The organism is Pseudoalteromonas aliena, assembly GCF_038155085.1.
GTDB classification, from domain to species: Bacteria; Pseudomonadota; Gammaproteobacteria; order Enterobacterales; family Alteromonadaceae; genus Pseudoalteromonas; species Pseudoalteromonas aliena_A.
The window spans coordinates 1-115343 of the sequence record NZ_JBAKAU010000011.1 but is presented as its reverse complement, the minus strand read 5'-3'; the positions used below and the strand labels follow the sequence as shown (position 1 = coordinate 115343).

Here is a 115343-nt window from a genome sequence, read left to right as displayed (position 1 = left end):
GATAATCGCTTTTCAACGGGAATGGATTGGCAACAAGCTAAACCACACACCAAATAATATTAAGTTTTAAGCGGCTATTTTTATCAATAGCCGCCTCGCACTTAAAATAATCACAAAATAAAACGCCTGTTATTTAAAAGAGTTAGCAAATAAAACCTGCGTGTTTATTTTTTAATCGGCTATTTTAAGAAAAAACCATTGCCATTAACCTTAGTTAAAGGCAATCTAGTCATATATAAGATAAGATAAATAACACAAATATCATGTCAAAATACATACTCTCAATTGACCAAGGAACTACAAGCTCTCGAGCCATCTTGTTTACCAAAGATGCAGACGTTTTTGGGTCAGCACAACAAGAATTTTCGCAGCATTTTCCACAAAATGGTTGGGTAGAACACGACCCCAACGATATTTGGCAAACAGTGCTAAGTACAAGCCGCGAAGTATTAGCGAATAAAAACGTAAAGCCTGAAGAAATTATTGCTATTGGTATCACCAACCAACGCGAAACGACGCTGGTATGGAACAAAAAAACAGGTAAACCAATATACAATGCCATTGTTTGGCAAGACCGCCGCACCAGCGCTTACTGCGAAAGCTTAAGCACTGACGAGCTTTGCCAAACGATTAGTGACAAAACAGGCCTATTACTCGACCCGTATTTTTCGGCAACTAAAGTGCGTTGGATTTTAGATAACGTGGAAGGCGCACGCGAGCAAGCGCTTGCTGGCGAACTGGCTTTTGGTACTGTTGATACTTACTTGCTTTGGCAACTAACGGGTGGCAAAGAACACCGTACCGATGCAACTAACGCGTCACGCACTATGTTATTTAATATTCATACCCAGCAATGGGATCAAGAGTTACTCGATTTATTCGATATTCCTGAATCTATGCTGCCGCAAGTCATGGACTCAGCCGACGAGTTTGGTTCAACCAGCGACGATATTTTTGGCGCGCCAATACGCGTATGTGGTATTGCCGGCGACCAACAGGCAGCGCTGGTTGGTCATGCATGTTTTGAACAAGGTATGGCTAAAAGTACCTACGGTACGGGCTGTTTTTTAATGCTGAACACCGGCGAAAAAGCACTTACATCTGAAAACCGCTTACTGACAACCGTTGCATACAGGTTAAATGGCAAGCCAACTTACGCCATTGAAGGCAGTATTTTTATGGCGGGCGCCACTATGCAGTGGATTGTTGAAGGCTTAAAACTATTAAGCCATGCCGGCGAAAGCGAATCATTAGTAAAAGATGTGCCGCTTGACCATGGGGTATTTTTAGTGCCTTCGTTTACAGGCTTAGGCGCCCCGTATTGGGACCCTAATGCACGTGGTGCCATTTTAGGTTTAACGCGCGACTCAGGCATTAGCACTATTGTTGCTGCGGCGTTGCAATCAGTTGGCTACCAGACCAAAGATCTACAAAAAGCAATGGAACGTGATGGCCTTCGCCCAAGTGTGTTACGTGTAGATGGCGGTATGGTTAAAAATAATTGGGTACTTACCTTTTTATCAAACATTTTAGGCGCAACGGTAGAGCGCCCAACAGTGACCGAAACCACCTCTTTAGGCGTAGCATTTTTAGCAGGCTTACAAACAGGTATTTACGAGTCAACTGAGCAGTTAGCAAAAATGTGGACCTGTGACCGTCGTTTTGAACCAACAATGAGCGCCGATGAGCGTAACGATTTATACGCAAAATGGCAGCACTGTGTAGCACAAGTTCGTTTATCTAGTGACGATTGCCAGCAGCAATAAAAATAAGCCGCTAATTAAATTAGCGGCTTATAAATCACAGATAACGCCATTTAAATAGCGTGTTTTACGCAAAGTGTTTTAAAAAGATCAGGATTAAAAATTAACAAGCAAAAAGCGCGGTTATCTATTGTCAAATAAGAGCCACAGCTTTATGATGCTATATGTCTTATTTATATTACAAATAAAAAGGTTAGCTCGGTGGAATTAGCAGATAACGAATATGACTTACTAGTCATCGGTGGCGGAGTAAACGGCACCGGAATAGCAGCTGATGCAGCAGGCAGAGGATTAAAAGTACTTTTGTGCGAACAATCAGATTTAGCCTGCGCAACGTCTTCAAACAGTTCAAAGCTGATCCACGGTGGTTTGCGCTACCTTGAGCATTACGAATTTAGATTAGTAAAAGAAGCGCTAGCCGAACGTGAAGTGTTACTTAAAAATGCACCGCACATTATGTGGCCGCTGACCTTTAGACTTCCGCATCAAAAACACCTTCGCCCTGCGTGGATGATTCGCATTGGCTTATTTATGTACGACAATCTAGCCAAGCGCGAAACACTGGCTGGTTCTCGTGGTATTAAATTTGGCGAAAATAGCGTATTAGAACCTTCAATTACCAAAGGCTTTGAATACTCTGATGGTTGGGTTGATGACTCTCGTTTGGTTATTTTAAACGCGCTGGCTGCTCAAAATAAAGGCGCTACCATTGCTACGCAAACTAAGTGCGTAAACGCTAAACGCGAGCAAGGCAAATGGCAAGTGACGCTAGAGCAACAAAATAGTAAAGCTAAATATACTATTTCGGCTAAAGGCATAGTTAATGCTGCAGGCCCTTGGGTTGCTAAGTTATTTGACGAAGCACTTATTGAAAAGTCACCACAAAATATTCGACTTGTTAAAGGCAGCCACATTGTGGTGCCTCGCATTCATGATGAAAAACAAGCGTATATTTTACAAAATAAAGATCAGCGTATTGTGTTTGTTATTCCGTTTGAGGATGACTACTCACTGGTAGGCACCACCGATGTTGAACACAAAGGCGCAGCACAAGACGTTAAAATTAGTGATGAAGAAATCGATTACTTAATCGATATTACTAACAGCTACTTTAAAAACCACATTAAACGCGAAGACATAGTACATACCTTCTCAGGTGTGCGCCCATTACTTGATGACGAGTCAGTTAATGCGCAAGCCGTAACACGCGATTATAAATTAGAGCTTTCAAGCGAAGGTAAGCAAACACCATTGTTAAGTGTATTTGGCGGGAAAATTACTACATACCGTAAACTTGCCGAAGCTGCGGTTAATAAGCTTGAAGAGTTTTATCCACAAATGAGTGAAGCATGGACTAAGCACAGTGCGCTCCCTGGCGGCGATTTTAGCTCGGTAGAAGCGCTTAAGTCTGAACTTAATGCTGCTTACAGTTGGTTACCAGAAGTGACTTTTAAACGCTTTGTACGTACCTACGGTACTCGTGCAAAACTAATTTTAGGTAGTGCAACACAGCTCAGTGATTTAGGCCAAGACTTTGGCCATGGCTTATTTGCAGCAGAAGTAGATTACTTACTAAGTGAAGAATGGGCAGAAAATGCTTACAACATTTTATGGCGCCGCAGCAAATTAGGACTACGCTTTAATGATGCGCAAGTGGCAACGCTTAATCAATACATTGATAACAAGCGGGCAGCTATAAGCGCTTAATGACATTGCTGCTATAACAGCTTCCCGTTAAGCCCTTTATAATTTAATCGTTATAAGGGGGTTTATTTTTTTGACTCTAAATTAAAAAGATAATTAAAACCGCTCAAAGTAGCTGTTTTAATATCAAACTCAACGCACTTAACGCCTATTTGTTTAAGCGCGGTGGTAAAGCATTTATTAAGCTGCTTTGTGCCAATAACCACGACTTGTGTATCGCTTAGTAATTGCCATTCGCTAGCATGACGTGCTGCACGTACATCGCTGCCGATTAATACTCCAGATAAGTACGCTTTAGCTTGCACTGGCGTTAACTCTTTTGAAAGCTGACGAGTTCTCACACTAAAAATGCCATGCGCTAAGTTACCGCTATCGCTGCCAAGCGTTAGCTCGCAACCTTGCTCAAATGCCTTAAAGTCAAACTCCCCCTCTGCACAGTCATTAGGTATTAATACGCTTTGATGGCAAAGTAAGTCATATAACTCACCGGTCATCGCCGTTTTAAAATAGGTTATTTGTCCGTCATTCAGTAGTACCCATTTTGTGTGAGTACCCGGCAAACAAAGTAATATTTTGCCTTGCTGATACTCAGGATTTTGCTTTAAAAAACCGAGTATTTGTAGCTCTTCCCCGCGCATAACATCAAATAAACCATTTTGCAGCGTGCACTTTGTGCCCGGCAATGCTTTTATAGTATGTCCGTTGCAATCAAATGTAACTGCCGCACTAAGTAAGCCCTCTGGGTTTATTGGGCACGCTAAATAAGGGGTTTCGTGCCAGCCAATACTTGAAGTTATTTGTCCAGCAATATAAATAGGTAAATTGCCGTACTCCTGCTGCCAAACCGTTACAGTGTCGATTAGGGTTTGCTCAAAGTTTTGATTAGCTTTAACAACACCTAATCCGTCTCTTTGCGCTAATAGTTTAAGTGTTGATTGTGCGTTTACTTCGCACAAATAAGCCCTTAAATGGCTTGTTCCCCAATCAACAGCAATAAAAAAAGTTGAAGTCGCCAAGCTTTAAAGCCTCCCACCGTCAATTTTTATGCTTTGACCGGTGATCATACTGCTTTCGTCAGCGGCTAAAAACAGCGCTAAGTTAGCAACGTCATTAGGAGTTACTAGCTTTTTAAGTGCCATGGCTTCCATCCACTTTACTTGCTCTTCTTGTGTAAACCAGCTTGCAAGCTGACGGTCGGTGGCAACCCAACCTGGCAGTATTGCGTTTACGCGAATACCGTGTTCGCCGTAATCGCGAGCCAGAGCTTTAGTCATACCAATTAAACCCGCTTTAGCTGTTACATAACCGGCCATTTGGGGTTGTCCCATAATGGCATTGATAGAGCTGAAGTTAATGATGCTGCCAGCACCCTCGCCTTTCATAAAAGACATAGCAACTTGAGAGGCAAAAAAAGCTGGGTTTAAATTAATTTGTAAGCATTGATCCCAGTCTTGCACAGTAACGTCTTCACTTGCTTGGCGGCGATCATTGGCTACGTTGTTTACCAAAATATTAATAGTGCCTAAAGCTGCGCACGCATCGACCAGTGATTGCTGGAGTGTGTGTGAGTCGGTCACATCAACTTGTCTGTACCATAGTTTTGCATCGGGTAACTCGCTAATAAGCGATTTTGCTGCAGCATCGTCAATATCTATAAATGCCACTTTTGCATTTTGCTTTACAAAGGATTTAACCATTGCCCTGCCAATGCCTGATGCGCCACCGGTAATAAAAACAACTTTGCCAGAAATACTATGATATTGAGCTAGGGTGTCCAAATTAAACTCTCCAAACAACAACTTGCATCAATGCTTTGTTTATTAAAAACGCCAATAGTCGTTATAACGCACTAAAACACTGTGTTAAAATATTTAACTGATTAAAAGTTTATATCATATCCTTCAGTACATTAATATGATATATGATATATAATAAAGTAATGTTTCAATATGGAATCCTACGCAATGAAAAGCCATCCCCGTCAAAATTTAACACAACAATTAACCCACGATCTGGGCTTTGCTATTGTGCGTGGTGTTTACCCTGTAAGTGAAGGATTACCATCTGAAGCTGACTTATGTGTAAAGTATGATGTGAGCCGCAGCGCAACGCGAGAGGCAGTTAAAATGCTCTCAGCTAAAGGACTTATTTCTTCTCGACCTAAGCAAGGTATTCGTGTTTTACCAGAAAGTAGCTGGAATATGTTTGACACCGACGTACTACGTTGGATTTTAAGCAGCAAACCATCACTCTCTTTATTAAAAGAATTTACCCAAGTACGTGTAGCACTTGAGCCACAAGCAGCCGCTTTAGCCGCTGTAAATGCTACAGCTGAACAACTTGCTGAAATAGATAACGCACTTGCTCGTATGGCCGATGCTGATGAAGGGTTAGACGACCCGCTAGAGGCTGACATTGCCTTTCACACCAGTATTTTAGTGGCCAGTAACAATCGCTTTTTTGTGCAGTTAACAGAATTTATTAGCACTGCGCTACGTGTAAGTATTCGTTACACAAACCATATTAAGGGTGTGCCAGGTGCCGATGTAGCAAAACATGCTGACATTTTAGATACAATTAAATCACGTAACCCAGAACGCGCTAAAAAAGCAGTAGAAACTATTTTAGAAGAAGCCTTAGAGCTTATTGAATCTAAACTCGACTAATGGCTTAAAAAACATCATTAAAAAAGGGAGCCAATTAGCTCCCTTTTTACTGCTTATTATATTTTAAGCTTTGTTAAGCTCAAAAATAAGTGATGTTTGCGGGAATGAAATTGGCATTTGTAAGCCAAATTCCATTAACGCTTCACCGGTAAATGTTTGCCCATTAACAGCCGCAATAGATGAAGGACGATACTCTTCAAATTTAACAGGCCATACTAAATTAAGTGTGTACTGTGTATCAGCATCTAAACCAACAAAACGAAGCTTATTAGGCGCTGTGCGCGGTGTTTCGCGAACGCTGTTATAAGAAAACAACGCTTTTGATTTTTGCTCATCGATTAAACCAAAGTTAATTGATAAATCGTCGCTATCGAGGCGGTATAAATCGGCAGCATGAATAAATTCACGATGTTCTTTGTGCAGTGCAATAGCCGCTTTAAGGGTATTGTATTCGTGTTCGGTCAGTTCACGTGGGTCCATTTCGATTCCCATGTGGCCAAACATTGATACCGCAGCACGCATTTCAATACTTACATTACGACCAGTAATATGACAATCACGTGGACCTACGTGTGCCCCCATAACCGACGATGGAAAGAAGAACGAACAACCGCGCTGAATTTCAAGACGATCGAGCGCATCGTTAGAATCAGACGTCCAAACACGGTCTGTATGTGCTAGTACGCCGTAATCTACACGTGCACCACCTGATGAACAGCTTTCTATTTCAAGGCCTGGGTGCGCCGCTTTAATACGATCAATTAAACGATACAGTGCCAGTGTTTGTTGATGCACGGCCGGCTTACCATCAAAATTACCTGCATGGTTAATATCGCGGTTCATATCCCACTTAATGTACTTAATAGTTGGATATTCAACTAAAATATCGTCAATAGCTTTGTATAAGTACTCAACAACCTCAGTGCGCGTTAAATCAAGCACCAGCTGGTTTCTAAAGCTTAGTTGCTCGTTATTTTCTGAGCCTAATACCCAATCAGAGTGAGCACGGTATAAATCGCTATCTGGGTTTACCATTTCTGGTTCAAACCAAATACCAAACTCCATACCTAAGCTATTTACATGCTCGATTACTGGCGATAAGCCGTCTGGATAAATTTCGTAATCTACCGTCCAATCCCCTAAGCCTGCATAATCACCACGGCGCCCTTTAAACCAGCCGTCATCAAGTACAAAGCGTTCAATGCCTAATGGCGCTACTTTATCAGCTAGCTGTTTCAGCGTGTCTACATCGTGGTCAAAGTAAATACCTTCCCAGGTGTTGTAATGCACTGGGCGTGTTTTTTCGCGCTGTGCTTGGCTAAGTAAATTGGCTTTAACAAAGCGATGGAAATTACGCGAAAGCGCACTAAAACCTTCACTTGAAAACGAGCCATAAATACTAGGGCTTTGATACGTTTGACCTTTAGCAAGTGTAAGCTCGCCCGGTAATAATAATTCACCCATTTGTATATAACGGCGCCCTTCAGCTAAAAGCTCTGCACGTAGTTTATTGTTACCACTCCAACCTAAATGAAAGCCGTAACATTCACCGTGTTGCTCGCCTGCATTTTCGTTATGCACTAATAAACCAGGGAATACATCGTGTGATGTTTTGCCTTTACGGTTTTCGCGAACAAAGCTGCCAAGCACTAAATCAACAGATTGACGCTGGAATTCGTTTGACCAACGCCCTTCAAAACTTACAATTTTGCTTACACTATCTGGCAGCTGAAATGTGGGTGCTGCACAAAAGTTAACGCTCAGTGGTGAGTCACCTAAATTAGTTAATATAGTATGTGCACTTAAAACATTTGTGTTGTTATCAAGCGTGATGCTGTGCACTATTTCAATACCACGAAGCTCATCTACGCTTACAAACTCAAGCGTTGCAGTTGATGGCTGACGAACTTCTTTAAGCTTTGGCCCCACAGACCAAGCAATAGAATCGTTTACAAGCTCAAGTCCTGGTGCACCAGTAAAGCCCTCACCTAAAAGTGGAGAAAGAGAAATAGGTGCTTCTTCAACCACGGCACATTTTACTTCTTGGCGAGTTGCAAGCTGAGTAAGCATTGTTTCAGTTGTTTGCTCAGATAGGCGCTTACCAAAGTACAGTAATGCCGGTGTTTTGCTCTGGCAGTCGAAAATAACGGTGCTGTTTACACTGTCTAATCGATAAAATGATTTAGTGTCGGCCATGATTTTCCTATCCTCTTGTTCATTGTGTGAGTTATAAATGTGACGAAAGTTACTTAGCTTTATTACTTTCGATGCTTGAGAGACAATCTAGCTGATGGTGACACTCAACAATAATAGTATATATCATATAAATTAGGTTTTGATAGTTTTTAGAGCTTAAATACCCAGATAAACTCACTGGAAGTACCACTGCAACTTAAAGGTTAAGGCTAACTTTAGTTTTAAAGCTCTGATACTGCTTTTATGCATATAAAAAATCGGTCAAAGCTGCCCCATGACCGATTTTGTTAGCTTAAACTTTTTATATATTATTTTTGTACTTGCGCTTGACCTGTATCATCTAAAGCAGGTGTTTTACCTGCCCATTGAGCGCTCAAACCAAATACTACTTTATTTACAGTTAATGCAAAGGCTACACACACAATCAGTGTAATTGGCATTAAGTGAATGTAGTGCAAATCAGTATGTAGTGGTGAATTTGCAAATGTAAGCATGCCATACATAACCACACCTAAAATTACCGCTGCAATGCCTGCTCGCGCATCAACATTTTTAAATAATAAGCCTACAACAAAGATTGAGAATATAGGCATACTGAGTAAGCCGTTTAACTGCTGTAGTAAATTAATAATGCTATCGGCTTGTTGATAAATAGGTACAAGCACGAGTGTTAAGCTAGTAAGCAACAGCGTAACGTAACCACTCAGCTTTACCACACTCGGCTCTTTATTAAAGTAAGCTTCGTGAATGTCACACACGTATAGTGCTGTAGCTGAATTTAATAAGCTGTTGTAAGTAGACAGCACTGCCGCTGCCATTGCCGCAGCGAACACACCAGTTAACCATGCTGGCATTACATCACCCACAATTCGACCATAAGCAGCGTCGCCAATATCGCCGTAAAGTTTGAACGAAATAATACCCGGTAATACCACAATTGCAGGGACGATTAAAAAACGAATTCCCGCAGCTGCAAATATCCCTTTTTGCGCTTCTTTAACATTGGGTGCCGCCATTGCACGTTGCGTAATTGTTTGGTTAGTACCCCAGTAATACATTTGAATAAAGATCATACCGGTTAAAAGAGTTGGCCAAGGAATTGGTGAATCGGCGTCGCCAATGAGTGTTAAACGCTCCTGTGGGATGCCGCTAAAGTTGTAATCAACTGCATTAAGCGCCAAGAACACGACAAGTATTGCCATACCGAGCACCAGTAGCCCGTTGTAAGTATCTGATACCGCAACAGCGCGCAGACCACCAAAAAATGCGTAAATAGCACCCACAAGCGCAAATGCGGTCGCTATATACATTAGTGGAATATCTACTTTAAACATGGTTTGCATAAACAGCGCACCTGAGTAAATTACCGCTGGCATATAAATAAGTGCATTACCTAGGAAGAACAAACCACCTATAACAGCGCGAATGTGCTTGTTGTTATAGCGTTTTTCTAGTAGCTCTGTGGTGGTGGTACAATTGTATTTGTAATAAACAGGAATGAATACTTTAGCTAAAATAATTAAGCCAATAATCGCTGCTAATTCCCACCAAACAAGTAAGGCCATTTGGTTACCATTCATACCTACTAGCTGGTCGGTACTTAAATTAGTAAGTGTGATTGAACCTGCAACAAACATCCAAGTAAGGCCACCGCCCGCTAAAAAATACTCTTTAGTTTGGCTTTGTCCGTTATTACGATTTTGACCTCGGCACTTCCAATATGTAAGTCCACCAATTAAAGCGGTCACAAAGAAAAAAACCACCAACTGCAAAGTGTTGTCTGACATGTGTGTGTCTCCTGCGCGTTAACGCAATGTCTGTGTAATAAAAAAGTGCACGCTAAATCGCGTGCGCATCTCGACTTAGTTCTAACTTAATTTGCTTTAAAGGCATAAGGTCGGGACGCTGGTTGTGCAGCTTTACCAGTGCATTTAGCTGAAACAATGAAATAAGCATGCTGTTAAGCACACTTAGGTAACCTTGCTTGTGTAAGTTTGCAATGGTATCGCTATCTAAAGTTTGCAGTTTGTCTTCATCAACGGTGCTTAAACCTTGAATGGTTTGCGCTTCGCCTTGCTCAAACTGCAAAACAATATCTATGTTTTTAATAAGCCCTAACCGCGAAGCTTCTTGGCTAAATTGATACGTTTGGTAATCATTTTTTAAATCGCTCTCCAGTAGCTTCTGCTGCGAGTTTAAAAATAAGCTTGGCTTTCCTTTAGCATCAAATAACGCCTCACCTTGCTCGGTGCTCAATGCAGGGCTTTGCTCGTCAAAGGCAATAAAGTAATCGCTGCTATTTGCTTCACGAGTCATTAAATAAAGGGGATGTGTTTGTATACATACAGGTGTGTAAAGTGCCTGCCACTGGCTGTTATTAACCAATAAACTTTGCCCAGCACTAAAGCTTGTTAAACCCGATACGGTATAACTGCCGTTTTGCGCATTTCGCGCTAAAAATATAGGTAAGTCGCACGCGGCTTTTGCCACTTCGTTAGCTCTTAAATTAACTAAGTGCTGCGTTTTTGCGTATTCAACACCTGCATTATGTTTAACTTTTAATGCTTGGTGTTGTGTATTAGATAGTTCACTAATAGCCATAGTTACACATCCTTAAACTGGGTTAGCCGCTAACCACTGCTCAATATAAGCGCGGTGTGGCGGCAAAGTTTGCAACATCTGCTGTGTAAGCTGGCTGTTACGTTCAATTATTTGTTTAGCTTGAGCATCTTGTGAGTACAAATATGCTTGTTTAGTAAAGTCTGGTTTAAAGCCCATGCCATATAAAACATACTGGTAGCTGGCGGCAGGGAATAACTCTAAAGCGCCATGAAAATCTTGAATAAGCGGGCCACGGCTCCCCCAAAGTAGTAAGTCTTCTTGTAAGCTTTGTGGAATAGTATCGGGCTGAACATGCGCCTGCCAGTACGGCTCTGGGCGTTTAGTTAGCATATAGTGCAGCTTTAAAAAATCGATAATACGTTGCCAGCGGTAATCCATTTGTTCGTTAAAACGCTTAGCTACAATAGACATTACTTGGGTATCGGCTGGCATGTGCTCTGCTACAAAGCGAGACGAGATTTCAACAAGCATAATAGCGGTTGCCTCAAGCGGCTCTACAAAGCCTGCCGACATCCCTACTGCAACACAGTTTTTATGCCAAAACTTTTCACGGTAGCCCGACTCAAAGCTAATTTTACGGGCGGTTAAGCCGTTTGCAGCATCACCTAAATAGTTACGTAAGTTTTGCTCTGCTTCTTCATCTGATAAAAATTTGCTTGAATAAACATGCCCTACACCACGACGATGCGTTAAGCCTATATCCCAAATCCACCCTGCATTTTGCGCTGTTGCTATGGTATGACTGGCTAAGGAGTCGTCGTTTTCATCGTAAGGAACTTGCATAGCAAGCGCGCTGTCATTAAATAGCACGTGGTCCATTTTTTTAAATGGCACACTAAGGGCTTGGCCTAATAACAGCGATGAAAAACCAGTGCAGTCTATGTATAAGTCGGCATTTATGGTGCGGGTTTGATCTTTTAAAGTCAGCGTATCTATAGCGCCGTTATCATCAAGCTTTACTTGCTCTACTGTGCCAATAACATGCTCAATGCCAAGCTTGCTTTTACAGTGTTGTTTTAATAATTCAGCAAAAGCACCTGCATCTAAATGATAGGCGTAGTTACAATTACCTTGATATTCACCTTGAGCAATACCTCTTGGGGCTAAGCTTGCTTCGCAAATATCATGTTGAAAATTAGTTTGCTGTGCAAAATCTTCAACATTATCTAAATAAGGGGCTAAATCTATGCGGCCGTAGCCTAACGGTACAGTAAATGGATGGTAGTAAAAGTCGTTGTTGCCGTGCGTCCAATTTACAAATTTACCACCTTGCTTAAAGGTCGCGTTACAGGCTTTAAATACATCAACTTCACGCAAACCAATTTGCTGAAGCGTATTTTTCATCGTTGGCCAGGTACCTTCACCTACACCAATTGTTGGAATATCTGACGATTCAACCAACATCACTTTTAAGCCATCACCGTTTTTACCTTGGTGATACGAAGCTATAATTGCAGCGCTTAGCCATCCTGCCGTGCCACCACCAATTACTGCGACTGTTTTTATTGCTTTATTCATAATGGACTACTCTTTGAGTATTCTTGATAACGTTTTATACAACAAATGCCCGTTAGGGCATTGGGGTTAAATGTGGTTTCATTTAAACCAATTAAGTTAACTAATATACATTGCTGTTAAATTAACCTAATTGGTATTAGCACCAAAGTGCTGCAATGAAACTAGAGGCGAAAAGTTCACCTCAAACATTAATTAAAACGATCCGCGAATACCAAACGCGTAACGTGAGCCATTATCTTCTACTGAGTAGATTTGGTTAGCAAAACGACCTGTTTGCACTAACTCTTCTTCAGTGATGTTGATGCCTTCAGCGAAAATAGTGAAGTTTTCGTTAATATCGTAGCTTGCACTAATATCCCACTGACCGTAAGTTTCTACGTTCACTGGTTCACCGTTAAAGCCGTTATCAACTAAGCGTAAAAAGCCTTCACGGTTGTTAAATGCAACACGTGCTTGCCAGTTATCTTGCTCATAAAACAATACTAAGTTTTGTGAATCGCCTAAACCTTCAAGTGCAAATGTTTGTGTAGTGTCTGCGCCCACGCTAATGTCGCTGTTTACCACTGTTGCATTAGCAATAAAACCAAAGCCATTTTCAAACATATGAGTTACACCAACTTCGTAACCCGTTACTTTAGCTGATTCGCCATTTTGAGGACGAGTCACCGTGTAAACTTCTGAGCTACCAATAAGTTCGTCATCTGTTTGGTCTGTACATGTAGTACACGCAAAATCAGGACCTGAACGGTCAGTCATTTCATATGTTTCTGCACCTGTTAGCGTAACAATAAAGTCATCTACTTCTTTACTAAATACAGCAAAGCTAAATAAGTTAGCATCGTTGTAGTACCACTCGTAGGAGATATCCCAATTTTCTGATTGGAATGGCTTAAGCGCTGGGTTACCACCACTTGCCGTTAAGTTTTGACGACGTGGCTCGTTAAACGTAGTAGCAGGTGATAGCTGCGACATTGTTGGACGTGTAATACTATCATACGCGGCAAAGCGTAAAATCATGTTGTCTTGCAGCTCTAACTTAACATTCAAAGATGGTAATAAGTTTGAATAACTTGTACCTTCCTCAATATTAGTCGCAGGACCAAATACGTTAGCAAACAAAGTTGCATCCGTCGTTGGGATAACATCGCTAATAAAACTTTGTATTGCAGCAACTTCGATATCAGTTTCTGAATAACGTGCACCAAAGTTAACTGTGACAGGCATATCGGCAAGGTCAAAACCAAGCGTAAAGTCCATGTATAAGCTAGTAATATCTTCGTTAATTGTATAGCGGTTATTTTGTAACGTTGGCTCTACCGGGAAGCCTTGGTCTGCTAAATAATCCAGCATTTTATCGCCATCGTAACTATAAAATGTGTCGATTAAACCAGGGAAATAGTTACTCGCTGTATATGCTTCAAAGTCAATAGCATCAAGTGGTGCTTCAGTACCATAACCACAGAACTGACATTGAGTACCATAAACTTGAAAGCTTGATTTTTCGCGCTCTTGGCGATAAGCACCAAAGTTAATGCGATCTACTGGGCCTTTATCTGGCACGTATTCAAAATCAGCTTTTACTTCAGTAATTTCATCTTCATCAGTAAACTGTAGACCCACTTCGTTATAATGAAGGCGTGCAAGGCTAGGATCTGGAAGTGAGCCATTTTCAAAGCCATCATGCTGTACGGTAGGAATGCTGCCTGTACCGTCAAAAGTATAGCTATTGATAATACCTACAACGTTAAAACGGTCAGTGCCAGCACGGTCATTTTCTGCAGTTGAGCGAGATACATCAAATTTTGCTTTTAATGAATCATTTACTTGCCAATCTACGTTAATACCAAATGCTTTGTTGGTTACGTCACGTGAGTTACGCGTGTGTGATACAAAATCACTTGCAGGGTCGCCACTTGGTGCGCCTAAACCAACTTCTTGAGAGAAAGTTAAAAGCGTACCAGTTTCTGGATCAATCGTTGCGCTGCCTACACGGTCTGGTTCAAACCAAGATGCTAAATCACGCACTGACGAATCAACTTCAAATTTTGAAATCATACCATCAACCGTAATCGTAACATCGTCAGATGGTGCATATTGAAGCACTAAACTTGCGTTTGTACGTTCACGGTCTTGCTCATCAACTATCTGGTCCCAGTTACGTGGAATGTATGCATTTTCAAACAGTACACCATCAGTAGGGTTAGAAATTGTTTGGCCGCCGCGCCAACCCGCCGTTAAAATTTGGTTATTTTGAAGCTTACGTTGCTGATTAGTGATAGCAAAAAGCACACCTAGCTTGTCATCGTTAAACGTATTACTAATTAGAAATGATGCTGAAGGAGATACTTCTTCAGATAAGCTTTCGTACATGCCTTTCACAGAGCCTAAAACATGTAATCCGCCAAAATCAAAAGGACGAGCTGTAGTTACGTTTACCGTACCACCAATGCCGCCTTCTTGAAGCGTTGCTGTATTACTTTTATAAATATCAGCACCGGTGATTTGATCTGCTGCTAATACGTCAAAGTTAAATTCACGCCCTGCACTGTCTGTCGCAATTTGACGGCCATTAACAAGTACCGTGTTAAATTGTGGGCCAAAGCCACGAATAGTTACCGCTTGGCCTTCCCCACCACTACGGTCAATTGCTACACCTGTAATACGTTGCAAAGATTCTGCTACGTTTAAATCAGGGAATTTACCAAGATCTTCTGCTTTAATTCCGTCGGTTACAACGTTAGATGCTTTTTTATCTAACATCGATGAACGCAAGCTGCTGCGGATACCCGTTACTGCGATAACTTCAACATCTTGATTTACTGTAGGTGTGTCGCCTTCAGCGCCTTGAGCTGCAACGCTTCCGCTTGCCAATATACCTGTGATAGCAATACTGAGTGCGGTTTTCTTGTTGAACGATAACTTATTGTTAATTATCATTTTTTAAAAACTCCTGATTGTGTGTAGTCGTTGTGTCGTTGTGGTAGTGCGTATAGTTTCAAATACTATTTATATTATAAATACTTTAAACCAGTAAAAAGTGCAACCTTTTCCTGAATTATGGATAGCATTTAATTACTGTATCTTTTCTTTTGGTTTTCTTTTGATTAACATTAAAGGGCTGTATTTACTCAGAAAAAGCATAACTAATAACCTGTTCGTACTTCTCTGCTGGCAATAAATTAGCCTTTGGAAAATTTTCACGATTTGGCGAATCAGGCCAATTTTGCGCTTCAAAACACAAAGCTTGCCGTGCTTTAAAAGGCGAACCAACAAAGTTTGCGGTATAAAATTGCATGCCTGGCTGCGTACTTTTAAGGGTTAAACTAACATTCGTGTGTGGCGAAGTTAATGTAGCCATCGTCTTTAAACTGCTGTCATCATTAAAAATATAGCAGTGATCAAAGCCATTTCCAGCTTCTAGCTGAGGATGAACAGTGCTTAAGGCCTCACCAATTTGAGCTGGCTTAGTAAAATCAAAGCAGGTACCGCAAACTAAAGCGGCTTCATCAAGTGGAATACTAGTTGTATCAATAGGAAGGTAACGATCGGTATTAATTTGAACAAGATGCTTATTAATTGATTCACTGCCATCAAGGTTAAAGTAGCAATGATTGGTAAAATTAACGAGCGTTTCTTTATTCGTTATCGCTTTAAAGTACAGAGTAAGCTCGCCGTTTCTAGCGCTAATCGTTTGCCAAATCTGCAGCTCACCCGGGAAACCTTGATCGCCGTCGGGCGAGCAATAATAAAGCTCAACTTCACTTTCAGTTTGTTTGGTTACTTGCCAAAGTACTTTATTAAAGCCTTTAACACCGCCATGTAAGCTATTTGGGCCGTTATTAGTATCTAGCTGATATTCTGTACCCGATAGACTAAAACATCCACCAGCAATGCGGTTAGCATATCTACCGACCGTTGCGCCTAGGTAAAATGGGTTTTCAAGATAGTATTGCGGGTCGTCAACGCTGAGTGTCATTTCTTGGTTATTAAATTTAATGCTTTTTATTATTGCGCCAAAGGGTAAAATTTCAGCTGTTAAAGATTTTCCATCATTAAGTTTAATAACCTCTAAAGGTTTATTAATAGATATAGATGCCACATTCATTCCCCACCTAATTACCGCATTAACAATTCCTGTCGTAACGGTGCAACAATATATATTATAAATAGTATATAAGTGAAGCCAGTAACTCAATCTATATGCGTTAAAATTTCTCGACAAAAATTTACAGCTGCCTTGTACTGTTTACATATGGGTGTGTTATCGCTACTTTTTAACTTAGATGCTCATTTAATGCATTTATTTCTTGGCTTGAAAGTGCTTGCTTAGTTTTAGCGGTAAAGTCATACCTGACCATAACAGCTTTCCCTATTGCGCAGCATTTATCGTGCTGAAATGCCTCTTGCTTAAGTACGAAAGAGCTATTGCCTATATGCTCTACAGACGTTTTAATCGTGATCTCGTGGCCATAAAATAGCTCGCCTACAAACGATACTTCTATTTTAGCAATGATTAGTTTCCAATCATGCGGGTTTAAATCCGGTGTAAAAAACTTAAAAATAGGTCCACGCGCGACTTCAAACCATACAGGGAGTACGGTATTGTTAATGTGTCCGAGTGCATCTGTTTCGCTAAAGCGCGGCATTACTTTTTCAATAAACATAAACATCCAATAATAATTATATAAAGGTAAACCATGACGGACTTTATACGCGTTATTGATAACGCATTAAGCGATGAGTTTTGCGATGAATTTATTTCCACATTCGCGCAAAGCCCGCATGTAAGACAAGGGGTAACATCTGGCGGTGTCGACTTAAAGAAAAAAGACAGCCACGACCTACATTTAAATAATCACCCCGAATATGCACAACAATTAAAACATATACAACAAACGACTGCACAGCATGTTTTTAAGTATGTTGAAGAGCATATTTTTATGATGATTGGTGCGTTTGGCTTGAAGGTTTATCACCCAAAAACGGGCGACGTTGTCGATTTAACTCACGAAAACTTTGATGAAGTAGGCAGACCACAATTACCTATGCTTGTGCAGCAAATTTTTAGGCTTGGTAATATTCAAGCTCAAAAATACGAGGTAAATAAAGGTGGCTACCCTTACTGGCACAGTGAGGTTTATCCGCAGCTACAACATAATGAAGCGTTGCATCGCGTGTTGCTATTTATGTTTTATTTAAACGATGTAGAGGAAGGTGGCGAAACTGAGTTTTACTATCAAAATCGTAAAATAGCCCCTAAAAAAGGCACACTGGTAATAGCCCCAGGCTACTTTACCCATACTCATAGAGGTAATAAGCCAGTATCAAACGATAAGTATATTTTAACGTCGTGGGTGCTGTTTAATCGTGCAGAACAAATATACGGGACACCTAAAAGCTAAACCAATAAAAAGGCCACAAGTAAAACTTACTTATGGCCTTTTATGCGTTTAATAGACGGGCGCTTAACCTAGTAGCTCGTCAAATAACTCGAATAACTGATCGAGCTCTTTAATGGTGTTGTAGTGCATACAACCAATACGCACTACACCGCCTTTATCAAGCACATCTAATTGCTTGCACAAACCTTGGGCATAAAAGTTACCATCCCACACGCAAATATGCTGTTTGCCTAAAAATTCTGAAACAGCGCGTGGCTCAAGCCCTTCAAAAATTAAAGCAAAAGTAGGCGTACGCTCGTCTAAGCGATCAAAGTCATCAATACCAAACAACTTAATGCGTGGGTAGTTTACCAAGCGAGTTAAAAAGTGCTCACTAAGCGCCATTTCGTGTTGTTTAGTTTTAGCAAAAGCAACACTTAGCTTTTCGCGGCGTGAATGGCTATCGTCAAGTTCGCTAATTGCTGCAATGTAATCAACAGCGGCAATAAAGCCAGCCATTGCTTCAAAGCTTTGCGTTCCAGTTTCCCAGCGACCAGGCGCTACATCTTTAGCAGGTTCAACTTTATAAGGAGTAAACCCGTCTAAATGTTCTTTTTTACCGTAAACCATACCTAAGTGTGGGCCAAAAAACTTATACGCCGAGCAGGCTAAAAAGTCGCAATCAAGCGCTTGCACATCAACTAGCTCATGCGGTGCGTAATGTACGGCATCAACATAAACTAGAGCGCCTACAGCGTGAGCAAGCTCTATAATACGTTTTATATCGTTTATAGAGCCTGTGGTATTTGAAGCGTAAGTAACAGCCACTAGTTTAGTATTACTGTTAAGCAAGCTTTCAAATTGAGCCATATCTAAGCTGCAATCAGCTTCATTAATTAAAGCCGTATTAACTTTAACGCCTTTATCTTCTGCGGCTTGCTGCCAAGATGATACGTTTGAGAAGTGATCAGCGTTAGTAACAATGATCTCGTCATCTACCTGCCAATCGCGTGAAATAGCTCGGCTAAAGCTAAAGGTAAGGCTTGTCATGTTAGGGCCAAACACAATATTTTGTGCGTTTGGTGCATTAAGTAAGTCAGCGGCGGCTTGGCGAGCATTTGCCATTAGCTCTACCGTTTTATCGCTTGAAAAAAATGCGCCACCTAGGTTTGAGTTGTAATGCCCTAAATAAGCAGACATTGCATTAAGCACTGACTGCGGCACTTGAGAGCCACCTGGACCATCTAAAAATATCGGCGATTTACCATTAACGCTTTGCATTAATGCCGGAAACAGCTCACGTAATTGAGTTATGTTCATGCCTAACTTCCTTAAGACGTTAATACAAAACAATCCAGGTAACCTGGTTTGCTAGCATCAATTTTGTTCATAGGTGTTGCGTTATGCCACACTTGACGGTCGTTTATTAATGCAAACATGCCGTCTTTTATTTCCATTTTAAAACACGGTTCAGCTTGCTTGTTTTCGTATACAAGTAGCTCGCCGCCTTCTAAGTTTTCATGAGAAACACCGCATATACATACATGATCAAAACCATCTTGATGCACGCCTTCTGGCGCTGCAGGTGTATCGCTATCAATGGCAAGCATACGGAACTGATGAATTTCAATATCACGTTCTTCGTCAATACCGGTAAGTTGGCGAAACTCATTTACAATGCTTTTCATGCCTTCAGACTCAAGTAAACTTTGCTCTAGGTTTTCGTAAGTACGCTCTACATTACCTTGAAAAGTATTAATTGAATCGTCTTGAACAAATGCTTTGGCTTGTTGTAGCTTTATTTCACCATTTTGCATTTTAACTACTGAGTAACGGCGTTTACGAAAGGCACCATCTGCATAAGGATTTGCAGGAAGGTTATCAAAAGAAGGCTTAACCAAATCAATATTTGCTTGGTTAACAAAACGTAGTTGCAATAAATTCTGGTTGTTTAATGCTGTCATAAAATCTCGCCTAAAATAATGAGAATATTGATAAGGATTTTAATGCATTTTGATAGGAATTTTTGCGCGATTAATTACTTTAAAAGCAGTTTAAGACTAGGGTTAATACAATAATACAAAAAAAGAAGCATGAACTATCTAATATTTATTTTAGCCAATAAAAAACCCGCCGAAGCGGGTTTTTAAACAAACTCTAAAAGTTATACAGCTTGTTGAATAATCACGTTGTCTGCTTTTTTAGTGTAAGCAGGCATACGGTGGAAGTTTAAGTAACGGTAAGTATCTGCAGCCGTTGCATTAATCTTCGCTGCGTATTCTTGGTACTCAGCTGGAGTAGGTAATTTACCTAAAATAGCTGCTACAGCTGCAAGCTCTGCTGATGCTAAGAATACGTTTGCGCCATTACCTAAACGGTTAGGGAAGTTACGTGTAGAGGTAGACACAACTGTTGCTTTGTCTGCAACACGTGCTTGGTTACCCATACACAGTGAACAACCTGGAGTTTCGATACGCGCACCGATACGACCAAAGATACCGTAGTAACCTTCGTCTGTAAGCTGATCTTTATCCATCTTAGTCGGCGGAGCAACCCAAAGCTGAGTTGGGATACGACCTTTAAAGCCATCTAGTAACTTACCTGCTGCGCGGAAGTGACCGATGTTAGTCATACAAGAACCGATGAATACTTCGTCTATTTTCTCACCAGTAACATCAGATAATAAACGTGCATCATCTGGGTCATTTGGAGCACAAAGGATTGGCTCTTTAATATCTGCTAAATCGATTTCAAGTACATGTTTGTACTCTGCATCAGCGTCAGCTTCCATTAGTTCTGGGTTAGCTAACCAATCTTGCATTGCAGTAATGCGACGCTCAATAGTACGTACATCGCCGTAACCTTCAGAGATCATCCATTTAAGCATAACAATGTTTGATTCTAAGTATTCTGCAATAGACTCTTTAGAAAGTTTAACAGCACAACCTGCAGCAGAACGCTCTGCAGATGCATCTGATAGTTCGAACGCTTGCTCAACAGTTAGGTGTTCAACGCCTTCAATTTCTAGTACACGACCAGAGAATTCGTTAATCTTACCTTTTTTCTCAACTGTTAATAGGCCTTCTTTAATACCAAAGTAAGGGATTGCATGTACAAGGTCACGTAAAGTGATACCTGGTTGCATTTCACCTTTAAAGCGAACCAAAATTGACTCAGGCATATCAAGTGGCATAACACCTGTTGCTGCTGCGAATGCGACTGCCCCCGAACCTGCTGGGAATGAAATACCTAATGGGAAACGTGTATGTGAATCACCGCCAGTACCTACAGTATCTGGCAATAACATACGGTTTAACCATGAGTGAATTACACCATCACCTGGACGTAATGACACACCGCCACGGTTCATGATGAAATCAGGAAGCGTATGGTGAGTGTTTACATCGATTGGTTTAGGGTAAGCCGACGTATGACAAAAAGACTGCATTGTTAAATCTGCAGAGAAGCCTAAACATGCTAAGTCTTTAAGTTCATCACGTGTCATAGGACCTGTAGTATCTTGCGAACCAACAGTTGTCATTTTAGGTTCACAGTATTGGCCTGGGCGAATACCTGCAACATTACACGCTTTACCAACCATTTTTTGTGCTAGTGTGAAGCCTTTTTCAGAAACTTCTGTCACTGTTGGAACTTTAAATACATCAGTTGGACCTAGGCCAAGTGATGTACGTGCTTTATCAGTTAAACCACGACCAATGATAAGTGGAATACGACCACCAGCACGAACTTCATCTAAAATTACATCAGATTTAAGTTCAAAAGTTGAGATTACTTTGTCAGTACCGTGGCTCTTAACAACACCTTCGTACGGGTAAATATCGATTTGCTCACCCATGTTAAGCTCATCAACATTTAGTTCAATTGGTAATGCGCCTGAATCTTCCATTGTATTGAAGAAGATTGGAGCAATTTTATTACCTAGACATACACCGCCAACACGCTTGTTTGGTACGAATGGAATATCATCGCCCATAAACCAAAGCACAGAGTTAGTTGCAGACTTACGAGAAGAACCGGTACCAACAACGTCACCTACGTAAGCAAGTGGTAAACCTTTAGTTTTTAATTCTTCAAGCTGAGAGATTGGACCTACTTCGCCTGGCTTATCTGGTGTAATACCGTCACGTTCAATTTTTAGCATTGCTAAAGCATGAAGTGGGATATCTGGACGAGACCATGCATCTGGTGCCGGTGATAAGTCATCAGTATTTGTCTCGCCAGTTACTTTAAATACAGTAACTGAGATTTTTTCAGCAACAGCTGGCTTATTAGTAAACCATTCTGCATTTGCCCAAGACTCAATAATTTGCTTAGCAAATGTATTACCTGCTTTTGCTTTTTCTTCAACATCGTAGAACGCATCAAACATAAGTAACGTATTTGAAAGGCCTTTAACTACGATTGGTGCAAGTGCTTCGTCATCAAGCAGGTCAATCATTGGTGCGATATTGTAGCCGCCCAGCATTGTACCTAATAATTCTGCCGCTTTTTCTTTAGAAACAAGTGGAGAATTAGCTTCACCTTTAGCTACAGCTGCTAAAAATCCCGCTTTAATATAAGCAGCATCATCAACACCAGCTGGTATACGCTGAATGAACAAATCTAAAATGAATTCTTCTTCACCTGCAGGTGGGTTTTTTATTAATTCAATAAGATCAGCAGTTTGCTGAGCATCTAATGGCGCTGGTACGATACCTAACGCGGCACGTTCTTCTACGTGTTTACGATATTCTTGTAGCACAATATTGCCCTCTTGGTGACGTGAAAATATTCGGTAGCGCTTCATGCGCAGAGTAAGTTACCCAATACTTATAGTATTCTAACACGTGATTATAAAGCTTTTATGAATAGATGAAAATCCATCCAACTAAGCAACTGATTATACCGACTATAAACGCTATGAATAGTGGTTTTAATAAAATCTATTTTCATGAATGTTTGTTAAGTAATAATCATTACTATTTGATTGCTTGTTCACTTTATTTCGCCCACAAAAAACCCAGCACATGGCTGGGTTTCTCGATTTAGTAAATTACTATTAACGCTTAACTTTTACACGTTCAATAGATTTTACATGCGCTTCTACACGTCGGTTTTCTGCGTGAGCTGCTTTAGTATTTGCTGTGTTTTTAAGACGCTCTTCACCTAGACCGACTGTAGTGATACGGTCTTCATCGATACCATCTTTAACTAATTCTTTAGCTACGTCATCAGCACGCTTTTTAGAAAGTATTTTGTTGTAGTTTGCATTACCTACAGCCGATGCATGACCTTCAAGAAGTACTGTTGTATCTGTATGCTCTTTTAAGAACTCAGATACTGATGCGATATCAGTGAAGTACTGTGCACCTACTTCTGCAGAGTCGTGTGGGAAAGTAACTAATAGACTAGTTGTTACTTCACGGTCTTCATATAATGTACAACCTGTACCGTCTACAGCATCTTCCATAGGTGTATTTGGACATTGGTCATCAGCATCTAAAATGTTGTCATTATCGCTATCAGCAGGGACTACTGCAACTTCAACAACTTCAGGAGCTGGCTGAACTGGCTCAGCTGGCGCTGCATTTTGACCAAATAAGTAGTTTATACCAATTTTGGCACCAACATCTGTATAACCTTTATCAAGACCTTGGTATACCGCAGTCTCAGCATTAACAAATAAACCATCTGTAATAAAATATTGGTAACCAACACCTGCATTCAAAAATGTGTTGTCATCTACAACGTCTATTTCTTTAATACCGAATAGACCGTAAAAAGGGCCGCCATCAAGATGATAAAGCGCATCAATACCGTAACGCTCGCCATCAATATTGTCACGGTTGCCAGCAACTTTATCAAAAGCATTAAAATCCATGTCTGCATATTCAAGACGTGCACTCCAGTAATCACTGAAACGGTAACCTACTTCAGCACCCCAACCAGTAGACTCGTTTACGTCAAGACCAGCTTGAGCGCGCATATTTTTCCAAGATGCATCGTAATAGTCGCCAAATGCGCCAATGTAGAAACCTTCTTCTTTATCTGCAGCAAATGTAGATGCGCTAGTTGCAGCCAACGCGATAGCGATTGTAAGTGATTTTAATTTCATTGTTTTCTTCCCATTTTAAACAACTAATAAATTGTAGCTAATTAATTCTAGCTCAATCAGTTTTGTACAGATTAACTGAACTTTAGTTAATCAATACTTAACGAAAAATAAAGTTTATAACTCTTTTAGTTCACGGTAATACTCCCAACTACCTATATTATAGTTGAGATTAATAATTTACTTCTGAAGATAGGTTAGTTATTCGTGCACTGAAATAATAATTCAAAAAGAAACGTTTTGAGGTAGTAAAATTAGGCCTAATATGATTAATAATATCATCAGGACTTACTTCAACCAATTGTTCAAGACTCTTTAAGTTAAATATGAGCTTTTATAATCATATACTTAAAACCCACATTAACACTTAAGTACCACAAAATGTTTTGTAATTTTTATCGCTCTGCAGTAATGCCCGATATTCAGCTAAATTTTTGTTAGTAAAGTAAGGGTCACTGAGCACCCCCATAAACGAGCCTAGCAGTTCACTTGAACCGGTATTGACATACTCAGCTAATATTTTTTCAATAATGTGATTACGAGGAATAACTCGAGGATTAGCTGTTCGCATTTTTTTATAACTATTCTCATCAGTTCGACTTTTCCATTTAATTACCCATTGTGTTAATACATCAGGCATAAGCACTTCACCATTTAACGATTCAGTAAGTGCATCAAAAGTATCGGTGTAATCAAGTTCACTACCTTTTAATAGTGTTAATAACTCAGCAATTAATTCATCATCACTAGCGTGTGCCCCACTTAAACCCAATTTTTGTGCCCACATAGCTGTAAACTGAGTATTAAACTGCTCAGCAAAACTATTAATAAATGGCGTCATTAATGAAACCGCTTGCTCGTCATCATCGCTAATAAGCGGTATTAAGCTCTCAGCTAAGCGTGCGCAGTTCCAGTTGGCTATATTAGGTTGATTACCAAAGGCATACCGGCCTTGTTTGTCTATAGAGCTAAATACGGTATCAAAATCAAAGCTATTCATCATGGCACACGGGCCATAATCAATAGTCTCTCCGCTAACTAACGTATTATCTGTATTCATTACTCCGTGAATAAAGCCAACACGCATCCAGCTCACAACTAGCTTAACTTGGTTTTTAATCACAGCGCCTAAAAATGCTAAATAGCGCTGCGAACCTGTATCAATTATTTCTGGATAGTGTCGCTCTATAGCTAAATCGGCTAAATTTTTAAGCCCTTCAACATCGCCTTGCGTCGCTAAATATTGAAATGAGCCAACACGAATATGGCTAGTTGCTACGCGAGTAACGATAGCCCCTGCTTGTGGCAGGCTACGATAAACCGTTTCACCACTACCAACAACCGCTAAGCAGCGTGTGGTTTTAACTCCCAGCGCATGCATTGCCTCGCTCATTACGTATTCTCGAATAGCAGGACCAAGTGCGCAACGTCCATCACCCCCTCTTGAGTAAGGTGTAGCTCCAGAGCCTTTTAATTGAATATCCCATAACTGGTTTTCATCATCACTAATAGCGCCCAGTAAGTGCGCTCGCCCATCGCCTAAGCGTGGTGAAAAATGTCCAAATTGGTGCCCAGAGTAACCAAGTGCTACTGCAGGAATCGCTTGCTGTTCGTTACCGCTAAAAATATTGGCACGTAAATCGTCAGCAATATTAATATTAAATTGTTTTGCTAAGCTCTCATTCCACAGCAACAACTGTGGAGAGGCAACACTTGCAGGGAAATCTTCTATTGCGAAGTTTTCCGCAATATCTGTGTATCTTGGCACTAATTTCATGGTAATTCCTAATGTTGCTGACTTATACCAACCCGGTTGTCACCAACGCCATAAGCAACAATTAAGCTTAACTCTTGCATACTTAAGCCACTTTGCTTTTGCATTTCGTTAAAAAAGGCTTGGGCTGCATTTAGTGACTTTTTAGTTTGTAAGCCGCCGTCTATAATTTTATGGGCACGCAAATAACTCTCTACGTCCCGTGATAGTAAAAAAGTATCTTTACCAAGTGCTCGTAGCGCATAAGGCCCTGTATTTCCGCCTAAACGCGAACCATGTTTTTTTAAATACGCCCACAAACCAATAATATCGTCTGTTGGCCAATTAGCGATGAACTGGCTAAAACTGTCATGTTCCTCTGCTATTTCGTGGATCATGTAAGCATTTTCGGTAATTGTTTTTACTTTTTTATAATTACGAACAATGCGCTCATCCGTAGCTTTTTGTTCCAGCATATCGGGTGGCATCATTAATAACTTATCAACGCTAAAATCCCAAAAAACCTCTCTAAAGCCCGCCCACTTATTATTAATGACTGACCAATAAAAGCCGCTTTGAAATACTTTTCGAGTAAATTCCTCAAGCCAATCATCGTCACTTAACGTGCTTAGTTGTTTTTTAGATAGCGGTTTTGCAAGTAATAACTTAAGCATTTTTTCAGAGCCTTTTCGCTCTACCGCTCGCTTATAAATATCGCTAAATTTTTCCATCTGATTAATGCCTTACTGCTACTATGGTGCTAGTGTACGAGAAAAGCACCCAATACGTAACCACCTCTCTTTTCGATGAATTAATCTGTATTTAGTAGCTTGACACCCAGATGGCTAAAATGCTTTAATCGCTGCAATTACCCTATTTAAATTGCATTTGCTTGTACCTTACAAACAAATGCAAAGGGCTAGAAGAGGTGCGTTATTCAGGTAGCGTATGTTAGGAGCGCAAACTCCAGTAAGCATACGTGAGGGGAATTAACGCCGAGAAGTAACCACTTTTGCGAGGTGTTTATTTCGGGCGACTAGGTTGAACCCTAGCGACTGTCACCAATAGCTGCTTATAAAAAGCAGCTTGTTAGTTTGGTGGAGAGCTTCTGGTCTTAAATATTAAGGCCGTGCGCCCTATTATTTTAAGCCCATTCGCTCTTCGAATTATTAGTTCGAACGACGTTAATGCGGCTCCTTCCATAAAGCTTTTTAACTCTTCGAATAATACCAATTGCATTAAATTAGTTATCGCTAAAATGATCACGTTTTTAATAAAATTGGTACAAATTATAAGTTCGTGAGAGATGATCAACAACTTCAATTTAAACTACTACTCACTGTGGACCGCGCTCGTTACGCCATTTGATCAACACGGCGATGTTGACTACAACACGTTAACTAAGCTGGTTAGCGATCAAGAAGCGGCACATAACGGTATTTTGCTACTTGGTAGTACGGGCGAAGGTTTAGCACTAACGCTACAAGAGCAACAAGCCATTGTTGAGCACGTATGCCAGCTAAAACCAACAGTACCACTCATGGTAGCTGTGGGCGGTAGTAACTTAAAGCAACAAATTGAGTGGGTTAACTACTGTAATACACTCCCAATTCATAGCTTTTTACTTGGCTCACCGCTTTATGCAAAGCCTGGTGCTATAGGTCAAACTCATTGGTTTGAAAGCCTACTAAATGCAAGCGCTCACCCATGTATGCTTTATAACGTACCAGGACGAAGTGCTGTTAGCATCCCAGTGGCAACAATTCAAAACTTACAAAACAATAAAAACTTATGGGCGTTAAAAGAAGCGAGCGGCAGTATTGCTCAGTTTGAAGCTTACCGCCAAGCGGCGCCTAATTTAGCTATTTTTAGTGGCGACGATGCGCTAATGCCTTATTTTGCTCAAGCTGGCGCAAAAGGTTTAGTGTCGGTAGCTGCAAACGCATGGCCTGAACAAACTCACGAGTTTGTTAAGCGCAGTTTAAGTGGTCAACACCCTAATTTATTTGCCCAGTGGTCAAGCGCTATTAATAGCCTATTTGCTGTCGCAAACCCTATTCCCGTAAAGGTACTGATGCATTTGCAAGGCCGCTTAAGCAGCCCGCAACTTCGTCCACCTTTAACACATCTTGAGTTAACTCAAACCGATTGCATCACAACTGCAAACAACACCATTTTATCTTGGCATTAAATACAGGTTTTTATAATGAGCTGGTTAGAACTATTAAATAATTTAGAATCGGGCGCAGTACGCGCAGCATCACAAAACGAAAGCGGCCAATGGCAAGCTAACGTAGAAGTAAAACAAGGCATTTTAGAAGCCTTTAAAAATGGCACTAATACTGAGTTTGCAGGTGGTTTTGTTGATAAACATAACTTAGCTCCGCAAGAATTTAGTACTGATGATGGCGTTCGTATGGTGCCGGGTGGCTCTAGTGTTCGTCGTGGTGCTTATGTTGCTAAAGGCACTATTATTATGCCACCAGCGTACGTAAACATTGGCGCATACATCGACGAAGGCACAATGGTAGATAGTCATGCATTAGTGGGCTCGTGTGCACAAGTAGGCAAAAACGTACATTTAAGTGCTGCAGTTCAGCTTGGTGGTGTACTTGAGCCAATTGGTGCAAGCCCTGTAGTTGTAGAAGACGACGCATTTATTGGCGCAGGTTGTGTCATAGTTGAAGGCGTAGTGATTAAAAAAGGCGCAGTACTTGCACCAGGCGTGCGTTTATCTGCGACTATTCCAGTTTACGACTGTGTAAATGAGCGCCAACTAGATAAAGGCGAGCCAATTCCAGAATACGCAATTGTAATACCGGGCTCTCGCCCTGCGTCTAACGAATGGGCACGTGAGCAAGGCTTAAGTATGTCGTGTGCGTTAATTGTTAAATACCGCGATGAGCAAAGCGATGCATCATTATTGCTAGAAGAGGTTTTACGATAATGAGCTTTTTGAGCACGCCTATCAAAACCGCTGTAAATACAATTACACAACAACTTGATACACCTTTTTTTGTTTACGACCTAGATCAACTAAACACGCATCTTGCGCGTTTAGTTGCGCAAACCGATGTAAAACTGTGGTACGCGGTAAAAGCCAATCCACTGTCTAAAATTATTCAAAGCTTAGACAGTGCTGGTTTTAATTTTGACGTAGCAAGTAAAGGTGAGCTTGAGCAAGTACTCGCACAAGGTATTAGCTCGCAGCGCGTGCTCAACACGGGGCCTGCAAAAAGCCCTAAACAAATAAAACACTTTATTGAGCGCGGCGTACGCATATTTGTTGCCGAGAGTCTCAATCAAGTACGTTGGTTAAACCAACAAGCACAATTGCAAAATATGCAGTTACAAGTATTACTGCGCGTGCAATTACGCTGGCCTGAAGGTGAAAAAAACCCACTGGGCGGTGACAGTCTTACGCCATTTGGTTTGGGTTGTGATGAATGGCGAGCTTTAAACATATCAGATTATTCAGCTCTTAGTTTTGATGGTTTGCATATTTTTCAGTGGGGCAACATGCTTAGCACACAAAAACTAAGCGAATTGTGGTCACAAATGATTGCCCCCCTTAGCCAACTTGCCAGCGATTTAAACATCAACCTTAAAATTCTCGATTTAGGTGGCGGCTTAGGTATTCCTTATACAAAAAATGAAGCAACACTTGAATGGGATGACTTAATTGCTGCGCTTGCTAAAATTAAAAATGATGCGGGTGTAGAAGAGCTATGGATGGAACTGGGCCGCTATGCCGTTGGAGAATGCGGCCATTACGCAAACCCAGTAGTAGAGAGCAAACAAAACTATAATCAACAGCAAGTAATTTTAAGCGGCGGTATAAATCATTTATTACGCCCTGCAGTTACCAGCCAAGACTTTCCTGCTGCGTTACTGCGTGAATCCAGTGCTAAAACCCAAGCTGTAACCTTATACGGACCGCTTTGTACCGCGCTTGATTGCTTAGGCGAACATACACTACCAAGCGACTTAAATGAGCACGATTGGCTGGTGTTCAGCCAATGTGGTGCTTACGGTTTTACCGAAAGTATGCCGTATTTTTTATGCCATGAGCTAGCCGCAGAATACACCCTTAAAAGCGGTACACTTACCTGCGTGCGCCAAGCCGAAAGTGCTAGCCATTATTTAAGGTAATAAATATGAGTAATACAACACACATCAGCCAAGAAAACATTGTAGTAGGGGAAGTTGCAAACGGCTTACCGCTTACAATTCCGGTGTATCGCTTAAAAGGCGACGGCACAGGACCAAGTGTTTACATTCAAGCCAATATGCATGGCGCTGAAGTACAAGGTAACGCAGTTATTTTTCAGCTGCTTGAGCAATTAAAACACCTTAATCTTAATGGCGATATTACCCTTGTGCCTTATGCCAATCCTATTGGTTGTAATCAAAAATCTGGCGAGTTTACCCTTGGCCGATTCGATCCAATTACCGGTACTAATTGGAATCGCATGTATCACTATAATAAAAATTTAGTGGCGCAGTTTGCACAAAATCATACTCAGTATGATGACGCGACATTAAAAAGTAGCTTTAAACAGGCGCTAATTGACGAAGTAGACAGCAAACTTAACGGCCCTGCATATTTACTTAATACAGGTAAACGCATTGCGCTTAACTTACAAAAGCTCGCGCATCAGGCCGATATAGTACTCGATTTACACACAGGTCCTATTTCAAGCAAACATTTGTACTGTCCAACCTATGCAACTAACAGCGCGCGTTATTTTAATATCGAGCACGTACTGCTTATTCCAAGTGATTTTGACGGCGCTATGGATGAAGCTAACTTTTGCCCATGGTGGCATTTGAGTGATGCACTTAGCGGACAAGGTCGCGAATTGGCAATACCTGTAGAAGCATTTACTGTAGAGCTAGGCAGCCAAGAAAAAATAGACTTAAAAGAAGCATTAAACGATGCAAACAGCATTTTAAGTTACTTAAATCACAAAGGCGTATTACAAAACGCACCGCATACGCCAGCCAATATCACTCGCTATGCATGTAATTTAGATGACTACTTTGCTTATTACGCCCCTATTGGCGGCATGGTTGAATATTTAGCCCCACTTGGCGGGCACATTAAAGCCGGTGAGCCTATTGCCAATATTTTACGCATGGAGCGCTACTTAAGTGAGCAACCATTGCAAACACTTACTCTCGATTGCGATGCAATTGCTATTTTGCACTTTGCCTCAGCGAGTGTTAATCAAGGTACCGAGCTTTATAAGTTTTTTACTAACATATTTGAGCTTTAGCTCACCCTTCTCATTGCGTGAGAGCACATTAACTAAAGTAGTTAATGTGCATTAGAAAAGCGGCTTAGGCCGCTTTTCTTTTGATCTATATTTACTTTGTATACGTATAGGCCTTGTTACGAATACAAATTCAGTAAAAGTTCACCGTTACATATGTAAAAAGACGTTATAATTAAATTAATGCATACAACAACCCAAACTCACAAGGAATTACAATGAGCTGGCGCCACTGGATAACTCTTTCTGCTTTAATTAGTACCGCTACCTTCGCACAAGAAAAAGTGGCTAAAAACGAGCAAGACAACGACATCGAGCTTGTAAAACAATGTATTTTAAATGAGGTAATTGGCGGAGATGGTAAGCAAACATTAGACGATCTTCGTAAAAAGTGTTCAGCTCTGGAAGAAAACAAACAGCTTACCGCACTTGATAAACGCCAAGCTCGCGAGGAAGTTAGCAAAAAAAATCGCAATGTAATTACACCACACAAGCGTAACTATATTTTACCCCTGTCTTACGTATCGCACCCTAACGACCGCCCGTTTGATGGCTTTGACGAATTAACCGATGAGCAAGATGGCGAACCACTTGATAATCTAGAGGCCAAATATCAGCTTTCTATTAAAGTGCCGCTTTATGATGATTTTGCCGACGACGATCAATCCATCTTTTTTGGCTTTACTTTACAATCATATTGGCAGATTTATAACTCAGAAATTTCGTCTCCATTTCGTGAAACGAATTACGAACCAGAAATTTTTTGGGTAAATTACCTCGACGAAGAAAATGTACTTTGGGGCGACGAAATGGCTATTACTCTTGGCCTTTCGCATCAATCAAATGGCCGTAGCCAGCCTAACTCTCGTTCATGGAACCGCATTTACGCCAACTTTGTTTGGGAAAATCGCGGCTTTGTATTTAGCTTTAAGCCTTGGTACCGAATCGCTGAAGATGAAAAAGAAGATCCATTAGAAGCCGATGGCGATGATAACCCAGATATTTACAAATACATGGGTTACTTTGAATTTAGCGGTGCGTATCGTTATCACGATCATGAGTTTAGCTTTATGACGCGTAATAACTTAAATTCAGATAATCGTGGTGCTATTCAGTTAGATTGGTCTTTCCCAATGTGGGGTCGTTTACGTGGTTATGCCCAATACTTTAATGGCTACGGTGAGAGCTTAATTGATTACAATGCTGATATTGAGCGAATAGGTGTAGGTATACTATTAACTGATTTGTTATAAAATAAACCTATAAAAAAGCCAAGCCTTAATTATTAAGTGCTTGGCTTTTTTGTAATTAAATACTCGCTATTACTTTTTAATAGCAAACACACCTTCAAACTCTGCAACTACATTGCCGCCATCATATATACTTACAGGTACTACGTAACTTGCTTTACCTTCGGTTTCTAAATCGCTTAACTTACCCTTACAGGTTTGTATATCAACACACCCTCGTGGGTCGGTAGTAAGCGGTTTTAAGTACTTAATGTTAGCATCGGCTAATACAATATTACCCTCAAATCCGGCTTCTTTAAGTGCTAAGTACGTAGCGCCCCATCCGGTAAGTGTTGCTAAGCTATAAATAGAACCTGCAAACATCGTGTTATGTAAGTTTAAGTTAGCGTCTAAATCTGCACTGGTTGTAAATTGCCAATCGGTGTAGCTTTCTACCTTAATACCCATCGCGTCACTAATTGGAATTGATTCGCGCCAGATATTTTGCAGCACTTGCGTCCAATTAGGGTGACGAAACCAGCCTGGCTCACTTGGCTTTTGCTTTATCATTTTAAAATGTTGTACATCGCCATACGCTAAGTGTGCTTTTTCTTTTAATTCGTAACCGTGGCGTTTATAAAACTCAAGCGCTCGTTCGCGTGCAAACAATACAAGCTCATCGGCATTTTGAACCCATGCAATTTTTTCAAGCTCGTGAAGTAAGCGGCTACCAATATGCTGGTTACGATTACCCTCTGCAACTGCCATATAGCGCACTTGTGCTTGCTCATGATTGTTAAAGTGCAAACGTGCTACGCCTAGCACTTCACCTTCTTTGTTTTTTATAAAGCGATGCTCAGAGTCTTGTTCCATATCGTCTTGTTCAGAGCCACGAGGTTCGCCCCAAGGCGCGCGTAATACCTGCCAACGCAATTGGTAATACGCTTGCCAATCTTCGCTACTTTGTGGGGTGCTTACCTGAAACATACATACTCCTGTTGTTATATCAGCCGTAAATAAAAGTCAAAAAAGGCTACGGCGTTATACTAATCGTACTGGTTATTTACCAAGCTAATAAATAAAATTGATTGGCGTTATTATGCCAAATACCATACTCCATCTTAAAAAAACTGCAAATACGACTTTGGTGATGGCTGTAAAATAACGTAAAAAATAATAGCAAAGGCCATTGCGCTTTAACGTTGCTAGTTTATGCTGAGAATATGATGGAAAAAATCAATTATATAAATTCACTAACGGGTTTGCTGGGCGATCAATTTATTGAAAATAGCCACCGCATTGGTCAGCTAATCTATTGGCATAAGTGCAGTGGCGATCACATTCAAGTACGTGAGCACGGGCCGTTACGCTGGTTACTGATTAACGACACTCTTCAATCTGTTATTGATTTAAATAACCCAGGTTTATTACTTTTTCCACATTTATTATGCCTAGTTAAGCATTGGCAGAGTCTTAAGCCGCCACAAAAAGTGCTAGAACTTGGCCTTGGCGGCGGTGCAATTCGTAATTATTTACAGCACAAATACCCTAAAGCACAAATAACATCCGTTGAAAAAAACGCTGATATTATTGATTGCTATACCCAGTTTTTTTCATCGAATAAAAATGAGCAATTGCTTTGCGCCGATGCACAGCAGGTTTTAAAAAATGCGCAAAATATTGATTGGATTATTCTCGATTTATTTAGCCAAATAGATGCACCTCGATTTTTATTTGAAGAGGCATTTTATAAAAAAATCTACTCAGCTTTAAATAACAACGGCGTGCTATTTATTAACTTTTTATCGCAGCATGAGTCGCAATTAAAACAACTTCAGCAGCTATTACTCGATGTATTTGGTTGTCACGTCAGCCCGCAAAAAATTACGGGCTATGTAAATCATATTATCGTAGTTACCAAAAAAGAGGCTTAGACAGATAAGTTAAATGTAACGGGCCCATCGTTACACAAGCTTACTTGCATATCGGCACCAAACTCACCTGTGGCTATTGTAAGCCCTAACTCTTGAGCTTGAGCAACAAAATACTCGTAAAGCTCGTTAGCTTGGTTTGGCGTTGCCGCAGATGAAAAACTAGGGCGCATACCCTTTTTAGTATCAGCCGCTAGCGTAAATTGCGACACCACTAATAACTCACCGCCAATGTCTTTTAGGCTTAGGTTCATTTTGTCGTTTTCATCAGTAAAAATACGATAATTACTTACCTTATGTAAAAGCTTATCGGCCGTTTGCGTATCGTCGTGTTTTTCAACGCCCAACAACAACAATATACCTTGGGTAATTTCGCCTACCACTTGGTTGTTAATTTCTACTTTGGCATGCTTTACGCGTTGTATTAAACCTTGCATTTAAACTGTGTCCTTTACTGCTGATTCATCATCTTCTAGCTCAAGCTCTGGTGTTTCTGGAATATCATTTGGGCTAATACACGCAGTAAATTCAGCGCCAAGCAGCACAACTACCCACGATAAGTACACCCATACAAACAAAATAGGAATGGTTGCTACTGCGCCATAAATAACTTCATATGACGGAAAATGGCTAATATAAAGTGCAAACCCTTTTTTGGTCAGCTCAAATAAAAGTGCCGCAAAAAAAGCGCCAGGTATTGCCGCTTTAAACGATACACGCGTATTAGGCACTAAAGTGTAGAGCATAATAAAGCCCACCATCGAAATCCCATACGGCAATAACTTTAACAAAAACCCGCTAAACCCAGGAATACCCTGATCAGCAAACGATACCAAAGATACAATATAAGAGGTAACACCAATACTCGCTCCGAGTAATACAGGCCCTAAGCTCAAAACCATCCAGTACACAGCAAATGAGATCATCATTGGACGTTTTTTCTTAATTCGCCAAATTCGGTTTAATGTGGCATCTACATTACGTATTAACAGCAATGCAATTGCAGCTAAAAAGCCAATACCTACCGCCGTCATTTGATTGGCATTGCCTGCAAAGGAACTAATATGCTCTCTAATAACATCGGTAGAAGTAGGCACAAAGTTAGTAAACAAAAAGCTCTCAATTTCCATGCGAGTAGATTCAAAGCCCGGAAAAGCCGAAAATATGGCAACACCCACAGCAATAAGCGGTATTAATGAAAGCAAAGTAACGTAGGCTAAATAACCTGCATTCACTGTTATTTGATCGTCTATACATCGATTAACGTACTGCATCCACCATGCAGGCTGTTGGCGTATAAAGGACTTAACTTGCTGTTTGTAATGGGAGAGCTTATCATTCATACAATTGACTTGTGCTTATGTAATTTTGATTATCATATCAATCAGCGCCATAATTTACAGCACTAACACTCGTAAATAGGAATTCAAATGAAAAAACAAACATTACTTAGTGTTTCAATGCTTTTACTAACACTTACTTTAACTGGTTGCCAATCAGCTTATTATTCTGCAATGGAAAAAGTAGGTGTTCACAAACGTGACATCCTTATTGACCGCGTAGAAGAAACCAAAGACTCTCAACAAGAGTCGCAAGAAGAATTTAAATCAGCACTTGAGCGCTTAACTACACTAATCGATTTTAATGGTGGCGAACTACAAGACACTTACAATCAGTTAAACGATGACTACGAGTCGAGCTTAAATGCAGCTAACGAAGTGTCAACTAACATAAATAAAGTGGAAGATGTAGCAGAAGCTCTGTTTGATGAGTGGGCCGATGAATTAGAGCAATACAAAAGTGCATCACTTAAGCGTGAGAGCAGTAAAAAGCTAACCGCGACTAAGCGTCAATTTGATCAGCTATTACGCTCAATGCGCAGCGCAGAGAGTAAAATGGAGCCAGTATTAACGTCGCTGCACGACAACGTTTTATATTTAAAACATAACTTAAATGCACAAGCTGTTTCGGCAATAAAAGGTGAGTTCACTAACCTTAAGCGCGATATTCAGGTACTCATGAATGACATGAACAAATCGATTGAAGACTCTAATAAATTTATCGAGCAAATGAATAATGCGGGTTAATTGACAGCAACAAATAAGAAAAAGCCTGCTATTTTGCAGGCTTTTTTATTGTTACTTTTTGTTACCTTTAAATCATTAGTTAATTTTCTGTTTTTGTTACACTTTTATAAAATTAAAATAAAACGAAATACCATAATGAAAATAAGTACTTTTAGTCTCTTAATTGTTTCTGCTCTATTAACCGCTTGCGGAACTGCTAATCATATTGAAAGAATCGCAGGGCCTGATACCGTTGTGCCACTACATAAAGATGGAGAACGTAAAGGGCGCTTCCATAACCTATACCCAGGCAAAAAAACGTACCCTACCACTTGTGAAAATGACTGCTATCCAAGCAGCACTCATTTGCAATGCGAAGAAGGAAGTGAAAACTGCCAATATATTGCTGAGCAAGTCATTCCAAAGTTAAATACCGGGTACACTGTTCGCTGGCTTGGCCATGCAGGGTTTACGATCAGTACTCCAAACGCTCAGCAAGTGGTGTTTGATCCTGTAAAAGAGCAGTTCGACTCGCCAGTCGCACTTGGCTTTAAACTCGCAGGTGGTATTTATCGTAAGCCGGGAGCTTGGCTAAACAAGCAAGAATTCGAAAATATTGACGCGGTACTGTATTCCCACATTCATTATGATCACTTTAATAAAGCAAATATAAAAGAAATAGGTAATAAACCACGTTACTTAACGCCATTGGGTATGGCCGACAACTTCCCTACTGGCGAGTTTAACATTAGCGAAATGGCGTGGTACGCAAAAACAAATATTGACGATCTAGTTATTAATGCCGTGCCAGCTCATCATTTTAGCGCTCGTGTATTAGTGCCCTTTATTTACGAAGATCACGATAAAGACCTGTGGAATGGTTGGTTACTCGAACAAAACGGCAAAACCCTATTTTTTGCAGGTGATACCGGCTATTCAAAGCACTTTAAAGACATTCAGCAAAAATATGGTGATGTGGACATATGCTTAATGCCAATAGCGTCTTATTACAGTAAAGAAAGTCCTAATTGGTATCGTAATGTGCACACAACACCAGAGGATGCACTTAATGCAGCACAAGAGCTTAACTGTAAAGTAATGATACCGTGGGGATATGGTAACTCAAGTTGGAAAATGGGCGACCACAGCAGTCACTCAGCTTTACTGCGCTTATTGCATATGTACACTAAAATGGACTCAAAAGTACCGCTGTATATTTTAAGCGAAGGCGAAAGTATTTCGCTGTAACTATTTACTTAGCTGTTTTAAGATTGTTATTACATTAAGACAAATCGACAATAAAACTGAGAAATTAATGCAAAAATTAGCACTCGCCTTAAGCTTTTTATTAAGCATGCCAGCAATGGCTATTGATGTTGAACACACATCAACTCCAATTACTATTGATGGCATATCAGAAAGTGCGTGGAACAAAGCCGCTTGGCACGATATGCCTTATTTAATGGATGGCACACTGCCATCATCAGACGCAGACTTTAAAGGGCGTTATCGCTTATTATGGGATCAAAACTATTTATACCTACAAGCCGATATTAGCGATGATGTATTAATAGATATGCACCCAGACCCAACTGTAAAATATTGGGATGACGATGCGCTTGAAATATTTATTGATAGCGACGCATCCGGTGGTAATCATCAATTTAATCACACCGCTTTGGCGTACCATATCGGCCTTGATAACCAAGCCGCCGATTACGGCCCTGATAAAAAAGCCCATTTGTATACCGACCACCTAATAAGTAACTGGAAGCGTAACACCACTGCACCTTTTAACATCACGTGGGAAGTAGCAATAAAACTCTACCCTAATGACTACAAAGAAGGCGCTGTAAACACCCCCATTACACTTAGTGAAAAACAAGTAATAGGTTTTATGCTAGCGTATTGCGATAACGACGGCAGTAACGTGCGCGAACACTTTATGGGCTCACACGAAGTACAGCCAGTAAATGGCGACAGAAATCGTGGTTTTATAGACGCAGACGTATTTGGCAAAATCACCCTACTTCCTAAAAAGTAAGTTACTACCAACCACCACCAACAAAATAATTAAGTAGGTTGGGTTGAGCGAAGCGAAACCCAACGAAAAATACCCAACTAACAAAAACAGAGACTTTGCAATATCGATTATTTAATTTTCAAGCACGTTTTTGCTTAGACAAAGAGCGCTGCGCTCTAATATAAAACTAATTTCAGCCACCCTTTTGCTCATGTTTAATAATTTTAAGAAGCAAATCAATTCTGCGATTTGTTTTTTTGGTTTGCTCCCTAATCATTCCCTGCACCACAGCTGAAGCAAGGAAAATAAAACATATTATTTGAAATAATTCAGTTTCAATATCATAGAAGCTATTAGCAATTGATAACAAAACAAACGGTAAAAAAATTAATATGAGATCTTTCAAGCCCCAATCATTTTTTCCTAACGTTTCAAATTCATCTTTATATTTTTGCAGTTCAGCAATATGTTCTATCTCTAGTTTTGCCTTAATTACATTTTCGGTATTCACACTAGCTTACTCGCACATATTAAATATAGCCTTGATAATAACTTAATACCTTTTTTAGGTTCAATATTAAAAACTGTTTAACAGTATCGAACCAACCGCGATGTTCTTCCAATCTGAGAGCTTACAGCTCTTCTCTCACTAACTATTGTTCACAAAAAAGCCGCTGTATTTTCCAATACAGCGGCTTTTAAAATCATTATTCTAAATTAATAGATTATTACTTAGGAGCGCGACCCGCACGTTTACGCTCATTTTCAGTTAAATGACGTTTACGAATACGAATGTTCTCAGGAGTAACTTCTACTAATTCATCATCAGCAATAAACTCAAGCGCTTGCTCAAGTGAATAGTTCAGATGCGGTGTAAGTGTTTGTGCTTCATCTGTACCAGATGCACGAACGTTAGTAAGTTGCTTACCTTTAAGTGCATTAACTGTAAGGTCGTTATCACGGCTATGAATACCGATAACCATACCTTCATAAACTTCAACACCGTGACCGATGAATAAACGGCCGCGCTCTTGTAAGTTAAATAATGCGTTAGTAAGTGCTTTACCTGTTGCGTTTGCAATCATTACGCCGTTCTTACGAACACCTAGCTCGCCACCTTTGTGCGGACCGTAGTGATCGAACGTGTGGTAAAGTAAGCCAGAACCTGACGTTAATGTCATGAACTCAGTTTGGAAACCGATTAAGCCACGGCTTGGGATCATAAAGTCCATACGCATACGGCCTTTACCATCTGGTGCCATGTCAGTAAGCTCACCTTTACGAAGACCAATTTGCTCCATGATAGAACCTTGGTGCTCTTCTTCACAGTCAATAGTTAGTGTTTCATATGGTTCTTCTAACACGCCATCAACAGTACGTAAGATTACTTCTGGACGAGATACAGCTAACTCGTAACCTTCACGACGCATGTTCTCGATTAAGATACCTAGGTGTAATTCACCACGACCTGATACGCGGAAGCTATCTGGGTTGTCAGTATCTGCAACACGAAGTGCTACGTTGTGTACTAATTCTTTGTCTAAACGCTCACGAATGTTACGTGATGTTACAAACTTACCTTCTTTACCACAAAAAGGAGAATTGTTTACAGAGAACGTCATTGTTACTGTCGGCTCATCAACACTTAGTGGTGGCAATGCTTCAACGTTGTTAGGACAACAAAGCGTATCTGAAATCTTAAGCTCGCCCAGACCTGTTACAGTAACGATGTTACCAGCATAAGCTTTATCAGTGTCGATACGCTCAAGGCCTAAGTAGCTTTGTACTGAACCAATTTTACCGTTACGAGTTGTGCCATCAGCACTGATAACCGTAACTTGTTGGTTAGTCTCAACAGAGCCGCGTTTAATACGGCCAATACCAATTACACCTTTATACGAGTTGTAATCAAGCTGAGAGATTTGCATTTGGAAGTCACCTTCAGGATCTGCATCCGGTGGTGATACTTCGTCAACGATCATCTTAAACATAGGTTCCATGTTATCTGATGGCTCGTCTAAATCGAGTGTGGCCCAGCCGTTAATAGCTGATGCGTAGATTACTTTAAAGTCTAACTGTTCGTCAGTTGCACCAAGATTGTCGAATAAATCAAAGATTTGATCCATAACCCAATCTGGGCGTGCACCTGGCTTATCAATTTTATTGATAACGACGATTGGCTTTAAGCCTTGCGCGAATGCCTTTTGCGTTACGAAACGCGTTTGTGGCATTGGACCTTCTTGAGCATCAACAAGTAATAATACTGAGTCAGCCATCGAAAGTACGCGTTCAACTTCACCACCGAAATCGGCGTGTCCCGGGGTATCTACGATATTGATATGGTAGTCTTTCCAAGAGATAGCTGTGTTTTTAGCTAAAATGGTAATACCACGTTCTTTCTCAATGTCGTTTGAGTCCATCACGCGCTCTTCGTTACCGCCGCGTGTTTCTAATGTACCTGATTGCTCAAGTAGTTTGTCAACCAAAGTTGTTTTACCGTGGTCAACGTGCGCGATAATCGCTATATTTCTTAACTGTTCGATGCTCATATTTTTACTCAGAGAAATTAAATTCTCATTGATCCTGCAAGATCTACGCACTCATCCACGCTTTCGCGAGATGTCCCAGCATAGGATTTAAAAGGGCGCATATTATCCCTCATTAATGGTATGGATGAAAGTTTATCCAATATAAATTTGAAAACTTTCTCAATAATTTTACTAAGTATCTGTTTTTTATATGACAATTATATGAATTAAATTTCAATTATTTTTTAAAAAACAGCATTTTTTGCTATTTAAGCGATATTTTTGGCACTCTTTTGCATTTAGGTTATGCTAATTCCAAGCGATTAAATTAGCAGCAAATTACACCCTGTAAATTTTGCACCAAAAGGGAATCTTTACGCACCAACTTGGTGCTTTTGTATATTCCATTTTGATGCAACTATAATTTTTTAACGCATAAACAGCTAGTTACAATCATGGCACAAAATCAGCTTATTAGATGCCAAAGCAATTATGCAGCAATAACAAAACCCAATAGTTGGAGGACACATGTCACAATCGGTTTTAGATTTTATTAAAGAAAATGACGTTAAGTTCATTGATTTACGCTTTACTGACACTAAGGGTAAAGAACAACATGTATCTATTCCTCATCACCAAGTTGATGAAGACTTTTTTGAAGACGGTAAAATGTTCGACGGTTCTTCAATTGCAGGCTGGAAAGGCATTAACGAATCAGACATGGTGCTAATGCCAGTACCTGAGTCTGTAAAATTAGACCCATTCACAGAAGAAACAACACTAATTGTTCGTTGTGATGTTGTAGAACCTTCTACACTACAAGGTTATGAGCGTGATCCACGTTCTGTTGCAAAACGCGCTGAAGACTACATGCGCTCTACTGGTATTGCAGATACTGTATTATTTGGCCCAGAGCCAGAGTTTTTCTTATTTGACGATGTTAAATACAAATCAGACATGTCAGGTTCTATGTACAAAATTGATGCTGTAGAAGCAGCATGGAACTCAGATAAAGATTACGAAGGCGGCAATACAGGCCACCGTCCTGGTGTTAAAGGCGGTTACTTCCCTTGTTCACCAGTTGATTCTTCACAAGATTGGCGCTCAGCTACCTGTTTAGTTCTTGAAGAATTAGGCCAAGTGGTAGAAGCACATCACCATGAAGTAGCAACAGCAGGTCAAAACGAAATCGCTACTCGCTTTAATACAATGGTATTAAAAGCAGATGAAATCCAAGAGATGAAATATGTTATTCATAACATGGCTCACCTTTACGGAAAAACAGCTACATTTATGCCTAAGCCTGTAGTCGGTGATAATGGTTCTGGTATGCACTGTCATCAGTCTTTAGCTAAAGACGGTGTAAACTTATTTGCTGGCGACAAGTACGGTGGTCTTTCAGAAGACGCGCTTTACTACATTGGCGGTATTATTAAACATGCTAAAGCAATTAACGCTTTTGCAAACGCATCTACTAACTCGTACAAACGTTTAGTACCAGGCTTTGAAGCACCAGTAATGCTTGCATACTCTGCACGTAACCGTTCTGCTTCAATCCGTATTCCAGTGGTTCCTTCTGAAAAAGGTCGTCGTATTGAAGTACGCTTCCCAGATCCGACAGCTAACCCATACCTTGCTTTCTCAGCAATGCTTATGGCTGGCCTTGATGGTATTAAAAACAAGATCCACCCTGGCGATGCTATGGATAAAGATTTATACGATCTTCCAGCTGAAGAAGCAGCAGAGATTCCAACTGTTGCAGCGTCACTTGACGAAGCACTATCTGCACTTAGCGCAGACCGTGAATTCTTAACGCAAGGTGGTGTATTCACTGATGACTTAATTGACGCTTACATCGGCCTTAAGTCTCAAGAAGTTGAAAAGCTTAACATGACAACTCACCCAGTTGAGTTTGAAATGTACTACAGCTGTTAATTTAGCTGTTCAAAAAATGTGTGTTCTCAAGCCCGCTTTGCGGGCTTTTTTAATGGTAAAATTTATCAAACTCCACTAGAGTTAAGTTACCGATAAAAATGCAGGGCTGCAGATTGAATAACAAGATTTTATTACTATTAATTGCTTTAGGATTAAGCAATTACAGTTATGCGGGTGAAAAGAAAATATACGCTTGGAAAGATAAAAATGGCGTATTAGTGTTCTCTGACACACCTCATAAAGGCGCTACTGAGGTAAAACTCACAAGCCAAAATCTTAATATGCCTGCACCTAGTAATGACGTTTTTAACGAGCCAACCCAACCTCAACAAGCGGCGTTTACCATTACCATTTCCTCGCCTGAACATAAGCAAACTATACGTGAAAATACCGGTAGTGTTTATGTTACTAGCCGAATAACTCCACGCTTTGAAAGTGGTTTTACTATTCAACTTTTTATTGATGGCAAAACGAATGGCCCAGCTAGTGATAGCTCAACCTTTGCAATAAGAAATGTAGAAAGAGGCGAGCACACACTTCAATTAAAACTGTTTAACAGTAAAAACCAAATTATTGCCGTTAGCCAGCCATGTATATTTTTTATGCATCGAAAAGGGTCAAACCTTGGCAATTGAATAGTGGCTTTACTTAATAGGTGCTGTAGGGATTTAAGTGAAATAACTTGCTTTAAAATACCAGCGCACTAAAGTGGTGCAATCATGATTGATAATAAAAATTTTAGCCCTGAGCTACTCGACGCCATTTGGCAAAACCAAACGACAGCTATCATGCTTCTTGATAAAAAGTTTAATGTTGTTTATGCCAATACAAGTACCAGTGAGCTACTTGGACTTGGTAATAAGCGCTTACTAGATCAGCCTTTTGATAGCCTTTTTAATTACCATTCGATTGATTTACAACGCATTGAACAATATTCATTAATTGAGGGATTAGATTGCCAGCAGCATAGAGCAGACGTGGTTTTCAGCGATTCTCGCCATGCCAAGGTTGCAGTAAGTACAAGGCAAATTAAGTTTAACAATACCTTATATATTTTATTTGAATGGCGTCAAACCGATGACGAAATTAAACACGACCAAGCCTCTAATCAAATGCATCAATATCAAGCTGCTCGTAATTTAATTAGAGGTCTGGCTCACGAAATTAAAAATCCTTTAGGCGGAATTCGCGGAGCGGCGCAGTTATTGCAGTATGAGGTTGATCAGCAAGAAAGAGATCAATGTGCCGAGCTCATTATTGAGCAAGCAGATAGATTGCGCGAATTAGTGGATAGGCTTTTAGGGCCAAACCAACTTCCGCAGAAATCTTACGGCAACATACATCAATCGCTTGAGTCGGTTGTTAAGCTCAGTACGTTAGACAATTGCTCTAACATTAGTTTGGTTAAAGATTACGACCCGAGCATTCCTGATGTATTCATTGATCAAGGTAAAATACAACAAGTTGTATTAAACATTGTTCGTAATGCTCAACAGGCACTTGTAGATGGCGGTGAAATAAAAATAAAAACCCGCATTAATCATCAACATCGTCGCCCTGGTAAAGCACCTAAAAAAGCCTTGATGATCCAAATATCTGATAACGGACCAGGCATTGATCCTAGTGTACGTGAAACGCTCTTCTACCCTATGATCACCAATAAAGAAGGTGGCTCGGGTTTAGGGCTCTCAATTGCACAAACGCTCATTGATCAGCATGATGGCTATATTGAATGTGATAGCTGGCCTGGCCATACTGAATTTAATATCTATCTGCCTTTTGCAGATTAATGTTTGGAGTTTTCATGAAAACAGTTTGGCTTGTAGATGATGATGCATCAATTCGATTTGTACTCGAAAAAGCACTTACCCGCTCAGGGTTTACCACGGAAAGCTTTGCTAATGCGCAAGATGTATTGAGCGCATTAAAGTTTAGCCAACCTACTGTTTTGGTATCTGACGTTAGAATGCCAGGCATGGATGGTATGGCATTGCTTGAACTTATTGCAGAGCAAAATCCTGGGTTGCCGGTAATTATAATGACCGCCCATTCAGATTTAGACTCAGCAGTTAATGCGTTTCAAAAAGGTGCATTTGAATACCTAGCAAAACCATTTGATTTAAACGAAGCCGTAGCTTTGGTAGAAAGTGCATGCAGAGCAAACTCCACTAAAAAAACTAAGCGAAAGCAAGCTCCACCAAAAAGTGCGCACATAATTGGTGAAGCACCCGCTATGCAAGAAGTATTTAGAGCAATAGGTAAACTATCTGCCTCTAGTATGAGCGTATTGATAAATGGTGAATCTGGTACAGGTAAAGAGCTGGTAGCTAGTGCATTGCATAACCACAGCCCACGTAAAGAAAATCAATTTATTGCACTTAACATGGCGGCCATTCCAAAAGAGCTTGTTGAGTCAGAGTTATTTGGCCACGAAAAAGGTGCGTTTACGGGGGCCGACAGCGTACGCAAAGGCCGCTTTGAACAAGCCAATGGCGGCACACTGTTTTTAGATGAAATTGGCGATATGCCACTCGATGTACAAACACGCTTATTACGAGTGCTCGCAGATGGTGAGTTTTATCGTGTTGGCGGCCATCAAAGTATAAAAGTAGACGTACGCATTATTGCAGCTACACACCAAAACCTAGAGGATTTAGTTAAACAGGGCAAATTTAGGGATGATTTATTTCATCGTTTGAATGTTGTTCGCCTTCGCTTACCAGCACTTCGCGAGCGTACAGAGGATATTGAACGTCTTGCGCAGCATTTTTTACATAAGAGTGCTAAAGATCTACAAGTAGATAGCAAAATACTTAGCCCAAAAGCTACTGAGCAATTACGCTTATTTACCTGGCCAGGTAATGTTCGCCAACTAGAAAACACTTGCCGTTGGCTTACAGTTATGGCACCTGGTGAATTGGTAAGCGAGCAAGACTTGCCGCCAGAAATACTTGATGCCTCACCAATACAACAAGAAGGTGATTGGCTCGATGCATTCCAACAATGGCTTAATCAAGAGCTTAAACAAGGCAAAGAAAATATTTGGCCAAATATTCAAGCACAACTCGAAACTCGTTTAATAAAAACAGCGCTAGCTAATTGCTCTGGTCATAAACAAGATGCTGCCATAAAAATAGGCTGGGGACGCAATACGTTGACCCGAAAATTAAAAGAGCGCAATATTAACTAATTAAACACTTTCAACAAGTTTGATCATTGATGAAGTTAATCGAAAACATTCCTTTGTTTAAACAAATGGAAATTATAAATAGGCTACACTTTTTTAAAGAGTTTACGCTCAGCGAGCGTCAAGTCTTATTAGAGTCGTTCGGCCTGTTATATCTAGTAAACCAGCAGCAATTTTTATTTAAGCAATACGATAATGACAAACGTTTGTACATTGTACTTAGCGGCGCTTTACTGGTATTTAAACATAATCATTTGCTAGAACTAGGTACTATTGAGCCCGGTGAGTTTATAGGTGAAGGTGCCTTTATAAATAACCGAGAGCGCAGTACCAGTGCTCGCGCTAAAACCGACACCATAGTACTTGCCATTACCCCTGAAGCACTCACCCGATTACCTAATGTAATACGAGAAAAAATTAAAGACAGAATTATTGAAGGTATGAGCCTGCGCATCGCTAAACTTAGTGAGCACATAGAAACCCACGGTTAGATCAGTCCATATAAACAGTTTGTAATGAGCAATCAAGCCAGCCGGGATTATTTACGTGCGCAGTAAACGTGTAAGTATCTGAAGGCTTGGCACCAAAGGGGGTATTTACAAGTGGCTGTGAATGGCTATATGTCTGGGAATAGGTTTTATAATAAATTACAACATAACCATACAAGTACTCCCAACTGAGCCTCACAACTGCACCTCTTGGTAATGTAAATTCAGCATATTCATTTTCAAATTTGACCTCTAAATCATTGTACTTATCGTCGCTGCAATGGGTTGTTCGTAACCGAGAGGGCATAATGAACGCGTCTTCCCCATCTGTATTCTTTAAATAAAAACCGATATTACCATCATCATAAAAGTGATTTGATCGTGTGGTGTAGTTAATTTCGGGTTGATGACCGAGCTCTTGCATAATAATAGCTAACTGCTCAGTCTCTTTTTGGTAAATTTTATCGCTTGATAAAAGCAATGTTGCTTCACCAAAATCTGATGGGATCTCTAGATCTACATATTCATAGGGGAGTGTTTGTGCATTTAGTGCAGCGTCTAGTTGATTACGCTGCTCATCTTGCAAGTTTTCACTAAATACATACACGGTAGGTTGTTGGCATGCAGCTAATAGTAATGCCAACGCACATGTTAAAATTCCATTTTTCATAGTTACCCTCCAATAATTACACCTGTAGTCTATTAGGAGGTACTATTAATCGCAATGCACTTAATTAAATATTGTCACTGATTGATATGACTGGTTTGGCTATCTAACCATGCATCAACACTTTGTCGAGTGTATAAAACTTCGTTAAACAAGCGGTGGCGTTCAAATTCAAGCTTTGATTTTTTAAGCGGATCGCCACTAATTAAACGGCTGTGCGTATCATTAAATTTTGAAATAACCGAAAAGCCACTGTCGCTAAGTTGTGTTTGCTCTTTTACTAAACTCACTAGATGCGATCTTACGTCGTCAGCAGTTAACATATCAGAATTTTCTAAACCCATTAGCTCTTTTTTCATTGCTAACCTTACGCCCATTTTCTACTCCGTTTTATATGTATACATTACACATCAGTTAATCCGCCAGAGTTTTAGCAATTAGCGAGCCATCAATAAAAATCATTTGCCGTGAAGCTTAACCTGCAATTGCTTCAGTTTTCTTAAAGACAGAGAAAAAGGCATAAAAGTTTCAACATAATTAACGACTACCTTCTCAGTTTTGTATTTGCTTTGGTGCAAAATGCTCTACAAGCCTTTATACTAGGGGACTATGCGTTACCCCACTGGAGCTAACATGAACGAAGAATACATAGAAATTGAATTAGAAGAAGAACCCATAGAGCTTTGCAAATTATTAAAAGTACTCGATTTAGTTGAAGGTGGCGGCCAAGCAAAAAACCTAATCGCTGAAGGCTATGTGGGTGTTAACCATGAAATTTGTACAATAAAACGGAAAAAATTATACAGTGGTGATGTATTAGAATTTGATGGTGAGCTTTTTCAATTATCATTAAGTAAAGATGCCATACCTGTAGAGCGAGCAGTTACACAAACTGCACCAGAGCCTAAGAAAGCGCCCCAAAGCACTGCAAATCAACCTGCAAAAAATAAGCGTAAGCGCACTAAAAAGCCTAAAAGAGATGAAAATACAGGGCGTCGTCCAATTTCATTTGGCTAGCCTTCAAGGTTATTCGCAGCTTCTAAACATAAAAGCTAGCTTGTAATGCTGGCTTTTATGCTCTTTAATTACCTCGTTAATAACAATAAAAACAAGGTAATAACATGTCTACACCCACTTGGTTAAAATCGCTTGCTTGGGCTGCGCTTATTTGGAACTTATTAGGTGTGATCGCATTTGTGATGCAAATGATGATGACCCCGGAAATGATAAGTAAACTGCCTATAGATCAACAAGCTGCCTACTCTGATATTCCTCTTTGGTCTACCATTGCTTTTGCTATAGCTGTATTTGGAGGCTTACTAGGATGTATTCTTTTACTGATGAAAAAGGCACTCGCCATACCCATATTTGCAGTGTCTTTAGGCGCTATTTTGCTACAGCAATACTATAATTTTGTTGTTATAAACAGCATTGAGCTATTAGGTTTAAGCGCTGTATTTATGCCGATTTTCGTTATTACTATTGCCATCCTCCTTTTATATATAAGTACCAAAGGCAAACAACAAAGCTGGTTAGGCTAATTAAAATTAAGGCCAATATTATTTGGCTTTTTTATCCCCCTTGAAAAACTATTCTTCGCCATCACCTCTATACTTATTACTGTACAAATTTCGCACTTTTAACCACATTAATTACGCTGGTATGTACTTTGCAATTAAGAAAATAAAAGAGGTCATCTTTTCAAGGATATTTACCTAATTACCAAAGGGGCAAAAAATGAATAGTTTCGAAACAGAACATCAACTGACTATTAATGGCGAGCAATATCATATTCACTCACTTAAAGGATTAGGCGATAAAGCTAAGCGACTGCCCTTTTCTCTCAAAGTATTACTCGAAAACCTGCTACGCAACGAAGATGGCGTAAATATAAAAGAACAAGACATCCAAGCCCTCTTGAATTGGGATTCTAAAGCTAAACCATCATCTGAGGTCGCTTTCACCCCAGCACGCGTTGTTATGCAAGATTTTACAGGTGTGCCTGCCATTGTAGATTTAGCGGCTATGCGTGACGCTATGGAAAAACTAGGTGGCGATCCTGCAAAAATAAATCCGCTATCTCCTGCTGAACTTGTAATAGATCATTCTGTGCAAGTAGATGGCTATGGCGATGATGGCGCATTTGATTTAAATGCAAAGCTTGAATACGAACGTAATAAAGAACGCTATGAGTTTTTACGTTGGGGACAAACAGCATTCGATAACTTAAAAGTTGTGCCACCAGCAACCGGCATTGTTCACCAAGTAAATTTAGAATACCTAGCACGTGTTGTGTTTAACGAAGACAGCAAGGGTAAAAAGTTCGCTTACCCAGATACCTTAGTAGGTACCGACTCCCACACCACTATGATTAATGGCTTGGGTGTTCTTGGTTGGGGCGTAGGCGGCATTGAAGCCGAAGCTGCAATGCTTGGCCAACCCATTAGCTTACTCATCCCACAGGTAGTTGGCATGAAGCTAAATGGTCGCCTTCCTGAGGGAACAACAGCTACCGATTTAGTATTAACAGTGACCGAGATGCTACGTAACCATGGTGTTGTAGGTAAGTTTGTAGAATTTTATGGTGACGGCCTAGCCGACCTACCACTGGCAGATAGAGCAACGATTGCTAATATGGCACCTGAGTACGGCGCTACGTGTGGTATTTTCCCTATTGATGACGAAACCATTAATTATTTACGCTTAACAAACCGTGATGAAAAACACCTCAAAGTAATTGAAGATTACGCCAAGCACCAAGGTTTATGGCGCAACGATGGCGATGAAGCTAATTATACAGACACCCTTGAGCTTAAACTTGATGATGTAGTGCCAAGCCTTGCAGGGCCTAAACGCCCGCAAGACAGAATAGCATTAGATAAAGCCGGCGATGTTATTGGCCAGCACTTAAAAGGCTTTCAAGATGAGCGTATGGAGCGCCGCGATAAAAGTGATATAGAGCAAGCTCGCATTGAAAGTGAAGGCCCTGCCACAAACCCAGATGAGCCAGTTGAAGAAGCGCAGTTTATGGGAGCTGCAAAAGTTAAGTTCAAAGGACAAGAGTTTGAACTTAACGATGGCGCCTGTGTTATCGCTGCCATAACAAGCTGTACAAATACCTCAAACCCAAGTGTAATTTTAGCCGCTGGTTTAGTAGCAAGAAAAGCTAAGCAACTCGGCATTGACGTAAAACCTTGGGTTAAAACATCACTAGCTCCGGGCTCTCAAGTTGTAACAGACTACCTGGAAAAAGCAGACTTAATGGATGATCTAGCAGCACTAGGATTCAATTTAGTCGGTTATGGCTGTACAACCTGTATTGGTAATTCAGGTCCACTAGCAACAGAGATATCAGACGCGATCCAAAAGCATAAACTGGTTGTAAGCTCAATTTTATCGGGTAACCGTAACTTTGAAGGGCGAATTCACCAAGATGTCAAAATGAACTTTTTAGCATCACCACCCCTGGTTGTTGCCTATGCAATTGCTGGCCGAACAGATATAGATGTATACAACGAACCTCTTGCGCAGGATAAAAACGGTAACGATATTTACCTTAAAAATATTTGGCCAAGTGTAAGTGAAGTGAATGAGTTAGTACAAAAAACGGTAACTAAAGAAATGTTTGAAAAAAGCTATGCCAATGTATACGAAGGCGATAGCCGCTGGCAAAAAATTCAAATTCCAAATGGTAAACTTTATGATTGGAATGATGAATCAACTTATATCAAAAAAGCCCCATTCTTTGATGGCATGAAAGTAGAACCGCCAGGCGTTCCGACAATTGAAGGTGCACGCTGTTTAGCTAAATTAGGCGACTCGGTAACTACCGATCATATTTCGCCCGCTGGTGCGATAAAAGCAGAAGCCCCTGCTGGCTTGTACTTGCAAGATAAAGGCGTAGGAAAAGCGCAGTTTAACTCATACGGTTCACGCCGTGGTAATCACGAAGTGATGATGCGCGGTACATTTGCCAATGTAAGGCTTAAAAACTTACTTGCACCGGGCACCGAGGGTGGTGTTACACGCATGCAGCCAGAAAACGAGCTAGCAAGTATTTATGATGCAGCTATGGAGTATCAAAAAAATGAAACACCACTCATTGTTTTGGCCGGTAAGGAGTACGGTACAGGCTCATCACGTGACTGGGCAGCTAAAGGCTCATTGTTACTTGGTGTAAAAGCAGTTGTCGCACAAAGTTATGAGCGTATACACCGCTCTAACTTAATTGGCATGGGGGTTTTACCTCTGCAATTTAAAGATGGCGAAAGCTACGAGTCGTTAGGATTAACAGGGAAAGAACAATTTGATATTGAAGGCCTTTATGATAAAACGGACGAAGTAAGTGTAATAGCCACTAATGCTGAAGGTAAAAAAATAAGCTTTAGTGCAGATGTACGTATTGATACCCCTAAGGAGTGGGATTACTACAAACACGGCGGCATTTTACAATATGTACTGCGTAACATGCTCGACAAATAAGTATTTACACCTTTTAATCTCAAGTTGCCTTTTCAAGTAATTATAAATTAGTACATAGGTAGGTATATTTGTGCACTTAAACCGCCTTCAGGGCGGTTTTCTAGTTTTACTTTACCATCATGCATATCGATAATGCGTTTTATAATTGCAAGACCTAAGCCACTCCCCTCGCTACCGCGAGCAGCATCACCTTGTTTAAAAGGCTCAAAAACAGACTCTAGCTCGTTTTCAGGTATACCTGGACCGCTATCATTTACCGCAATAACTACATATTTTTTGTTTGAATTGAAGTAGCTGAACACTTCAATATCGCTTTCAGAGTAGCGTAATGCATTACCGATCATGTTTGTAATCACACGCTTAATAGCTATTGGACTTAATGGAATATTGCCAATATTTGGGTTACTTTTAAACGTAATAGTACGTTGATGTTGCAACTCTGAATTCACAACCTCGGCAACTAAAGCATTTATATCTTCGCAGCTTAGTTCTTCACGTTTATGGTGGCGTAAATATTCAATAAACTGATCGATAATCCCGTTCATATCTTCTATATCGTAAATAATACCTTCGCGAAGGTAGTCGTCTTCATCAACCATCATTTCAGTGGCTAAACGAATACGCGTAAGCGGCGTACGTAAATCATGCGATACACCTGCCATTAGTAAACGGCGATCGTTCTCAAGGGCGGCAATTCCGCGCGACATTTGGTTAAACGCGCGCGTTACTTCTATTACTTCTGTAGAGCCTTCTTCTTCTAATTTGGTAGAAAAATCGCCTTTGCCTACTTTTACTGCGGCTTGTTGCAAAGCTTTTAAAGGCCTATTAAGGTGCCTTGCAAACAACCACCCCCCCAGCACACTCAAAAACCCAATACTTGATAAGTAAAAAGTTAAAAACTCTAAATTGTTCTCTTTAAAGCCTTTAAGCGGTACTTTTACCCAATAACCAGGCGCTTGAGGTGCTTCAACCCAATAGATTAACGGATCTGTTTGACTAATACGTACACGAGAAAAACCACCTAACTGCTCAGTCATGCTACGCGATAGCATAGAATATTCGCGGCTTTGCCCAAGTCCTTGGCGCATTGCTTCGCGCTGCGTCATTACTTCAATGCCAGTAATTTCAAAAAACTTTGCAGATACTTCATCGTTTATTTCAACGCCGTCTTCCCAATCAATAAATACCGTTTTAATTTGTTTAGCGAGCATTAAATTAACTTGCTCAATAGTTGGCTTTACAACGTAAAAACTAACAGTAACATACGACACTATTTGATTGATCAGCAGCAGAGCCGCCACTAAGAATACAGTTTGCCCAAACGCACTACGCGGAAAAAAACCCATAAATATTACTTTTCACCGTCGGGAACAAACACATAACCCAAACCCCAAACGGTTTGAATATAACGCGGATTAGCAGCATCTACTTCAATCATGCGGCGAAGTCGCGACACTTGCACATCAATACTTCGCTCAAGCGCACTGTAATCACGCCCACGCGCTAAGTTCATTAGCTTATCGCGGCTAAGTGGCTCACGCGGATGCGAAACAAGCGCTTTAAGTACTGCAAACTCACCACTGGTAAGCGATATTGTTTTGTCCCCTTCACTCATTTCGCGCGTTGCTAAATTAAGCGTAAATTTACCAAAAGCTATTAAGTTTTCTTCAGCGGCTGGCGCACCGGGAACCTCTTTTGCTCGACGGCGTAAAATAGCTTTAATACGAGCCAATAATTCTCGTGGATTAAATGGTTTTGGAATGTAGTCATCGGCACCAAGTTCAAGGCCAATAATGCGGTCTACTTCGTCGCCCTTTGCAGTAAGCATAACAATAGGAATTTCGTTTTCTTTTTGACGTAAGCGGCGGCAAATAGATAAGCCGTCTTCGCCTGGGAGCATTAAATCGAGAACCATTAAGTGAAAATTTTCACGTTCAATGAGTCTATCCATTTGCTCTGAGTTTGCAGCCGTCCTAACAATAAAGCCTTGCTCTACTAAATAACGCTCAAGCAGGCTGCGCAAGCGCATGTCATCATCAACAACCAATACTTTTGTGGTCTCGTGTCCCATAATCTCTTTCTTATTTTTATATCCAATTACTAGTTAATATAAATGAAAAACTTAATAATCTAAAACTAATTACTTGCTTAGATTGTTACTGAACATTTCAAACCTATATTATTAAAGTTTACGCTCGACAAATTTTGGCAATTTTAATAACGTGCACACCATTAGAGTTAATAAAGAATTCATCATGAAAACAAACTTAGTGACCCGTGAGGGATATTTGCAACTGCAGCAAGAGCACGACCATTTATGGAACGTAAAGCGCCCTGAAGTAACCAAAATTGTAAGTTGGGCAGCAAGCTTAGGTGATCGCTCTGAAAATGCAGACTATCAATACAATAAGCGACTATTGCGTCAAATTGATCGCCGCGTGCGCTATTTACGCAAGCGTTTGCCCGATTTAAAAATTATTGATTACTCACCAGAGCAAGCCGGTAAGGTATTTTTTGGTGCTTGGGTAGAAATAGAAAATGAGCAAGGTGAAACTAAAAAGTTCAGAATTGTAGGCCCTGATGAAATTTACGATCGCAAAGATTACATATCAATAGACTCACCTATGGCTCGCGCACTTATTAAAAAGCAAGTAGATGACGACTTTGAAGTAGTTACACCTCAAGGTAAAAAGGAGTGGTATGTAAACAGCATCAATTACCAAGAAAAGAAATAAGAAGTTTTGATTCAGATCATATTAACTTTTGATTGTGTAAATTAAGACAATAAGCTATAACTGAATTATCAAGTTGATTTGTTCAATTTGAGAGCGGTTAATTAAGGTAGTAATTATGTCAAATATAGTACAGCGCATATTAAGCAATGCCGTATTGTTTGCACTTTTAATGAGTGTAAGTTTGACGCTGCACGCCAGTAAAATTGAAGTAAACCTTGATAATGCAAAGCTATCTAACCACTTTATTGCTTGTGACACTCCTGACCAAGCCAACCTCGATTTTGACGTAGACTCCCACGTTAACACTATTACTTTTAGGTCGCCTCAACCACTTCCTAATGCTATAAACTCTTTTTATAAGAGCACCAACCTAAACAGACCTTTTAGCACTGCGTACCAACGTGGACCACCTAGCTATTTAATTTAATTCATTATTTTACAACTTAATTAAATTTTATAACGACTAAGGTGACTATTATGTCTAACTTTAAAGAATTACGTACCCAAAATGTATCTCACGGTGTTATTGCAAGCACATTTGCAGACGATCAACCATTAATTGATTTATCATCTCCTGCGTTAAAAATGGTAAATAACTTTACTCAAAAAACACCTATTCGAGCAGAATATGAAACAACTATCACAGAGGCACTTAAACAAGTAAGTGCGCAACAGTCTGACTATATTTTAGTAACCGACGAGCACCAAAAATTAGTTGGCTTAGTCTCTAGCGCTGATTTACAAAGCTCTAAAATTACGATTATTGCAGAGCGTTTAAATACCCCACGAAGTGAAGTGAGCTTGCACGATATTATGACACCAATTAGCCAACTCAAGGGCGTGAGTATGCAAAGCTTAAGCTATGCTTGCATTGGTGATGCGCTACAAACAATGGAGCATCAGGGCACAATGTTTCTATTGGTAACAGCAGCCAGTAATGAAATTTGTGGTTTAATTTCAGCTCGCCAAATAGCTAAAAAATTACATATTCCTTTACATATTACGCCTATAGCAAGTTCATTTAGTCAGGTGCTTGAGAGTATTGAGCACCCGCATTAAGCACTCTTATAAACTTAAACACCCCCAACTACCTCAACCACCTTAGAGCAAGCAAAATAGCTTGCTTTAAGATCTTTTTATTAATACCTCCTGTGATATTATTCAAGAAATTAACTACGCCAGTAACACGCTTCTGGTCTTATTTTATTGTATAAAAAAAGGTTTTTGCATGAGCAATATCTCTGCACGTTTAGCCGGTGAGTTAAACGCACAGCAGCAACAGGTTGTTGCAGCAACAAAGTTACTTGATGAAGGTGCAACTGTTCCTTTTATCGCCCGCTACAGAAAAGAAATTACAGGCGGCCTAGACGACACCCAATTACGCCTTTTAGAGCAGCGTTTATCGTATTTACGTGAACTAGAAGAGCGTCGTAGTTTTATTTTATCGACAATCGAATCGCAAAATAAATTAACACCAGAGCTAAGTGCCGATATAACCAATGCACAAAGTAAAACAGAACTTGAAGATTTATACCTACCATATAAAGCTAAGCGCCGCACTAAAGGCCAAATAGCAATTGAAGCTGGTGTAGAGCCTCTTGCGGATGCACTATTTAAAGATGCTAACCTTGACCCAGAGCAACAAGCAAAGCAGTTTGTAAATGCTGATAAAGGCTTTGCAGATACAAAAGCGGTACTTGAAGGCGCTAAATTCATCTTAATGGAACGCTTTGCTGAAGACGCAAAATTACTAGCTAAATTTAGAAGCCATATTAGTCAAAACGGCGCAATTGAAAGTACTGTGATTAAAGGCCAAGAGCAAGCCGGTGCGAAATACCGTGATTATTTTGAGCATCAAGAAGCCCTTAAAAAAGTTCCTTCTCACCGTGCACTAGCTATGTTGCGCGCTCGTAACGAAGGTATTCTTCAGTTAAATGTAAACCCAGAGCCTAACTCAGAAAATTCAGCGCAACTATGCGCACAAATGATTGCCGAGCATTACCGCTTAGACATTAAATATAAAGCTGCAAGCGAGTGGCTTTTAAATGTTGTGCAATGGGCATGGAAAATTAAACTCGGCTTACACCTTGAGAATGAGTTTTTAGCAGCAATGCGCGAAAAAGCAGAAACTGGCGCTATTGATGTATTTGCTAAAAACTTAAAAGACTTATTAATGGCAGCTCCAGCAGGCCCGCGTACTACACTTGGTCTCGATCCTGGCTTACGAACTGGCTGTAAAATTGCCGTTGTAGATAGCACAGGTAAATTGCTTGCCACACAAACTATTTTCCCTCATGCGCCACAAAACCATTGGGATAAATCACTTCGCACATTAGAACAACTCTGTCGTCAACATAAAGTAGAGCTGATTGCGATCGGTAACGGCACGGCTTCTCGCGAATCAGATAAATTAGTTGCCGAACTAATTAAAGCCAATACCGAGCTTAATATTAATAAAATTATGGTGAGCGAAGCGGGTGCATCGGTTTACTCAGCCTCTGAATTTGCTGCTAACGAATTTCCAGATTTAGATGTTTCTATACGAGGAGCTGTATCTATTGCTCGTCGTTTACAAGACCCTCTTGCTGAACTTGTTAAAATTGAGCCAAAATCAATTGGTGTAGGCCAATATCAACACGATGTGTCACAAAGTCAATTGGGGCAAACGCTAACAGCTGTAGTTGAGGACTGTGTAAACTCAGTAGGTGTAGATTTAAATATGGCCTCAGTGCCATTACTTACTCGTGTGTCTGGCTTAAACAAAACACTAGCGCAAAACATTGTTAATTACCGCGATACTAACGGCGTATTTACTAAGCGTAGTGAACTTAAAAAAGTTGAACGTTTAGGGCCAAAAGCCTTTGAACAAGCGGCCGGCTTTTTACGTATTAATAATGGTAGTGATCCACTAGATAACTCATCAGTTCACCCTGAAGCTTACCCGATTGTTAAGCGTATTTGTGAGCGTAATAGCCTTGATGTAAGTAGCTTAATTGGTAACAGTGACTTTTTAACTAAACTTGCTGCTAACGATTATATTGACGAGAAATTTGGTTTACCAACGGTTACCGATATCATTAGTGAGCTTGATAAACCTGGTCGCGATCCGCGTCCTGAGTTTAAAACTGCTGAATTTAAAGCAGGCGTTGAAAAAATTAGCGACCTTAAACCAGGTATGATTTTAGAAGGCGTAGTTTCAAACGTTGCTAACTTTGGTGCGTTTGTTGATGTAGGTGTTCATCAAGATGGCCTGGTACATATTTCAGCTATTACTAATAAGTTTATTTCAGATCCGCGTGAAGTTGTTAAAGCTGGTGATATTGTAAAGGTTAAAGTAGTTGAAGTAGACGCTGCACGTAAGCGCATAAGCTTTACTATGCGCTTAGATGACGAAATTGACACAAGCAAGTCAGCAGCTCCAGCTACGCAAAAGCCACAAGCACGTGCTAATAATTCGCAACCTCGTGCTGCAAAGCCGAAACGTGACAACAGTAATGCATTAATGGGTAATGCATTTGCCGATGCGTTCGCTAATGCTAAAGTGAAAAAATAATAGTTGTTCAGCTAAACTAAAACGAAAAAAACCGCGTAAGCGGTTTTTTTGTAGTTACATTTTGCTAAATGATTAGCTTAACGCTGAAAAACTACTTTGGCTTGCTGGCGATGTAGCCATTTGATAAAAGTTAGCAATACGCCCCGCCCTTGCCTTAACATCAGCACCACGAGTTTGCTCATCACTTTTAGCTGTTTTTGTATCGCTGCTTTCATCACTAGAGAATGACGCTTCAAGTTTACTTTTTGCGTCGTCGTCTTTTTCAGGTTGTGCAAGCTCAGCTTGAGCCGCTGCTAGCTTTTGCGTAGCATCTGCGGCAATAGAGCGATCAGCTCCCGATGGCTCTGCAGGCGCTAATGCGGCAGCGCGTACCGTTTGCATTTTATCTATTGTTGCTTGCGGGTCGTTGGGGACTTCAGATACATCAATTTGTACCTCACCACTTACAGCATAGTTGATGCCATTCGGACCTCGTTCATAACCATAGCTCGGCGATCCTGCATGTTGCCCGCCAACAGCAGCATGAGCTTGTTCGTGCACACGTACTTCCGTATCGCGAGCTTTAAGTTCTTTAATTTGTTGTTGTTCTTGTTCGAGCTGTTGCTCTTCTTGCTCAGTTTCTTGTTGAGACGCTTCTTGCTCGGCCTCTTGGTCGGCACTCTCTGAATTTTCTGAACTGCCTTCACGCTGCCCAACTGCTTTATCGTCAGCTAGTTTACCGCTGGCATCATAAGTCGATACATCACTATTATTGCCTGGCAGCTTAGCTTTTTCAGCGTCGCTTTGAGCTTTAGTTTCAGTATTGCTTGCGCTACTAGATGCGGGAGCAGGAATAACTTCGCGTAGTTGGTTGTCACGCCGTGCAGTTTCCGTATAAACATTTGCAGTGTTTATATTGATAGACGGAAATGGTGTGACAATATTCATAATACTAAACTTTAATATCGATTAACGTGCCAAGTACATCATCGGCCGTTTGAATTGATTGAGTATTTGCCTTGGCATTAAACTCTTCAACTTTTAAGTTAACAAGCGCTTCATCAACACGAGCAGGCTGTGCTACAGGTGCAGTAATAGCTTCTTCAGGGCGTGCTGCTGTAAGCTGACGTTGCTGCGCTAATTGCGCGTCATCTTGCTGTTCTATACTGGCACGGTTAATCTCAGCACTGGCTTTTTCAATACCTTGGCTTGCACGATTAAACCCTTCAACACCACTATTAAATACAGATCCGATTGGCATATTAAAACCTCCACCAAATAAACATTGTTTAATTATCGCTCAGGTTCTGCTCAAAATAAAGCTTTAAACAGCGCTATTCTTAGCTCTATTTTAAAGCATTGATTTAACGGTAAATAAAAACTCATCTTTATGAGAAATAAACGGCGCATGTGAGGCTTTATCTATCACCTCGTATTCAAAGTCAGTATTTAGTGCTGCCATTTTACTAATCGCTTTGTACGGCACCAACGCATCTAACCGGCCAAATATGGCTTTAATAGGCACAGGGCAATGTGCAAATAAGTCACGCAAGTCGTCATTTTGTAAAATACCTAAACCTGCACTCAGAGCTTCGCTTTGTGGTGCGCTGTACTGATTTAGTAATTGTTTAAGCAGCTTTATATCATCACGCGCCGACTCGCTACCCATCGCTTGAATAGCTAAGAAGCGCTCTATTGTTTTTTCTCGATGATTAACTAACTGCTCTTTAAACTGCGCCAATACATTCGCTTTTATTCCCGGCCAATTATCTGCCTCAGCAAAAAAAGGGGTTGAGGCAATTAAAATTACTTTTGATACTTTTTCTGGCCAATGCTTAGCAATATAAAGAGCAAATAAGCCACCTAACGACCACCCCATTAAAATAGAGTCTGGCTTTAGTTGCTCACTTAAAAGTGCTGCCGCATCATGTAAAGTATAGGGCGTTGGGCAAGCTGGGCTATCACCAAATCCTGGTAAATCAAGACTGCGTACATTTGCTGAATATAAAAACTCTAGCTCTGGCTTTATTAATTGCCAAACGCCTTGGTTCATTCCCCATCCGTGCAATAGCACTAACTCATTTTGCATATTTACCAAACCTTTACCAAACTTAGGTTCATCATAGCGTTTAAAAAGGCGATTGCAATGCGAAGGTTGTATCAATGAAACTGGCGATTTTAAATTGGTTATTTCCTTCATACTGCGTGCAATGCCAAAGCCCTATTACTACTAATTTAGGGTTATGTAGTTTTTGCCTTGAAGACTTACCATTATTTGATTTTACAGCGCATAAAAACTTACTGCATCGACCTGATATTGTTGACATGTTCCCTAACTGTGAGTTTGATACGTTATTTGCTTGTGCATTTTATCAAGCACCTTTTGAGCTCTGGCTTAAACAGCTTAAATTTAATAATCAAATTCATTATAAAAAGGCATTACAACAAATCATTAAAAAGCAGCTCAAGCAGTTTTTTGAGCAAAGCCCTACTCTGCCAGATTTCTTTATTATTTTACCGTTACATAAAAGTCGATTTGTTACGCGTGGTTTTAATCAAGTAACCCAAGTGTGGCAACCTTTATTGATTAAAATTGCACCTTTAAATAACAGCCTTATTCGCAATAAAAAAACGCAAGCGCAATCTGAACTTTCAAAGGCTAAGCGAGTTAAAAATTTAAAAAATGCTTTTATTTGTACACAGGATATGAGCGGTAAAACAATTGCTATTATTGATGATGTGATGACAACAGGCGCTACACTTAATGCTGCTACGCAGGCTTTAAAACAAGCGGGCGCTAAACATGTGTGGGCATTTACCACCTGTTTAACGCCGCTTTAATTATTTCAATTAAAAACGAGCTCTTACGCCTAAACTAACTGAGCGTCCCGGTAAAGGAGCTTCATCTTTTAAGTACGATGAATGCACTCGCCCTTCTTGATCAGTTAAGTTATCGCCTTTTATATAAATGGTCATATCTACATCACCTAAATCTAGATAATAATTAGCTGAGGCCGATAGCATGGTATAACCCTTTGTTGAAGTTTCGTTATCCGATAATTTGTCTTGTTTAGCGTTACGAATAACCTCCATCTCAGTGTGCCAGTTTCCATATTCATAATGTACTGACGAGCCAACTCTCATTGGTGGTATTCTTGGTACATTACCGCCTGAGTCTAATTTAGCGCGCGTATAATCGGTAAATACTTCTAAGCGCCAATCATCGTTTAAATGCCAATCTACCTGCGCTTCATATCCATATAAACGAGCGTCTTGCTGTGCAAACAACACGACAGGCAAGCCATCAGCTTCGTCGTCAGGTTCACCTGAAACAGCCACTTGGTTTTCGTAATCGGCTGAGGAAATAAAAGTACCATCACTGATAACTAAATCTGTGAAGCTTTCAAAAACATAGTCACTAATATCATTATTAAAGATGCTAACGTTAGCGTTCCATGTATCACCGGTATATCTATATGTAAGGTCTAAATTATTTGAAACCTCTTTATCCATACTTTCATTAGATTGAAAAACACTATATTGACCGGCGTTGTTACTAAGCTCAAATCCACCGCCAACTTCATAAGTGCCAGAGCCAATATGGGGCCCATATGCATATATTTCTGAAGCTGAAGGTGCACGCTGTGAATATGCGTAATTAAAAGCTAATGAGTGTCTATCATTGACACTCCATACAACACCAGCAGAGCCTGAAACCGCGTCATAATCTTTATCGTCAAAAGAAACTGAGTTAGACGAACTAAGGGCTGTAAAAAAGTCATTGTTTACATTATGTGTTGACTGCTCAACACGAGTACCTACTTGCCACAATAGCGAGCCTACTTTTTTCTCTTCCATTAAAAATGCAGCAATGCTGTTTGTTTTGGTTGGAGGCGTAAATGCTTCTTCGCCAATCGCTTCAAAATCGCTATGGTTATAATGTAAGCCCACAATCCCTTTCCAGCCATAAATAGGTGCATGCTCAGCCCACAACCTTGACTCTATACTTTCGTTTTTAAAAGTAGTGCCAATTTCGGCCCCTTCAATTTCAGAGTGCTCGTAATCGGTATAAGCATTTTGCCAATGCACTGCTTGTATAAAGCCATCTAAATTATTCCAATCCACTACGCCTTGATAGCGATCTTGGTTGAGCTTTATAAATACGCCCTCTTCACCCGGTAAGCCATAGTCAGAGTCCATATGCCCATACGAAAAAGCAACGCGCATATCATCAGTTATCCAGCCTGCGCCTAGGTTATAGCCACTTGCGTCAATATTTGAGTTTGCAAGTGTAGTACTGCCACCTTCTTCATCAATATCTGCTGGTACAGGGATTTTGTAATCATCGGTTTTACGGGTATACCCATCAATATGAAAAGCAAAGTCGCCGGAACCTGCGTTTAAATCTGTTGAAAGAGTTTTAGCATCTGCAACATTATCGTACTGCGCAAATACTTCACCACTTACGCCTTCTTGCCTTTGCGCGGGTAAGCGGTTATCAACCACATTTACTACTCCGCCAATAGCACCGCTGCCGTATAAAAGCGTAGCTGGGCCTCTTAATACCTCAATTTGGGTGGCTGTAGATGTTTCGGTTGAAACCTGATGATCAGGCCCTACACGCGATGCATCAGATGCACCTAAACCATTTTGAACCACTTTAATTCTTGGGCCATCTAAGCCTCTAATAATAGGGCTACTTGCCACAGGTCCGTAATAAGAGCTGTGTACCCCAGGTACACTTTTTAATGTATCGCCTAACGTTGCAGCTTGATTTTGATCTAACTCTTCGCCACTTAAAATTGTTACAGGGGTGCTTGACTCAAGCACCGTACGCTTTATTGGCGACGCTGTAATTAAGACTCTTTCAATGTCTGTTTCGTCTTTTTGAAGGTTTTTTTCATCGGCATACGCCGTGCTACTCATTGCTGCTAATAAAGCGATTACTAAAGGTGAATAGTTACTTTTCATTTTGTTATCTCTAAAGTACACAATAAAACACACTCGTTATTATTAAGAGTGCTAAGGATGTTTTAACTGATGAACTTAACCAGATCTCTGAATCATAAATTTATTTCGCGCACTGAAAATCTTTCGCTAGCAAAATAATTTAAATATCAACACAACTTTAATTGGTTAGAAAGCCACTTAATTAGAGATCTGGTTAATTTAAGATAACAATTGGAGGGTCTCTGTTTCCTGCAATAGCCACAAATTCACTGTAAAAGTGCTGGCTACTAAATTGTATTGCAGAAAAATAATCTGTGCTTAGCGCAAACAGGCTTACTTTGGCAGGTATAGAATGTTCTAAATCAAGGGAGCTTAAGCACAGCTCACATTCTTGCTCAGTTTTTAAGGCATGTGCAGTATCGTGCCATACAGAAAAAACACTGAACAACAAAAAAAACACCGCACTATAGTTTAATAGTGTTTTGTGGTTTCTAAGTGAATGTAAAACAGATGCTTGCATAATAGATATACTATAACGTTACTATAGGATGTGTCGATAGAATAATTTATTATTTATACACATAATAAACCTGTTAAGCACTACGAATATAGGCGCTTAACAGGTTATATAGCTATGCTTTAAAGCGAGTCCAAGGCCCAGTAATGGCGAGCGTTTTAGCTGGCGAGTATACATTTACAAATAACGTTGTCCCGTCCGGTGAAAAACAAGCGCCGGCTAGTTCTGTTTGCTCAGCTAAGCGCGCAAACGTATACACTTCTCCGGAAGGTGTAACACCCCGTAAATGGTTATCTACTACATCTGTATATTGGTCTTCACAAACAATAAGATGACCATTAGGTGCAACAGTTAAATTATCACCAAAGTTAAATAACGACTCGTCTTCGCTTTCTACAAATAATTCTATTTTACCTGGTGAAGAGCTTTCATTATCAGCGCCTTCAAATTCCGATGGCTGATATTTCATTACTTGGCCTAGCTGCTTTTTACCGCCGTTAGTGCAACAAAAATAAAGCTCGTTATTGCCCCAGTGTATACCTTCTCCACGGGCAAACAGTGCCGCCCCTTGTTTATGACCTCTTATTCTTAAATCATCTTTTGGGCTCTGTGGATCATCTAAGTCAATCCACTCAACTTCCATTTGTGTGTGTTTAAGCATTGCAGTTTCACTCCAATTTCGGGTATCAAATTGAGCGTGTTTTTTAATAACCATAGCCTGCAACTGGCCACCTTTATTAAGTTTGCCATATTCATTAGGAATAAAACGATAAAATAAACTATCCCCCCTATCCTCAGTAAGATAAACAATGCCTGTACGTGGATCTATCGCGGCAGCCTCATGATTAAATCGGCCCATTGCAACAAGTGGTTCTGGTTTTACCAAACCTTTTGCCGTAGCAGGTACTTCAAATATATAACCGTGAGATTTGCCTAATCCATCGGCCTGACTAGCGACTGTTTCTTCACAAGTAAGCCAACTCCCCCATGGAGTAATACCACCAGAGCAATTACGTATTGTTCCACATAAGGATAAATATTCTTGCTCTTTTTTGTGCTCTTTAATATTGTAAATTACATGGCTTGTGCCGCCAGGTAACGCCACGCCATCTTCAAATTCATCATACGCTAACGGTGTTTTATGCAATTGAATACTAGTGGCTGCGTGCTTAATATTTTTAGGTGAAAGTTCGTGGTTACGAACTAACGCGACAGTGTCTTCGTCAAGTGCTATACAACCCATGCCGTCGGCTTTATCCGGTACATTTAAGCCATCATCCATAGTATCGCCCAATTGAGAAATAACCTTGTAGCTAAAACCAGCTGGTAAATCGAGTAGTTTTTTTGTATCAGGAATTAAACCACCGTATGCATATACGCTATCTGCTAAGTTAGCTAAAGTAACTTTACCAAATGCGCTTTTAGAAAGGCCGATAAATGCAAGCGTACCTGCGCTTAAAAGAAACTGTCTTCTGGAAACCATAATGAAACCTATAGCGATAATGCTTTTAAAAGAGGGTAGATAGTAAATTAAAATGACGAACTAAAATGCGTTTGCATTGTAAATTCATAGAAATGTCATATTTAAAACTAACCACAAATGTATAAAACCCTGTGGCTTAAAACAGGCCTTAGCAGCCTGTTTTAAATATAAATAATATTAACCGCCATTTACTCTGAATGTATGGCCAAAAAACAAAGCGTTACTTAGTAAGCGGCTCGTACCATACCAATACCCTCTAAACACAGGGTTATCTGTCATAGCGATAACACTTCCTCGTCCGTACGAGTGAGCAATCATAGCTGCACCACCCGCAATTTGCTCCTCGTTTACCCCATCAGTAAAGCCTGCTAGCAGCGGTTTTTGTGGATAAGTAAGAATATTTACAAACGGAGCATCTGACTTTTCTAATAACCACGTACTGTTTTTAAACACGGGTAATGTATCGCGATTAAGTGAAAACGTAAGTGGGTGTGTTGTATCGACCTGAGTATTAAAAATAGCACCAGCAATGCGCTGACGCCCTGCTAAATGATCTTTATCAGCGTAGTTTAACCCTTGCGTATTAAACGCACTCGCTACATCTTGACGCGATAAGTAGCTGGCTTTTAATAATTGCTGATCAGCTAAAAATTTAGCCCCGCCTTTGTGGCCCCAAATCACACCGCCTTTTCTTACCCAGCTTTTAATAGCCACTTTTTCGCTATCAGCCAGGCCAGAGTAATTACCATTCGTAAGTACAATGTGTGTGTAATTAGTTAAATCCAAGCTATTTAAACGCTGCATTTCAACAATCGTAGGCGCAACACCCACAAAACGGTCAAGGTAGTACCATACTTCGCCAACTTCATACTGACTAACGCCTTTACCGCCTACAAGTAACACTTTAGGCTCTTCTAGTACCGCCATAGTGCGCGACCCTAAATCAGCACCTTCACGTGTTAGGCCTGTTGTAATAGGCTGAATAGCAATGCCAAATTGAGTTTGGGCTTTATTTAATATAGCGACCCAATCGCTGTTATTTTGCAGCCCAGCAGGTACGATAATACTGCCCGGTGAAAATTTTATTTCTCCCGAACGTGATTGAGCCGTTAAACCACTTAGTGCAACACGTGCTTTAATACCTTGCTTTAAAAGACTATTTAGCATTTTAGGCGCTAAGTAATCATCCCATGCAAAGCCAAATGCATACTCCTGTTTTAATGAAGCGAATGAAGGCTTTACAGCTTTTTTCCACTCAGTACTTGCCACTTCTAAGCCCCTGCTACTTTTTACCTGCGCAAACTCTAAATTAAACGCATGGGCAAGCGTCCAACCCGATACATCGTAAAACGTGTTATCAACAAAGTTTTTTTGTTCGCTAAAAATAGCTTTCACTAAACGAAATTGAGGCTGAGCCAATGGTACAAAATAACTATTAGTAGAAAAGCTTTTACCGTTAGCTTTTAGCGACTTCGTAAGTGGGTAGGCGTTTATTTGATGCTGCTTTAATAGATTTAAAAATAACTTAATGCGCGTGCTGTCTTTAGCACCTTCCACTACGTAACCTTCAAAACTTTCATCCTTTGCTAAATCAATTGCTTGATTGTAAAACTTAGCTTGGTAGTTTAATAAAGCCTCGCGATTATCAACAGCGGCCTCAAAAGTAGATAAACTCGTTAAAAGCTGATTTTTTATTGTAAAAGGAAATGTAAGCGTGCCGTTTATGGTTTCTTGTACGTGGCCGCGCGAGCTGGCTTGTTCAAATAAAATACCGACTCCGCCGTTAACATCGGGATAAGTTGAACCTTTACCGTAATAAAAATCGTCAAAGCTTTCCTCTGTAAAATACAGCGCGTTATTTTCATCAAGGGTTTTTGCATGATAGTTCGCAATTGCTTTGGTGAGTGTTACGTTTTCATCTGGGGTAATTGGGTGCTTGCGACTCGCTATACCAGGTTGAAAAAAGTAGCTGCTGTTTGGTCCCATTTCATGAAAATCAGTTAAAACATTTGGCTTCCACTGATGAAATTTAGCAATACGTGCGCGTGATTCTGGATGTTGTAGTAATAGCCAATCACGGTTTAAATCAAACCAGTAATGGTTAGTACGGCTACTTGGCCAGCTCTCAACATGTTCACGGGTTTGAGGATCGCTCGATAAGTTCATACCGCGATTACTATTAGCCCAATTAGCAAAACGCGCTAAGCCGTCGGGGTTAAGCGAAGGGTCGAGTAAAATAACAGTATTATTTAGTAACTTTTCTATTTCAGCACCTTGTGCGGCAGCTAAATAATAAGCCACCAGCAAAGCGGCATTGCTACCTGACGACTCGTTACCATGCACGCTATAACCCATCCAAACAACTGCAGGCTGCTCTGCACTGGTTTTAGTTTTATCATTATTTGATAAGCGTGCTAAGTGGGTCTGTCTAATTTGCTCTAAATTGGCCAGTTTTTCAGGCGTGCTAATACTCAGCATCACTAAAGGGCGCTGCTCGTGCGTACGCCCTATTACTTCAAAGCTTATTCTATCGCTTTTATCGGCAAGTATTTCCATGTAGCGCACGAGTTGGTCGTGCCTTACATGCCATTCGCCCACTTCGTAGCCAAGCACTTGCTCGGGTGTGGGAATACTTTTATCAAATTCTATATCTTGTTCAAAATAATACGAAAGTGGTTTTGCAATACTTGAAAAGCTAAGCATTGCCACCATTATAGTTACTATCCAGCGCATATAAATCACTCTAAAAATGTTTGTTATTTGCACGCTAGCATTGCTTAAAATAGATGCCAACTTTTTACGCTCAACACTAGCCGCAACACGATGAGCGGAGTATGATATGCAGTATCCGAGTAATTTAGTCAAGTATAGACGGTTTTATGATTTCAATTTCCGAAACAGCACAAGCGCATTTTGCTAAACTTTTAGCAGATCAATCACAGCAAACCAACATTCGTGTGTTTGTTGTAAATCCTGGTACATCACAAGCGGAGTGTGGTGTTTCTTATTGTCCAGAAGACGCTGTTGAAGACAGTGACATTCGCTTAAACTTTAATGGTTTTGATGCCGTTGTAGATACAGAAAGTGCACCATTTTTAGAAGAAGCTGAAATTGATTTTGTTACCGACAAAATGGGCACTCAGTTAACACTAAAAGCACCCAATGCTAAAGCACGTAAAATTGGCGAAGACGCTACATTAAACGAGCGCGTACAACACATGCTTGAAACAGAAGTAAACCCACAACTTGCTAACCATGGTGGTCAAGTAAGCCTTGTAGAAGTAACAGCCGAAGGTATTGCTGTACTTCAATTTGGTGGTGGTTGTAATGGGTGTTCTATGATCGATGTAACACTTAAAGAAGGCATCGAAAAAGAGATGATAGCTAAGTTTGAAGAAATCACTGGTGTTGCCGATATTACAGAGCACCAAGCAGGCGATCACTCTTACTATTAAGCATTATTGATGCTAAAGCAGCTTATTTATCGCTTAGGAAGCAATCCTAAGCTGAGCTTAAAGCGCTTTTTTCGCGGCTTAGCACTGTTTGTGCTAGCCGTGATTTTCATATCTATTGGGTACTACACCCACTTCAGTTTACAAATTATCGGTATTGTTATTTTAATCCCTGCACTTTTTTTTGCTGCTTGGGGCTATAGCGGTATTTTTGCCAATCGCTTTTCTCAGGTTTTAAAAGATATGGGCCCTAAAAATCACGACCCTGACCTATGGAAGTAACCTAATCCAATAATTGGTTATTTGCTTTTAAGCGCTGATATTTAATAATTAATGTAACACCACGCATTAACATAAAGCAGCTCATTGCAAGCCATAGTCCATTGTTTTGCCAATCAATAAATACCCAAAACACACCAAAAAATCCTACACCAGCTGAAAGTATCATACTGTTACGCATATTTTTAGCGCGTGTTAAACCAACAAATACGCCGTCAAACAAAAAGCAGCTCATCGCTAAAATAGGCAATACAATTACCCAAGGTAAATAGTGAATAGCCTCTTGTATTACTTCTGGTACATTAGTTAAAAGCTTGATTATAGTGCTGCCAAATAATGCAAAAAAGGCACTGTATAAAATGCCAAAAAGCATTCCCCAAAACACACTAATTTTAACCCACATCCTTATTTTTTTAACGCTTTGTTGGCCCTTCGCCTGCCCCACTTTAGCCTCTGCGGCATACGCAATTCCGTCTAGGGCAAAGCTCACCAACATTAAAAAGTTAAGTAATACAGCATTAGCGGCGAGTGTGGTTTCGCCAATACGCGCCGCATAAAATGTCATAAAGCTAAAACATAATTGCAGTATTAAAGAGCGAATAAATATATCGCGGTTTAAGCTAAGTAACTCAGTCATTTTACTCATGCTAAGCCAATGAGGAGTGTTTAATTTAATCCCTTGTTTTTTAGCTAGTTTTACGACCAAAATCAAAGCAAATACTAAAGCGGTATAATCAGCAATAAGTGATGCCCATGCAGCCCCTGCAACCGCCCAATCTAAGTACACAACAAAGTAAATATCGAGCACGATGTTAGTTATATTAGTCACTAATAAAAGATAAAATGGTCCCCTGCCATAATGCACGCCGAGCATCCAACCGAGTAACACTAAATTACACAATGCTGCTGGAGCACTAAAAATTCGAATGCTAAAGTACTGATAGGCTTGAATAAGTACATCGTTATGCGCAGCTGAAAGGTAAGCTATAGCGTGTTTTATTAAGGGGGATAACACAATTAATAACACAGCAACTGCACTTGCAAGCAATAAGCTTCGTTTAAGTAAAGCAGCAAGCTGAGTTAAATCGTTTTTTCCATATGCTTGAGCAACCAGTCCCGTGGTACTCATTCTTAAAAAACCAGCGAGCCAGAATAAAATAGAAATAACAGCGGAGCCTAGGGCAATACCCGCTAAGTAATGAGCGCTACCTAAGTGCCCTATTACGGCGGTATCAACAATTCCTAACAATGGCACTGTGATATTTGATAGTATCATCGGACCCGCTAACAACAGCAAGCTTTTATGGTGTGCCTTATTATGTATAAGAAATTGTTTCATTTAGTATTATTTATCCTCATTAGTGTATCTGTACGTGCTCAAGCAGCCGTTATTTTACAGTATCATCATGTTAGCGAAACCCTGCCCGCCGTAACAAGCGTTAGTGCAAATACATTTACTAAGCATTTGAGTTATTTAAAAGAGCACAACTTTAACGTTATTGCGCTTAATGAGTTAATTAGCGCTCTAAAGCAAGGTGAAACCCTGCCCGATAAAACCGTTGCCATTACTTTTGATGACGGCTACAACAATAACTACGAACAAGCAGCGCCTATTTTAGAAAAATTTGGCTACCCATACACTATTTTTGTAAACCCAAAATTAATAGACGAAGGCAAGAGCTACGTTATGGGTTGGGATAAACTCAGAGAACTCGCTAAAAAAGGCGCGCTGATTGCTAATCACAGTGGGCAACACGACTACTTACATCGCACGCTTGAAAACGAAACAAATGCTCAGTGGCGCTCTCGTATTAAAAAAGACATTTTAGATTCGCAAAAACGTATAAAAGAAGAAACCGGACAAGATTACAAATACTTAGCCTATCCGTATGGTGAGTTTAATAACGAGCTACAAGCACTGGTAACAGACCTTGGCTTTATTGGTATTGGCCAGCACTCAGGAGCGGTAAATAAAGACTCTAACTTTAGCCGTTTACCGCGTTTTCCGGCATCTGGTTTTTACAGTAAATTAGAAACACTTATTACTAAGCTTAATTCGCGGGCTTTTAATATTACTAAACTAACTTACAAAGACAGCGTGACAGAGCAAAACCCACCTATGCTTACAATTGAGTTTAATATGGGTGACTTTCATAAAAGCCAATTTGCTTGTTACGTATCAAGCGTAGGCCAAGCAGATTTAAACTGGATCAGTGAAAGCACAGTAGAAATAACCTCACCAAAAGTACTTAATAAAGGCCGTTCACGCTTTAATTGCACTGCGCCTTCTATTTCAAGTCCTGGTGATTATTTTTGGTTTTCACAGCCTTGGGTAATTGAAGCTCCTAAATCTTAAAAACCGATAGAGTAGTGGCTGGGTTATTTTATTAACTAACCTGAACTCTGGTTAAGAGGTTTACTAACGTATTGGATCATGGTTATATTTAAATTTATTTTCTGTAGCCAGAGATTTTCAGTGAAAACAAGGCGAATTTACGCGTCAATAGCTGGCTTATTGCAAGTAAATTCAACACAGTTAGCGCTGAAAATAGCTGTTTGAGATAGATTTATTATCCAGAGTTCAGGTTAACCACTCTAGAGCACAAAAAAGGATCCTAAAGCTCCTTTAAAATTAGTAAAACCAACCCGCAGCAATACTTAATCAATTTGAGAGATTAAATCTGTCGCTAACTGCGTTAAAATTTTCTGATTTAAAACAACTAAATAACGAAATTCTTGCCTTATTATCGACACGATTTTCTTACCTCAAAATAGATCACTTAATTAAGCTGATGGTATAAAAAGTAAAAACTAGTTTTTGTAGTAATCAGCTATTTTTTTAAACTCTTCAGTTAAAGTAGTCGTATTAATTAATGGCACACTACCTTGTTTAAATTCAGGTTTAAAAATAGCTCTAACGGCTCCACTTTGGTCAACCATAGCGACCGAGGCACTATGATCAACCGTATACTCTAATTCGTTACTATCGCTAATGGCGTAAATTAAACCAAGCTCTCGAACAACAGGAAAAAGGTGTTTATGCTCCCCTGATACAGCTAAAAAGTCAGGGTTAAAGTAATCTATATATTGCTTTCGTTTAGCTGGTGTATCGCGCTTTGGATCAACCGATAAAAACCAAACTTGTAGCGGATAATCTGCTTGTAAGTTTTTATAAACAGCATTTAACTTAGCAAGAGTCAATGGGCAAATATCGGGGCAACTTGTATAACCTAAAAATACTAAATTCCATTGCCCTAAAAATTGTTGCTTAGTCACTAATTCGCCGCGCTGATCGTTTAGTGTAAAATCAGACAGTGGCTTTGCATTTTCGTAAACTAATGCATCTACATCTGGTGAACTATTTTCATTTGAACATGCTGATAAAAACAAAACTAAAATAACAATAAATCCAAGCCATAACTGTTTCATAAAGGGAACCATTTATCTATAAATAATACAACAAAGAGTACCATTAAATGAATAATTGAAAAACGAAATAAGTCCATCGCAGTTTCATCGTTTCCGGCAATTTTTAATTTGACAGCTTTATATATAAACACTGCATTTAATACACAAGCACCTATCAAATAGATTAATCCAGACATACCAATTAAATAAGGTAATACGCAAACAACAGCGAGTAAAACAGAGTAAGCAACGACGCAGGTTTTACAAAAATCGATACCATGGGTTACTGGTAACATAGGGATTTTGGCACGTTCGTAATCACTTTTTCGTGCTATAGCCAGCGCCCAGAAGTGCGGTGGTGTCCAGGTAAAAATAATCATTACAAGTAACCATGGAGCAGCTGCCATTTGGCCTGTTTCAGACACCCAACCAAGCAACGGAGGCATAGCGCCCGCTAAACCACCAATAACAATATTTTGCGGAGTGGCGCGTTTTAAAAATGAAGTATACACAAAGGCATAGCCAACCAAGGCAAATAAGGTCAGTATTGCGGTCAGTGTATTTGCCCATACCATCAACATAATAAAACCTGCTACGCCAGTAACAGCAGCAAAACTAAGTGCGTGGGTTTTACTCAAACGCCCCTTAGCAACAGGACGATGACGCGTACGCGCCATTTTTGAGTCTATCTCGCTGTCAACGACGTGATTGATCACCGCAGCCGCCGCAGATAGTAAACCAATACCTAATAAACTCGTAAATTGTACAGCTATGCCTCTACCTACATCTGGAGCCAGTGCTAAGCCTACCCAAGCTGTTAAAACGAGCATAGCCACAACCTTAAATTTGCTAATGGCTAAGTAATCTTGAAGTAAATTATAAGTACGATTAATTAGAGGTTGCGAATGCTCGCCCTGTAGTGCTTTTTTATCAATTGTAAGTGCCATAACAATTCCCCTTTATGTGCGTGACTTCAGGTAGTAACACAACCTAACCATTGTTAATAATAGTATGGCAGCCATTAAATTGTGCGCCAGTGCGACCCCTAACGGAAAGTGCCAATGCACCACAGCAAGCCCTAAACTTATCTGACAAAGTAAGGCAACAAGTACGCTAGCCACACAATTTTTTATTTTGTGCGAGTAAGCTTGGCTGTATATTCGCCACATTATAAGAGCCAAAACAACACACGTTACAAGCGCCCAAATACGATGCAATAAATGTATAGACATACGCGCTTGTTGCGACAACACACCAAACTCGTAATTACTGTGCTCAAGGGGTAACTGAAATACACTACTGAGCGAAAATGGTTGAGCGTAGCTACACAAAGGTAAACCATTACAATGCGGTGCCGCATAATTTGCAGCAAGCCAACCACCCAGCGAAATTTGAATTACCAGTACTACCAATGCCACTATGCTTAAACTAAAATAACGCTTTGCGCTGCTATCGCCACCCATTATAGGGTTGGCTGTTAAGCGTAAATACAAAAGTGTAATTAGCGATAAAATACTAAAGCCACCTAATAAATGGCCCATCACAATAAGCGGCTGTAAGTTCATGGTTACAGTCCACATACCAAGTGCGGCCTGAAATACTACAAGTAAAAGTAAAGCCAGAGGCAACTTAACGGGTGTAGTTGGATATTGGCGCTTTAAAAAGGCCAATATAAACAAACCTAAAATAAGTAAACCTAAGGCACCTGCAAAATAACGATGGATCATTTCTTTCCACGCTTTTGCGGTTTCAAACATCATGTCGGGGTAGCTTTGCGTAGCGAGTGCTATATCGGCTTCATGTTTTGGGACGGTTAAAAAACCATAACAGCCGGGCCAGTCTGGGCAACCAAGGCCTGCATCACTTAGTCGGGTGTAGGCACCCAATGCCACTACAACTAAAGCAAGTAAGCCTGTTATTAATACATAGTTTTTATAATTTTTATACATTAAATACTCCAACTTAAGTAAGCTTAGCAATTAGCTCGAACGAGAATAATTAAGTAATTTTTTTAGATCTTTTAATAAACCTTTTTGTACTAAACGGTTTTCTTGTGGCTGCGTTTTAAAAGGATATTCAAGAACCACAAGCCCCATATGATCGATTAAATACAAGCTGGCTGGCTTTAAATTTTGTTGGCCGCTTATCATTTTCCAAGGCAGTTTTTTATCATTAACGGTCCCCATCACCGCCATATCGACCTTGCCTTGGTTTTTACCCAATGCCACATATAAATTATCTAGCGCCCTTAACTGTTCATTACATGCACTGGTGCACTCTGCGGAGTAATTAAGCGCAATCGTCCACTGTTTGGGGTTGTTTTTTTGCCAATTAGTAAGCTTTACTTCTTGTTTTAAAAACTCACCATGATTTGTTATCGCCGTTGGTAACCAATCAAATTTAAGCGCACTATACGCTAGAGCTAGTGGTATGGCGCAGCAGATTACAAATAATAAAAGTGGTTTATTTTTCATTGTGTGTCCTTTTTTTACTAGCAAAAACAGCCACGAATACACAGGCAATGGCGATTAAAAACCACTGAACTGCGTAGGCATGATGTTTTTGCGGGCTCATAACAACAGCTTTATAATGAGGAGTAGCTAATTCATCCCCTTCACCTTGCCTATAAGCCATGTAGTTAACGAGTTTTTGCTGACTGGTTTGGCTTAGCTTATTAAGGTCAATATTTTGAATTCTAATATTGGAGGGAGCAGCTTCGCGTTCGAGCGTAAAGCCACTAAGATTGTTCTCTTTTATTTGTGCAATTAATATAAAGCGCTTAGTAGGAAGCTTTATTTTTGGTAATTCACTTCGAGATAGCGGGGCCTTAACCCAGCCAAGGTTTACCAAAATAGTGTGGGAGTCATCTGCTGGTTTAAACAATACTAATAAGTCGTATCCGACTTGCCCATTGTAAACTTGATTATCCAACAGCCAATATTGATCTTGAATAAATACCCCAGTTAATTCAACCAACACCCCTGTTTTATTCCAGTTAGAGGGTAAATTAGTAAGTTGCTGCCAACTCATAACACCTTGGGTTTGCAATTTTTCAATAGCCGTTAACTGTTGCTGTTTTTGCTCAGCTCTTTGTAGCTGCCAAAACCCTAAGCGCACACAAACAAGTACCACAACCGCCACCATACAAAGTGTGATTATTGAGCTAAGCTTTTGTTTGTGCCATAAAACTAACTGCATAAGGTTCAACCCAGTGATTATTAAAATTATTATCGTACTGTTGTTACTGTTTATACTTTTTAACTTATTTAGAGCTTTATTTATTATGGTATCGGGTAAAACAAATGGACGGCCTGTGTCTCACTTTTTAGGCCGCCGCGTGATGTTTTCGGTTGTTGTATTAATTATGGTAATTGCCGCACTTAAATTTGGCTTTATTAAAGCTAATAATTCCCCAATAAATGCTACAGCACATATACAAATACAAATAAACACAGCCATACTACATCTACAAAATGCCAGTACCAAGCAGCAGCTTGAAATGCAAAATGCTTATCTTTAGTAAAGTGCCCTTTTAATATTCGTAAAAAAATAACCAGCAACAGTACAGTGCCAAGGGTTACATGCATGCCATGAAAACCAGTCAATAAAAAGAACGTATTACCGTAAACACCGGCATCAAGCGTTAAATTTAAATCGTTATAGGCGTGTATATACTCCTCAACTTGCAGAGCCAAAAAGCAAACACCTAATAAAATAGTTGCCCCTAGAAATACTTTAAGTGGCGTACGTTTATTGTTTTCCATTGCTACGTGGGCAAAATGTAAAGTAACCGATGAGGTAAGTAGTATTAATGTGTTTATAAGCGGTAAGCCTTGCCAACCCATGGCTTGAGTTGTATCTCCTGCAGGTGTTGTAATTAAAGGCCAAACGGCTTCAAAGGTAGGCCATAGCACTTCGTTAGTCATCGCATTATTGCCTGCACCTCCAAGCCAAGGCACCGATAGCATTCGTGCATAAAATAACGCGCCAAAAAAGGCCATAAAAAACATTACTTCAGAAAAAATAAACCAGCTCATACCTTGTCTGAACGAACGGTCCATTTGCGCTGAATATAAACCTTGATCGGACTCAGTAATTACATTTTTAAACCAGCTATAAAGCATGTATAAAAGCACGGCAATACCAACATATAGCAAGTAAACGCCGCTCCCACCTTCTTCTTTTGAGGCACTCATAACCGTTAATGCAGCGCCTACTGCAATAAAAAACAAAGCAATAGCGCCCACTATTGGCCACGGGCTTTGCTCTGGTACGTAGTAATTTTCATATTCTTGATTCATGTTATTTGCTCCTAGTTTTACACTAGACATGCAGGCTAGTTATTACTCGCTACTAGCTGCTCACTAATATCAAATACGGTGTAAGATAAAGTTAGCTCTTCTATATCGCTTGGTAATGCGGTATCGACATAAAAAAGTAGTTTAAACTCAAGTTCTTCCCCTGCTTTTAGTGGTTGCTGATCAAAGCAAAAACAGGCAATTTTATGTAAATACTTAGCCGCTTTACCGGGAGAAACCGAGGGCACAGCTTGCATTACTTTATCGAGGTTACTGTTATTTTTAGCGCTAAACATTACCTCACGCATAGCGCCGGGTTTAACAGCAACACTGTATTCTTTTGACTTAACAACAAATGGCGCGCCACTTTGCGCATGGGTTGTAAAACTCACCGCTACCTCGCGGTTTTGAGTTACTTGTGTACTTAGCTTTGCTTTCTCAAGCGATGGCTTACCATTTAGCCCTGTTACATCGCAAAATACGTCGTATAAGGGCACTAAGGCAAAAGCAAAAGCAAACATACCTATGCAAATAAGTACTAAGCGTTTAAGTAGCGGCGCGTGAGTCATTACTTAATTTCCGGTGGTGTAGAAAAGGTATGATACGGCGCTGGCGATTCAACTTCCCACTCTAAACCTTCGGCACCATCCCACACCTTTGCTGGTACTTTATCGCCACCACGGGCGCATTTAATTACCACGGCCACAAATAAAAGCTGCGATAAACCGAAGGCAAATCCACCAATACTTATAATGGCGTTAAAATCGGCAAACTGCAGCGCATAATCGGGAATACGTCTAGGCATACCTGCAAGCCCTACAAAGTGCATAGGAAAAAACAGTACGTTTACACTGACAAGCGATAGCCAAAAATGCCATTTGGCCAAGGTAATATTAAACATATTACCGGTCCATTTAGGCAGCCAGTAATAAGCACCCGCCATTATCGAAAAGATGGCCCCGGTTACTAATACATAGTGAAAATGCGCCACCACAAAGTACGTATCGTGATACTGAAAATCAGCAGGTGTAATGGCTAACATCAACCCAGAAAAGCCTCCTAAGGTAAACAGCACAATAAAGGCAATACTAAATAGCATGGGGACTTCAAAGCTAATTGAGCCTTTCCACATAGTGGCTACCCAGTTAAATACTTTTACTCCCGTTGGCACCGATATAAGCATCGTTGCGTACATAAAAAATAACTCGCCAGCCACCGGCATACCTGTGGTAAACATGTGGTGAGCCCATACAATAAAACTAAGTAGCGCAATGGATGAGGTGGCGTACACCATGGACGCATAACCAAATAGTTTTTTACGCGAAAAGGTAGGCACTATGGTCGATATAATGCCAAAAGCTGGCAAAATCATGATGTATACTTCAGGGTGACCAAAAAACCAAAATATGTGCTGAAACATCACCGGGTCGCCACCGCCGGCTGCATCAAAAAAGCTAGTAGCAAAGTATTTATCAGTGAGTACCATGGTCACAGCTCCCGCAAGTACAGGCATAACAGCAATTAATAAAAATGCAGTTATTAGCCATGTCCACACGAATAACGGAAGCTTCATCCATGTCATACCCGGGGCACGTAAATTAACTATGGTCACAATTACATTGATTGCCCCCATAATTGAGCTGATACCCATAATATGAACGGCAAATACAAACAACGCAGTATTATCGTTACTGTAAGTAGTTGAAAGTGGAGCGTAAAAAGTCCAGCCGAATGCAGGGCCACCGCCAGGCATAAATAAAGAAGACAGCAGGATTAAAAATGCGAAGGGTAATATCCAAAAGCTCCAGTTATTCATTCTTGGTAATGCCATATCTGGTGCGCCAATCATTAATGGCACCATCCAGTTAGCAAGGCCAGTAAAGGCTGGCATAACCGCACCAAATACCATAATCAAGCCATGTACAGTGGTCATTTGATTAAAAAAATGAGGCTCAACTAGCTGTAACCCAGGTTGGAATAATTCGGCCCTAATTACCATAGCCATAGCGCCGCCAATTAAAAACATAGTCAGCGAAAAAATTAAATATAAGCTGCCAATATCTTTATGATTGGTTGTATATAACCAGCGCTTAAAGCCTTTTGCAGGATGATGACCGTGGTGAGCTTCATTGGCGTTAGATTGTTCTACTATGCTACTCATTAGTTCGCCTCCCCATCAGCATCAAGTGCTGCCTGAATTTCACTAGGTTGAATTACATCACCCGTATCGTTACCCCACGCATTGCGTTTGTAAGTAATTACTGCTGCAAGTTGCTTTATTGATAACTGTTTAGCAAAAGCTTGCATTGCAGTACCAGGGCGGCCATGAATCACAACATCTATGTGATCTTTTATATCTCCCAGTACAATTGGGCTACCTTTAAGTGCAGGAAATACGCCTGGTAAGCCCATGCCCGTTGGCTGATGACACGCAGCGCAACTTGCCATATACACTTGCTCGCCTAAAGTCATTAACTCTTCTTTTGGTAGCGTTTTATCAAGCAGTGCTGCATCGGCTAATGCCGCTTTTTGCTTTGCTTGTTTTGCATCGGCAAGCCAAGCGTTAAAATCTTTTTGCGATTTAGCTTCAACCACCACTGGCATAAAACCATGATCTTTACCGCACAGCTCAGCGCACTGTCCTCGGTAAATACCTTCTTCGTTAATGTTGGTCCATGTTTCGTTTATAAAGCCGGGGTTGGCGTCTTTTTTAACAGCAAAATCAGGTACCCACCAAGAATGAATAACGTCATCTGAGGTCATTAAAAAACGCACTTTTTGATTAATTGGCAGCACTAATGGCTTATCAACTTCAAGCAAGTAATTTGGGTTTTTATCTGCAAGGTTGGCTATTTCATCTTGAGGGGTAGATAAAATAGAATAAAACGCGACGTCCTCTCCCATATATTCGTAATGCCACTTCCACTGCGAACCCGTAATTTTAATGGTTAAATCAGCTTTGCTGGCATCTTCCATTGCAATAAGTGTTTTAGTGGCAGGGATTACCATGGCAATTAAAATAACAAATGGAATTGCAGTCCAAAGTATTTCTACTTTAGTACTTTCATGAAATTGGGCAGGTATCGCCCCTTTAGATTTACGATGATGAATAAGTGCCCAAAACATAATGGCGAACACTATCACCCCAATCACACAACATATTAAAAATATGGTCATGTGTAGCTGATATACATTATTGCTTATATCGGTTACGCCTTTGCGCATATTGTATTGGCTATTTGCCATTACATGCTGCGAAAAAACAATCAATACAAGCCACACGGTAGAGGTCAGTTTACCCATGTGACGGCTCCTTTGATGCTATTGCGAGTGCAAAGCGAAGAGGCATACGGCTTAAACGCCTATTCGTTATTTTTATTATTTAACCAATCTTATTTGTGTAATTAATTGGTATAGCTGCACCAACAAAGGGTATGTATTGTGTGTGTGCTCAAAACTAAAAGTTGTGAGTTATTGTTGGTTCAGCACATTAATGATTAGCCAAAAAATATACAACAAGCAAGCTTTAGTACAAAAAACAACCTACTCGTATTTTGAAACTTGCCTTAATTAGACCAACATAAATACAATTTAATAATCAAAAAACGAGTAAAAATAGGGGGTGTATCACATAAAAGAAGAGTTAAGTGCGAGTGCAAAAAAGTTTACAGCTTAAATAACTATATAGCTGTTTTAGTATTGCTAAAAGGTGGGTTTTTAAAACCAAAATGCACACTAAAAAGTGCGCATTTATAAATTTACTATCTAATATAGGCTAGAAATTACATCCAATCGGCGTTTCTAATTACGCCTACTGCTAAGCCTTCAATATTAAAAGACTCATTTTCAAGGTCTACTTCTATTGGCGTAAACTCTTCGTTTTCGGCGTGTAATAATACTTTTCGGCCTGCTTTTTCTAAGCGTTTTACGGTTACATCTTCATCTACTCGTGCAACCACAACCTGTCCGTTTTCAGCTGTTTGAGTGCGATGTACAGCCAGTAAATCGCCATCCATAATACCAATATCTTTCATACTCATGCCATTTACACGAAGTAAAAAATCGGCGGCAGGTTTAAACATTAGAGGGTCTATTTTGCAATGGCTCTCAACATGTTCTTGCGCCAAAATAGGTGAGCCTGCAGCAACACGCCCAATAAGAGGTAAGCCTAATTGCTCTGGCTCTTCTTCTTCAATTAATTGAATGCCACGGCTTGCGCCTGGCTTCATCTTAATTACACCCTTTTTAGCAAGCGCTTTTAAGTGCTCTTCTGCTGCATTAGCACTTTTAAAACCTAATGTTTGCGCTATTTCGGCACGTGTAGGAGGCATACCAGTGTCTTTAATAAAAACTTTAATGAGTTCTAGTATTTGAGCTTGGCGTTTCGTTAATGGTCGCATACAACTGGTTTTCCATACAGTACATTTAACTGTGAGTATATACAGTTAAATAAAAATCGCAAATTTAAATTCTGCTTTAAAATAGCTAAACTAAAAGCATATGTGTACATTTTAGGTATTTATAAAATTCACATTTATAAAGTGCAATAAACTTGGTCTTAATTCAAAGGAGTAATTATGAGTATTTGGCACCAACCCATCACTTTAGAGCTTTGCAAACAGTTAGAGGAAGGCATTAACGGCCAAGGCACATTAATGAAAACCATGGGTATTGAAGTCACAGAAATTGGTGACGATTACCTAGTTGCTACTATGCCAGCAATTCCTGAGCATCATAATCCTATGGGTATGGTTCACGGTGGTGCAAATGTAGTACTTGCTGAAACAGTAGCAAGCTATGCTGCTAATTTTGTTGTCGATTTTACAAAGTTTTATTGTGTAGGGCAGGAAGTTAGCGCAAGCCATTTAAAAGCATCTCGCAATGGTACTTTAACTGCAACCGCTAGGGCTTTTCATATAGGTAAACGTAGTTCTGTGTGGGAAATAAAAATAACAAATAGCCGCAATGAGCTGTGCTGCGTATCAAAAATGACCGCAGCAGTGGTAGAGCGCAGATAATTACTTATTATTATTTTTCGATAGGATAAATAGTAATTTCCATACCTGCACCAATCGCAGATATACGTAGCAGTGTGTCTGCATGTAAGGCTTGGTTAAAGCATTTAGGCGACGTGCCCGATTCAAAGCCAATATCAAACGTTCTTCGCGAGCAGCTGAGCCATTGTTTAAGCGCATTACGTGAACACGACTCAATAAGCTCGCACAAATGGTTAATCGCTTTATCTGGTGTTGATATTTCACCTGAGGCTTCAATACGCGCAAGTTGACGATATTCGTCTTTATCATAATGCAAAACCGTCGCGTTTTTCTTTAAGTCTGCCACTAAGGCGCTAATATCATGCTTAGACTCAAGCTCTAGATCTACATTTAAAAATTGAATTTCCGACATTGTCTGCTTTTTACCCTCTTATAGTTTCATCGCAAACTTTAACGCAGTTTTACTTTTATACCAAATTAACAAAGCAGTAATCCTTGCTTTATCTTCATAAATACACTTTTTAACGCTTTTGGCACCTAACTTGCTCGTTTTAATTAAGCTGGCTTAATCGCTTAGTTTTACAATTAAACAATGAAATTAATACACACATTGTGTAAGTAACGATTTTTAAGGAGCATTAAAATGGTAGATCATGGTCCACAAATTAAAAACGACGATCAGTACGATGCACTTCGCGATGAAGGCATGAGTAAACAAAAAGCAGCACGTATTGCCAATAGTAATACCCACAAAACAGCTATTAAAGGCGGCAAAGCCTCTCAGTATGAGCAACGCACAAAAAAGCAGTTATACGATAAAGCAAAAGAAGTGTGTATTAGCGGGCGCTCTAAAATGAGCAAACAAGAGTTAATAAATGCACTGCGTGAAAGCTAAAATTAACTAAAATCTATTGATGCCATTAAAGCCTCATATTTATAAACTTATGAAAAACTGCGACAAAATGCCGCAGCAAAAGCATGGGAAGCTATAATAAACTAACGCTAAAAATAATAAGAAGATAAATATGAGCAAAAAAATATTTAAGCGTGCACGCAAATTACATAAGTGGCTGGGCTATTTACTTGCCTTACAAATTTTGGCTTGGCTTTTAGGTGGCCTAGTTATGAGCGCTATTCCACTTGACTATGTGCACGGCAAGCACCTTGCTAAGCGCACACTGATAAACCCATTTACACAAGCAGACTACCCTGCATCACTCGATAATATTACTTCACAAGTGGCTAATCCCACTCAAATAACATTTGAAAATTTTTTAACTACTCCCCTTATTACTGTTATCAATAATACCGAGCAGCAGAGCTTTAATGGTTTAACGGGTCGCCCTTTTGAACCACCCACTAAAATACAAATAACAGCGAATGCACAAGCTCATTTACTCATCGACGCTAAACCAGTAAGTACCACACTTTTAAAACAAGGGACTCGAGAGGTTGGATACAAAACAAATGTATGGCAAGTACAATTTAACGACACCTTAAATACCACGCTGTATTTAAATGCAATTAACGGCAAAGTAATTACTGTTCGCAGCACTCTATGGCGTATATTCGACTTTTTTTGGATGCTGCACATAATGGATTACGACGAGCGAGAAGATTTTAACAACCCGTTACTAATCAGCTTTGCAGCCACCAGCGTGCTATTTTGCTTATGCGGCATGTTGCTACTTTTGCAAAATTTAAGGCTTAAAAGGATTTTTAAATAGGTTTATATTTTAATTTCAAGGCTTTAAACTATCGACTCCTGTAGTTCACGTATGTGATGGATATGCTTAAATTTATTTTAGCCTTTGTGGCTTGTTGTATTTGTTTTTCGGCATCGAGTGAAGAATTCACCCGTTTTTCAACGGCTAAAAGGCACTTAATTAAAACCCTACCTAATAACGCCAAAAGCCTCTACTGCGGCTGCGACATTAAAAAACAAGGTAAAAAACTAGTGCCAGATCCAACGGGTTGTGGTTATGTGCCTCGTAATACATTTACCCGCTCAGGCAAAGTAAACCAGCGCGCTTTACGTATTGAATGGGAGCACATAGTGCCCGCATGGGAATTTGGCCACCAGCTACAATGCTGGCAAAATGGTGGGCGTAAAAACTGCCGTAAGGTCAGTGCTAAATTTAGGAAAATGGAAGCCGACATACACAACTTAGCCCCCGCTATTGGCGAAATTAACGCAGATCGCTCTAACTATCGCTTTGGTATGCTTAGCGAAAACGCCACACAATATGGCCGCTGCGAAGTAAAAGTTAACTTTAAACAACGCGTAGTAGAGCCACCATTTTATGCCCGTAAACGCATTGCCGACACCTACGCTTATATGCAAAAAACATACGGTTTAAAAATATCTGATAAACAAAAAAAGCTATTTAATGCATGGAAGAAACAGGCGTTTGTGGATAAAAGCAACTCAAAAAAACTATAAGCTTTATATACTAATTACATTAACAAGCTCAAAGGTGTTGAATAAATGGGTAAGTGTTGTAAGCTTTAAACAACTTATTTACAAAAAGTACTTAACATGCTTAAAAATAATAAAATATCACTAGCCATAATTACAGTACTGTTAGGCTCTTCTTTAGTTGGTTGTGGAGGTGGCAGCACCATGGATACCACTACAACGCCTTTATTTACACCACCTGTTAGTGACGAACCAACGTGGACTGCAGGTGAGTTTGAGCCATCTGATGACTTAAAGAATTTTTGTGAAACACCACGCACTGGCAATGACCCATTTAACAACAACACCCCTTATCCAGACCAAGCAGGCTCAGATCTGTACGAAAAACTTTGGCTTCGCTCTTGGAGTGATGAAACCTACCTTTGGTACGATGAAATTGCTGATAATGACCCTGAAGACTTTGCTACAGTAGCCGATTACTTTGCTCAATTAAAAACAGAGCAGCTTACCGATTCAGGTGCAAAAAAAGATAACTTTCACTTTTCAGAACCCACTGAGGATTATTTTCAAGAAGCGCAGTCTGGCGTTACTTCTGGTTACGGTATAAATTGGGCATTTATTGGTGATCCTGCTGATCGAGTATTACGCATTGCTTACCTTGAAGATGACTCACCTGCAAGCAGTATCGGCTTTCAACGTGGTGATACTGTACTTTCAGTCGATAGCATTAGCATTAATACTATTACTGAAACGGGTATTGATACACTTAACGAAGGCTTATTTAGCCCAGAAAATGGTGACTCGCATACAATTGCTGTACGCAGCAATGACGGAACGGAAAAAACATTTAACATAACAGCTGGTAACATTGAGCAAACACCTGTTCAAAACGTTAAAACGATTACAACCGAAAATGGTTCAAGCGTGGGTTATATGCAGTTTAATAGCCACATAAGCATTGCCCAAGAAGGACTTATTAATGCGGTCAATAAGTTTAAAACCGATGGTATTGATGAGCTTGTAATAGACTTTAGATACAACGGTGGTGGTTTGTTGGCGCTATCAGCGCAATTGGCTTATATGGTTGCTGGTAATGCTAACGTTAACAACCGTTTTTATTATCAAACCCAGCAAAACGATAAACAACCCGTTGATTCGCCTTTTCCATTTATTGATGAAGAAATTGACTATTCTACTTTTCTTAGCACCGGTGAAAGCCTACCCGATTTAAACCTGTCCAAGATTTATGTGCTAAGTACATCCGGTACCTGTTCGGCATCAGAAGCTTTTATTAATGGCTTAAAAGGTATAGATGCCGAAGTTATTTTAATTGGCGACACAACCTGCGGCAAGCCCTACGGCTTTACCCCAACACATAACTGCGCAACAACCTACTACACTATTCAATTTAGCGGTGTAAATAGCAAAGGGTTTGGCGAGTATGCTGCGGGTTTTACACCAACGCCTACACCACAATTTGATGCAGACGTACAAGGCTGTAAAATTGAGGACGACTTTGATCATCAATTAGGCGACAGTAACGAGGCTCTTTTAGCTACTGCATTATTCCATATTGAAAATGATAGTTGCCCAGTAAGAACAGCTGCTGCAAAAGCAGAACCAGCTACTTTTTCAAGCTCTCGTGAATCTCTCATTCCTTTAAATATGCCTGAACAATTTACCCAGCGTAATATGGACTTAACTTGGCCAACACTGAGTGAGGAGAGGTAATGGCTAAATTATTACTCCCATTAGCTACTTTACTCGCTTTAGGCGGGTGCCAAAATGTAAATAGTGAGCCCGCTAAACCCGCTATATTAACAAGCGTTAATCCCGCTATTATTACAACTCTACAGCAGGCAATTCAACAAGCTAAAGGAGGCGCATTAGTAACACTTTCTGATTCAGTGTTTACTAAACGTAGCGAACTGCTAATTGACCATGCAATGAGTAAAGGACCTGATGGCACAGCGATTATGGGCGCGCATAATATAAAGTCTGAAAAGTTTATTTTGCAAATACGTAATAACCAATGCGAGCTTTATTACCCAAAAAATGGGCTTACGATTGTACTTGAAGATGTAAACTGCAAAGAGTTATAAAGCGCTTTTTTGACGCTTATAAATTAGTGAAGAAGGCGCACAGCATATCGCTACGCGCCTTTTCTATTTTAAAACATGATTACAAGTCTTGATGCGGTCCAAACACTTCATAATGAATCCGCTCGTTTTTAACACTTAGCTCAAGTAACTGGTTTTTTATAAACGCCATAAAACCAGTAGGACCACATAAATAAAAGTCGCCATTACTCAATGGGAGCTTTGCTTGCACTGCATTTAGGTTCATTAACCCAGTAAAATCAGCGCCCTCTGTCGCTTGATTAAACCACGTTATTGTTTGCAAGTGGTTATTCTGCGCTGTTAGATCATTTAAATATTTTGAAAACGAGTGCTGCTGAGTATTTTCGCAGGCATGTAAATACATAATCTCTTGATTAGAATTATCACTTAATAACGTTTCAAGCATAGCCAGCATTGGCGTTTGCCCAACACCTGCTGAAATGAGTACCGCTGGGTTTGTGTTATTGCGTAAAAAGAAGTCTCCTGCCGGCGGGTATAACTCAACAATAGTGCCTTGCTCTAATGAGTGTAAATAATTAGACACCATGCCAGGCTTTGGCTGTAGCTCTTTTTTAACACTAATACGGTAGTTTTTAGCGTTACTTTTTTGCGAAATAGAATACTGGCGAATTTCTTCATATTTGGCGCCCTCTGGCTTAACTTTAATACCTAAATACTGCCCTGGTTTATGTGTAATAACAGCTTCGCCATCAACTGGCGTAAGTGTAAAGCTCGTTACTAGTTCTGATTCAGCCTGTTTGTTGGTTATTTCAAATTGGCGAGTTCCCGCCCAACCACCGTGTTTATTTTTACTGTGCTCATACAAAGCAGCTTCTTCGGTTATACAAATATCAGCAAGTACGCCGTAAGCTTCGCGCCAAGCGTATTCAACATCGGGAGTAAATTGCTCAGGAATAAGCTCTTTTAAAGTACCAATTAAATGCGCACCTACAATAGGGTAATGCTCAGGTAAAATATTCAAGCTTGTATGCTTATGATTAATACGTGTTAGCGCTTCTTTTAATACGGCTAAATTATCAATATTTTGTGCATACGCAGCCAATGCATTAAAAAGTGCAAATTGCTGACGACCTGTATCTTGATTCGCCATATTAAAAATATTTTTAAGCTCAGGATTATGGCTAAATAAACGCTTATAAAAATGATCAGTAACAACCGTACCCGCCTGCGCTAATAACGGAACAGTACTTTTTACGATCTCAATGGTTTTATCAGATAACATATGTGTTTTCCTATGGGTAAACTAACCACGGCGCCCATCAACACGACGCCGCGTTAATATAGGTGTGCAGTGAATTAAAAATAATGAAAAAGCCACTAACCAAAGCAAAGCACTTATTTGCCAAGCAAGGTGGGGCCCAATAATAAAAGGGAGTAATGAACGAGTAATGGCGGCCACGAGCAAAAACGCAAAAGCAACAGTCATGTAATGAGGAATAGCGAGTGTACGCCCTGTATGACCATGCGATACACGCGTCATCATTGCTAAAATCATCATACCTATTGTGCCAATAGTGATTAAGTGCAGCGCATCTTTAAATTGTATTGCACTGCTATAAAAGCTTATTGCCACCAGCATCAAACCAACACCTAGAGCAAGGTACGAAAAATGCAAAGACCATAACAAAGGTACTCTCAATACCTTGCTATCCCACCAACAACCAGCCCTGAACAGATGAAGCACAGCAACCGTTGCAACAACCAACGCAGGATTAATCGTGTTCAAAAACAACTTGTCGATAAAAAATAAAGTGATAGCCACAATAGATAAATACATCACCGCTTTATCTATTTTAGGAGTGCGAACTTGCTCGGTTAAACCCAGACCTTTAGCGGTAAAAAATGGTAAAACGCGACCCGCAACAATGCCAACTAGTAAAGTAATAACCAGTACTGCGGTATCAACCACACCAAGTGCAAGTTGCATGTTTTTCTGTAAAATGAGTATTAAATACAATACATTGAGCCCACAAAGCACAGCTAAAATAGCTAAAAATGGATAGTTACTTTTGCTATTGGCTTTTAATAACATATTAGCCAACGCGGCTATGGCGCCTAACCACCAAATAACTTGTAATGTAAGTGCAGCATATAAATTAAAATGAGCAATATCAGGCAGTACTACAAAAAATGCTAAGCGTGCTGCAAGCCATATAAACGCAAGCCACATAAGAGCTTTGCCACTTATGCTCGCTACACCTGTCCATGTTTGTGCAGCGGTAAGTAAAAAGCCAACAGCTACAACTCCCGCAAAGCCAAACAGCATTTCGTGCGCGTGCCATAATGTAGCGGGTATCGATAAGTGCCAACTTGCATGGCCTGTTAAAATAAGTAGCCAATACCCCACCGAAAAAAACGCTAATAAACCATCACCCAAAAAGAAAGGCCTAAAAGCAAGCATCCATAACGGCCATTGAGATACTTGATGAATAGCAACGCGTGCTGGCATTGGCTCAGTTAAGTTTATAGGGCGCATTATCGTACCTCCTGCCCTAAACCATACTGATCAAAAAAGTTTTCAGCGTACGCTAGTGCCTCATTCAGTGAACTAAACTGTGTTTGATTATTTAAATTATTCAGTATTAGAGTGTGCATGGCGATCTCTGTAACTAACTACGTTACTTAGCTATTACACATACCGTGCCAATATATTTATTCATTAAATTCAAACAGTTAAATAAAGCCACTTTACACTATGAGTCTTTATGACCTACTATAAATTGAGTCATAAAAACACAAAAAGGTCATTTTGACATGAATCAGCAATTCAACCTTACACAAGTTGCTTTAGAACTTGCGCAAAGTACACTCCACGAGCATAGCTTTGATCAATTACTAGCAACGGTTGAGCGGGTGATTCCTAGCAATGCAAGTGCGTTATTAGTGCTTCAGGGCGAGCAATTAAAACCACTGGCCATTAAAGGGTTAATGCCCGACAGTCTTGGCAGACGATTCAAAATAGTAGAACACCCTCGCCTAGAAGCTATTTGCAAAAGTACACTCGCGCTACAATTTGCACACGACTGCCCACTACCTGATCCATACGACGGATTACTATTAGCTAAAACCGGTGATATACCAGTGCACGCATGTTTAGGCTTACCTCTTTATGATAAAAATTCACTACTTGGTGTACTTACGTTTGATAGCCTTAACGCCAATGCATTTAACAACATAAGCGCAGATACACTCAACACCTTACAAACGCTGTGTAGTGCGCACTTTAAAACAGCTTTAGAGCTTGCCCATTACAAACAGCATGTACAGCATTCAAGTGCATTAGTACAAGAACTAAATCGTGAAGCGTTAACACGGGACGGCTGTGAAATTATTGGTCAAAGTCCGCTAATGCTAACACTTAAAAACGAAATTAACCTCGTTGCAGCATCTAACTTTAGCGTGCTTATATTAGGTGAAACAGGAGTAGGCAAAGAGCTTGTAGCACGCAACATTCACTTAAATTCACCTAGAAAAGACCAGCCACTTATTCATTTAAATTGTGCATCCCTTCCAGAAAACCTTGCCGAAAGTGAATTTTTTGGTCATGCGAAAGGCGCTTTTACAGGCGCACAAAATTCGCGCCAAGGTAAATTTCAATTAGCTGATGGCGGCACGTTATTTTTAGATGAAATTGGCGAGCTGCCCCTAGCCATGCAAAGTAAACTATTACGAGTGCTGCAAAGTGGTGAAATACAAACTGTAGGTGAAGACACGCCAAAATACGTAGATGTGCGCGTCGTTGCCGCAACCAACAGAAATTTAAAAGAAGAAGTAGCTCAAGGTCGCTTTAGAGCCGATTTATACCATCGCCTCAGTGTCTACCCTATTACTGTGCCACCTCTTAGTAAACGCGAGCACGACATAACACTCTTGGCCGGTTATTTTATTGAGCAAACAGCCCGTAAATTAGGGATAAAACAATTAAAACTAAGCCCCGAAGCGCAAACATCGCTTAATCAGTACAGCTGGCCAGGTAACGTTCGCGAGCTTGAACATGTCATTGGCCGCAGCGCCCTAAAAGCGAAACAAAGCCAATGGCAAAATCCGATAATAACCATTACAAGCGAGCACTGTGATTTAACACCGAGTGTGCCGAAAGACTCTCTAGCAGCGAGCCAAATTACAGCCAACACCTTAATCAACCAATCTTTAAGGCAAGCTGTAGAATCGTTGCAATACAACATAATTACTGAGCAATTAAAACAGCATAACTACAACTGGTCAGCAGCAGCAAGAGTGCTTGAGTTAGATAGAGCTAACTTAGTACGCTTGGCTAAACGCCTAGGGATAGAAGTTAAAAAAACACTATAATCATTTAAAACATAGCTAAAATGCCGCTAATACCAATCTGCTTATATATGGGCTCTATTTAACGTTAAGAAAATTACGCTAGAACTAGGCAAAAATTTTTGTATCTAGTTGTTCTAAATAAAAAATTTTTAACGACGTTATAGTGAAATTTAATTCGTTAAATTGATCAAAGATTTATTGCAGGTTGGTATAAAACTATTGGTTAGCAGCTAACTTACTAAAATGCGTTTTTAGCAATCCTGCAAAAGCTTGTACTTTAGCAGTGCGATGCACTAAGTGATGCGTGACTAACCATACATCGGTAGGCCAGCTTAACTCACTGTGTAATATAGGCACTAAATCAAGATATTGCGCCGCTACGTCATGCTGCAATCCGCCAATACCTAGCCCTTTAATTATTGCACGAGTCGCTTCTGCGGTTTCAGATACTCGCAGCTTTATTTGCGATGCGGGAATATATTCATCAGCCCACGCAAAATAAGGCACGCGGGCATTAAAACCTGCCACACCCGATACAAAATTATGCTGTTGTAAATCACTTAATAATTTAGGCATGCCGTATTTATTAATATAACGTTTATTAGCGTATAAGCCCGATGAAAGCTGCGCCAAATGCTGAGCAATATAATCGCCTTCATCAGGTCTTGGGCCTGCACGCACTGCAATATGTGCTTGTCCGTGATCGAGCCTTAGCCTTTTTTGTTCTAAAATAACTTCTAACTGCACCTGCGGGTGTAACGCTTGAAACTGCTCACATACATCACCAAGTACATCCATAAAACCACTTACTGTAGTTAATAATAAACTCCCTCTAAGGGTGCTATCGGCCGCTGCTATATCGTTATGTAACTGCTCTAAGGAGCTATGAATCGTTTGTGCTGTTGCAAATAACTTGGTGCCAATTTCAGTAACCTTATAACCACGAGCATGACGATGAAAAAGCCGTGCATTTAAGTTTTTTTCAAGGTTATTAATTCTTCTAAGCACTGTGCTGTGGTGCACATTAAGCTCCTCGGCGGCGGCTGTTAGCGTGCCTAAACGTGCCACTTCAAACGCAACTTTAACGTCTTGCCAATCTTCAAATTTAATCGCCATGCTACCTACCTTTAACTTATGTGCATATATGCACACAAGTGTTGCGTTTATTGGGGTTTTCTACAAGCCAAATTTTGCTACATTAGCCATGAAAATTAAAACATTAAAAGGCCACTATCATGTCAGCACCAAAAATTATCGCTCTAGCAGGAAGCCTTCGCCAAGAAAGCTTTAATCAAAAAATTATTAATGAAGCAGCACGTTTTGCTCTACAAACAGGTGCTGAAGTAGAAGTAATAAAACTAAACGAATTAAACATCCCACTATTTAACGAAGATATAGAAGCGCAAGGTACACCAACCGATGTACAGCTTTTAAAAGACAAGCTACGTAAAGCCGACGGTATTTTACTAGCAAGCCCAGAGTACAACGGCTCTATTACCGCAGCACTAAAAAACGCCATTGATTGGGCATCGCGCACAGAACAAGGTGCTGTTCCTGCTTTTCGTAATAGAGTGGTCGCTTTGTTTGCAGCATCGCCAGGTGGGCTTGGCGGATTACGAGGTTTAAATCATGTGCGTGATATATTAAGCGGCATTGGTTCGTTAGTGCTTGCCGATCAGCTTGCTGTACCCGCTGTACACACTTTGTTTGATGAAAATGGGCAAATAAATGAACCTGTAACGGCTGAAAAAGTATCTGCCCTTGCTCATCAATTAGTAAGCGTTGCAAGTAAGTTAAAATAACTTGCACGCCCGCTTACTTACTTTGTCGCCGCTATTTTTGCGGCGATAAAATCGGTATGCGTTACATATAAAAGCCCTGCGACTTTACGTATTACGTAGTCTTCTTGGGGATCTATTTCTCCATCGGCATACGCTAAGCGCCATAATAGCTCTATTATTTCTATTCTCTGTACCGCGCTGCAATGCTCATTAATCTGTTTTGAAAACTGAAAGTAATCTATCGCACCATCCAAACTACTCGCCGCATTAGTGGTGAGCTCATCAACTTCGATATCTGTTAAATTAAAGTACTTTTTTAAGGTTACAGTCAGGGTTTGTTGTTCATCATGTTCAAGCTTGGTGTCGGCACGCATTACTTCAATAAGCAATGCAGCCACAGCTGTTTTTAAATCGTGTGGCTCTATACTTGGCTCTTGATCATCGAATACTGCAAAAAGCTGTTTTATTTGTTTGAACATCACGTTATCCCTTTTTGGGTGTTAGACTGAATATAAAGAAATCGAACTTGTATGAGTAATTAATGGGTATTAAGTTCGCAAATTAAAGGATAGATTTTTATGAAGGGCTTATACACACCACACTTACTTGCTGGCGCTGCAGTGCTAGCCTTTTATAGTATAGGGACCGCCTTTGCAGAAGTAGGTAAAAAAGAAAAGTCATATGACTTTGATAATAAAGTGCACTATTACCAAACAAAAATTGGCGAAGACAACTATAAAATAGAAATACAATCAGACGATTACAAGCATTTTGCTAATCAAAGTATGTTTTTACTGCGCCACGCAGACAGATTATGCCGCGGCAGAACCTTTATGTTAAAAGTGCTTGAAGGCGTGCAAGAGTACGAACGTTTTCCTACCAAACCACGCGCTTATCAACCACCATTAAATGTTTTACTACAATGCGATACCCCAAAGAAAAAGGCAAAATAACACATTGTGCTATTACCTAAATAAGGTAAGCAAAAAAAACAACCTGTTTTATTGCCCATAACCCCAAGGCGCCGCTGGTGGAGTAATTGGTTTAGTTAAATCAAAGTCCACCTTAAACTCTCGCCCTTGGCGAATTAACCGATACGTAAATACCTCAGGGTAAATATACATTTGCCATGTATTACCCGCAGATTGCTCAATACCTTGTGCTACAAATAATTCTTTTGAATATTGATCAGCAGGAAACGACTGCATTTGCGCAAAACCCGCATCAAGAGTATGACCGCCATACATAGTTGAAGCATCGTCAGTACCATCTTCATGGCGGTGATCGTGCTTTAAACTCAAACCACTGCCCGTTTTAGTAATGATCCACGTACGTGATGCATCATCACCTACATGAAATGGCACTTGCAGCTCGCTATCAGTACATTTACGTACATGCATAATTAGTTTTTTATTATCAAATGAGCTTGGGCCTTTTGCGTTATCTACGCTTACTTTACCCTCAAACGCTTTACCACAATGCGCTGCAATATTATTAAAAAACGCATCATGTGTTGGTATAGATACCAAAGGCGCAGGGCGCGCGATAGCCGCTGATGAGGCAAGTAATAACGTTGCTGCCGTTAATAATTTCATAAAGTACTCTTATAATAGTTTTTTAATACCATAGCGGTTTAAGCTAAAAATGGGAAATAGCTGCGACAAGTGGCTTTTCTGATCTATTTTTCATTAGTATTAAAAGTGAATGATGAAAGTCTTGAAAAATTACCTCACCCCATATTCGCGAATAAACACCAAAATTTGTATTATCTTGCACGGTTGTTTTTAAAGTTAAAATAGTATTTCCGCTTTTATCTTCACTTAACTCATACCCACCGTATAGAGGTGAAAAGTATTCACCGCCTAGTTTTACGTGTTTATCGAGTGCGTCATCGGGAATGGCATCAGGGTCTATCTCAAATCTATAAAGCATCTGTTTATTTGGTTGCCAATCCGTAATAACTTCTTTAAATATAACCCCTTTTTGCCAAGTACTTATGCGAACAGCACCTATACCGCTTGCATTCATACTTGCCTTTAATGGCTTTGGCACACCTATTAATTGGGTAAGCGAAAATGGTAACTCTTGTGGTTTTATTGTGCTTACATTTGCAAGCTGCTGCCACACACGGTTTATAGGCGCTTCAATAATTATAGAGTTAGTGACTTCGTACGTTTTTGATAAGTGTAAATAACTCACCTCAATAGGTGAGAGCAGTACAGGGAGCAAAACTATTGAAAGTAAAGAACGGTTAGCATTTTTTGTTTGACGATTCTTAATAAAGCCTGCCAGTAAACCGCCAATACTTGCAAAGAGCATAAAAGCAGGCAAAGCCATGGCCACACAAATACTGCCTTCAAGTAACGTAATAACACTTACAAGTAAAAAAACAAAAATTGGCTGCCAAGCAATCGTGACCATTTGCCTTTTAGTTAATGTTTTTGATTCATTGTACTCAAAGTGAATACGAATATAACCAATAGCAACAGGCACTAAAAACATAAATGATATAGAAACAAGGCTACCTAAATTATAAGCATTGAATAGCTCTATAAACAGCCGCATAAATATGCCATAAAGCGTACCAAGTAAAATACCAATTGATTTAGGGGAGTTGAGTTGCATCTCTATTCTTTATTGTTGTTATTAAAAATCTGAAAGTAACAGAAGTATTATTCCACCACAAATAAAACGAAAGTAGCAGCTCCTGCAAACAAATAGCTTGAAATAAAACGGCTTTAACAACCACTAAGACTAAAGGATAATAACCTTCCGTTAACACGATACTATTAGAAAAATAGTGCTCTTCCCCTCAATAAAAAATACAAGCGCTTGATTTGTAGTAACTTTTAATCACCTCCTGTAATTTCAGAATTTTTAGTGTAAAGCTGTTTTTTAAATTAACTGTATTAAAAATAATCATGCACGACCTTTTGCCTATACATAGCAGCCTAAAAGCTGATCTACCCTGCATGTTCAATATTCATTTGCTTTAACAAAAGCCGTATTTATTTGATTAAGCAACAATGTTGCAGGAGAACGCATGCAAACTACACCACCCGGTGATGCACCATCAAACACGCACAAGAATACTCAAAGCTACGAGCAGCTTCACAAACCGAGTTCAGAGTTTAATACTCGCGACGAGTATCTCGAACATGAATTACAAATTATGCAGCCTAAGCGCTGGCGGCCTAATTTACCATTTAGAGACTACCGCTTTGAATTTGAAGACATGATACCAGCCATGGCGGGCACCATTGGTAAAGTCGTTATGGTGGGCGCTATTGCGGCAACATTTGCAGCGCCACTCGGTTTAAGCGATGCGTTTGTTTTAGAAAACGTACGCTATGAATTACTCATTGTTTCTATTTTCATTATTTTGTTTTCGGGCTTTATTCTACCCACGGCTAACTTAGCCGGTACTCACGGCCCACTTATTCCTCTTATTCCTATTGTGGTTGCCGCTGGCGGACACCCTATGGCATTTGGCTTGCTCATTGGTGCCTTTGGCTTTATTTTGGCGATAACCAAAGGAGGGAGTTTGCTGGCACGCTTAACCAGTAAAGGGGTGTGCGGAGGCTTGCTCATATACTTAGGCTTTATTGGCACTATTTCGCAGGTTAAAAAGCTGTTTGCATGGGCTGAGGCCATTGATATGGCGCACATTGCATTTATTGTTATTTTGGCGACCATTTTACTGTATGCGTTACTTGAGCATTTTAAAAAGCGCTGGTTAGCTGTACCGCTTAGCTGCCTCATTGGCGGTGTGGTTGCATTTGCACTCGGTGCCCCATTTGAATTTCATACAGCACCGGGCTTACCAAATATGAACCCAGCTTATTGGTGGGGCGAAAATACAGGCTGGATGCTTGGCCTACCGACGCTTGAAAGTTTTGTGGTTGTACTGCCGTTTGCGGTACTGGCTGTAGCTATGTGGTCACCGGATTTTTTAGGGCACCAAGTTTTTCAAAAAATTAGTTACCCACAACGTACTGAAAAAGTACAAATGAACATAGACGACACCATGCTAAGTGCATCGGTTAGGCAAACCTTTGGCTCGCTTGCCGGTGGTGCTAACTTTACCTCATCGTGGGGAACCTACATTGTCCCTGCCGCTATTGCTAAACGCCCTATTCCGGCAGGCGCCATTTTAACAGCCGTATTTTGTATTATTGCGGGTTTATGGGGCTACCCGATGGATTTAGCCATTTGGCAACCCGTGCTGTGTGTTGCACTTATTGTTGGTGTGTTTATTCCGCTGCTTGAGGCAGGTATGGAAATGACACGCGAAGGTAAAACAACGCAATCGGCCGCAATTGTGGTATTTGCCTCAAGCTTGGTTAACCCTGCGTTTGGTTGGTCACTGACTATGCTGCTTGATAACTTAGGCTTAATTGGCTGTAAAGAGCGCAGTGCTAATTTAACTAAAATGAGCCGCTGGGTTATTCCGCTCATTATGTTTGTGGTTTTAACCACAGTAATGGCTATTGTTGGTATGCTGCCAGGCATACCTGCGCTAATGGCAGATTTTAGACACTAATAATTAGAAGAGTTAAACATAAAAAAGCGCGGCTTATATACTCAGCCGCGCTTTGTTTTCATATGTAATTAATTGCTTTTCGTTACTGCCAAGGGCGCTCAGCTGCAAGTTGTTTTTCAAACGTATCTATTTGTGGGTTTAGCGTTTCGGTCACACCAATAAAATCTAAGCCACTTAATAAACGCTCTTTTACGTCTTTACGAATATCAAAACTAATTGGCGCAAATTTATCGCTTGTTAGTGTTTGGTTTTCAAGATCGATTTGAATGTTTATATCGTCGTGCTGCTCGCTAAGTACAAACAATTGCTCAAGCGTGTCGGCTGGTAGCGCAATGGCTAGCATTTGGTTGTTACCACAGTTATTAAAGAAAATATCAGCAAAGCTTTCTGCTAAAATCACTTCAAAACCATATTGCTTAAGTGCCCACGGTGCATGCTCACGTGATGAGCCACAACCAAAGTTGTCGCGCGTTAATAATATTTGCGCACCTTGGTAGCACGGGCGGTTTAAAATAAAATCAGGGTTTGGTTCGCCGTTTTCTAGGTAACGCCAATCGTAAAACAGTGCTGCATCAAAACCATCACGGCTGGTTGATGTTAAAAACTGCTTAGGAATAATTTGGTCTGTATCTACATTGTTTTTATCAAGTGGGGCCATTAAGCCACTAAAAAATACGCTCATTAGGCTTCTCCTCTTATATCAACAAAGTGACCATGTATTGCAGCAGCGGCTGCCATTGCAGGGCTCACTAAATGCGTACGCCCGCCACGGCCTTGGCGGCCTTCAAAGTTACGGTTAGACGTAGATGCACAGCGTTTTCCTGCTTCTAAACGGTCATCGTTCATTGCTAAACACATTGAACAACCCGGCTCGCGCCATTCAAAACCTGCCGCTTTAAAAATATCGGCTAAGCCTTCGTCCTCTGCTTGCTTTTTAACAAGGCCAGAGCCCGGTACAATTAACGCTTCTATGCCAGCTACAACTTGCTTACCTTCAACAATTTTTGCCGCTGCACGTAAATCTTCAATACGGCTATTAGTGCACGAACCAATAAAAACTGTATCTACTTTTGCACTTGATAATTTATCGCCTGCTTTTAAGTCCATGTATTTAAGTGCACTGCGTATAGCGTCGGCTTTAATTAAATCAGGTTCTTGGTCTGGATCTGGAATGCATTCATCAACGCCAATTACTTGCTCTGGGCTTGTCCCCCACGTAATTTGCGGCTGAATGTCGTTAGCTTCAAGCTCAACACTCAAGTCAAACTCAGCGCCTTCATCTGTTTTTAAGGTTTCCCAGTATTCAACTGCGGCGTCAAAGTCAGCTCCTTTTGGTGCAAATGGGCGGCCTTTTAAGTAATCATAGGTAATTTTATCTGGCGCTATTAAACCTGCTTTAGCACCCATTTCAATGCTCATGTTACATAGCGTCATACGGGCTTCCATTGAAAGTGCTTCAATGCCTTCACCGCAAAATTCAGCAACATAACCTGTGCCACCAGCAGTACCTAACTTACCAATAACCGCCATAATTAAATCTTTAGAGGTTACCGTTGGGCGAAGCACACCGTTAATTTGAATTTTTAGCGACTTTGCCTTTTTTTGCTGTAGCGTTTGCGTTGCTAATACGTGCTCAACCTCAGACGTACCAATACCGTGCGCTAATGCGCCAAACGCACCATGCGTAGAGGTATGACTATCACCACATACAATGGTAGTGCCAGGTAGGGTAATACCTTGTTCAGGCCCCATTACATGCACTATGCCTTGGTTAATTGAATTTAAGTCGTAAAGTACAATGCCAAATTCTTTACAGTTTGCATCTAGCGCCATTAACTGGTTTTTAGATACTTCACTAGCGGCATCAAGTGATCGGCTTTTAGTCGATACATTATGATCCATCGTTGCAAAAGTTTTTTCAGGACAACGCACCGTACGGTTTTTTTCACGTAGGCCTGCAAAAGCCTGTGGTGATGTCACCTCATGCACTAAATGACGGTCAATATAAAGTAAATCAGTTTGCTCGTTTATGCTGGCAACGGTATGTGCTTGCCAAATTTTGTCGTATAACGTTTGGGCCACTTGCTAATTCCCTACTCTGTTACGTCGCAGCATAACGGTGCTGCGGCTTTAATAATTAAATACGTGAAACGATGGCTGCTGCCACATCGCTTGTGCTGTATCCACCTTGTGGGTAGATATCTGGCGTACCAACGCCTGCTTCAACGGCTTCGGCTACGGCTTTTTCAATAGTGCGTGCTGCTTCGTCTTGCCCTAATGAGTAGCGTAGCATAAGTGCGGCACTTAAAATTTGCGCAATAGGGTTTGCAACACCTTTGCCTGCAATATCAGGGGCTGAGCCACCAGCTGGCTCGTACAAACCAAAGCCCGATTGATTCAAGCTTGCCGAAGGTAATAAGCCCATTGAGCCTGTGATCATTGCACACTCATCTGACAAAATATCACCAAATAAGTTATCGCAAAGTAGTACGTCAAACTGGCTAGGCTGTTTAACTAACTGCATCGCTGCGTTATCTACGTATATGTAATCTAGGCTTACTTCTGGGTAGTCTTTGCTTACTTCGGTAACTACTTCACGCCATAATACGCTTGATGCTAATACGTTTGCTTTATCTACCGAGGTTACGTGGTTACTGCGTAATTTTGCCGCTTCAAAAGCAAAACGAGCAATGCGTTCAATTTCTTTACGCGAGTATGTTTGCGTATCAAAAGCAGCTTCTTCAGCGCCTTCGCCGCTACGGCCTTTTTCACCAAAGTAAATGCCGCCAGTAAGTTCGCGCACACATAAAATGTCAAAGCCTTTTTCGCTAATATCTGCACGCAATGGCGATGCAGCGCTAAGTGCTGGTAAAAGTTGTGCTGGGCGTAAGTTACAAAACAAACCAAAGTGCTTACGAAGCGGTAAAAGCGATGCACGCTCAGGTTGCTCGTTGGGTGGTAGGTTTTCCCATTTTGGGCCACCTACTGAGCCAAATAAAATGGCATCGGCGTTTTCACACGCGCTTAGCGTTTTTGGTGGTAATGCTTCACCAAATTCATCAATGGCTGCGCCACCAATGGCATGATGCTGACGGTTCAGGGTAAAACCAAACTTATTGCTTACAGCATCAAGCACTTGCTCTGCTGCTGCCATTACTTCTGGGCCAATTCCGTCGCCAGCTAATACTGCAACGCTGTAGTTTGTTTTACTCATCCTGCTTTCCTTTGTTGTTTTAAATCAGACACTTTTTGTGCACGATAAATTAAGTTGTAAACACGGATCATGGCGCGTACCGACGCCTCTACCACATCCGCAGCAATACCCACACCGTGATAAGGGCGGCCATCGTATTTAGCAATAATGTTTACTTGACCAAGCGAGCTTGCGCCTTGGCCAGTGGCTTCTAAGTTGTATTCAATCATTTCAACGCTCATACCTGTTAAGCGCTCAATTGCTGCAAACGACGCTTCAACAGGGCCATTACCTGTGGCTGCTTCTTGCTTTGCTTCGCCATCAATTAACATCCCAATGGTAGAGCTGGCTACCGACTGCGAGTTAGACGCTGAGTTTACAAACTCTAATTGGTATTTTTCGTCTTTGTCGTTAATTTGATTAAAGTAAATCATGGCTTCAAGGTCGTAATCGTATACGGTGCCTTTTTGATCAGCTAACGCTAAAAAGCTCTCGTATAAGCTGTCCATGTCGTAATCAGCTTTTTGGTAACCTAACTCTTCTAAGCGGTGCTCAATAACATGACGACCCGAACGCGAAGTCATATTTAATTGGTTATTTGGCACACCGACGCTTTCTGGCGACATAATCTCATAAGTATTTTGCGCTTTTAATACGCCATCTTGGTGAATGCCCGAGCTATGTGCAAAGGCGTTTTCGCCCACAATGGCTTTATTTGGCTGTACCGGCATATTACATATTTTTGCCACTTGGCGAGATGCGCGATAAATTTCTTCGCTTTTAATATCGGTGTGTACGTTTAAGTGGTCTTTGCGCATTTTCATGATCATCGCCACTTCTTCAAGCGAACAGTTACCCGCACGCTCACCAATACCATTTATTGTACATTCTATTTGGCGAGCACCCGCTTGTACCGCAGCTACCGAGTTAGCCACAGCTAAACCTAAATCGTTGTGGCAATGCACACTTAAGCGAGCTTTATCAATATTTGGCACGTTATTCATTAAGTGGCGGATCATCGCAGCGTATTCGTCTGGCGTTACAAAGCCAACGGTATCGGGTAAGTTAATAGTAGAGGCACCCGCATTAATTGCCTGCTCAACAATTTTACATAAATCCCAATGCGGCGTGCGCCCAGCATCTTCACACGAAAACTCAACATCATCTGTGTAGTTACGCGCTAATTTAATTGATTTAACCGCCATGGCCGTTGCATCATCTAGGCTCATGCGTAATTTGTGTTCAAGGTGCAAAGGGCTTGTGGCAATAAAAGTATGAATACGGCTTTGCTGTGCTGTGCGAAGTGCTTCGCCACAGGCTTCAATGTCTTTAGCAACAGAGCGTGCTAAACCACAAATAATCGGGCCTTTTACCTCGGTTGCAATACGTTGCACCGAGCGAAAATCAGCAGGGCTCGAAACCGGAAAACCCACTTCCATCACATCAACATTCAAGCGGCTAATAGTATGCGCTAACTGAATTTTATCGTCTTCTGTAAGGCTTGCTTTAAGTGCCTGCTCGCCATCACGTAAGGTGGTATCAAAAATCCATACTTTATCTTTGTCTTGCATAACTGCCCCTCATTCCTCTATTACCCAAATTTCAATTTATCCCAGCCGCGAGATAAAAAAAACCCCGCAATTGCGGGGTTTTTAATGTTTAACTCGATGCAAACACACTAATCCCCGCTCACTGACCATAGCAGTAAGAGGTTAAGTTTTAGTGTAATTAAACGAATATCTTGCATCTTGTTTCTTGTGTGTGTGTTCAGTGAGGCTTATTTTTAACATTACAGCGCAGCGGGTGCAAGCATAAATATTCCACGCATCATATTTAAAATCGAATCAAACAGGAGGGTTAATCTAACAAGAGCCCACTGAAAGAATTAAAAATCCACAAATAGGTGCGCTTATGTTTAATTTAACAAGCGCTTTAGAATACTCTGCTTATATTAACTTTTTGCTATTTTTTTAAGCTACGCTTCTTTATTTGTTTCTCTGATGTAATGCCCTGCTCCACGGGTAATATAACGTAATTGCCAAATCACACGTTCAGTTAACTCATCTCGTTGCTGGCCTTCTAGATCGAGTGCCTCTGCACCAGCGTTAAATACAAGCGTTACCATGGCTTCAGATTGAATGTAGGCATGTATGGCATCGCATTTAGTTTCGCTCTCTAAATAGTGAGCAAGTTCTAAAATAAAGTGTTTTACCTCGCGCGCTACTGCGGCTCTAAAAGCTTTTGAGGTACCAGAGCGCTCGCGCAGTAGTAATCTAAATTGGTTACTTGAGTTGTCAATGAACTCCATAAAGGTCACTACGGAGGTATTTATAACACTTCCACCGTCGTTCGCTATACGTCTACGAGCTTGGCGCATAAGTTGACGAAGGGTTAAACCGGCTTCGTCTACCATGGTTAAGCCTAGTTCGTTCATATCTTTAAAGTGGCGATAAAATGAGGTGGGAGCAATCCCGGCTTCACGCGCTACTTCACGTAAACTTAAATTAGAAAAACTATGATCAGCACTTAGCTGGTTAAATGCCGCCTCAATTAAGGCTTGTCGTGTTTTTTGTTTCTGTTGTGCTCTAACACCCGACATCCACAGCTCCCTGAAGTTATTTATATGAAGTTTTAGTGATAATTAGCTTAATTGTCTAGTCTAATACTTGACGGCAAGAGATTGAAACACTATTTTAGCTTACAGTTGTACGCTGAGAGTAAATACGATGAATAAACCACCGATTATTTGGACAAACGTCCTGTTTTTTAGCCTAACCTTTTTGGCGGCTGCCACACTTGTACCTTGGTACGGCATTAGCTACGGATTTACCAGCGCACATTGGATTGCATTTGTAGGCTGCATGTTTTATGCAGGCCTATCTATCACTGCTGGATACCACAGATTATGGGCTCATAAAGCGTATAATGCACATCCTGTAATTGAATTTATTTTTGCGCTTGGCGGTGCTTTTGCCTTGCAAAACAGTGCCCTGCATTGGAGTAGTGATCACCGTATACACCACGGCCAAGTTGACGATCCAGTAAAAGACCCATACGCCGCAACTAACGGCTTCTGGTATAGTCATATTGGCTGGATGCTTCGTGATTATCAAGGTGACAGCTACGGTGACTATAGCAACTGTCGCGATTTACAACGCAATAAAATAGTCACGTGGCAACACAAACATTACTTAAAACTTGTTATAGCAATGAATGTAGGCCTCCCGCTTGTGCTTGGTTTATTAGTGGGTGATGTGTGGGGAATGTTAATTTTAGCCGGCTTACTACGTTTGGTACTAAGCCAGCATTTTACTTTTTTTATTAACTCAGTTGCGCACATTTGGGGCTCACGCCCATACACTGAAAAAAATACAGCACGCGATAACGGTTTTTTAGCGTTATTTACTTATGGCGAGGGTTACCACAACTTCCACCATATTTTTGCAAGCGACTACCGTAATGGTATTAAGTGGTTTCATTACGACCCTACAAAATGGATGATTCGCTCATTAGCAGCATTGGGTTTAGCCAGTAAATTAAAGCGCACTCCGGTTGAGCGTATAGAAAAAGCAAAGGCCGAAACGCTCATGAGTAAAACCCAAACTCGCCTTGCAAAATTGCCTTTAGCACAAGATAAGCTTACATTATTACAACAAGAGTACGATTTATTGCTGAAAAAACTGCAAAATTATTGTTCACTACAAAAACAAGTGTTAGAAGTTAAAAAAAATAACATGGCAAAGCAGTGTGAACAATCAGCATTAATGGCACAATACCATGAGTTGGAAGCCGCCTGGGAAAATCAAAAACAGGCATGGCTAGCACTTAATGCGAGGTTATTAAAAGCCTCTTTTAATTAATTTAGGAGTGGCTGTGGCCAAACAACCAGAACAAAAAAAAGTACCCGTGACATACCAATATGACGCAATAATTATTGGCACGGGTCCTGGCGGTGAAGGTACCGCCATGAACCTTTCAAAAAACGACAAAAAAGTAGCGGTTATTGAGCGCCAAGAAACGGTAGGCGGCGGCTGTGTACATTGGGGTACTATTCCTTCAAAAGCGCTACGTCACTCGGTTAGTCGTTACATTGAATACAAAGCAAACCCATTATTCAATGTAGGCGAGCGCCCTAGCCGTTTAACTTTTCCTGATATTTTACGTCACGCTAGTTCGGTTATTTCAAAACAGTCTAATTTACGCAGTAGTTTTTACGACCGTAACCGCATTCATATGTTTCAAGGCGATGCGAGCTTTGTAGACAAACACACGGTAGAAGTTAAACGTAATGATGGCTCAACTGAACGCCTAACAGCAAAAACGATTGTAATAGCTACAGGCTCACGCCCTTATCGTCCACCAGAGGTAGACTTTAGCCACTCTCGTATTTACGAAAGTGACACTATACTCGGCCTTGAGCACGACCCACACCGTGTACTTATATATGGTGCGGGGGTTATTGGCTGTGAGTATGCTTCTATTTTTAAAGGCTTAGGCGCTAAAGTTGATTTAGTTAACACCCGCGACCGTTTACTTGCCTTTATGGATGCTGAAATATCAGATGCGCTTAGCTACCACTTTTGGAATAGCGGCATTGTTATTCGTCACAACGAAGAGTTTGATCGTATAGAAACACGTGATGACTGTGTTGTTATGCATTTAAAATCGGGCAAACGTGTAAAGGCTGACTGTATTTTATTTGCCAATGGCCGAACTGGTAACACTGATACACTTAACCTTGAAGCCATTGGCTTAAAAGCTGATAGCCGTGGCCAACTTAAAGTTAACGAAACATACCAAACAGAAGTAGACAACGTGTACGCTGTGGGTGATGTAATTGGCTACCCTAGCCTTGCCAGTGCTGCATTTGATCAAGGCCGTATAGCTGCTGATGCTATTGCCTGTGGTAATTGTGAAGATAAGCTAATTATAGATATTCCTGCTGGTATTTATACTATTCCAGAAATGAGCTCTGTGGGTAAAACCGAGCAAGAACTTACCGCAGCTAAAGTACCTTATGAAGTTGGCCGTGCTCAGTTTAAACATTTAGCGCGCGCGCAAATTGCAGGCACTGAAGTAGGTAGCTTAAAAATATTATTCCACACCGAAACCAAAGAAGTACTTGGCGTACATTGCTTTGGTGAACGTGCCTCTGAAATTGTTCACATTGGCCAAGCCATTATGGAACAAAAAAATGGCGGCAATAATATCGATTACTTCGTAAATACCACATTTAACTACCCAACCATGGCTGAAGCTTATCGTGTTGCAGCGTTAAATGGCTTAAACCGATTATTTAAATAATTGTATTTGGATAAAGTAAAAAAGCCCGCTATTGAGCGGGCTTTTTTATTATTGATGCATAAAACACATTATACCAACCCGCAATAATACTTAATCATTCTGCGGGGCTAAACGTGTCGCTACCTGCGTTAAAAAATTCTCATTTAGAACAACTAAATAGCGAATTTTTTGCCTAGCTATCAACACGTTTTTCCAGCCTCAAAATAGATCACTTAATTAAGCGAGTTGGTATTATTTATGATATTTAGCACTTAATTCGTGCACTGCGTTAATAAACACACCGGCATTTTCTGGGTCTACGTCAGGCGTAATACCGTGGCCTAAGTTAAATACGTGGCCATTACCTGTGCCAAAGTCTTCTAAGATAGTGCCTACTTCTTGGCGAATACGCTCTGGCGTACCATGAAGCATTGACGGGTCCATATTACCCTGCAGCGCCACTTTATCGCCTACACGGCGTTTAGCGTCGCTAATATTAATAGTCCAATCTAGACCAACCGCATCACAGCCTGTAGCCGCTATTGCTTCAATCCATTGGCCACCGTTTTTAGTAAATAGCGTTACCGGTACTTTGCGACCATCGTATTCGCGAATTAAACCATCTACGATTTTGTGCATGTACTGCAATGAGAACTCGTTGTAATCACGCGGGCTTAAAACGCCGCCCCATGAGTCAAATACCATCAACGATTGCGCGCCAGCTTTTACTTGCGCGTTTAAGTAATCAATAACTGAATCAGCTAACTTATCGAGTAATAAGTGCAATGTTTGCGGCTCTGCAAACGCCATTTTTTTAATTTTACCAAATACTTTACTGCTACCGCCTTCAACCATGTAAGTTGCTAATGTCCAAGGTGAACCAGAAAAACCAATAAGCGGTACTTCACCCTTAAGTTCACGACGAATAGTACTTACTGCGTTCATTACGTAGCCAAGCTCGTCTGTAGGGTCTAGTTTTGGAATTTTTTTAACATCAGCAAGTGATGAAATAGGGCGTTCAAACTTAGGACCTTCACCAGTTTCAAAGTACAGGCCTAAACCCATAGCATCTGGAATCGTTAAAATATCACTAAATAATATAGCGGCATCTAACGGGTAACGACGTAATGGTTGTAATGTTACTTCACATGCAAGCTCAGCATTACGGCACAGGCTCATAAAATCGCCCGCTTGTGCACGTGTAGCGCGATACTCTGGTAAATAGCGTCCTGCTTGGCGCATCATCCATACCGGAGTTACATCAACAGGTTGTTTTGCAAGTGCACGTAAATAACGGTCGTTTTTTAATTCGCTCATGGCGTAAATGATCCTAAGACTTGTAGAAATTGTGCAAGATTGTACCACCATATTCATCCACCCTCTATTGCTTAGGGACGAAAACAAGATCCCCTAGAGGTAGATCAATATAATGGAGTGTTTTAATCCATTTTGATTATAAAACAAGCAAAAAAAGAATAACATTTAAAACTTTTTATTAATATGTTTGCAACATAAAGAAAACCTTGATATTGTTTGTCCCGCGTTAACAAAAACAACAATAAAAATCTTAAAACAATAAAAATAAAAATCATCTCATAAAAATAAGAAAGCTTGTTATAACAAGTCACTGAAAGAAATTAGACCACCGTAACTGGTGGTTTTTTCTTGCCTAAAATAAAATCCCTCGTCTTAGATTATATAAAAAGGTACACCCCTCAAAGTAGCTCAACTTTACTTGTTGATATACGCGCAAATTAAATATATCTTGATGTACATAAACTTATTATATTCTAATTGAAAGACCAACCCAGCTAGGAGAACAGTTATGCTGACGCGTGTAGAAAAAGCTCAACAAAAATGGGGTGGTAGCCACACAGTAATTGATAAATGGCTAAACGAACGCCAAGACCTTATTGTACTTTATTGCAAAATTGCAGGTTTTACGCCGTATGAAAAACAAGATCAAGCATTGCCAGAGCCAAAACTAATTGAATCATTTTGCCAACTTTTAATGGACTACCTATCTGCAGGCCATTTTGAAGTATATGACGATATAGCAAAAGCATGCGAGAAAAAGGGCTTACAAAGCCAAGAGCTTGCAAACTCTATTTACCCTCGCATTTCTAGCACAACCGATGTGGCATTAGATTTTAATGATAAATACGCTGAAGTAGACAAAGAAGACCTATTGAAAGGCTTTGATAATGACCTATCTGTAATTGGTGAGGCATTAGAAGTACGCTTTGCACTTGAAGATGAACTTATTGATAACTTGTTTTCTAATCACACAAATTAATACGTTGCTTATATACATATCTAAAAAAGGGACCTAATGTCCCTTTCTTGTTCACATTATAAGCGTTAGCTATTATTGTGCTGCTTCTGCATCTTCGCTTTGAATTTCAAGTAATTCTACTTCAAATACAAGTGTTGAATTAGCTGGAATTTTACCTAAGTCACGGTCGCCGTAAGCAAGCTCCGAAGGAATAGTAAACTTGTACTTAGAACCTACCGACATAAGTTGTAAACCTTCAGTCCAACCCGCAATTACGCGGTTAAGAGGGAAAGTTGTCGGTTCGTTACGTGCATATGAGCTATCAAACTCAGTACCGTCTAATAAAGTGCCTTTGTAGTGTACTTTGACTACATCAGTTGCCACTGGCTTTTCGCCATCGCCTTCGCTAAGTACTTCGTACTGTAGGCCAGACTCAGTTACTGTAACACCTTCTTTTTTAGCATTTTCTGCTAGGTATTTAGCGCCTGCTTCTTTACTTTTTTCAGACTCTACTTTTGCTTTTTCTTCTTGCTTAGTACGCACTGATGTATCTAGTGCAGTTAGCACTTCGCGAATTTTTTCTTCGTCAATTTTTGCATTGCCAGCAAGCGCATCTTCAAAACCACGGATTAAAAGTGCTTGGTCTAGTTCAATACCAATTTCTGTTTTATCTGCTAGGTCTTTATTTAAAAAGTTACCTACAGATGCACCAATACCGTATGCTTGTTGCTGTTCTACAGTGTCTAATTTAACTTCAACTTGCTCTTTTTTTGCTTCTTGATTACAAGCAGTAAGCGCTAAAACTGACGCTGCAATCAATGACAATCTAATCGTCTTTTTCATTTTAAATCTCCGACATACTTTGCAGTTGTCATTTTAATGTATTATTACTAGTTAAAGATTAACGGCCTACATGATAGGCTGCTTGTTTAATGACTAAATTCCATGTTGTTAGCTAAACTAAAAACATATCCAGTGATTAGACAAACAACCTAGGCATTTAACGTGCCCTAGTCTAACCTCTCAGTCACTAAGAGTTAAGAGGAAATACCTGTAACATGTCGATATTTCGTACTTTTTTAATCGTATTAAGCTGTTTTCTAACCATCGCCTGCACTGATAAAAAACAACAAGCTATAGCAAGCTACGAACATGCCGCACAAGGCGCATTTTCCTCAGCCCTATCAAACGACGGTAAATACAGCCTAATCTCCTCTATCAACCATGGGGTCGCTCTTTGGGATAATCAACAGCAAGTACTAAAATACCAATGGTTTCAGCAACAAGATCAAGACAGCTTGGTATACGCTGTTGCCATTGCTTTTGATAACAGCGTAGCTGTTACCGCCGAAAAAACAACGTTTGCTGTGTGGGATATAACCACAGGAAAAAATAAAGGTTATTACAAAATACAAAAAGCCAGTATTCGCGATATTGCCATTAGCGATCAAGGCCGTAGTGTTTTATACGGCCGTAGCGATGGTGTGGTCGTATTTGTAAACCTAGAAACTGGACGCCGCATTGAGTTTTTAGGCCACCAAGATAAAGTGAACACCGTTGACTTATCACCTAACGGACGCTATGCCTTAAGTGGTTCAAACGATTATGTCGCTTACTTTTGGGATACACGTACAGGGCAAGTAATTCATCGCTTTAATCACCCAACGCGTGTTACCCAGGTGACGCTCGATCCACAAGGTCGCTATGCGTTTACGGCAGATAGTATGGCACAGGCAAATGTATGGAAGCTGACTACAGGTGATCTTGTGAGTAAACTGAAGTATATTGCGCGTCAGAAAATTTTTACTGCTGTGCGTTTTAACGAACAAGGTACTTTACTAGCAACCGGCTCGCCAAATAAGCGCGTAGATTTGTGGCAAATACCAAGTGGTGAAAAAATTCAAACTTGGCAGGTTACCCCGCGTGAAGGCAGCAAGCCTAAATCAGCGGTGGTGCTAGATGTGACATTTACAAATAACGATAAGTCGTTGTTAACCGAAAGCTCCAGCGGTATCGCAGAGCGATTTATTATACGAGAGAATGAATGAACACAATTGAACATCGCTTAATGGAACTTGAAGCCAAAGTGGCTTTTCAAGACGAAACGATTGAAGTCTTAAATGATGAAATAAAAGTGCACCAACAATTGTTAGCTAACATGAAACGCCAAACAGAACTGCTAGCAGAAAAAATTAAAGAATCGCAGTCATCATCGTCTATGATGTCTGAAGTACCAGAGCCGCCTCCACCGCATTACTAAAGCCGGTAAAAATTACGCAATAAAAAACCGGGTTAGTCGCCCGGTTTAAATACACCAATTACTTGTTCAAATTGGCGAGTTGACGCCTGAACAGCATTATCGGGCTGCGACATTTTATGCCCACACTCAACACACTCTACTTTTTCAACATCATGTTCTCTGTATAGCATCATAGTATCCATGGCTTTACACTCAGGGCACGACGCACCAGCAATAAATCGCTTCTTTTGTCTCACAACATTTTTCCTGTGGTTTGAACTGTGGCTATTTTATCGTATAACTTCACCTGTTGATACGCTTGATAAGCGCATTAAGTTCTATGGTATGATAGGGGCAACTTAACAAGGGCACAGCAAAGTAACGCATTCATGATCCAAATCTCAGAAATAGAACTACTTCGTGGCGGTAAAGCCTTATTAAAAAATGCATCAGCCACTTTATTTCCAGAACATAAAGTTGGCCTTGTAGGGGCCAATGGCTGCGGAAAATCAACGTTATTTGGTTTATTAAAATCAGAACTACAGTTAGACGCCGGAAGCTGTAGCATTCCTAAAGATTGGTCTATAGCCTCTGTTAAGCAAGAAACCCCTGCACTTGAAATAAGCGCCATTGATTACGTACTGCAAGGCCATCCTGAATATTACGCGCTGCGTATTGCCCTTCGTGAAGCAGAGCAAATCAATGATGGCGATACACAAGCTAAAGTACACATTCAATTAGAAAATATTAAAGGCTATAGTATAGAGTCTAAGGCTGGCGAATTACTGCATGGTTTAGGCTTTGCCAACAATCAAATAGAAAACCCCGTAAGCGCATTCTCTGGTGGTTGGCGTATGCGCTTAAACCTTGCTCAAGCATTGATACGAGACGCCGATTTACTGCTACTTGATGAACCAACTAACCACCTTGATTTAGACGCAGTATATTGGCTTGAGCGCTTTTTACGTGCCTACACTGGCACCCTTGTACTTATATCGCATGACCGTGAGTTTTTAGATGCGGTGGTTGATCAAATCTGGCATGTAGATAAGCAAATTATTAATGTGTACAAAGGCAACTACTCGCAATTTGAGCGCCAAAAAGCAGAACGCTTACTACAGCAGCAAGCTATGTTTGAAAAGCAACAAGATCAAATTGCACACCTTGAGCAGTTTATTACGCGCTTTAAAGCAAAAGCCAGTAAAGCCAAACAAGCACAAAGCCGCGTAAAAGCCCTAGAGCGTATGGAAAAGCTGGCTCCTGCTCATGCCGATTCACCGTTTAACTTTGAATTTGCAGAGCCTACTGCCCTTCCAAACCCACTTATGAGCTTAGATAAAGCGAAAGCGGGTTATGGTGAAGTCACTATTTTAAATAATATAGAGCTTAATTTAGTCCCTGGTAGTCGTATTGCTTTACTTGGCCGAAATGGCGCAGGTAAATCAACGCTAATTAAACTACTCTCTGGTGATTTAGAGCCACAAGCAGGTAAGGTTGTGCAGCACCATGGTTTAAACATTGGTTATTTTGCACAGCATCAACTTGAATCTCTTGATTTAAAAGCCAGCGCTATTACGCATTTACAGCGTTTAAACCCTAAAGCCACTGAGCAATCGCTGCGTGACTTTTTAGGTGGCTTTGCTTTCATTGGCGACAAAGCCCTCGAACCGGTAGCCCCCTTTTCGGGCGGCGAAAAAGCACGCTTAGTGCTTGCCATGTTGGTATATCAAAAGCCAAACCTACTGCTTCTCGATGAGCCAACTAACCACCTTGATTTAGAAATGCGCCATGCACTTGTTATGGCACTACAAGGTTTTGAGGGCGCCATGGTTACTGTATCGCACGACCGCCACATGCTTAAAAACACCGCTGATGAATTTTATTTAGTAGACGATGGCAAAGTAACTCAGTTTGGTTACGATTTAGATGAATATTATCAATGGTTACTAAATGCCAACAAAGAAGCCGTTAAAGCCCAGCAAAGTGATGAGCCTAAAGCTAACCCAGGTGTTAACCGAAAAGAGCAAAAACGCCTAGAAGCCGAATTTAGAAAAGCCATTCAACCGCTTAAAAAACAAATTGAAAAGCTTGAAAAGCAACTAGACAAATACTCCGCAGAGCTTAGCGAAGTAGAGGTCGCACTTGGCGATAACGAACTCTACAACGACGACAATAAAGCCCAGCTAAAAGAGTTAATTGCAAAGCAAGCAACGCTCACACCTAAACTTAACGACATTGAAGAAGAGCTCCTCATGGCGCTTGAAGAAATGGAAGAAAAAGAACAGGCCTTTGCCGATGAACTTGCTCAATAGCAATGACTTTTGGCAATTTGCGTGCACCTTGTACGCAAAGCCTGGGCAACAACAAACCTTGCTGGCACTGCAAAATCAGCAAGGTAAAAATGTTAATGTGTGTCTATTTTTATTGTATTTAGACTCACTTAAACTTAGCATTAGCGCCGAGCAGCTGAGTGACTTAATAGCCTCAATTAACGGATTTGATACGCAAGCGCTTAAGCCTCTTCGCTCTGCCCGTAGCTATTTGAAAGAACATCAGCATACGATTAGTGACTACGCAATAATACGTAAAGAGCTATTAAGCGCCGAGTTAAAACTTGAAAAGCAGCAACAGCAAATGCTTGTTGATAAAGCTAACCAGTTCAAAATGTTAGAAGTGATAAAACCTAATAATATCGAGCTATACGTAAAGCTAGCCTAAATTAAAACAGCGCTTCGGTAATAATCTAATAGTCTTTAAAACATGATCTAAATCAACTTAGAGTGGCTACTCTTCCCACTTAGAAAAATAGTTTGATCTCGATCACATTACTCCCTGCAAACTCCCTCTATGATTAACTCATCAACCAACGAGGAGAAAACTCATGAACGTATTCTTTAGAGACTTTTTTAGCGACCCTGTATTATTTATGTCTTTTGGGATCTTAGGTGTCGTGATTTCTCTTTGTTTATTTTACGCTTTTTACTTTATTAAAAAAATAAGTGAAGCGGAAGTTCCTGATTAGCATTAAAAATTAAGCACGACGCACTAAAGCGCCTTATTAGTTTACTAGTTAGGCGCTTTTTATTTTCTGCAGCGAAAAATTTGATACACTAGCTTTTCGTTTAATACAAAGTGCGTAGTACAAACATGATCTCTCAGTTCAAACCAGCATGGTGGATGACCAATCGTCACGTTCAGACCATAATGCCGCGTTTTTTCCGCCCATTTCACAATACGTCCTACGAACTTGAGCAACTTGATACACCTGATGGTGATTTTATTGAGCTTGCGTGGTCGCTTCCACATAACGAAACTGCACCACTTGCCGTTGTTTTACATGGTCTAGAAGGCAACATAAATAGCTTTTATGCCAAAGGCATGATGAAGGCCTTAAAAAAACAAGGCTATGCAGTTGTGCTTATGCACTTTAGAAACTGCTCGACTGAAGTAAACCGCCTCCCCCGCGCATATCACAGTGGTGATACAGCCGATTTAGCTTTTTTTATAGATTATTTGCGTCAACAATACCCAAACCGCCCAATTATGGCCGTTGGTTTTTCGCTAGGTGGTAATGTACTTGCTAAGTACCTAGGTGAAGAACGCGAAACATGCCCATTAAGTGCAGCAGCGGTTGTTTCTGCACCTTATGACTTATCGTCATCAAGCGATGTTATACGTAAAAGTTTAGGTAAAATTTATCAAAAGTATCTGCTCGACAGAATGAAAAAGTCAATGCAACGCAAATTGCCGCAAATAAAGCAGCAAATACCAATTACTACCGACCAACTAATGGAAATTGACGATTTATTAGAGTTTGATAACCAGCTAACTGCTCCATTACATGGCTTTGAAAACGCTCACGATTACTACCGTAAAGCCAGCGCTATGCCGTATTTAAAAGACATCGCTATTCCTACGCTTATTATTCACGCTAAAGACGACCCCATGCTCTCTATTAAAGCCGTACCGAGTAGGCAAGATGTCAGTGAGCATGTTACGCTGTGCGTCTCAGAGAAAGGCGGACACGTAGGTTTTATTAGCGGTAACAACCCTTTTAAACCTATATTTTGGTTAGAGAAAGCAGTGCCGTATTATTTTGGCCAACACATATTAAATAAAGCGAGTAACAAGCAGTAATGATTATCCCTTTTGAACAACTCGATAAAGACACTCTTTATAATTTAATTGAAAGTTATGTACTGCGCGAAGGCACTGATTATGGCGAGCAAGAAATAACAATTGAAAGCAAAGTCGCTCAGGTTAACCAACAACTAAACAGCGGCGAAGCGATGGTGTTTTTTTCAGAGCTACATGAGTCAGTAACTATAATTTCAAAAGGCGAATTTAAAGCACTACAAAGTGAAGAGCATGAGACGCAGTCATTTGATTAAAGCGTAACACTTGTAACTTTTGAACTGAACGTACACAATGGCTTTTTACCCAAAGAGCCAAAACATGATAAAACTCAGCACTCTAGTGGTAGCCATATCACTAGCATTAATCCCCAAAGCCTTTGCAGAGCAAGTGAAAAGCCCGTCAGACAAAGCAGTTAAACTTGCCAAAGACACTATTTTAATAGATACCCACATTGATGTGCCTTATCGTATACACGAAGGCTGGGTTGATGTAACTAAAGCCACAGCTGATGGCGACTTTGACTACCCTCGTGCTGTTAAAGGCGGTTTAAACGCCCCTTTTATGTCGATTTATATTCCTGCGCATTTAGAATTTGAAGGCAAAGGAAAAAGCTACCAATTAGCCAATCAAATGATTGATAGTATGGAAGCGATTGCCCAGCGCGTACCCGATAAGTTTGCTATTGCGAGCTCAAGCGCTGATATAGAAGAGCAGTTTAAACAAGGCAAGCTATCTATTGCGATGGGTATGGAAAACGGTTCACCAATTGAAGGTGATATGAAAAACCTTCAGCATTTTTATGACCGTGGTATTCGCTACATCACGCTAGCTCACTCGCAAAGCAATCATATTTCTGACTCTTCTTACGATATACGCCGTAAATGGAAAGGTTTAAGCCCATTTGGTAAAAAGCTTATAACTGAAATGAACAATGTAGGTATGTTAGTCGATGTATCGCATATTTCAGATGATGCGTTTTATCAAGTAATGGAGCTCTCTAAAACGCCGGTAATTGCCTCGCATTCATCGCTACGTAAGTACACGCCTGGTTTTGAGCGAAATATGAATGACGATATGCTACTCGCACTTAAAGAAAATGGCGGCGTTATTCAAATTAACTTTGGCTCAAGCTTTGTTACCGCAAAAGCTGGTAGCTGGGGTAAACAGTTAAAAAGTTCAAAAGAGTCAGCTAAAAAAGAAGGCACCAAGCTAAGTAAAGATTTTGATGCTGCGTATCGTGCTAAAAACCCATACCCATATGCAAGCCTTGAACAGGTGCTGGATCATATTGACCATGTTGTTGAACTAATTGGTATTGATTATGTTGGTATTGGTTCTGACTACGATGGCGTGGGTGATTCACTTCCTATAGGCTTAAAAGATGTATCTAGCTACCCTAATCTTGTTCAAGGTTTAATGGACAGAGATTATAGCGATGCTGATATCAAAAAGATTTTAAGTGGCAATTTATTAAGAGTGTTAAAGCAAGCTGAAGAGTACGCGAAGAAACACTAGCCTATAAAGATTTCGAGAATTTGATTAATAGCACGGCTTAAAGTCGTGCTTTTTAATACCTTAATTATACCTAAGTCACTTAAACTTAAAGGTAAACCTAGCCTTATAAATTTAACTCTGAGCGGCTGATAGCTGAAAACTAATCACTTTTCTTCAGGCATTAAAAAACCCGAGGCTAAGCTCGTTTTTTTTAGTATTAATTAACTTAAAAGTTAACTATTACTCGTTGAACGTTGCTACGGAGCACCTACGCCTAAGGTAAGAACGCCACCTTCATGTAAGCTAAATTTCAGGCATTAAAAAACCCGAGACTAAGCTCGGGTTTTTTTAGTATTAATTAACTTAAAAG

107 protein-coding genes, 1 pseudogene and 1 riboswitch (1 of these 109 running past the window's edge) are annotated in these 115343 nt (G+C 40.3%); of the genes and pseudogenes, 51 read left to right on the top strand and 57 right to left on the bottom strand.

The features are described from left to right. From V6260_RS12170 to glpD, 3 genes are all read left to right on the top strand, one after another. On the top strand, nucleotides 1-57 hold the final stretch of the coding sequence (locus V6260_RS12170; protein ID WP_341594375.1) for a dienelactone hydrolase family protein. 1272 nt of this gene lie to the left of the window's left edge; only the last 57 of its 1329 coding nucleotides appear in the window; its start codon lies off the left edge, out of view; the stop codon is at nucleotides 55-57. A gap of 206 nt (nucleotides 58-263) precedes the next feature. Then, on the top strand, nucleotides 264-1766 hold the full coding sequence (gene glpK / locus V6260_RS12165) for a glycerol kinase GlpK (RefSeq protein ID WP_341594374.1): 1503 nt from the start codon (nucleotides 264-266) through the stop codon (nucleotides 1764-1766). A 198-nt stretch (nucleotides 1767-1964) separates the two neighbouring features. Then, the gene (gene glpD, locus V6260_RS12160) at nucleotides 1965-3470 is read left to right on the top strand and encodes a glycerol-3-phosphate dehydrogenase (protein WP_341594372.1); all 1506 of its coding nucleotides are present in this window, start codon (nucleotides 1965-1967) and stop codon (nucleotides 3468-3470) included. Between the two features lie 62 nt (nucleotides 3471-3532). On the opposite strand, the gene V6260_RS12155 is transcribed toward glpD, so the two are convergent. Beyond that, nucleotides 3533-4483: a 2-dehydro-3-deoxygalactonokinase gene (locus V6260_RS12155; RefSeq protein WP_341594370.1), complete on the bottom strand. Its 951-nt coding sequence runs from the start codon at nucleotides 4481-4483 to the stop codon at nucleotides 3533-3535. 3 nt (nucleotides 4484-4486) lie between these two features. Continuing rightward, on the bottom strand, nucleotides 4487-5245 hold the full coding sequence (locus V6260_RS12150) for an SDR family oxidoreductase (protein ID WP_341594368.1): 759 nt from the start codon (nucleotides 5243-5245) through the stop codon (nucleotides 4487-4489). 186 nt (nucleotides 5246-5431) lie between these two features. On the opposite strand from V6260_RS12150, the gene V6260_RS12145 reads away from it, so the two are divergent. Then, on the top strand, nucleotides 5432-6133 hold the full coding sequence (locus V6260_RS12145; RefSeq protein ID WP_341594366.1) for a FadR/GntR family transcriptional regulator: 702 nt from the start codon (nucleotides 5432-5434) through the stop codon (nucleotides 6131-6133). A 63-nt stretch (nucleotides 6134-6196) separates the two neighbouring features. Here V6260_RS12145 and V6260_RS12140 read toward each other — a convergent pair whose 3' ends face one another. From V6260_RS12140 to V6260_RS12110, 7 genes are all read right to left on the bottom strand, one after another. Beyond that, nucleotides 6197-8329: an alpha-galactosidase gene (locus tag V6260_RS12140; protein ID WP_341594365.1), complete on the bottom strand. Its 2133-nt coding sequence runs from the start codon at nucleotides 8327-8329 to the stop codon at nucleotides 6197-6199. A 308-nt stretch (nucleotides 8330-8637) separates the two neighbouring features. Continuing rightward, entirely contained in the window at nucleotides 8638-10116 is a 1479-nt protein-coding gene (locus tag V6260_RS12135; RefSeq protein WP_341594363.1) for an SLC5 family protein, read from the bottom strand. A 52-nt stretch (nucleotides 10117-10168) separates the two neighbouring features. Continuing rightward, nucleotides 10169-10930 (bottom strand): SapC family protein, encoded by a 762-nt coding sequence (locus V6260_RS12130; protein WP_341594361.1) that lies wholly within the window; start codon nucleotides 10928-10930, stop codon nucleotides 10169-10171. Nucleotides 10931-10942: 12 nt separating this feature from the next. Continuing rightward, nucleotides 10943-12469 (bottom strand): tryptophan halogenase family protein, encoded by a 1527-nt coding sequence (locus tag V6260_RS12125; protein ID WP_341594359.1) that lies wholly within the window; start codon nucleotides 12467-12469, stop codon nucleotides 10943-10945. A gap of 192 nt (nucleotides 12470-12661) precedes the next feature. Continuing rightward, on the bottom strand, nucleotides 12662-15406 hold the full coding sequence (locus V6260_RS12120) for a TonB-dependent receptor (RefSeq protein WP_341594357.1): 2745 nt from the start codon (nucleotides 15404-15406) through the stop codon (nucleotides 12662-12664). 187 nt (nucleotides 15407-15593) lie between these two features. Then, on the bottom strand, nucleotides 15594-16574 hold the full coding sequence (locus V6260_RS12115) for an aldose epimerase family protein (protein WP_425355709.1): 981 nt from the start codon (nucleotides 16572-16574) through the stop codon (nucleotides 15594-15596). A 169-nt stretch (nucleotides 16575-16743) separates the two neighbouring features. After that, entirely contained in the window at nucleotides 16744-17133 is a 390-nt protein-coding gene (locus V6260_RS12110; RefSeq protein ID WP_341594355.1) for an acyl-CoA thioesterase, read from the bottom strand. 33 nt (nucleotides 17134-17166) lie between these two features. Between V6260_RS12110 and V6260_RS12105 the strand changes: the two genes are divergently transcribed. Continuing rightward, the gene (locus tag V6260_RS12105) at nucleotides 17167-17871 is read left to right on the top strand and encodes a 2OG-Fe(II) oxygenase (RefSeq protein ID WP_341594353.1); all 705 of its coding nucleotides are present in this window, start codon (nucleotides 17167-17169) and stop codon (nucleotides 17869-17871) included. Between the two features lie 63 nt (nucleotides 17872-17934). On the opposite strand, the gene V6260_RS12100 is transcribed toward V6260_RS12105, so the two are convergent. The 6 genes from V6260_RS12100 to V6260_RS12075 form a co-directional block, all read right to left on the bottom strand. Then, nucleotides 17935-19170 carry a cysteine desulfurase-like protein gene (locus tag V6260_RS12100; protein WP_341594352.1) on the bottom strand — a complete coding sequence of 412 codons (1236 nt, stop codon included), beginning with the start codon at nucleotides 19168-19170 and terminating at the stop codon, nucleotides 17935-17937. Nucleotides 19171-19181: 11 nt separating this feature from the next. Further along, complete coding sequence (locus V6260_RS12095; RefSeq protein ID WP_341594350.1) at nucleotides 19182-19814, bottom strand: 2OG-Fe dioxygenase family protein; 633 nt, start codon at nucleotides 19812-19814, stop codon at nucleotides 19182-19184. A 200-nt stretch (nucleotides 19815-20014) separates the two neighbouring features. Beyond that, nucleotides 20015-22612, bottom strand: a complete 2598-nt coding sequence (gene acnB / locus V6260_RS12090; protein WP_341594430.1) for a bifunctional aconitate hydratase 2/2-methylisocitrate dehydratase — start codon at nucleotides 22610-22612, stop codon at nucleotides 20015-20017. 297 nt (nucleotides 22613-22909) lie between these two features. Further along, complete coding sequence (locus tag V6260_RS12085; protein ID WP_341594348.1) at nucleotides 22910-23965, bottom strand: OmpA family protein; 1056 nt, start codon at nucleotides 23963-23965, stop codon at nucleotides 22910-22912. Between the two features lie 364 nt (nucleotides 23966-24329). After that, entirely contained in the window at nucleotides 24330-25739 is a 1410-nt protein-coding gene (locus V6260_RS12080; RefSeq protein ID WP_341594347.1) for a protein adenylyltransferase SelO, read from the bottom strand. Between the two features lie 8 nt (nucleotides 25740-25747). Next, complete coding sequence (locus V6260_RS12075; RefSeq protein WP_341594345.1) at nucleotides 25748-26446, bottom strand: DNA-3-methyladenine glycosylase I; 699 nt, start codon at nucleotides 26444-26446, stop codon at nucleotides 25748-25750. 184 nt (nucleotides 26447-26630) lie between these two features. Further along, nucleotides 26631-26831, top strand: a riboswitch (Lysine riboswitch). Between the two features lie 190 nt (nucleotides 26832-27021). Between V6260_RS12075 and dapA the strand changes: the two genes are divergently transcribed. From dapA to V6260_RS12050, 5 genes are all read left to right on the top strand, one after another. Beyond that, complete coding sequence (dapA, locus tag V6260_RS12070; protein WP_341594344.1) at nucleotides 27022-27906, top strand: 4-hydroxy-tetrahydrodipicolinate synthase; 885 nt, start codon at nucleotides 27022-27024, stop codon at nucleotides 27904-27906. Nucleotides 27907-27921: 15 nt separating this feature from the next. Beyond that, complete coding sequence (locus V6260_RS12065; protein ID WP_341594342.1) at nucleotides 27922-28662, top strand: 2,3,4,5-tetrahydropyridine-2,6-dicarboxylate N-succinyltransferase; 741 nt, start codon at nucleotides 27922-27924, stop codon at nucleotides 28660-28662. Then, the gene (locus V6260_RS12060) at nucleotides 28662-29867 is read left to right on the top strand and encodes a PLP-dependent decarboxylase (protein WP_341594341.1); all 1206 of its coding nucleotides are present in this window, start codon (nucleotides 28662-28664) and stop codon (nucleotides 29865-29867) included. The genes V6260_RS12065 and V6260_RS12060 overlap by 1 nt, the downstream gene beginning before the upstream one ends. Before the next feature lie 5 nt (nucleotides 29868-29872). Next, a complete protein-coding gene (locus V6260_RS12055; protein ID WP_341594339.1) occupies nucleotides 29873-30994 on the top strand; it encodes a succinylglutamate desuccinylase/aspartoacylase family protein in 1122 nt (373 codons plus the stop codon). 215 nt (nucleotides 30995-31209) lie between these two features. Continuing rightward, the gene (locus V6260_RS12050; protein ID WP_341594338.1) at nucleotides 31210-32244 is read left to right on the top strand and encodes a phospholipase A; all 1035 of its coding nucleotides are present in this window, start codon (nucleotides 31210-31212) and stop codon (nucleotides 32242-32244) included. Between the two features lie 69 nt (nucleotides 32245-32313). Here the strand turns inward: V6260_RS12050 and V6260_RS12045 are convergent, their stop codons facing one another. After that, complete coding sequence (locus V6260_RS12045) at nucleotides 32314-33207, bottom strand: bifunctional GNAT family N-acetyltransferase/hotdog fold thioesterase (protein WP_341594336.1); 894 nt, start codon at nucleotides 33205-33207, stop codon at nucleotides 32314-32316. A 236-nt stretch (nucleotides 33208-33443) separates the two neighbouring features. On the opposite strand from V6260_RS12045, the gene V6260_RS12040 reads away from it, so the two are divergent. After that, nucleotides 33444-34154 carry a spermidine synthase gene (locus V6260_RS12040; RefSeq protein WP_341594334.1) on the top strand — a complete coding sequence of 237 codons (711 nt, stop codon included), beginning with the start codon at nucleotides 33444-33446 and terminating at the stop codon, nucleotides 34152-34154. Here V6260_RS12040 and dtd read toward each other — a convergent pair. After that, the gene (gene dtd / locus V6260_RS12035; RefSeq protein ID WP_341594332.1) at nucleotides 34151-34588 is read right to left on the bottom strand and encodes a D-aminoacyl-tRNA deacylase; all 438 of its coding nucleotides are present in this window, start codon (nucleotides 34586-34588) and stop codon (nucleotides 34151-34153) included. The two genes, V6260_RS12040 and dtd, sit on opposite strands and share 4 nt — an antisense overlap. Next, a complete protein-coding gene (locus V6260_RS12030; RefSeq protein ID WP_341594330.1) occupies nucleotides 34589-35494 on the bottom strand; it encodes a virulence factor BrkB family protein in 906 nt (301 codons plus the stop codon). Between the two features lie 87 nt (nucleotides 35495-35581). Here V6260_RS12030 and V6260_RS12025 point away from each other — a divergent pair, with 87 nt between their 5' ends. The 3 genes from V6260_RS12025 to V6260_RS12015 all read left to right on the top strand — a co-directional run bounded on the left by V6260_RS12025 (nucleotide 35582) and on the right by V6260_RS12015 (nucleotide 38261). Further along, nucleotides 35582-36238 (top strand): DUF2959 domain-containing protein, encoded by a 657-nt coding sequence (locus V6260_RS12025; RefSeq protein ID WP_341594328.1) that lies wholly within the window; start codon nucleotides 35582-35584, stop codon nucleotides 36236-36238. 135 nt (nucleotides 36239-36373) lie between these two features. Next, nucleotides 36374-37465, top strand: coding sequence for an MBL fold metallo-hydrolase (locus tag V6260_RS12020; RefSeq protein WP_341594326.1), 1092 nt, complete (start codon nucleotides 36374-36376; stop codon nucleotides 37463-37465). Between the two features lie 67 nt (nucleotides 37466-37532). Then, on the top strand, nucleotides 37533-38261 hold the full coding sequence (locus V6260_RS12015; protein ID WP_341594325.1) for a CBM9 family sugar-binding protein: 729 nt from the start codon (nucleotides 37533-37535) through the stop codon (nucleotides 38259-38261). A gap of 172 nt (nucleotides 38262-38433) precedes the next feature. Here the strand turns inward: V6260_RS12015 and V6260_RS12010 are convergent, their stop codons facing one another. Together V6260_RS12010 and typA are read right to left on the bottom strand one after the other, a co-directional pair. After that, a complete protein-coding gene (locus tag V6260_RS12010) occupies nucleotides 38434-38751 on the bottom strand; it encodes a hypothetical protein (protein WP_165743522.1) in 318 nt (105 codons plus the stop codon). A gap of 217 nt (nucleotides 38752-38968) precedes the next feature. Then, on the bottom strand, nucleotides 38969-40789 hold the full coding sequence (typA, locus tag V6260_RS12005) for a translational GTPase TypA (RefSeq protein ID WP_341594322.1): 1821 nt from the start codon (nucleotides 40787-40789) through the stop codon (nucleotides 38969-38971). Nucleotides 40790-41296: 507 nt separating this feature from the next. Between typA and glnA the strand changes: the two genes are divergently transcribed. The 5 genes from glnA (at nucleotide 41297) to V6260_RS11980 (ending at nucleotide 46381) form a co-directional block, all read left to right on the top strand. Further along, a complete protein-coding gene (gene glnA, locus V6260_RS12000) occupies nucleotides 41297-42703 on the top strand; it encodes a glutamate--ammonia ligase (protein ID WP_211000962.1) in 1407 nt (468 codons plus the stop codon). Nucleotides 42704-42816: 113 nt separating this feature from the next. Next, nucleotides 42817-43338, top strand: a complete 522-nt coding sequence (locus tag V6260_RS11995; protein ID WP_341594320.1) for a DUF4124 domain-containing protein — start codon at nucleotides 42817-42819, stop codon at nucleotides 43336-43338. An 84-nt stretch (nucleotides 43339-43422) separates the two neighbouring features. Further along, on the top strand, nucleotides 43423-44493 hold the full coding sequence (glnL, locus tag V6260_RS11990) for a nitrogen regulation protein NR(II) (RefSeq protein ID WP_341594319.1): 1071 nt from the start codon (nucleotides 43423-43425) through the stop codon (nucleotides 44491-44493). 14 nt (nucleotides 44494-44507) lie between these two features. Beyond that, nucleotides 44508-45893, top strand: coding sequence for a nitrogen regulation protein NR(I) (gene ntrC, locus V6260_RS11985; RefSeq protein ID WP_341594317.1), 1386 nt, complete (start codon nucleotides 44508-44510; stop codon nucleotides 45891-45893). 29 nt (nucleotides 45894-45922) lie between these two features. Next, on the top strand, nucleotides 45923-46381 hold the full coding sequence (locus V6260_RS11980; RefSeq protein WP_341594316.1) for a cyclic nucleotide-binding domain-containing protein: 459 nt from the start codon (nucleotides 45923-45925) through the stop codon (nucleotides 46379-46381). Nucleotide 46382: 1 nt separating this feature from the next. On the opposite strand, the gene V6260_RS11975 is transcribed toward V6260_RS11980, so the two are convergent. Together V6260_RS11975 and V6260_RS11970 are read right to left on the bottom strand one after the other, a co-directional pair. Next, the gene (locus tag V6260_RS11975; protein WP_341594314.1) at nucleotides 46383-47048 is read right to left on the bottom strand and encodes a hypothetical protein; all 666 of its coding nucleotides are present in this window, start codon (nucleotides 47046-47048) and stop codon (nucleotides 46383-46385) included. Between the two features lie 74 nt (nucleotides 47049-47122). Then, complete coding sequence (locus V6260_RS11970) at nucleotides 47123-47422, bottom strand: hypothetical protein (protein ID WP_341594312.1); 300 nt, start codon at nucleotides 47420-47422, stop codon at nucleotides 47123-47125. 256 nt (nucleotides 47423-47678) lie between these two features. Between V6260_RS11970 and V6260_RS11965 the strand changes: the two genes are divergently transcribed. The 3 genes from V6260_RS11965 (at nucleotide 47679) to acnA (ending at nucleotide 51527) form a co-directional block, all read left to right on the top strand. After that, nucleotides 47679-48062 (top strand): RNA-binding S4 domain-containing protein, encoded by a 384-nt coding sequence (locus tag V6260_RS11965; RefSeq protein ID WP_341594311.1) that lies wholly within the window; start codon nucleotides 47679-47681, stop codon nucleotides 48060-48062. A 104-nt stretch (nucleotides 48063-48166) separates the two neighbouring features. After that, the gene (locus V6260_RS11960) at nucleotides 48167-48586 is read left to right on the top strand and encodes a hypothetical protein (RefSeq protein ID WP_341594309.1); all 420 of its coding nucleotides are present in this window, start codon (nucleotides 48167-48169) and stop codon (nucleotides 48584-48586) included. Between the two features lie 196 nt (nucleotides 48587-48782). Continuing rightward, a complete protein-coding gene (gene acnA, locus V6260_RS11955; RefSeq protein WP_341594307.1) occupies nucleotides 48783-51527 on the top strand; it encodes an aconitate hydratase AcnA in 2745 nt (914 codons plus the stop codon). Between the two features lie 47 nt (nucleotides 51528-51574). On the opposite strand, the gene envZ is transcribed toward acnA, so the two are convergent. Continuing rightward, nucleotides 51575-52873, bottom strand: a complete 1299-nt coding sequence (envZ, locus tag V6260_RS11950; protein WP_341594305.1) for a two-component system sensor histidine kinase EnvZ — start codon at nucleotides 52871-52873, stop codon at nucleotides 51575-51577. Nucleotides 52874-52878: 5 nt separating this feature from the next. After that, nucleotides 52879-53598 carry a two-component system response regulator OmpR gene (ompR, locus tag V6260_RS11945; RefSeq protein WP_058547924.1) on the bottom strand — a complete coding sequence of 240 codons (720 nt, stop codon included), beginning with the start codon at nucleotides 53596-53598 and terminating at the stop codon, nucleotides 52879-52881. A 184-nt stretch (nucleotides 53599-53782) separates the two neighbouring features. Between ompR and greB the strand changes: the two genes are divergently transcribed. The 4 genes from greB (at nucleotide 53783) to V6260_RS11925 (ending at nucleotide 57815) form a co-directional block, all read left to right on the top strand. Beyond that, nucleotides 53783-54262, top strand: coding sequence for a transcription elongation factor GreB (gene greB, locus V6260_RS11940; RefSeq protein ID WP_341594303.1), 480 nt, complete (start codon nucleotides 53783-53785; stop codon nucleotides 54260-54262). A 115-nt stretch (nucleotides 54263-54377) separates the two neighbouring features. After that, nucleotides 54378-54689: a hypothetical protein gene (locus V6260_RS11935; protein WP_341594301.1), complete on the top strand. Its 312-nt coding sequence runs from the start codon at nucleotides 54378-54380 to the stop codon at nucleotides 54687-54689. A gap of 50 nt (nucleotides 54690-54739) precedes the next feature. Then, on the top strand, nucleotides 54740-55321 hold the full coding sequence (locus tag V6260_RS11930) for a CBS domain-containing protein (RefSeq protein ID WP_341594300.1): 582 nt from the start codon (nucleotides 54740-54742) through the stop codon (nucleotides 55319-55321). A gap of 169 nt (nucleotides 55322-55490) precedes the next feature. Next, nucleotides 55491-57815, top strand: coding sequence for a Tex family protein (locus tag V6260_RS11925; RefSeq protein WP_341594299.1), 2325 nt, complete (start codon nucleotides 55491-55493; stop codon nucleotides 57813-57815). A 72-nt stretch (nucleotides 57816-57887) separates the two neighbouring features. Here the strand turns inward: V6260_RS11925 and V6260_RS11920 are convergent, their stop codons facing one another. The 3 genes from V6260_RS11920 to bioH form a co-directional block, all read right to left on the bottom strand. Further along, nucleotides 57888-58742 (bottom strand): putative metalloprotease CJM1_0395 family protein, encoded by an 855-nt coding sequence (locus V6260_RS11920; protein WP_341594297.1) that lies wholly within the window; start codon nucleotides 58740-58742, stop codon nucleotides 57888-57890. A gap of 4 nt (nucleotides 58743-58746) precedes the next feature. Further along, nucleotides 58747-59055 (bottom strand): hypothetical protein, encoded by a 309-nt coding sequence (locus V6260_RS11915; protein WP_007584971.1) that lies wholly within the window; start codon nucleotides 59053-59055, stop codon nucleotides 58747-58749. A gap of 90 nt (nucleotides 59056-59145) precedes the next feature. Continuing rightward, complete coding sequence (bioH, locus tag V6260_RS11910) at nucleotides 59146-59883, bottom strand: pimeloyl-ACP methyl ester esterase BioH (protein WP_341594296.1); 738 nt, start codon at nucleotides 59881-59883, stop codon at nucleotides 59146-59148. A gap of 74 nt (nucleotides 59884-59957) precedes the next feature. Here bioH and V6260_RS11905 point away from each other — a divergent pair, with 74 nt between their 5' ends. Further along, nucleotides 59958-60635 carry a ComF family protein gene (locus V6260_RS11905; RefSeq protein ID WP_341594294.1) on the top strand — a complete coding sequence of 226 codons (678 nt, stop codon included), beginning with the start codon at nucleotides 59958-59960 and terminating at the stop codon, nucleotides 60633-60635. A 9-nt stretch (nucleotides 60636-60644) separates the two neighbouring features. On the opposite strand, the gene V6260_RS11900 is transcribed toward V6260_RS11905, so the two are convergent. The 4 genes from V6260_RS11900 to V6260_RS11885 form a co-directional block, all read right to left on the bottom strand. Further along, entirely contained in the window at nucleotides 60645-62765 is a 2121-nt protein-coding gene (locus tag V6260_RS11900) for a TonB-dependent receptor (RefSeq protein WP_341594293.1), read from the bottom strand. A 193-nt stretch (nucleotides 62766-62958) separates the two neighbouring features. Then, nucleotides 62959-63264 carry a hypothetical protein gene (locus V6260_RS11895; RefSeq protein ID WP_341594291.1) on the bottom strand — a complete coding sequence of 102 codons (306 nt, stop codon included), beginning with the start codon at nucleotides 63262-63264 and terminating at the stop codon, nucleotides 62959-62961. Between the two features lie 112 nt (nucleotides 63265-63376). After that, entirely contained in the window at nucleotides 63377-64744 is a 1368-nt protein-coding gene (locus V6260_RS11890; protein ID WP_341594289.1) for an alkaline phosphatase PhoX, read from the bottom strand. Nucleotides 64745-64921: 177 nt separating this feature from the next. After that, nucleotides 64922-67477, bottom strand: coding sequence for a M14 metallopeptidase family protein (locus tag V6260_RS11885; RefSeq protein WP_341594287.1), 2556 nt, complete (start codon nucleotides 67475-67477; stop codon nucleotides 64922-64924). A 146-nt stretch (nucleotides 67478-67623) separates the two neighbouring features. On the opposite strand from V6260_RS11885, the gene nfuA reads away from it, so the two are divergent. Together nfuA and V6260_RS11875 are read left to right on the top strand one after the other, a co-directional pair. Further along, nucleotides 67624-68199 carry a Fe-S biogenesis protein NfuA gene (nfuA, locus tag V6260_RS11880; protein ID WP_211001330.1) on the top strand — a complete coding sequence of 192 codons (576 nt, stop codon included), beginning with the start codon at nucleotides 67624-67626 and terminating at the stop codon, nucleotides 68197-68199. Between the two features lie 9 nt (nucleotides 68200-68208). Further along, nucleotides 68209-68478: a hypothetical protein gene (locus V6260_RS11875; RefSeq protein WP_211001331.1), complete on the top strand. Its 270-nt coding sequence runs from the start codon at nucleotides 68209-68211 to the stop codon at nucleotides 68476-68478. Nucleotide 68479: 1 nt separating this feature from the next. Here the strand turns inward: V6260_RS11875 and dinF are convergent, their stop codons facing one another. Beyond that, nucleotides 68480-69814: an MATE family efflux transporter DinF gene (gene dinF / locus V6260_RS11870; RefSeq protein WP_341594285.1), complete on the bottom strand. Its 1335-nt coding sequence runs from the start codon at nucleotides 69812-69814 to the stop codon at nucleotides 68480-68482. Here dinF and V6260_RS11865 point away from each other — a divergent pair. Next, a complete protein-coding gene (locus V6260_RS11865) occupies nucleotides 69794-70831 on the top strand; it encodes a polysaccharide deacetylase family protein (protein WP_341594284.1) in 1038 nt (345 codons plus the stop codon). The two genes, dinF and V6260_RS11865, sit on opposite strands and share 21 nt — an antisense overlap. Nucleotides 70832-71286: 455 nt before the next feature. Here the strand turns inward: V6260_RS11865 and V6260_RS11860 are convergent, their stop codons facing one another. Genes V6260_RS11860 through V6260_RS11840 form a run of 5 tightly spaced genes read right to left on the bottom strand, consistent with a single transcriptional unit; the run spans nucleotide 71287 to nucleotide 75081 of the window. Further along, a complete protein-coding gene (locus V6260_RS11860; protein WP_341594282.1) occupies nucleotides 71287-71904 on the bottom strand; it encodes an SCO family protein in 618 nt (205 codons plus the stop codon). Beyond that, complete coding sequence (cyoE, locus tag V6260_RS11855) at nucleotides 71901-72830, bottom strand: heme o synthase (protein WP_341594281.1); 930 nt, start codon at nucleotides 72828-72830, stop codon at nucleotides 71901-71903. The genes V6260_RS11860 and cyoE overlap by 4 nt, the downstream gene beginning before the upstream one ends. A 12-nt stretch (nucleotides 72831-72842) precedes the next feature. Continuing rightward, nucleotides 72843-73832: a COX15/CtaA family protein gene (locus V6260_RS11850; protein ID WP_341594280.1), complete on the bottom strand. Its 990-nt coding sequence runs from the start codon at nucleotides 73830-73832 to the stop codon at nucleotides 72843-72845. Between the two features lie 30 nt (nucleotides 73833-73862). Continuing rightward, nucleotides 73863-74357, bottom strand: a complete 495-nt coding sequence (locus V6260_RS11845; RefSeq protein ID WP_341594279.1) for a transmembrane cytochrome oxidase associated protein — start codon at nucleotides 74355-74357, stop codon at nucleotides 73863-73865. After that, nucleotides 74347-75081, bottom strand: coding sequence for an SURF1 family protein (locus tag V6260_RS11840; protein ID WP_341594278.1), 735 nt, complete (start codon nucleotides 75079-75081; stop codon nucleotides 74347-74349). The genes V6260_RS11845 and V6260_RS11840 overlap by 11 nt, the downstream gene beginning before the upstream one ends. Between V6260_RS11840 and V6260_RS11835 the strand changes: the two genes are divergently transcribed. After that, nucleotides 75035-75403, top strand: a complete 369-nt coding sequence (locus tag V6260_RS11835; RefSeq protein WP_341594276.1) for a DUF2909 domain-containing protein — start codon at nucleotides 75035-75037, stop codon at nucleotides 75401-75403. The genes V6260_RS11840 and V6260_RS11835 overlap by 47 nt on opposite strands. Here V6260_RS11835 and V6260_RS11830 read toward each other — a convergent pair. The 5 genes from V6260_RS11830 to lexA all read right to left on the bottom strand — a co-directional run bounded on the left by V6260_RS11830 (nucleotide 75306) and on the right by lexA (nucleotide 80581). Further along, entirely contained in the window at nucleotides 75306-76184 is an 879-nt protein-coding gene (locus tag V6260_RS11830; RefSeq protein WP_341594274.1) for a cytochrome c oxidase subunit 3, read from the bottom strand. The two genes, V6260_RS11835 and V6260_RS11830, sit on opposite strands and share 98 nt — an antisense overlap. A gap of 35 nt (nucleotides 76185-76219) precedes the next feature. Next, on the bottom strand, nucleotides 76220-76750 hold the full coding sequence (locus V6260_RS11825; protein WP_211017886.1) for a cytochrome c oxidase assembly protein: 531 nt from the start codon (nucleotides 76748-76750) through the stop codon (nucleotides 76220-76222). Further along, nucleotides 76750-78342, bottom strand: coding sequence for a cytochrome c oxidase subunit I (ctaD, locus tag V6260_RS11820; RefSeq protein ID WP_341594273.1), 1593 nt, complete (start codon nucleotides 78340-78342; stop codon nucleotides 76750-76752). Before ctaD ends, V6260_RS11825 begins: the two co-directional genes overlap by 1 nt. After that, nucleotides 78342-79484: a cytochrome c oxidase subunit II gene (gene coxB / locus V6260_RS11815; protein WP_341594271.1), complete on the bottom strand. Its 1143-nt coding sequence runs from the start codon at nucleotides 79482-79484 to the stop codon at nucleotides 78342-78344. Before coxB ends, ctaD begins: the two co-directional genes overlap by 1 nt. A 479-nt stretch (nucleotides 79485-79963) precedes the next feature. Continuing rightward, nucleotides 79964-80581 carry a transcriptional repressor LexA gene (gene lexA, locus V6260_RS11810; RefSeq protein WP_058547954.1) on the bottom strand — a complete coding sequence of 206 codons (618 nt, stop codon included), beginning with the start codon at nucleotides 80579-80581 and terminating at the stop codon, nucleotides 79964-79966. A 177-nt stretch (nucleotides 80582-80758) separates the two neighbouring features. On the opposite strand from lexA, the gene V6260_RS11805 reads away from it, so the two are divergent. After that, nucleotides 80759-81199 carry a PaaI family thioesterase gene (locus V6260_RS11805; RefSeq protein WP_341594270.1) on the top strand — a complete coding sequence of 147 codons (441 nt, stop codon included), beginning with the start codon at nucleotides 80759-80761 and terminating at the stop codon, nucleotides 81197-81199. Between the two features lie 10 nt (nucleotides 81200-81209). Here V6260_RS11805 and V6260_RS11800 read toward each other — a convergent pair whose 3' ends face one another. Further along, nucleotides 81210-81590: a hypothetical protein gene (locus V6260_RS11800; protein WP_058547956.1), complete on the bottom strand. Its 381-nt coding sequence runs from the start codon at nucleotides 81588-81590 to the stop codon at nucleotides 81210-81212. A gap of 231 nt (nucleotides 81591-81821) precedes the next feature. Between V6260_RS11800 and V6260_RS11795 the strand changes: the two genes are divergently transcribed. From V6260_RS11795 to V6260_RS11775, 5 genes are all read left to right on the top strand, one after another. Further along, entirely contained in the window at nucleotides 81822-82073 is a 252-nt protein-coding gene (locus V6260_RS11795) for a DUF7218 family protein (protein WP_341594269.1), read from the top strand. Between the two features lie 130 nt (nucleotides 82074-82203). Continuing rightward, on the top strand, nucleotides 82204-82905 hold the full coding sequence (locus V6260_RS11790) for a hypothetical protein (protein WP_341594267.1): 702 nt from the start codon (nucleotides 82204-82206) through the stop codon (nucleotides 82903-82905). A gap of 56 nt (nucleotides 82906-82961) precedes the next feature. Further along, nucleotides 82962-83621, top strand: coding sequence for an endonuclease (locus tag V6260_RS11785; RefSeq protein WP_341594266.1), 660 nt, complete (start codon nucleotides 82962-82964; stop codon nucleotides 83619-83621). A 96-nt stretch (nucleotides 83622-83717) separates the two neighbouring features. Beyond that, a complete protein-coding gene (locus tag V6260_RS11780) occupies nucleotides 83718-85328 on the top strand; it encodes a S41 family peptidase (protein ID WP_341594264.1) in 1611 nt (536 codons plus the stop codon). Then, entirely contained in the window at nucleotides 85328-85699 is a 372-nt protein-coding gene (locus tag V6260_RS11775) for a hypothetical protein (RefSeq protein WP_341594263.1), read from the top strand. The genes V6260_RS11780 and V6260_RS11775 overlap by 1 nt, the downstream gene beginning before the upstream one ends. A gap of 79 nt (nucleotides 85700-85778) precedes the next feature. Here V6260_RS11775 and hmpA read toward each other — a convergent pair whose 3' ends face one another. Both hmpA and V6260_RS11765 read right to left on the bottom strand, forming a co-directional pair. Then, nucleotides 85779-86960, bottom strand: a complete 1182-nt coding sequence (hmpA, locus tag V6260_RS11770; protein WP_341594262.1) for an NO-inducible flavohemoprotein — start codon at nucleotides 86958-86960, stop codon at nucleotides 85779-85781. A 21-nt stretch (nucleotides 86961-86981) separates the two neighbouring features. After that, entirely contained in the window at nucleotides 86982-88214 is a 1233-nt protein-coding gene (locus tag V6260_RS11765) for an NnrS family protein (protein WP_341594261.1), read from the bottom strand. A 278-nt stretch (nucleotides 88215-88492) separates the two neighbouring features. Between V6260_RS11765 and norR the strand changes: the two genes are divergently transcribed. Continuing rightward, nucleotides 88493-90049 (top strand): nitric oxide reductase transcriptional regulator NorR, encoded by a 1557-nt coding sequence (gene norR / locus V6260_RS11760; RefSeq protein ID WP_341594259.1) that lies wholly within the window; start codon nucleotides 88493-88495, stop codon nucleotides 90047-90049. A gap of 195 nt (nucleotides 90050-90244) precedes the next feature. Here norR and V6260_RS11755 read toward each other — a convergent pair whose 3' ends face one another. After that, nucleotides 90245-91144 carry a LysR family transcriptional regulator gene (locus tag V6260_RS11755; protein WP_341594257.1) on the bottom strand — a complete coding sequence of 300 codons (900 nt, stop codon included), beginning with the start codon at nucleotides 91142-91144 and terminating at the stop codon, nucleotides 90245-90247. A gap of 119 nt (nucleotides 91145-91263) precedes the next feature. On the opposite strand from V6260_RS11755, the gene V6260_RS11750 reads away from it, so the two are divergent. After that, complete coding sequence (locus V6260_RS11750) at nucleotides 91264-91830, top strand: NAD(P)H-dependent oxidoreductase (RefSeq protein WP_341594255.1); 567 nt, start codon at nucleotides 91264-91266, stop codon at nucleotides 91828-91830. A 17-nt stretch (nucleotides 91831-91847) separates the two neighbouring features. Here V6260_RS11750 and V6260_RS11745 read toward each other — a convergent pair whose 3' ends face one another. Continuing rightward, complete coding sequence (locus tag V6260_RS11745; protein WP_007376383.1) at nucleotides 91848-92288, bottom strand: TerB family tellurite resistance protein; 441 nt, start codon at nucleotides 92286-92288, stop codon at nucleotides 91848-91850. Nucleotides 92289-92387: 99 nt separating this feature from the next. On the opposite strand from V6260_RS11745, the gene V6260_RS11740 reads away from it, so the two are divergent. Next, nucleotides 92388-92762: a hypothetical protein gene (locus tag V6260_RS11740; RefSeq protein ID WP_341594253.1), complete on the top strand. Its 375-nt coding sequence runs from the start codon at nucleotides 92388-92390 to the stop codon at nucleotides 92760-92762. A 48-nt stretch (nucleotides 92763-92810) separates the two neighbouring features. Here the strand turns inward: V6260_RS11740 and V6260_RS11735 are convergent, their stop codons facing one another. Together V6260_RS11735 and V6260_RS11730 are read right to left on the bottom strand one after the other, a co-directional pair. Further along, on the bottom strand, nucleotides 92811-93404 hold the full coding sequence (locus tag V6260_RS11735) for a hypothetical protein (protein ID WP_341594251.1): 594 nt from the start codon (nucleotides 93402-93404) through the stop codon (nucleotides 92811-92813). A 43-nt stretch (nucleotides 93405-93447) separates the two neighbouring features. After that, the gene (locus V6260_RS11730) at nucleotides 93448-94434 is read right to left on the bottom strand and encodes a hypothetical protein (RefSeq protein WP_341594250.1); all 987 of its coding nucleotides are present in this window, start codon (nucleotides 94432-94434) and stop codon (nucleotides 93448-93450) included. 418 nt (nucleotides 94435-94852) lie between these two features. Here V6260_RS11730 and V6260_RS11725 point away from each other — a divergent pair, with 418 nt between their 5' ends. Next, on the top strand, nucleotides 94853-96352 hold the full coding sequence (locus tag V6260_RS11725) for a DUF3360 family protein (RefSeq protein WP_341594249.1): 1500 nt from the start codon (nucleotides 94853-94855) through the stop codon (nucleotides 96350-96352). A gap of 82 nt (nucleotides 96353-96434) precedes the next feature. Here V6260_RS11725 and leuD read toward each other — a convergent pair whose 3' ends face one another. The 5 genes from leuD to fabR all read right to left on the bottom strand — a co-directional run bounded on the left by leuD (nucleotide 96435) and on the right by fabR (nucleotide 102144). Next, nucleotides 96435-97034 carry a 3-isopropylmalate dehydratase small subunit gene (gene leuD, locus V6260_RS11720; protein WP_096042466.1) on the bottom strand — a complete coding sequence of 200 codons (600 nt, stop codon included), beginning with the start codon at nucleotides 97032-97034 and terminating at the stop codon, nucleotides 96435-96437. Further along, a complete protein-coding gene (gene leuC, locus V6260_RS11715; protein ID WP_341594248.1) occupies nucleotides 97034-98434 on the bottom strand; it encodes a 3-isopropylmalate dehydratase large subunit in 1401 nt (466 codons plus the stop codon). The genes leuD and leuC overlap by 1 nt, the downstream gene beginning before the upstream one ends. A gap of 55 nt (nucleotides 98435-98489) precedes the next feature. Beyond that, the gene (gene leuB / locus V6260_RS11710; RefSeq protein ID WP_004589388.1) at nucleotides 98490-99566 is read right to left on the bottom strand and encodes a 3-isopropylmalate dehydrogenase; all 1077 of its coding nucleotides are present in this window, start codon (nucleotides 99564-99566) and stop codon (nucleotides 98490-98492) included. Beyond that, nucleotides 99563-101116 carry a 2-isopropylmalate synthase gene (leuA, locus tag V6260_RS11705; protein WP_341594247.1) on the bottom strand — a complete coding sequence of 518 codons (1554 nt, stop codon included), beginning with the start codon at nucleotides 101114-101116 and terminating at the stop codon, nucleotides 99563-99565. The genes leuB and leuA overlap by 4 nt, the downstream gene beginning before the upstream one ends. A gap of 404 nt (nucleotides 101117-101520) precedes the next feature. Next, on the bottom strand, nucleotides 101521-102144 hold the full coding sequence (fabR, locus tag V6260_RS11700; protein WP_341594246.1) for an HTH-type transcriptional repressor FabR: 624 nt from the start codon (nucleotides 102142-102144) through the stop codon (nucleotides 101521-101523). A 127-nt stretch (nucleotides 102145-102271) separates the two neighbouring features. On the opposite strand from fabR, the gene V6260_RS11695 reads away from it, so the two are divergent. Together V6260_RS11695 and sthA are read left to right on the top strand one after the other, a co-directional pair. Continuing rightward, complete coding sequence (locus V6260_RS11695) at nucleotides 102272-103405, top strand: acyl-CoA desaturase (RefSeq protein ID WP_341594245.1); 1134 nt, start codon at nucleotides 102272-102274, stop codon at nucleotides 103403-103405. 13 nt (nucleotides 103406-103418) lie between these two features. After that, nucleotides 103419-104849 carry a Si-specific NAD(P)(+) transhydrogenase gene (gene sthA, locus V6260_RS11690; protein WP_341594244.1) on the top strand — a complete coding sequence of 477 codons (1431 nt, stop codon included), beginning with the start codon at nucleotides 103419-103421 and terminating at the stop codon, nucleotides 104847-104849. A 231-nt stretch (nucleotides 104850-105080) separates the two neighbouring features. Here sthA and hemE read toward each other — a convergent pair whose 3' ends face one another. Continuing rightward, nucleotides 105081-106145, bottom strand: a complete 1065-nt coding sequence (gene hemE / locus V6260_RS11685) for a uroporphyrinogen decarboxylase (protein ID WP_341594243.1) — start codon at nucleotides 106143-106145, stop codon at nucleotides 105081-105083. 508 nt (nucleotides 106146-106653) lie between these two features. Between hemE and rsd the strand changes: the two genes are divergently transcribed. Next, on the top strand, nucleotides 106654-107124 hold the full coding sequence (gene rsd, locus V6260_RS11680; RefSeq protein WP_341594242.1) for a sigma D regulator: 471 nt from the start codon (nucleotides 106654-106656) through the stop codon (nucleotides 107122-107124). 72 nt (nucleotides 107125-107196) lie between these two features. Here the strand turns inward: rsd and fkpA are convergent, their stop codons facing one another. Then, nucleotides 107197-107946 (bottom strand): FKBP-type peptidyl-prolyl cis-trans isomerase, encoded by a 750-nt coding sequence (gene fkpA, locus V6260_RS11675; RefSeq protein ID WP_341594241.1) that lies wholly within the window; start codon nucleotides 107944-107946, stop codon nucleotides 107197-107199. A 215-nt stretch (nucleotides 107947-108161) separates the two neighbouring features. On the opposite strand from fkpA, the pseudogene V6260_RS11670 reads away from it, so the two are divergent. Together V6260_RS11670 and V6260_RS11665 are read left to right on the top strand one after the other, a co-directional pair. Further along, nucleotides 108162-109161: pseudogene (locus V6260_RS11670) on the top strand (WD40 repeat domain-containing protein). Continuing rightward, a complete protein-coding gene (locus tag V6260_RS11665; protein WP_341594239.1) occupies nucleotides 109148-109363 on the top strand; it encodes a SlyX family protein in 216 nt (71 codons plus the stop codon). Before V6260_RS11670 ends, V6260_RS11665 begins: the two are co-directional and overlap by 14 nt. A 32-nt stretch (nucleotides 109364-109395) precedes the next feature. On the opposite strand, the gene V6260_RS11660 is transcribed toward V6260_RS11665, so the two are convergent. Next, complete coding sequence (locus V6260_RS11660) at nucleotides 109396-109599, bottom strand: YheV family putative zinc ribbon protein (RefSeq protein WP_058547982.1); 204 nt, start codon at nucleotides 109597-109599, stop codon at nucleotides 109396-109398. A gap of 132 nt (nucleotides 109600-109731) precedes the next feature. Here V6260_RS11660 and V6260_RS11655 point away from each other — a divergent pair, with 132 nt between their 5' ends. From V6260_RS11655 to V6260_RS11635, 5 genes are all read left to right on the top strand, one after another. After that, nucleotides 109732-111654 carry an ATP-binding cassette domain-containing protein gene (locus tag V6260_RS11655; protein WP_341594238.1) on the top strand — a complete coding sequence of 641 codons (1923 nt, stop codon included), beginning with the start codon at nucleotides 109732-109734 and terminating at the stop codon, nucleotides 111652-111654. Further along, a complete protein-coding gene (locus tag V6260_RS11650) occupies nucleotides 111638-112060 on the top strand; it encodes a TIGR02444 family protein (protein ID WP_341594237.1) in 423 nt (140 codons plus the stop codon). The genes V6260_RS11655 and V6260_RS11650 overlap by 17 nt, the downstream gene beginning before the upstream one ends. A gap of 429 nt (nucleotides 112061-112489) precedes the next feature. Then, entirely contained in the window at nucleotides 112490-113479 is a 990-nt protein-coding gene (locus tag V6260_RS11645; protein WP_341594236.1) for a hydrolase, read from the top strand. After that, nucleotides 113479-113733, top strand: coding sequence for a YheU family protein (locus V6260_RS11640; RefSeq protein ID WP_341594235.1), 255 nt, complete (start codon nucleotides 113479-113481; stop codon nucleotides 113731-113733). The genes V6260_RS11645 and V6260_RS11640 overlap by 1 nt, the downstream gene beginning before the upstream one ends. A 64-nt stretch (nucleotides 113734-113797) precedes the next feature. Further along, nucleotides 113798-114994, top strand: a complete 1197-nt coding sequence (locus tag V6260_RS11635) for a dipeptidase (protein WP_341594234.1) — start codon at nucleotides 113798-113800, stop codon at nucleotides 114992-114994. The last annotated feature ends 349 nt before the right edge of the window (nucleotides 114995-115343 follow it).

What these genes read in the sequence shown, in the direction of transcription:
- V6260_RS11975 (WP_341594314.1), bottom strand. Translation starts at nt 47,048, where the DNA reads ATGAAAAATGGAATTTTAACATGTGCGTTGGCATTACTATTAGCTGCA.
- V6260_RS11845 (WP_341594279.1), bottom strand. Translation starts at nt 74,357, where the DNA reads ATGAAAAATAAACCACTTTTATTATTTGTAATCTGCTGCGCCATACCA.
- ompR (WP_058547924.1), bottom strand. Translation starts at nt 53,598, where the DNA reads ATGGGACACGAGACCACAAAAGTATTGGTTGTTGATGATGACATGCGC.
- acnA (WP_341594307.1), top strand. Translation starts at nt 48,783, where the DNA reads ATGAATAGTTTCGAAACAGAACATCAACTGACTATTAATGGCGAGCAA.
- V6260_RS11930 (WP_341594300.1), top strand. Translation starts at nt 54,740, where the DNA reads ATGTCTAACTTTAAAGAATTACGTACCCAAAATGTATCTCACGGTGTT.
- V6260_RS11640 (WP_341594235.1), top strand. Translation starts at nt 113,479, where the DNA reads ATGATTATCCCTTTTGAACAACTCGATAAAGACACTCTTTATAATTTA.
- V6260_RS12135 (WP_341594363.1), bottom strand. Translation starts at nt 10,116, where the DNA reads ATGTCAGACAACACTTTGCAGTTGGTGGTTTTTTTCTTTGTGACCGCT.
- V6260_RS12015 (WP_341594325.1), top strand. Translation starts at nt 37,533, where the DNA reads ATGCAAAAATTAGCACTCGCCTTAAGCTTTTTATTAAGCATGCCAGCA.
- nfuA (WP_211001330.1), top strand. Translation starts at nt 67,624, where the DNA reads ATGATTTCAATTTCCGAAACAGCACAAGCGCATTTTGCTAAACTTTTA.
- V6260_RS11960 (WP_341594309.1), top strand. Translation starts at nt 48,167, where the DNA reads ATGTCTACACCCACTTGGTTAAAATCGCTTGCTTGGGCTGCGCTTATT.
- V6260_RS12110 (WP_341594355.1), bottom strand. Translation starts at nt 17,133, where the DNA reads ATGTTTATTGAAAAAGTAATGCCGCGCTTTAGCGAAACAGATGCACTC.
- V6260_RS11965 (WP_341594311.1), top strand. Translation starts at nt 47,679, where the DNA reads ATGAACGAAGAATACATAGAAATTGAATTAGAAGAAGAACCCATAGAG.
- V6260_RS11780 (WP_341594264.1), top strand. Translation starts at nt 83,718, where the DNA reads ATGCTTAAAAATAATAAAATATCACTAGCCATAATTACAGTACTGTTA.
- dapA (WP_341594344.1), top strand. Translation starts at nt 27,022, where the DNA reads ATGATCAACAACTTCAATTTAAACTACTACTCACTGTGGACCGCGCTC.
- V6260_RS12115 (WP_425355709.1), bottom strand. Translation starts at nt 16,574, where the DNA reads ATGAATGTGGCATCTATATCTATTAATAAACCTTTAGAGGTTATTAAA.
- V6260_RS11865 (WP_341594284.1), top strand. Translation starts at nt 69,794, where the DNA reads ATGTATAAGAAATTGTTTCATTTAGTATTATTTATCCTCATTAGTGTA.
- V6260_RS12040 (WP_341594334.1), top strand. Translation starts at nt 33,444, where the DNA reads ATGATGGAAAAAATCAATTATATAAATTCACTAACGGGTTTGCTGGGC.
- V6260_RS12095 (WP_341594350.1), bottom strand. Translation starts at nt 19,814, where the DNA reads ATGACAGCATTAAACAACCAGAATTTATTGCAACTACGTTTTGTTAAC.
- V6260_RS12105 (WP_341594353.1), top strand. Translation starts at nt 17,167, where the DNA reads ATGACGGACTTTATACGCGTTATTGATAACGCATTAAGCGATGAGTTT.
- V6260_RS11695 (WP_341594245.1), top strand. Translation starts at nt 102,272, where the DNA reads ATGAATAAACCACCGATTATTTGGACAAACGTCCTGTTTTTTAGCCTA.
- V6260_RS11745 (WP_007376383.1), bottom strand. Translation starts at nt 92,288, where the DNA reads ATGTTCAAACAAATAAAACAGCTTTTTGCAGTATTCGATGATCAAGAG.
- rsd (WP_341594242.1), top strand. Translation starts at nt 106,654, where the DNA reads ATGCTGACGCGTGTAGAAAAAGCTCAACAAAAATGGGGTGGTAGCCAC.
- V6260_RS11725 (WP_341594249.1), top strand. Translation starts at nt 94,853, where the DNA reads ATGCAAACTACACCACCCGGTGATGCACCATCAAACACGCACAAGAAT.
- V6260_RS11830 (WP_341594274.1), bottom strand. Translation starts at nt 76,184, where the DNA reads ATGAATCAAGAATATGAAAATTACTACGTACCAGAGCAAAGCCCGTGG.
- V6260_RS12045 (WP_341594336.1), bottom strand. Translation starts at nt 33,207, where the DNA reads ATGTTTCAGGTAAGCACCCCACAAAGTAGCGAAGATTGGCAAGCGTAT.
- V6260_RS11840 (WP_341594278.1), bottom strand. Translation starts at nt 75,081, where the DNA reads ATGCAGTTAGTTTTATGGCACAAACAAAAGCTTAGCTCAATAATCACA.
- V6260_RS11850 (WP_341594280.1), bottom strand. Translation starts at nt 73,832, where the DNA reads ATGTATAAAAATTATAAAAACTATGTATTAATAACAGGCTTACTTGCT.
- V6260_RS11665 (WP_341594239.1), top strand. Translation starts at nt 109,148, where the DNA reads ATGAACACAATTGAACATCGCTTAATGGAACTTGAAGCCAAAGTGGCT.
- V6260_RS11800 (WP_058547956.1), bottom strand. Translation starts at nt 81,590, where the DNA reads ATGTCGGAAATTCAATTTTTAAATGTAGATCTAGAGCTTGAGTCTAAG.
- V6260_RS12145 (WP_341594366.1), top strand. Translation starts at nt 5,432, where the DNA reads ATGAAAAGCCATCCCCGTCAAAATTTAACACAACAATTAACCCACGAT.
- V6260_RS11920 (WP_341594297.1), bottom strand. Translation starts at nt 58,742, where the DNA reads ATGAATATTGTCACACCATTTCCGTCTATCAATATAAACACTGCAAAT.
- V6260_RS12120 (WP_341594357.1), bottom strand. Translation starts at nt 15,406, where the DNA reads ATGATAATTAACAATAAGTTATCGTTCAACAAGAAAACCGCACTCAGT.
- bioH (WP_341594296.1), bottom strand. Translation starts at nt 59,883, where the DNA reads ATGCAAAATGAGTTAGTGCTATTGCACGGATGGGGAATGAACCAAGGC.
- V6260_RS11895 (WP_341594291.1), bottom strand. Translation starts at nt 63,264, where the DNA reads ATGCAAGCATCTGTTTTACATTCACTTAGAAACCACAAAACACTATTA.
- V6260_RS12060 (WP_341594341.1), top strand. Translation starts at nt 28,662, where the DNA reads ATGAGCTTTTTGAGCACGCCTATCAAAACCGCTGTAAATACAATTACA.
- V6260_RS11825 (WP_211017886.1), bottom strand. Translation starts at nt 76,750, where the DNA reads ATGACTCACGCGCCGCTACTTAAACGCTTAGTACTTATTTGCATAGGT.
- leuD (WP_096042466.1), bottom strand. Translation starts at nt 97,034, where the DNA reads ATGAGCGTATTTTTTAGTGGCTTAATGGCCCCACTTGATAAAAACAAT.
- V6260_RS12020 (WP_341594326.1), top strand. Translation starts at nt 36,374, where the DNA reads ATGAAAATAAGTACTTTTAGTCTCTTAATTGTTTCTGCTCTATTAACC.
- greB (WP_341594303.1), top strand. Translation starts at nt 53,783, where the DNA reads ATGAAAACAAACTTAGTGACCCGTGAGGGATATTTGCAACTGCAGCAA.
- V6260_RS11890 (WP_341594289.1), bottom strand. Translation starts at nt 64,744, where the DNA reads ATGGTTTCCAGAAGACAGTTTCTTTTAAGCGCAGGTACGCTTGCATTT.
- dinF (WP_341594285.1), bottom strand. Translation starts at nt 69,814, where the DNA reads ATGAAACAATTTCTTATACATAATAAGGCACACCATAAAAGCTTGCTG.
- ctaD (WP_341594273.1), bottom strand. Translation starts at nt 78,342, where the DNA reads ATGAGTAGCATAGTAGAACAATCTAACGCCAATGAAGCTCACCACGGT.
- glnL (WP_341594319.1), top strand. Translation starts at nt 43,423, where the DNA reads ATGATTGATAATAAAAATTTTAGCCCTGAGCTACTCGACGCCATTTGG.
- V6260_RS11935 (WP_341594301.1), top strand. Translation starts at nt 54,378, where the DNA reads ATGTCAAATATAGTACAGCGCATATTAAGCAATGCCGTATTGTTTGCA.
- V6260_RS11650 (WP_341594237.1), top strand. Translation starts at nt 111,638, where the DNA reads ATGAACTTGCTCAATAGCAATGACTTTTGGCAATTTGCGTGCACCTTG.
- V6260_RS12030 (WP_341594330.1), bottom strand. Translation starts at nt 35,494, where the DNA reads ATGAATGATAAGCTCTCCCATTACAAACAGCAAGTTAAGTCCTTTATA.
- V6260_RS12100 (WP_341594352.1), bottom strand. Translation starts at nt 19,170, where the DNA reads ATGAACATAACTCAATTACGTGAGCTGTTTCCGGCATTAATGCAAAGC.
- hmpA (WP_341594262.1), bottom strand. Translation starts at nt 86,960, where the DNA reads ATGTTATCTGATAAAACCATTGAGATCGTAAAAAGTACTGTTCCGTTA.
- leuA (WP_341594247.1), bottom strand. Translation starts at nt 101,116, where the DNA reads ATGCAAGACAAAGATAAAGTATGGATTTTTGATACCACCTTACGTGAT.
- V6260_RS11635 (WP_341594234.1), top strand. Translation starts at nt 113,798, where the DNA reads ATGATAAAACTCAGCACTCTAGTGGTAGCCATATCACTAGCATTAATC.
- V6260_RS12025 (WP_341594328.1), top strand. Translation starts at nt 35,582, where the DNA reads ATGAAAAAACAAACATTACTTAGTGTTTCAATGCTTTTACTAACACTT.
- V6260_RS12140 (WP_341594365.1), bottom strand. Translation starts at nt 8,329, where the DNA reads ATGGCCGACACTAAATCATTTTATCGATTAGACAGTGTAAACAGCACC.
- V6260_RS11915 (WP_007584971.1), bottom strand. Translation starts at nt 59,055, where the DNA reads ATGCCAATCGGATCTGTATTTAATAGTGGTGTTGAAGGGTTTAATCGT.
- V6260_RS11790 (WP_341594267.1), top strand. Translation starts at nt 82,204, where the DNA reads ATGAGCAAAAAAATATTTAAGCGTGCACGCAAATTACATAAGTGGCTG.
- V6260_RS12050 (WP_341594338.1), top strand. Translation starts at nt 31,210, where the DNA reads ATGAGCTGGCGCCACTGGATAACTCTTTCTGCTTTAATTAGTACCGCT.
- V6260_RS11775 (WP_341594263.1), top strand. Translation starts at nt 85,328, where the DNA reads ATGGCTAAATTATTACTCCCATTAGCTACTTTACTCGCTTTAGGCGGG.
- glnA (WP_211000962.1), top strand. Translation starts at nt 41,297, where the DNA reads ATGTCACAATCGGTTTTAGATTTTATTAAAGAAAATGACGTTAAGTTC.
- typA (WP_341594322.1), bottom strand. Translation starts at nt 40,789, where the DNA reads ATGAGCATCGAACAGTTAAGAAATATAGCGATTATCGCGCACGTTGAC.
- V6260_RS11750 (WP_341594255.1), top strand. Translation starts at nt 91,264, where the DNA reads ATGTCAGCACCAAAAATTATCGCTCTAGCAGGAAGCCTTCGCCAAGAA.
- V6260_RS12055 (WP_341594339.1), top strand. Translation starts at nt 29,873, where the DNA reads ATGAGTAATACAACACACATCAGCCAAGAAAACATTGTAGTAGGGGAA.
- fabR (WP_341594246.1), bottom strand. Translation starts at nt 102,144, where the DNA reads ATGTCGGGTGTTAGAGCACAACAGAAACAAAAAACACGACAAGCCTTA.
- V6260_RS11980 (WP_341594316.1), top strand. Translation starts at nt 45,923, where the DNA reads ATGAAGTTAATCGAAAACATTCCTTTGTTTAAACAAATGGAAATTATA.
- V6260_RS11765 (WP_341594261.1), bottom strand. Translation starts at nt 88,214, where the DNA reads ATGCGCCCTATAAACTTAACTGAGCCAATGCCAGCACGCGTTGCTATT.
- V6260_RS11805 (WP_341594270.1), top strand. Translation starts at nt 80,759, where the DNA reads ATGAGTATTTGGCACCAACCCATCACTTTAGAGCTTTGCAAACAGTTA.
- V6260_RS11970 (WP_341594312.1), bottom strand. Translation starts at nt 47,422, where the DNA reads ATGGGCGTAAGGTTAGCAATGAAAAAAGAGCTAATGGGTTTAGAAAAT.
- V6260_RS12085 (WP_341594348.1), bottom strand. Translation starts at nt 23,965, where the DNA reads ATGAAATTAAAATCACTTACAATCGCTATCGCGTTGGCTGCAACTAGC.
- V6260_RS11730 (WP_341594250.1), bottom strand. Translation starts at nt 94,434, where the DNA reads ATGCAACTCAACTCCCCTAAATCAATTGGTATTTTACTTGGTACGCTT.
- fkpA (WP_341594241.1), bottom strand. Translation starts at nt 107,946, where the DNA reads ATGAAAAAGACGATTAGATTGTCATTGATTGCAGCGTCAGTTTTAGCG.
- V6260_RS12075 (WP_341594345.1), bottom strand. Translation starts at nt 26,446, where the DNA reads ATGGAAAAATTTAGCGATATTTATAAGCGAGCGGTAGAGCGAAAAGGC.
- dtd (WP_341594332.1), bottom strand. Translation starts at nt 34,588, where the DNA reads ATGCAAGGTTTAATACAACGCGTAAAGCATGCCAAAGTAGAAATTAAC.
- coxB (WP_341594271.1), bottom strand. Translation starts at nt 79,484, where the DNA reads ATGGGTAAACTGACCTCTACCGTGTGGCTTGTATTGATTGTTTTTTCG.
- norR (WP_341594259.1), top strand. Translation starts at nt 88,493, where the DNA reads ATGAATCAGCAATTCAACCTTACACAAGTTGCTTTAGAACTTGCGCAA.
- V6260_RS11755 (WP_341594257.1), bottom strand. Translation starts at nt 91,144, where the DNA reads ATGGCGATTAAATTTGAAGATTGGCAAGACGTTAAAGTTGCGTTTGAA.
- V6260_RS11740 (WP_341594253.1), top strand. Translation starts at nt 92,388, where the DNA reads ATGAAGGGCTTATACACACCACACTTACTTGCTGGCGCTGCAGTGCTA.
- V6260_RS11795 (WP_341594269.1), top strand. Translation starts at nt 81,822, where the DNA reads ATGGTAGATCATGGTCCACAAATTAAAAACGACGATCAGTACGATGCA.
- cyoE (WP_341594281.1), bottom strand. Translation starts at nt 72,830, where the DNA reads ATGGCACTTACAATTGATAAAAAAGCACTACAGGGCGAGCATTCGCAA.
- V6260_RS11905 (WP_341594294.1), top strand. Translation starts at nt 59,958, where the DNA reads ATGAAACTGGCGATTTTAAATTGGTTATTTCCTTCATACTGCGTGCAA.
- V6260_RS11655 (WP_341594238.1), top strand. Translation starts at nt 109,732, where the DNA reads ATGATCCAAATCTCAGAAATAGAACTACTTCGTGGCGGTAAAGCCTTA.
- V6260_RS11900 (WP_341594293.1), bottom strand. Translation starts at nt 62,765, where the DNA reads ATGAAAAGTAACTATTCACCTTTAGTAATCGCTTTATTAGCAGCAATG.
- V6260_RS12065 (WP_341594342.1), top strand. Translation starts at nt 27,922, where the DNA reads ATGAGCTGGTTAGAACTATTAAATAATTTAGAATCGGGCGCAGTACGC.
- lexA (WP_058547954.1), bottom strand. Translation starts at nt 80,581, where the DNA reads ATGCGACCATTAACGAAACGCCAAGCTCAAATACTAGAACTCATTAAA.
- V6260_RS11645 (WP_341594236.1), top strand. Translation starts at nt 112,490, where the DNA reads ATGATCTCTCAGTTCAAACCAGCATGGTGGATGACCAATCGTCACGTT.
- ntrC (WP_341594317.1), top strand. Translation starts at nt 44,508, where the DNA reads ATGAAAACAGTTTGGCTTGTAGATGATGATGCATCAATTCGATTTGTA.
- glpK (WP_341594374.1), top strand. Translation starts at nt 264, where the DNA reads ATGTCAAAATACATACTCTCAATTGACCAAGGAACTACAAGCTCTCGA.
- V6260_RS11885 (WP_341594287.1), bottom strand. Translation starts at nt 67,477, where the DNA reads ATGCGCTGGATAGTAACTATAATGGTGGCAATGCTTAGCTTTTCAAGT.
- V6260_RS11860 (WP_341594282.1), bottom strand. Translation starts at nt 71,904, where the DNA reads ATGAAACAGTTATGGCTTGGATTTATTGTTATTTTAGTTTTGTTTTTA.
- V6260_RS12130 (WP_341594361.1), bottom strand. Translation starts at nt 10,930, where the DNA reads ATGGCTATTAGTGAACTATCTAATACACAACACCAAGCATTAAAAGTT.
- V6260_RS12125 (WP_341594359.1), bottom strand. Translation starts at nt 12,469, where the DNA reads ATGAATAAAGCAATAAAAACAGTCGCAGTAATTGGTGGTGGCACGGCA.
- V6260_RS12080 (WP_341594347.1), bottom strand. Translation starts at nt 25,739, where the DNA reads ATGAAATTAGTGCCAAGATACACAGATATTGCGGAAAACTTCGCAATA.
- hemE (WP_341594243.1), bottom strand. Translation starts at nt 106,145, where the DNA reads ATGAGCGAATTAAAAAACGACCGTTATTTACGTGCACTTGCAAAACAA.
- V6260_RS11925 (WP_341594299.1), top strand. Translation starts at nt 55,491, where the DNA reads ATGAGCAATATCTCTGCACGTTTAGCCGGTGAGTTAAACGCACAGCAG.
- envZ (WP_341594305.1), bottom strand. Translation starts at nt 52,873, where the DNA reads ATGGGTTTTTTTCCGCGTAGTGCGTTTGGGCAAACTGTATTCTTAGTG.
- V6260_RS11735 (WP_341594251.1), bottom strand. Translation starts at nt 93,404, where the DNA reads ATGAAATTATTAACGGCAGCAACGTTATTACTTGCCTCATCAGCGGCT.
- V6260_RS11785 (WP_341594266.1), top strand. Translation starts at nt 82,962, where the DNA reads ATGGATATGCTTAAATTTATTTTAGCCTTTGTGGCTTGTTGTATTTGT.
- leuB (WP_004589388.1), bottom strand. Translation starts at nt 99,566, where the DNA reads ATGAGTAAAACAAACTACAGCGTTGCAGTATTAGCTGGCGACGGAATT.
- V6260_RS11875 (WP_211001331.1), top strand. Translation starts at nt 68,209, where the DNA reads ATGCTAAAGCAGCTTATTTATCGCTTAGGAAGCAATCCTAAGCTGAGC.